The 86,514-nt window shown below is 63.9% G+C and carries 84 protein-coding genes, 1 tRNA gene and 1 riboswitch (1 of these 86 only partly in view); of the genes, 56 read left to right on the plus strand and 29 right to left on the minus strand.

Annotation, left to right across the window (positions count from 1 at the left end):
* From EOA13_RS13285 to EOA13_RS13310, 6 genes are all read left to right on the plus strand, one after another.
* On the plus strand, positions 1-34 hold the final stretch of the coding sequence (locus EOA13_RS13285; protein ID WP_127293110.1) for a DUF4424 domain-containing protein. It extends 968 nt beyond the left edge of the window; the window shows 34 of its 1,002 coding nt (coding positions 969-1,002); the start codon falls outside the window, past its left edge; the stop codon is at positions 32-34.
* Positions 34-552, plus strand: coding sequence for a dihydrofolate reductase (locus tag EOA13_RS13290; RefSeq protein WP_023813075.1), 519 nt, complete (start codon positions 34-36; stop codon positions 550-552). Before EOA13_RS13285 ends, EOA13_RS13290 begins: the two co-directional genes overlap by 1 nt.
* 168 nt (positions 553-720) lie before the next feature.
* Positions 721-1,845, plus strand: coding sequence for an FtsH protease activity modulator HflK (hflK, locus tag EOA13_RS13295; protein ID WP_023813074.1), 1,125 nt, complete (start codon positions 721-723; stop codon positions 1,843-1,845).
* A complete protein-coding gene (locus EOA13_RS13300) occupies positions 1,845-2,810 on the plus strand; it encodes a protease modulator HflC (protein ID WP_127293112.1) in 966 nt (321 codons plus the stop codon). Before hflK ends, EOA13_RS13300 begins: the two co-directional genes overlap by 1 nt.
* Before the next feature lie 6 nt (positions 2,811-2,816).
* Positions 2,817-3,005, plus strand: coding sequence for a DUF2065 domain-containing protein (locus EOA13_RS13305; protein ID WP_023813072.1), 189 nt, complete (start codon positions 2,817-2,819; stop codon positions 3,003-3,005).
* A gap of 127 nt (positions 3,006-3,132) precedes the next feature.
* Positions 3,133-4,650 carry a DegQ family serine endoprotease gene (locus EOA13_RS13310; RefSeq protein ID WP_127293114.1) on the plus strand — a complete coding sequence of 506 codons (1,518 nt, stop codon included), beginning with the start codon at positions 3,133-3,135 and terminating at the stop codon, positions 4,648-4,650.
* 46 nt (positions 4,651-4,696) lie between these two features.
* Here the strand turns inward: EOA13_RS13310 and EOA13_RS13315 are convergent, their stop codons facing one another.
* Together EOA13_RS13315 and serB are read right to left on the minus strand one after the other, a co-directional pair.
* Positions 4,697-5,269, minus strand: a complete 573-nt coding sequence (locus EOA13_RS13315; RefSeq protein WP_127293116.1) for a GNAT family N-acetyltransferase — start codon at positions 5,267-5,269, stop codon at positions 4,697-4,699.
* Positions 5,266-6,153: a phosphoserine phosphatase SerB gene (serB, locus tag EOA13_RS13320; protein ID WP_127293118.1), complete on the minus strand. Its 888-nt coding sequence runs from the start codon at positions 6,151-6,153 to the stop codon at positions 5,266-5,268. The genes EOA13_RS13315 and serB overlap by 4 nt, the downstream gene beginning before the upstream one ends.
* Between serB and miaA the strand changes: the two genes are divergently transcribed.
* The gene (miaA, locus tag EOA13_RS13325) at positions 6,143-7,111 is read left to right on the plus strand and encodes a tRNA (adenosine(37)-N6)-dimethylallyltransferase MiaA (RefSeq protein WP_127293120.1); all 969 of its coding nucleotides are present in this window, start codon (positions 6,143-6,145) and stop codon (positions 7,109-7,111) included. The genes serB and miaA overlap by 11 nt on opposite strands.
* 105 nt (positions 7,112-7,216) lie before the next feature.
* Positions 7,217-8,008, plus strand: a complete 792-nt coding sequence (locus tag EOA13_RS13330; RefSeq protein ID WP_127293122.1) for a GGDEF domain-containing protein — start codon at positions 7,217-7,219, stop codon at positions 8,006-8,008.
* Positions 8,009-8,230: 222 nt separating this feature from the next.
* On the opposite strand, the gene EOA13_RS13340 is transcribed toward EOA13_RS13330, so the two are convergent.
* The gene (locus EOA13_RS13340) at positions 8,231-10,063 is read right to left on the minus strand and encodes an ATP-binding protein (protein WP_127293126.1); all 1,833 of its coding nucleotides are present in this window, start codon (positions 10,061-10,063) and stop codon (positions 8,231-8,233) included.
* A gap of 154 nt (positions 10,064-10,217) precedes the next feature.
* Between EOA13_RS13340 and EOA13_RS13345 the strand changes: the two genes are divergently transcribed.
* The 3 genes from EOA13_RS13345 to EOA13_RS13355 are packed head-to-tail and all read left to right on the plus strand — an operon-like array spanning position 10,218 to position 11,666.
* On the plus strand, positions 10,218-10,781 hold the full coding sequence (locus tag EOA13_RS13345; RefSeq protein WP_127293128.1) for an XRE family transcriptional regulator: 564 nt from the start codon (positions 10,218-10,220) through the stop codon (positions 10,779-10,781).
* 4 nt (positions 10,782-10,785) lie between these two features.
* Complete coding sequence (locus EOA13_RS13350) at positions 10,786-11,094, plus strand: hypothetical protein (protein WP_127293130.1); 309 nt, start codon at positions 10,786-10,788, stop codon at positions 11,092-11,094.
* Between the two features lie 44 nt (positions 11,095-11,138).
* Entirely contained in the window at positions 11,139-11,666 is a 528-nt protein-coding gene (locus tag EOA13_RS13355; protein WP_127293132.1) for an N-acetyltransferase, read from the plus strand.
* Between the two features lie 4 nt (positions 11,667-11,670).
* Here EOA13_RS13355 and EOA13_RS13360 read toward each other — a convergent pair whose 3' ends face one another.
* The gene (locus EOA13_RS13360) at positions 11,671-12,549 is read right to left on the minus strand and encodes a LysR family transcriptional regulator (protein WP_127293134.1); all 879 of its coding nucleotides are present in this window, start codon (positions 12,547-12,549) and stop codon (positions 11,671-11,673) included.
* 122 nt (positions 12,550-12,671) lie between these two features.
* Between EOA13_RS13360 and EOA13_RS13365 the strand changes: the two genes are divergently transcribed.
* Both EOA13_RS13365 and EOA13_RS13370 read left to right on the plus strand, forming a co-directional pair.
* Positions 12,672-13,823, plus strand: a complete 1,152-nt coding sequence (locus EOA13_RS13365) for a gamma-butyrobetaine dioxygenase (RefSeq protein WP_127293136.1) — start codon at positions 12,672-12,674, stop codon at positions 13,821-13,823.
* On the plus strand, positions 13,820-14,410 hold the full coding sequence (locus EOA13_RS13370; RefSeq protein WP_127293138.1) for an HD domain-containing protein: 591 nt from the start codon (positions 13,820-13,822) through the stop codon (positions 14,408-14,410). Before EOA13_RS13365 ends, EOA13_RS13370 begins: the two co-directional genes overlap by 4 nt.
* A 73-nt stretch (positions 14,411-14,483) precedes the next feature.
* Here the strand turns inward: EOA13_RS13370 and EOA13_RS13375 are convergent, their stop codons facing one another.
* Positions 14,484-16,286, minus strand: coding sequence for an NAD(P)/FAD-dependent oxidoreductase (locus EOA13_RS13375; RefSeq protein ID WP_127293140.1), 1,803 nt, complete (start codon positions 16,284-16,286; stop codon positions 14,484-14,486).
* Positions 16,287-16,720: 434 nt separating this feature from the next.
* Between EOA13_RS13375 and EOA13_RS13380 the strand changes: the two genes are divergently transcribed.
* The 9 genes from EOA13_RS13380 to EOA13_RS13420 all read left to right on the plus strand — a co-directional run bounded on the left by EOA13_RS13380 (position 16,721) and on the right by EOA13_RS13420 (position 27,531).
* Positions 16,721-18,502, plus strand: coding sequence for an acetolactate synthase 3 large subunit (locus tag EOA13_RS13380; RefSeq protein ID WP_127293142.1), 1,782 nt, complete (start codon positions 16,721-16,723; stop codon positions 18,500-18,502).
* Positions 18,503-18,587: 85 nt separating this feature from the next.
* On the plus strand, positions 18,588-19,160 hold the full coding sequence (gene ilvN, locus EOA13_RS13385) for an acetolactate synthase small subunit (RefSeq protein ID WP_023757090.1): 573 nt from the start codon (positions 18,588-18,590) through the stop codon (positions 19,158-19,160).
* A gap of 114 nt (positions 19,161-19,274) precedes the next feature.
* Positions 19,275-19,871: a LysE family translocator gene (locus EOA13_RS13390; RefSeq protein ID WP_127293144.1), complete on the plus strand. Its 597-nt coding sequence runs from the start codon at positions 19,275-19,277 to the stop codon at positions 19,869-19,871.
* A 252-nt stretch (positions 19,872-20,123) separates the two neighbouring features.
* Positions 20,124-21,395 (plus strand): efflux RND transporter periplasmic adaptor subunit, encoded by a 1,272-nt coding sequence (locus EOA13_RS13395; RefSeq protein ID WP_127293146.1) that lies wholly within the window; start codon positions 20,124-20,126, stop codon positions 21,393-21,395.
* Positions 21,392-24,553: an efflux RND transporter permease subunit gene (locus EOA13_RS13400; RefSeq protein WP_127293148.1), complete on the plus strand. Its 3,162-nt coding sequence runs from the start codon at positions 21,392-21,394 to the stop codon at positions 24,551-24,553. Before EOA13_RS13395 ends, EOA13_RS13400 begins: the two co-directional genes overlap by 4 nt.
* 80 nt (positions 24,554-24,633) lie before the next feature.
* Positions 24,634-25,257: a nitrile hydratase subunit alpha gene (gene nthA, locus EOA13_RS13405; protein WP_127293150.1), complete on the plus strand. Its 624-nt coding sequence runs from the start codon at positions 24,634-24,636 to the stop codon at positions 25,255-25,257.
* The gene (gene nthB / locus EOA13_RS13410) at positions 25,254-25,913 is read left to right on the plus strand and encodes a nitrile hydratase subunit beta (protein ID WP_127293152.1); all 660 of its coding nucleotides are present in this window, start codon (positions 25,254-25,256) and stop codon (positions 25,911-25,913) included. The genes nthA and nthB overlap by 4 nt, the downstream gene beginning before the upstream one ends.
* Positions 25,900-26,259 carry a nitrile hydratase accessory protein gene (locus EOA13_RS13415; protein WP_127293154.1) on the plus strand — a complete coding sequence of 120 codons (360 nt, stop codon included), beginning with the start codon at positions 25,900-25,902 and terminating at the stop codon, positions 26,257-26,259. Before nthB ends, EOA13_RS13415 begins: the two co-directional genes overlap by 14 nt.
* A 144-nt stretch (positions 26,260-26,403) precedes the next feature.
* On the plus strand, positions 26,404-27,531 hold the full coding sequence (locus EOA13_RS13420) for an ATP-dependent RecD-like DNA helicase (RefSeq protein WP_027034850.1): 1,128 nt from the start codon (positions 26,404-26,406) through the stop codon (positions 27,529-27,531).
* On the opposite strand, the gene EOA13_RS13425 is transcribed toward EOA13_RS13420, so the two are convergent.
* Entirely contained in the window at positions 27,524-27,946 is a 423-nt protein-coding gene (locus tag EOA13_RS13425; RefSeq protein ID WP_127293156.1) for an STAS/SEC14 domain-containing protein, read from the minus strand. The two genes, EOA13_RS13420 and EOA13_RS13425, sit on opposite strands and share 8 nt — an antisense overlap.
* A gap of 135 nt (positions 27,947-28,081) precedes the next feature.
* Here EOA13_RS13425 and EOA13_RS13430 point away from each other — a divergent pair, with 135 nt between their 5' ends.
* Positions 28,082-28,822 (plus strand): pyridoxine 5'-phosphate synthase, encoded by a 741-nt coding sequence (locus tag EOA13_RS13430; RefSeq protein WP_127293260.1) that lies wholly within the window; start codon positions 28,082-28,084, stop codon positions 28,820-28,822.
* Positions 28,823-28,925: 103 nt separating this feature from the next.
* Complete coding sequence (locus EOA13_RS13435; RefSeq protein WP_127293158.1) at positions 28,926-30,845, plus strand: potassium transporter Kup; 1,920 nt, start codon at positions 28,926-28,928, stop codon at positions 30,843-30,845.
* A gap of 158 nt (positions 30,846-31,003) precedes the next feature.
* Here EOA13_RS13435 and EOA13_RS13440 read toward each other — a convergent pair whose 3' ends face one another.
* Positions 31,004-31,897 (minus strand): SDR family oxidoreductase, encoded by an 894-nt coding sequence (locus tag EOA13_RS13440; protein WP_127293160.1) that lies wholly within the window; start codon positions 31,895-31,897, stop codon positions 31,004-31,006.
* Positions 31,898-32,032: 135 nt separating this feature from the next.
* Between EOA13_RS13440 and EOA13_RS13445 the strand changes: the two genes are divergently transcribed.
* Together EOA13_RS13445 and EOA13_RS13450 are read left to right on the plus strand one after the other, a co-directional pair.
* On the plus strand, positions 32,033-32,443 hold the full coding sequence (locus EOA13_RS13445; protein ID WP_127293162.1) for a helix-turn-helix domain-containing protein: 411 nt from the start codon (positions 32,033-32,035) through the stop codon (positions 32,441-32,443).
* Positions 32,444-32,489: 46 nt separating this feature from the next.
* Positions 32,490-33,752 (plus strand): NAD(P)/FAD-dependent oxidoreductase, encoded by a 1,263-nt coding sequence (locus EOA13_RS13450; RefSeq protein ID WP_127293164.1) that lies wholly within the window; start codon positions 32,490-32,492, stop codon positions 33,750-33,752.
* Here EOA13_RS13450 and EOA13_RS13455 read toward each other — a convergent pair.
* On the minus strand, positions 33,700-34,446 hold the full coding sequence (locus EOA13_RS13455) for a glutathione S-transferase family protein (protein ID WP_127293166.1): 747 nt from the start codon (positions 34,444-34,446) through the stop codon (positions 33,700-33,702). The genes EOA13_RS13450 and EOA13_RS13455 overlap by 53 nt on opposite strands.
* A 100-nt stretch (positions 34,447-34,546) precedes the next feature.
* Between EOA13_RS13455 and EOA13_RS13460 the strand changes: the two genes are divergently transcribed.
* The 3 genes from EOA13_RS13460 (at position 34,547) to ilvC (ending at position 36,856) form a co-directional block, all read left to right on the plus strand.
* Positions 34,547-35,005 carry a MarR family winged helix-turn-helix transcriptional regulator gene (locus EOA13_RS13460; RefSeq protein ID WP_127293167.1) on the plus strand — a complete coding sequence of 153 codons (459 nt, stop codon included), beginning with the start codon at positions 34,547-34,549 and terminating at the stop codon, positions 35,003-35,005.
* A gap of 151 nt (positions 35,006-35,156) precedes the next feature.
* On the plus strand, positions 35,157-35,810 hold the full coding sequence (locus tag EOA13_RS13465; RefSeq protein WP_164780063.1) for a TetR/AcrR family transcriptional regulator: 654 nt from the start codon (positions 35,157-35,159) through the stop codon (positions 35,808-35,810).
* 26 nt (positions 35,811-35,836) lie between these two features.
* A complete protein-coding gene (gene ilvC, locus EOA13_RS13470) occupies positions 35,837-36,856 on the plus strand; it encodes a ketol-acid reductoisomerase (RefSeq protein ID WP_013531065.1) in 1,020 nt (339 codons plus the stop codon).
* Between the two features lie 103 nt (positions 36,857-36,959).
* Here the strand turns inward: ilvC and EOA13_RS13475 are convergent, their stop codons facing one another.
* Positions 36,960-37,523, minus strand: a complete 564-nt coding sequence (locus EOA13_RS13475) for a BA14K family protein (protein WP_127293171.1) — start codon at positions 37,521-37,523, stop codon at positions 36,960-36,962.
* A gap of 189 nt (positions 37,524-37,712) precedes the next feature.
* Here EOA13_RS13475 and EOA13_RS13480 point away from each other — a divergent pair, with 189 nt between their 5' ends.
* Together EOA13_RS13480 and EOA13_RS13485 are read left to right on the plus strand one after the other, a co-directional pair.
* A complete protein-coding gene (locus tag EOA13_RS13480; RefSeq protein ID WP_127293173.1) occupies positions 37,713-38,840 on the plus strand; it encodes an endonuclease/exonuclease/phosphatase family protein in 1,128 nt (375 codons plus the stop codon).
* 16 nt (positions 38,841-38,856) lie between these two features.
* Positions 38,857-39,573, plus strand: a complete 717-nt coding sequence (locus tag EOA13_RS13485; RefSeq protein ID WP_127293175.1) for a hypothetical protein — start codon at positions 38,857-38,859, stop codon at positions 39,571-39,573.
* Here EOA13_RS13485 and EOA13_RS13490 read toward each other — a convergent pair.
* The 4 genes from EOA13_RS13490 to EOA13_RS13505 form a co-directional block, all read right to left on the minus strand.
* On the minus strand, positions 39,570-39,812 hold the full coding sequence (locus tag EOA13_RS13490; RefSeq protein ID WP_127293177.1) for a hypothetical protein: 243 nt from the start codon (positions 39,810-39,812) through the stop codon (positions 39,570-39,572). The two genes, EOA13_RS13485 and EOA13_RS13490, sit on opposite strands and share 4 nt — an antisense overlap.
* Positions 39,813-39,943: 131 nt before the next feature.
* Positions 39,944-41,161 carry an ABC transporter permease gene (locus EOA13_RS13495; protein ID WP_127293179.1) on the minus strand — a complete coding sequence of 406 codons (1,218 nt, stop codon included), beginning with the start codon at positions 41,159-41,161 and terminating at the stop codon, positions 39,944-39,946.
* Entirely contained in the window at positions 41,158-41,871 is a 714-nt protein-coding gene (locus EOA13_RS13500; protein WP_127293181.1) for an ABC transporter ATP-binding protein, read from the minus strand. The genes EOA13_RS13495 and EOA13_RS13500 overlap by 4 nt, the downstream gene beginning before the upstream one ends.
* Positions 41,872-41,875: 4 nt before the next feature.
* Entirely contained in the window at positions 41,876-43,168 is a 1,293-nt protein-coding gene (locus EOA13_RS13505; protein WP_127293183.1) for an efflux RND transporter periplasmic adaptor subunit, read from the minus strand.
* A 101-nt stretch (positions 43,169-43,269) separates the two neighbouring features.
* On the opposite strand from EOA13_RS13505, the gene EOA13_RS13510 reads away from it, so the two are divergent.
* Together EOA13_RS13510 and EOA13_RS13520 are read left to right on the plus strand one after the other, a co-directional pair.
* A complete protein-coding gene (locus EOA13_RS13510) occupies positions 43,270-44,178 on the plus strand; it encodes a PhzF family phenazine biosynthesis protein (protein WP_127293185.1) in 909 nt (302 codons plus the stop codon).
* A gap of 355 nt (positions 44,179-44,533) precedes the next feature.
* Positions 44,534-44,609: transfer RNA gene (locus EOA13_RS13520), tRNA-Lys, on the plus strand.
* A gap of 89 nt (positions 44,610-44,698) precedes the next feature.
* Here EOA13_RS13520 and EOA13_RS13525 read toward each other — a convergent pair.
* The 8 genes from EOA13_RS13525 to cbiE all read right to left on the minus strand — a co-directional run bounded on the left by EOA13_RS13525 (position 44,699) and on the right by cbiE (position 51,668).
* Entirely contained in the window at positions 44,699-45,208 is a 510-nt protein-coding gene (locus EOA13_RS13525; protein ID WP_127293187.1) for a GIY-YIG nuclease family protein, read from the minus strand.
* Positions 45,209-45,327: 119 nt separating this feature from the next.
* The gene (cobT, locus tag EOA13_RS13530; protein WP_127293189.1) at positions 45,328-46,338 is read right to left on the minus strand and encodes a nicotinate-nucleotide--dimethylbenzimidazole phosphoribosyltransferase; all 1,011 of its coding nucleotides are present in this window, start codon (positions 46,336-46,338) and stop codon (positions 45,328-45,330) included.
* Positions 46,339-46,389: 51 nt separating this feature from the next.
* Entirely contained in the window at positions 46,390-47,166 is a 777-nt protein-coding gene (gene cobS, locus EOA13_RS13535) for an adenosylcobinamide-GDP ribazoletransferase (protein WP_127293191.1), read from the minus strand.
* 3 nt (positions 47,167-47,169) lie between these two features.
* Positions 47,170-48,483 (minus strand): cobyrinate a,c-diamide synthase, encoded by a 1,314-nt coding sequence (locus EOA13_RS13540; RefSeq protein ID WP_127293193.1) that lies wholly within the window; start codon positions 48,481-48,483, stop codon positions 47,170-47,172.
* Positions 48,480-49,298, minus strand: a complete 819-nt coding sequence (gene cobA / locus EOA13_RS13545; protein ID WP_127293195.1) for a uroporphyrinogen-III C-methyltransferase — start codon at positions 49,296-49,298, stop codon at positions 48,480-48,482. The genes EOA13_RS13540 and cobA overlap by 4 nt, the downstream gene beginning before the upstream one ends.
* Positions 49,295-50,059, minus strand: coding sequence for a precorrin-4 C(11)-methyltransferase (gene cobM, locus EOA13_RS13550; RefSeq protein ID WP_127293197.1), 765 nt, complete (start codon positions 50,057-50,059; stop codon positions 49,295-49,297). The genes cobA and cobM overlap by 4 nt, the downstream gene beginning before the upstream one ends.
* On the minus strand, positions 50,056-50,442 hold the full coding sequence (locus EOA13_RS13555) for a cobalamin biosynthesis protein (protein WP_127293199.1): 387 nt from the start codon (positions 50,440-50,442) through the stop codon (positions 50,056-50,058). The genes cobM and EOA13_RS13555 overlap by 4 nt, the downstream gene beginning before the upstream one ends.
* Complete coding sequence (gene cbiE / locus EOA13_RS13560) at positions 50,439-51,668, minus strand: precorrin-6y C5,15-methyltransferase (decarboxylating) subunit CbiE (protein ID WP_127293201.1); 1,230 nt, start codon at positions 51,666-51,668, stop codon at positions 50,439-50,441. Before cbiE ends, EOA13_RS13555 begins: the two co-directional genes overlap by 4 nt.
* A 1-nt stretch (position 51,669) precedes the next feature.
* Here cbiE and EOA13_RS13565 point away from each other — a divergent pair, with 1 nt between their 5' ends.
* A complete protein-coding gene (locus EOA13_RS13565) occupies positions 51,670-52,431 on the plus strand; it encodes a cobalt-precorrin-6A reductase (protein ID WP_127293203.1) in 762 nt (253 codons plus the stop codon).
* Here EOA13_RS13565 and EOA13_RS13570 read toward each other — a convergent pair.
* From EOA13_RS13570 to EOA13_RS13605, 8 genes are all read right to left on the minus strand, one after another.
* Positions 52,395-53,159, minus strand: a complete 765-nt coding sequence (locus EOA13_RS13570) for a precorrin-3B C(17)-methyltransferase (protein WP_127293205.1) — start codon at positions 53,157-53,159, stop codon at positions 52,395-52,397. The two genes, EOA13_RS13565 and EOA13_RS13570, sit on opposite strands and share 37 nt — an antisense overlap.
* A complete protein-coding gene (locus EOA13_RS13575) occupies positions 53,156-53,914 on the minus strand; it encodes a precorrin-2 C(20)-methyltransferase (RefSeq protein WP_127293207.1) in 759 nt (252 codons plus the stop codon). The genes EOA13_RS13570 and EOA13_RS13575 overlap by 4 nt, the downstream gene beginning before the upstream one ends.
* Positions 53,911-54,543, minus strand: a complete 633-nt coding sequence (locus tag EOA13_RS13580) for a precorrin-8X methylmutase (protein WP_127293209.1) — start codon at positions 54,541-54,543, stop codon at positions 53,911-53,913. Before EOA13_RS13580 ends, EOA13_RS13575 begins: the two co-directional genes overlap by 4 nt.
* A gap of 2 nt (positions 54,544-54,545) precedes the next feature.
* Positions 54,546-56,057 (minus strand): precorrin-3B synthase, encoded by a 1,512-nt coding sequence (gene cobG / locus EOA13_RS13585; protein ID WP_127293211.1) that lies wholly within the window; start codon positions 56,055-56,057, stop codon positions 54,546-54,548.
* Positions 56,054-59,791, minus strand: a complete 3,738-nt coding sequence (locus tag EOA13_RS13590) for a cobaltochelatase subunit CobN (protein WP_127293213.1) — start codon at positions 59,789-59,791, stop codon at positions 56,054-56,056. Before EOA13_RS13590 ends, cobG begins: the two co-directional genes overlap by 4 nt.
* A gap of 18 nt (positions 59,792-59,809) precedes the next feature.
* Complete coding sequence (cobW, locus tag EOA13_RS13595) at positions 59,810-60,847, minus strand: cobalamin biosynthesis protein CobW (protein WP_127293215.1); 1,038 nt, start codon at positions 60,845-60,847, stop codon at positions 59,810-59,812.
* A 2-nt stretch (positions 60,848-60,849) separates the two neighbouring features.
* Entirely contained in the window at positions 60,850-61,278 is a 429-nt protein-coding gene (locus tag EOA13_RS13600) for a DUF1636 family protein (RefSeq protein ID WP_127293217.1), read from the minus strand.
* Positions 61,279-61,316: 38 nt separating this feature from the next.
* Positions 61,317-61,521, minus strand: a riboswitch (cobalamin riboswitch).
* 29 nt (positions 61,522-61,550) lie between these two features.
* Positions 61,551-62,750: a winged helix-turn-helix domain-containing protein gene (locus tag EOA13_RS13605; protein WP_127293219.1), complete on the minus strand. Its 1,200-nt coding sequence runs from the start codon at positions 62,748-62,750 to the stop codon at positions 61,551-61,553.
* A 331-nt stretch (positions 62,751-63,081) separates the two neighbouring features.
* Here EOA13_RS13605 and EOA13_RS13610 point away from each other — a divergent pair, with 331 nt between their 5' ends.
* The 22 genes from EOA13_RS13610 to EOA13_RS13715 all read left to right on the plus strand — a co-directional run bounded on the left by EOA13_RS13610 (position 63,082) and on the right by EOA13_RS13715 (position 86,333).
* Positions 63,082-63,447, plus strand: a complete 366-nt coding sequence (locus EOA13_RS13610; protein WP_010910112.1) for an NADH-quinone oxidoreductase subunit A — start codon at positions 63,082-63,084, stop codon at positions 63,445-63,447.
* Positions 63,438-64,019 carry an NADH-quinone oxidoreductase subunit B gene (locus tag EOA13_RS13615; protein WP_013531090.1) on the plus strand — a complete coding sequence of 194 codons (582 nt, stop codon included), beginning with the start codon at positions 63,438-63,440 and terminating at the stop codon, positions 64,017-64,019. Before EOA13_RS13610 ends, EOA13_RS13615 begins: the two co-directional genes overlap by 10 nt.
* 4 nt (positions 64,020-64,023) lie before the next feature.
* Complete coding sequence (locus EOA13_RS13620; protein WP_127293230.1) at positions 64,024-64,626, plus strand: NADH-quinone oxidoreductase subunit C; 603 nt, start codon at positions 64,024-64,026, stop codon at positions 64,624-64,626.
* A complete protein-coding gene (locus EOA13_RS13625; protein ID WP_127293232.1) occupies positions 64,627-65,817 on the plus strand; it encodes an NADH-quinone oxidoreductase subunit D in 1,191 nt (396 codons plus the stop codon).
* Positions 65,818-67,098, plus strand: a complete 1,281-nt coding sequence (locus tag EOA13_RS13630; protein WP_127293234.1) for an NADH-quinone oxidoreductase subunit E — start codon at positions 65,818-65,820, stop codon at positions 67,096-67,098.
* 10 nt (positions 67,099-67,108) lie between these two features.
* Positions 67,109-68,413: an NADH-quinone oxidoreductase subunit NuoF gene (gene nuoF / locus EOA13_RS13635; protein ID WP_127293236.1), complete on the plus strand. Its 1,305-nt coding sequence runs from the start codon at positions 67,109-67,111 to the stop codon at positions 68,411-68,413.
* A gap of 71 nt (positions 68,414-68,484) precedes the next feature.
* Positions 68,485-69,174 (plus strand): NADH-ubiquinone dehydrogenase, encoded by a 690-nt coding sequence (locus tag EOA13_RS13640; protein ID WP_127293238.1) that lies wholly within the window; start codon positions 68,485-68,487, stop codon positions 69,172-69,174.
* 73 nt (positions 69,175-69,247) lie between these two features.
* The gene (nuoG, locus tag EOA13_RS13645; RefSeq protein WP_127293240.1) at positions 69,248-71,329 is read left to right on the plus strand and encodes an NADH-quinone oxidoreductase subunit NuoG; all 2,082 of its coding nucleotides are present in this window, start codon (positions 69,248-69,250) and stop codon (positions 71,327-71,329) included.
* 2 nt (positions 71,330-71,331) lie between these two features.
* Positions 71,332-72,375: an NADH-quinone oxidoreductase subunit NuoH gene (nuoH, locus tag EOA13_RS13650; protein ID WP_127293242.1), complete on the plus strand. Its 1,044-nt coding sequence runs from the start codon at positions 71,332-71,334 to the stop codon at positions 72,373-72,375.
* A complete protein-coding gene (gene nuoI, locus EOA13_RS13655) occupies positions 72,375-72,866 on the plus strand; it encodes an NADH-quinone oxidoreductase subunit NuoI (protein ID WP_023812382.1) in 492 nt (163 codons plus the stop codon). The genes nuoH and nuoI overlap by 1 nt, the downstream gene beginning before the upstream one ends.
* A 240-nt stretch (positions 72,867-73,106) precedes the next feature.
* The gene (locus tag EOA13_RS13660) at positions 73,107-73,727 is read left to right on the plus strand and encodes an NADH-quinone oxidoreductase subunit J (RefSeq protein WP_127267204.1); all 621 of its coding nucleotides are present in this window, start codon (positions 73,107-73,109) and stop codon (positions 73,725-73,727) included.
* Between the two features lies 1 nt (position 73,728).
* Positions 73,729-74,037: an NADH-quinone oxidoreductase subunit NuoK gene (nuoK, locus tag EOA13_RS13665; RefSeq protein ID WP_019858930.1), complete on the plus strand. Its 309-nt coding sequence runs from the start codon at positions 73,729-73,731 to the stop codon at positions 74,035-74,037.
* A 10-nt stretch (positions 74,038-74,047) separates the two neighbouring features.
* Complete coding sequence (nuoL, locus tag EOA13_RS13670; protein WP_127293244.1) at positions 74,048-76,021, plus strand: NADH-quinone oxidoreductase subunit L; 1,974 nt, start codon at positions 74,048-74,050, stop codon at positions 76,019-76,021.
* Entirely contained in the window at positions 76,021-77,526 is a 1,506-nt protein-coding gene (locus tag EOA13_RS13675) for an NADH-quinone oxidoreductase subunit M (protein WP_027034803.1), read from the plus strand. The genes nuoL and EOA13_RS13675 overlap by 1 nt, the downstream gene beginning before the upstream one ends.
* Positions 77,527-77,544: 18 nt before the next feature.
* Positions 77,545-78,981, plus strand: coding sequence for an NADH-quinone oxidoreductase subunit NuoN (nuoN, locus tag EOA13_RS13680; protein ID WP_127293246.1), 1,437 nt, complete (start codon positions 77,545-77,547; stop codon positions 78,979-78,981).
* Positions 78,982-78,986: 5 nt separating this feature from the next.
* Positions 78,987-79,808 (plus strand): biotin--[acetyl-CoA-carboxylase] ligase, encoded by an 822-nt coding sequence (locus tag EOA13_RS13685; RefSeq protein ID WP_023812378.1) that lies wholly within the window; start codon positions 78,987-78,989, stop codon positions 79,806-79,808.
* A 118-nt stretch (positions 79,809-79,926) separates the two neighbouring features.
* Entirely contained in the window at positions 79,927-81,597 is a 1,671-nt protein-coding gene (locus tag EOA13_RS13690; RefSeq protein WP_127293248.1) for a ribonuclease J, read from the plus strand.
* A gap of 104 nt (positions 81,598-81,701) precedes the next feature.
* Positions 81,702-82,106, plus strand: a complete 405-nt coding sequence (mce, locus tag EOA13_RS13695; RefSeq protein WP_127293250.1) for a methylmalonyl-CoA epimerase — start codon at positions 81,702-81,704, stop codon at positions 82,104-82,106.
* Positions 82,103-82,387, plus strand: a complete 285-nt coding sequence (locus EOA13_RS13700) for a DUF1467 family protein (protein ID WP_023812375.1) — start codon at positions 82,103-82,105, stop codon at positions 82,385-82,387. Before mce ends, EOA13_RS13700 begins: the two co-directional genes overlap by 4 nt.
* A gap of 654 nt (positions 82,388-83,041) precedes the next feature.
* Positions 83,042-84,370, plus strand: coding sequence for a proline--tRNA ligase (gene proS, locus EOA13_RS13705; RefSeq protein ID WP_127293252.1), 1,329 nt, complete (start codon positions 83,042-83,044; stop codon positions 84,368-84,370).
* A complete protein-coding gene (locus EOA13_RS13710; protein ID WP_127293254.1) occupies positions 84,367-85,653 on the plus strand; it encodes a lipoprotein-releasing ABC transporter permease subunit in 1,287 nt (428 codons plus the stop codon). The genes proS and EOA13_RS13710 overlap by 4 nt, the downstream gene beginning before the upstream one ends.
* Positions 85,605-86,333 carry an ABC transporter ATP-binding protein gene (locus tag EOA13_RS13715; RefSeq protein ID WP_206535279.1) on the plus strand — a complete coding sequence of 243 codons (729 nt, stop codon included), beginning with the start codon at positions 85,605-85,607 and terminating at the stop codon, positions 86,331-86,333. The genes EOA13_RS13710 and EOA13_RS13715 overlap by 49 nt, the downstream gene beginning before the upstream one ends.
* Positions 86,334-86,514 lie beyond the last annotated feature (181 nt).

Consider the following 86,514-nt stretch of genomic DNA (forward strand, 5'->3'; position numbering starts at 1 on the left):
CATCCTGATCCTCGAGTCAACGGACGACAATTGATGCATGTCGCAATCTACGTTGCCATCGCCGAGAACGGCGTGATCGGGCGGGACGGCGGGCTCCCGTGGCGGCTCTCCACCGATCTCAAGCGCTTCAAGGCCGATACGATGGGCAAGCCCATCATCATGGGCCGCAAGACCTATGAGGGCATCGGCCGGCCGCTGCCGGGCAGGTTGAACATCATCGTCACCCGCGACAAGACCTGGCGCGCCGAGGGCGTAGAGGTGGCACATTCGCTCGAAGCCGCGATCCAACTGGCGACGGAGCGCGGGCGCCGCATGGTCGGTGTGGACGAGGTGTGCGTCATCGGTGGCGGCGAAATCTATGCCCAGGCCATGCTTCTGGCCGATCGGCTGCATGTCACCCATGTGCTGGCAGCGGTCGACGGCGACGCGCATTTCCCGCCGATCGATCCTGATTCCTGGCGTATTGTCAGCTCGCACGACGTCCCGGCCGGGGAAAAGGACAGCCACCCGACGCGCTATTCGGTTTACGAGCGGCGTCGAGAGAGACATTGACTGAAAAAAGGGGCATTGAAGGAAGACAAAGGGTCGCGACCGGACAAATCGGACGAAGTCGGCAGCGCATCGCGTTGAAAGCGCCTCGTGGCGTCCCTATAGAAGAACAATACTGGATTTTGCGCCGTAATACCGGCGCTTGAGGGAATTCCAAGCGAAAGGACATTCATGCCCTGGAACGACAAAAGCGGCGGTGGCGGCGGCCCATGGGGTGGCGGCGGCAACAATCAGGGACCCTGGGGGCAGGGTCCAAAGGGACCCAGCGGCCCACAGGGCTCGCCTCCCGATCTCGAAGACATCATCCGCCGCGGCCAGGACCGGCTGCGGCGCGCTCTGCCGGGTGGCGGCGGCGCAAGCCCGGCTATCTTCGCCCTGATCGCGGCTGCACTTGTGGTGCTGTGGGCGTTCAAGGCGGTTTATACCGTGCAGCCCGACGAGGTCGCGGTCGAATTGCGCTTCGGCAAGCCGAAGACCGAACTGTCGCAGCCTGGCCTGCATTTCCATTGGTGGCCGCTCGAAACCGTCGAGACGGCCAAGATTTCCGAGCAGCTCGTCGATATCGGCGGCGGCGGCGCGACAAGTGGCAACACGTCCGGGCTGATGCTTACCGGCGACCAGAACATCGTCAACGTCCAGTTCTCGGTGGCCTATCAGGTCTCCGACCCGAGCGCGTATCTCTTCGATGTGTCCGATCCCGACGGCATGCTGCGGCAGGTTGCCGAAAGCGCCATGCGTGAAGCCGTCGGCCGCCGGCCGGCGCAGGACATCTTCCGCGACGACCGCCAGGGCATTGCCGCCTCGGTGCGTGAAATCATCCAGACGACGCTGGACGGCTACAAGGCCGGTCTCAACGTCAACGCCGTCTCGATCGAGGATGCGGCACCGCCACGTGAAGTGGCCGATGCGTTCGACGAGGTGCAGCGCGCCGAGCAGGACGAGGACAAGTTCGTCGAGCAGGCCAACCAGTACTCCAACCAGAAGCTCGGGCAGGCGCGCGGCGAGGCCGCACAGATCCGCGAAGACGCGGCCGCCTACAAGAACCGGGTCGTGCAGGAAGCCGAGGGTGAGGCGCAGCGCTTCATCTCGGTCTATGACGAATATGCCAAGGCGCCCGATGTAACGCGCAAGCGCCTCTACCTGGAAACCATGGAGAAGGTTCTGAAGGATTCGAGCAAGGTCATCGTCGAGCAGGGCAACGGGCAAGGGGTCGTTCCCTATCTGCCGCTGCCGGCATTGCAGCCGAAAGCGCCGGCACCCGCTGCGCCCAGTGGCGTTACGGGAGGTAACCAGTGATGGCCAACCGTCTTCCCATCATCGTCGTCGCAGCAGCGGTTATCCTGTTCCTGCTCTATTCGTCGGTCTTCGTGGTCAATGCGCGTCAGCAGGCGCTGGTGCTCAGGTTCGGCGAGATCGTCGACGTCAAGAGCGAACCCGGCATCTACTTCAAGGCGCCGTTCTCGTTCTTCGACGCCGATACGGTGCAACTGATCGAGAACCGGGTGCTGCGCTTCGACCTCGACAACATTCGCGTCCAGGTCTCGGGCGGCAAGTTCTATGAGGTCGATGCCTTCATCGCCTATCGCATCTCGGATCCGCGGGTCTTCCGCGCCGCGGTGTCCGGTCAGATCGAATTGGCCGAGGCCCGGCTCAGGACGCGTCTCGACGCTGCCTTGCGCCGTGTCTATGGTCTGCGTGATTTCGAGGCAGCACTCTCCGAAGAGCGCGGCGTGATGATGCGCGAAGTCCGCGACCAGCTCAGGCCCGATGCCACATCGCTCGGCCTGCAGATCGAGGATGTCCGCATTCGCCGCACCGATCTCACGGCCGAAGTCTCGCAGCAGACCTTCGACCGCATGAAGGCGGAACGCCTGGCGGAAGCTGCCCGGCTGAGGGCACGCGGCAACGAAGCGGCGCAGCGCATCACGGCCCGCGCCGATCGCGAAGTGGTCGAGATTGTCGCCGAAGCGCAAAAAGAGTCGGAAATCCTGCGCGGCGAGGGCGAAGCCCAGCGCAGCGCCACCTTCGCGGGAGCCTATCAGCGCGATCCGGCCTTCTTCGACTTCTACCGGTCGATGAACGCCTATGGCACGGCGCTGGACAACACCGGAACGACGATGGTGCTTTCGCCGAACTCGGAGTTCTTCCGTTTCTTCCGCAATCCCGACGGCGGCGAGGGGCCGGCAAAGCCGGCTTCGCCTGCGCCAAACGCTCCGGCGACGGCACCCGCCGCGCCGGCACAGCCCAGCACCGGCCAGTAGCGGCCGGTGCAGGATTTTCTTGCCGCCATGGGCCTGGTCCTTGTCATAGAGGGTCTGGTCTATGGCGGTTTTCCCGGCCTGGCCAGGAAACTTGCCACCGAAGTGCTGTCGCTGCCCGAGAACGCGCTGCGGATCGCCGGGCTGGCGGCGATCGTGATCGGCGTCGGCATCGTCTGGCTGGTACGAGGCGCATGACGGCTGCGATGATTTATCCTCTGCCGATAGTCATAGCCGCAAACGTGCCGTATTTTTTGCCAACATGGCGTGACGCGGCGTTTTCGTCGAAGCGCTTTTCTTTTCAAGGATACCGGGAGGCTTCTCGATGACATCCAATACAATTCTGTGCGCGGCTCGGCGGACATTTATCGCCAGCGCGGCGGCACTTCTTGTCAGCGCCGTCGCTGTCCCGTCCTTCGTGACGCCGACATTTGCCGCCGATGGACCCGCTTCGGTCGCCGATCTGGCGCAAGGCCTGCTCGGCGCGGTGGTCAACATATCGACCTCGCAGACGGTCAAGGGCACCGAAGGCCCGGGCGCCGTGCCGATGCCGCAATTGCCCGAGGGGTCGCCCTTCCAGGACTTCTTCGACGATTTCTTCAAGAACCGCGGCGGTGACAAGGACAACGGCTCGCAGAAGGTGCAGTCGCTGGGCTCCGGCTTCGTCATCGATGCCGAGCAAGGCATCGTCGTCACCAACAACCATGTCATTGCCGATGCCGACGACATCGAGGTCAATTTCTCCGATGGTGTCACCTTGAAGGCGACGCTGGTCGGCACCGACACCAAGACCGATGTCGCCGTGCTCAAGGTCGATCCGAAAGGCCACAAGCTGACGGCGGTGAAGTTCGGCGATTCCACCAAGATGCGCGTCGGCGACTGGGTGATGGCGATCGGCAATCCGTTCGGCCTCGGCGGCACGGTGACGGTCGGCATCGTCTCGGCTCGCAACCGCGACATCAATTCCGGCCCCTATGACGATTTCATCCAGACCGATGCCGCGATCAACCGTGGCAATTCCGGCGGACCGCTGTTCAACAGCGCCGGCGAAGTCATCGGCATCAACACGGCCATCATTTCGCCGTCCGGCGGTTCGATCGGCATCGGCTTCTCCATCCCCTCGCAGCTCGCGTCCGGCGTCGTCGACCAGTTGCGCCAGTTCGGCGAGACGCGGCGCGGCTGGCTGGGCGTGCGCATCCAGCCGGTGACCGACGACATCGCCGAAAGCCTCGGCATGGCGACCGCCAAGGGCGCGCTGGTCGCCGGCGTGATCAAGGGTGGCCCGGTCGACAATGGCACCATCCAGGCGGGCGATGTCGTCATCAAGTTCGACGGCAAGGACATCCATGAGATGCGCGATCTGCCGCGCGTCGTCGCCGAAAGCCCGGTTGGCAAGGCGGTCGATGTGCTCATCGTGCGCAAGGGTGTCGAGCAGACCGTGAAAGTGACGCTCGGCCGGCTCGAGGATGGCGAAAAACTCGCCAGCGGCGAGGAGGGCAGCAATACCGACCAGGACAAGGGTGACAAGGCTCCAGCCGTTTCCACTGCTTCGGTGCTCGGCATGACGGTCGGCGAACTGAACGACGAGACACGCAAGAAGTTCAGCATCGCGGCCGATGTTTCGGGCGTCGTCATCACCGACGTCACCAAGGACTCGGCAGCCGCCGAACGCGGCATCCAGCCAGGCGAGGTGATCACCGAGATCGCACAGGAATCGGTTGCCACCCCCAAGGATGTCATGGACCGCATCGGCGCCTTGAAGGAACAGGGGCGCAAGAATGCACTCTTGATGCTGGCCTCGAAGACCGGCGAGCTCAGGTTCGTGACGATCCGAATGGACTGAGATCCGGAAGATCCGGCGAAATCCTCATCTTGAATAAAAAGGGCGGCTAGCAAGCCGCCCTTTCTCCTTGTTCCCAATCGGCGCGGGAGAGCCGGTAGAACACATGGCGCTTGAGCGCGGGGTGGCTGTCGGGAATGCCGGGATGATCGAAGTCGGCCGATGGATCGGCTCTCATGCCGAGGCGCTCCATGACGGCGGTGGAGCGGCGGTTGTCCGCGACGGCGAAGGAGACGATTTCGTCAAGGCCGATTGTTTCGAAGCCGTAGGCAAGCCATGCCTGAGCCGCCTCGGTGACGTAACCTCTGCCCCAGAATTCAGGCGCCAATCGCCAGCCGATCTCGATCATGCTGGCTGGCAGGAAGTCCATGTGATCGGTTCCGGTTACACCGACAAAACCGATACATTCGCCCGATGCGGCGATTTCTGCGGCCGCAAAGCCAATGCCATCGCGGTCGATGGCGGCGCGGAACTGATCCATCTTGGCATCCGCCTCGGCGCGGCCACGGCGGAACGGAAAGAACTCCATCACCCGGTCGTCGGAGTTTATGCGGTGGAACAGGTCGCGGTCGCGATCCTCCCAGTTGCGCAGGATCAGGCGCTCGGTACGCATTGGTTTCATTGCACAAACTCCTCCTGCCTGTAGCCTTGCACATAAAGCAGCGCGGTCAGGTCGCCATGATCGATGCGGACCTTGGCCTGTGCCGCCACCGTCGGCTTGGCGTGAAGCGCGACACCGGTACCGGCCAGGCGGATCATGTCGAGGTCATTGGCGCCGTCACCAACGGCGATGGCGTCGACGGGCGTCAGACCGAGGCGCGCTGAAATTTCGATCAGCGCGTCCGCCTTGGCGGCGCGGCCGAGGATCGGCTCGCCGACAAGGCCGGTGAAGCGGCCATCCTGTTCGAGCAGGCGATTGGCACGGTTCTCCTGGAAGCCGAGCATGGCGGCGATGCGCGTCGTGAACACCTCGAACCCGCCAGATACGAGTGCCGTCCAGCCGCCGTTGGCGCGCATGGTCCGGACCAGAACACGGCCGCCCGCGGCCAGCGTCAGGCGATTGGCGACGATGCGATCGACCACGGCGGCGTCGAGGCCCTTGAGCAACGCCACCCGTTCACGCAAAGCCGGTTCGAAGGCGATCTCACCATTCATGGATCGCGCGGTGATGGCCGCAACATGATTCTTGAAGCCGATCTCGTCGGCCAGCTCGTCGATGCATTCCTGGTCGATCATGGTCGAATCCATGTCGGCGATCAGGATTTTCTTGCGGCGGGTTTCTGCCTCTTGGACGATCACGTCGACCGCCTCGCCGGCGAGTGCCGTGCGCAAGACGGCACTCGTGACGGCGGCGTCGGCTGCCTCAGGCAGGACGAGATCGCAGGCAATAGCTTCAGCCAGCCAGACAACAGCGCTTGCGTGGACCGACCGTGAGGCCATATTCGCAAGCGACAGCGACAAAGCGCGCTCAGTGGGACGGGAAACAAGCGTGGCGATGAGCGGCATGAAACATTCCGGCGGGCAGGCGGGCGAGGGCCGCGTGAAGAACGCGATCCTGATAGCCGGGCCGACCGCCAGCGGCAAGTCGGCGCTTGCGCTCGATCTGGCCGAGCGCAGGGGTGGCGTGATCGTCAACACCGATTCCATGCAGGGCTATTCGGTGCTCGACGTGCTGACCGCCCGGCCGGAGGCGGCCGACCTCGCCCGCGCACCGCATTATCTTTATGGCCATGTCCAACCGGCCACCGCCTATTCCACCGGCGCCTGGCTGCGCGACGTGATGAAGCTGATCGAGGACGGCACATTCTCCGAACGGCCAGTGATTTTTGTCGGCGGCACCGGGCTCTACTTTCGCGCGCTGGCCGAGGGCATTTCGGAAATGCCCGACATTCCGCAGCGGGTCCGCGACCGCTGGCGCTATGAGTTGAAGGAGCAGGGCGCCGTCAAGCTGCACAGCCTGCTGCTGCGCGAGGATTCGGCGGCCGCCATGATGCTCAAGCCAACCGACAGCCAGCGTATCGTGCGCGCATTGGAGGTTCTCGATGCGTCTGGCCGCTCCATCCTGGAATGGCAGGCAGAGCGCGGCCAGCCGCTCATCGACAGGGAAAGCGCGCGTTTCCTGGTGATCGAGCCGGATCGGCCGGCGTTGGTCGGACGCATCGACAAACGCTTCGACCAGATGCTGGACAAGGGCGCGCTGGATGAGGTCAAGCGGCTTGCGGCACTTGGCCTCGATCCCGAATTGCCGGCGATGAAAGCGATCGGCGTTCGCGAACTGCAGGCAGCGATGGCCGGAGAGATTGGCTTTCCCGAGGCAATCGAACGCGCCAAGATCGCGACCAGGCAATATTCCAAGCGGCAAACCACCTGGTTCAGGCATCAATTGGGGCCGGAATGGCTGAGGTTGCGCCCCGGTGATGATCTGGAAACCACGATCTCAGCGCTTGCTTCCGATGCAACCTGAAAAGTTTACCTGCAAGGAAAGGTTCCCGTTGTGGTTGTCCAAATTAACCCTCCGTAAGCCCGCCCATGCCATAAGGTCGGTGGGCACTTTTCCAACGGGGAGCAGATGCGTTTCCACAAGGCGGAATCAGCATTTTTCGTCTTTATATTCGTGATCCTGGCCGCCGGCCTGGTGACGCTGCATGCTTACGGACTTCTGCAATCCTTCGCCGACGAGTTGCATACGGCTTCGGGTCTGGACAAGGTCATCTATCTCAACAAGCTCTTGTTCGCGACCGGCGTGCTCCTGGCCACCGCGCTGTTCTTCGGCATTTTCTTCATCTATCCGCTGATCCGCAAACAGGCGACGGAGGAAGGCAAGCTGCGCGCCATGACGGTCTCGCTCAGCGCGCGCTCGGAAACACTCGAGCATGCGGCGCTGACCGACGGCCTGACCGGCATGCAGAACCGGCGCTATTTCGATGATGCGCTGAAGGAGTATCTCGAGGAGTTCCGGCGCATCGAAAAGCCCGTCGGGCTGATGATCCTCGATCTCGACCATTTCAAGCAAGTCAACGACACCCACGGCCATGACGTCGGCGACGAAGTGCTCAAGGCCGTCGCGAACTGTCTCAAGGATATGACGGGCTACCACGATGTGGTGGCGCGATTGGGCGGCGAGGAGTTCGCCGTGGTCACGCCCAATATGGACGCCGAGCTTCTGGGCAAGTTTGCCGAGCGCATCCGCAAGGCGATCGCCAACATGTCGGTGCTGTCAGGCAATGTCCGCCTCAAGATCACCACCAGCGTCGGGCTTGCCGTCTGGGACCGCAAGGAAACAGCTGAAGAGTTCTATCGCCGCGCCGACCGCCAGCTTTACGAGGCGAAGAGGCAAGGCCGCAACCGCGTCTGCGCCTGAAATCCCATCACTGAATTCGTGAGGCTGACCGTCTGGCGCCGTTTTCTGCGCTTCCGATGCTCACGGACTCAAATGTCCGCTCCGCTTCGGTTCTCGAAAACAGCACCACCCGACTCAGCCTGACGAATTCCCTGACGGGATTTACCCAGGCTTTTCCAATGGATCTCGGAAGCCCTGACTTGGGTGCTCAGACCCACCCGCCGATGTGTGTGACGCCCAAACTCAATCGTTTTGCGGGCGCAGGCCGAAGGTTGCGGGCTTGAGGCCGTAGCGCATGTCGAAATCATCGTCCGATGGCGCGCGCGCGGCGGGTGGCTTGCGGTAGTCGGGATCGCCGGCCTGGCGGCCTGAATCGACGACCTCGGCGAAGGCCATCGCCTGCTGCGTTGATTTAGGCACGTTGCGCAGTCGTTCCACGATCGCCACCAGATCGACATCGTCGCCCGGCTTCGACGAGGCGGCCTCTTCGCGCTTGGCGGTGCCAGGAAGCAGGTGGCTCGGCAGTTTTTCGAACTTCAGCCGCATGGTCGTCGCTACGCCTTCGCCAAAGGCGATGGCTTCGCGCTGGCCCATGGAGGACAGGAAGGCAAGCGTCGAGGCGGAAGAATCGGCAATCGCCGAGCGGATGATCGCCTGGTCCTGCTCATTGGCAAGCCGCATGGCGAAGAAGGTCGAGCATTGCGACAGGATGGTCGGGTCGAGCTCGCCCGGGCGCTGGGTGACGACGCCGAGATAGCAGCCATATTTGCGGCCTTCCTTGGCAATGCGCGACAGCGCGTGCCTTGTCGGCGCGAAGCCGAGGCGCGGGTCGGCCGGCATATAGCGGTGCGCTTCTTCGCACAAAAACAGAAGCTGCAGCTTGCCCTCGCTCCACAGAGCGAGGTCGAAGGCCAGGCGCGCCAGCACCGAGCAGACCGAATTGACCACTTCCGACGGCATGCCGGCCATTTCGAAGCAGGTTACCGGGCGGCCATGATGCGGCACGCGGAAGATGTTGCCGATCGTCTCGTGGATGGTGTCCTCGATCAGGCGCGAGTTGAACATGAAGCGATAACGTGGATCGGCCGCCGCCGATTCGATGCGCGTCTTCAGCGATTTGAGCGTCGGGCGATCGGTCTTGCTTTCGAGCATGCCCATGCGCTCATCGATCTGCTTGAGCAGGTCGGCGATGCGGTAAGGCACCGGCGTATCGGCGGTCAGCGCATCGCTGCCGCGCCTGATATAGGAGCCCGAATTCGGGTTGCGGTAGAGATTCTTGGCGGCCGGAATGAGGTCGCGCAAGGCGTCGATTTCTTCCGGCTCGGTCTCGCGGCCCCGGAACAGCACCTCGGCGAATTCCTCCAGCGTGAACATCCAGAACGGAAGATCCAGGGTTTTGGAATCGACCCTGACGCAGTATTCGGGCAGCGATGCAGCGAACTCGTTGTGCGGGTCGAGGATCAGGATGCGCAGATCCGGCCGTGCCGCGATCGACTTGCGCAGCAGCAGCGAGACGGCGGTGGATTTGCCGACGCCGGTGGTGCCGACAATGGCGAAGTGACGCGCCAGCGTATCGTCGATGGCGATGTTGGCGGCGATCGTCTCGTCCTGCGCGAGCGTGCCGATCGTGATCGAATGACGCCCGGCGAGGTCATAGACCGCCTGCAGGTCGCGGGTGCGGATGCGATGCGCAACGGCGCCGATATGCGGATAGGTGGTGATGCCGCGATCGAAGACCGGTTTGGCGCCGGGCTCTGCTCCGTCACGCACTTCGCCGATCAATTCGATGCTGACCTCGATGGCGTTCTGGCCCTCATTGCTCCAGGCGCGGTCCGACTTGCCGATTGCGTAGACAAGGCCGACGGTTCGCGTCGATCCAAGATTGATGGAGATCATCTTGCCGACCGTCCACAGACCGGTCACCGCGCCGTCGACATCGTCCGCATAGGCGCTGATGGTGGCGCGCGCGCCGTCGCATTGCACGACATTGCCCAGAATGCGTCTGTCGCTCTGCTCGGCGTCGCGGCGCTCCTGCGATGTCGGTTCTCCAACGGAGGCTTCGCGTTCGACATACATGGACAGGCCAATCCCCATTTCCCTGGAACATCGATCCTACCCGAATGGGGTTAAGGCCCGATGAGGTCGGATGGTGTAGAGAGCATTAAGGGGCCCGTGAAAATTGTCGCAAGGCGGCTCTTCTCCGGCGTCTATTTTTCGCTATAATAGACATATGGATGATATAGCGAACGACATTTCCTCGACGATCGGCCGCAGGATACACGCCGAAAGGATCGTGCGCGACTGGTCCCTGGCCGAACTCGCGGAGCGTTCCGGCGTCTCGAAGGCGATGCTCAGCACGATCGAGCGGGGCAAGACCAGCCCGACGGCGGCGCTTCTGGTGCGCATCGCGTCGGCCTTCGGCATGACGCTGTCGACCTTGATCGCACGCGCGGAATTGCAGGGCGGCGGGATATTGCGCGAGGCCGACCAGCCGGTGTGGCGCGATCCCGACACCGGCTATGTCAGGCGGCATCTTTCGCCGGCTGGCGATATGCCGCTGGAACTGATCAAGGTGCATCTGCCGGCGGGCGCCAAGGTCAGTTTTCCGGCCGCTTCATACGCCTTCATCAAGCAGCAGATATGGCTGATTTCCGGGCGGCTCGAATTCATCGAAGGTGAGGCGGTGCACAAGCTTGTATCAGGCGACTGCCTGGCGCTTGGGGCGCCGTCGGACTGCACCTTCCATGCCCTGGAACCAGGCGCCGACTACCTGGTCGCGCTGGTCAGGGGCTGACACAATGGCAAGAAGACCAAAGCGCTCCCATAATGGGGGGCCGCCTCTCGATGAGTACAAGGGCCCGCCATGGGGCAAGGGCGATCCCTACATCTTTCTTGCCTGGCAGGCCGCCCATGCCAGGGCGTGGAAGGCGCCGAGCCACGAGGTCATGCTGCTGCGCATGGACAGAGCCGAGCGGCTTGGCCTGACCTATGAGGAGTACACGCTCGAGATCCTCGAGCGCGGGCGGCATCTCGGGCACGAAGACGCCGACCGCATCAGCGCCATCAAGGCGGCGCGAAAGCGACGCCGCGCGCGCCATCTGGACTGACAGCAATGCGCCCGCTTCTATCTCAATCACAGGATATCCTGCACATGAACTCGATCGAGATCGCAACCCTGAACCCGGCTGCCGAGACGCAGGACATGCTGGCCGAATTGCTGGTCGCAACGGTGGCGGCCGGCGGTTCGGTCAGCTTCATGCATCCGTTGGCGCCGCAGGCGGCAAGGACGTTCTGGGAAAAATCGCTGGCCGCGGCGGCAAGGGGCGAAAGATCGGTGCTTGGCGCCTGGGACGGCAAAAACCTGGTCGGCACCGTGACCTTGCTGCTCGATTGTCCGCCCAACCAGCCGCACCGGGCCGAGATCGCCAAGCTGATGACATCAGTCGATTACCGGGGCAGGGGTGTGGGAACGCGCCTGATGCGGGCCGCCGAGAGCCTTGCCATCGAGAGGGGCCGCACGCTGCTGGTTCTGGACACGGCGACCGAGGAGGGCGCCTCAGGCCTCTATGAGCGGCTGGGCTTCACGCTGGCCGGTGAGATACCGAACTATGCCCTGAAGCCGCATGGCGGGCTGACCGGCACGTTGATCTACTGGAAGCGGATCGGGCCAATCTCATAACCAGTCATGCCGGCGCGGAGAGGCGCAGGAGCAGCCACTGGCGGAAATCCTGTTCGGCGCCGGTCAGCCGGGCTGTCGACGCCTTGGTCAGGAAATGCCCCCATATGCTGGAGAGTTCGTAGTCGGAAAGGCTGACCAGCGTCTTGCTGTCGAGCGCCGCATCGACCAGCGGCCGCGAGCCAAGCAGCACACCGGCGCCGGCCTTGGCCGCTTCCATGGCGGCAACGAAGCTATCGAAACGGTGCGATCGTCTGGGGTGGCCGGCCAACCCGGCGGCGGCGAACCATTCCGCCCACATCTCGCGTGCGCCGGCAACGAGAAGCAGCGGCGGGGAGGTCCAGTCGTCGTCGCCGGTGAGCGCAGGTGCGGCCACCGGCACGAGCCGCTCGGCGGTCAGCCTGTCGGCTTCGCGGCCGGGGAAGGATCCGTTGCCGAAGCGGATGTCGAGCACCGAGCCCGGCAGATCGTAGTCAGCAGGGCGATGGATCGTCACCAGATCGAGCTGGATGCGCGGCAGTGCCTTCGCGAGATCGGGCAGCGCCGGAACCAGCATGAGCAAGGCAAAGGAGATCGGGGCCCGGATGGTCACGGTCTGGACGGCACGCGGCTCGAACAGTTCCGCGGTGCTGTTGCCGATGGTGGCGAAGGCCGACTGGATGTGAGGCAGGTAGGCTGCTCCCTCCGGCGACAGTGCGACGCCCCGCGCCAGCCGCGAAAACAAACGTGTCTTGAGCCGCTCCTCGAGAAACCGGATGTGCTGGCTGACGGCTGCCTGGGTGAGACCGAGCTCGGCTGCCGCCGCGGTGAAATTCGACAGCCGCGCCGCCGCCTCGAAACTGCGCAGCCAGTCCAGAGGCGGCACCGGTGTATTTGTACGAGCCATTAGTATTCTGCAGTCATTGGCTAAAAAATGATAATTTGAGTTATGCCTGTCGCGCGATCAACATGCAATCGAAACCCTGCGGATCAGGCTGCGGGGGACGCAATGGACAGGAACGGATCTCCATGCTCACCCACGCGCTGATCGGCGACGAAGGCAGAACAATCGACCTTGGCTGGCAGGACGGGTCGCGCAGCCGTTTTCACGCCATGTGGCTGCGCGACAATGCGCTGGACGACAAGACGCGCAGCGCCGGCAATGGTCAACGGCTCATCACCATTCTCGACATTCCCGCCGACACCAGGATCGGCGCCGCGTCGATCAAAGGCGGCGCCCTGGAAGTCAGCTTCGTGCCCGAGCAGAAGACGGTCAGCTTTCCCGCGGCATGGCTGAGCGCCAATGCCTATGATCGTGACGCAGGCCGCCAGCCCGGCTGGACAGGCGAGGCCACCGTGCGATGGACCAAGGCCTCGATGCAGAATTCGGTGCCGCGCGCCGGCTATGTTGCGGCCAACCGCGATCGCGCTGTGCTGGGGCAATGGCTGTCGGCGGTGAAAACCTATGGCTTCGCGGTGATGGATGATCTGCCGACCGAATCCGGGGCACTGTGCAAAGTGTCCGATCTTTTCGGCTACATCAGGGAAACCAATTACGGGCGCTGGTTCGAAGTGCGCGCCGAGGTCAATCCGAACAATCTCGCCTACACGAATCTCGGCCTCCAGGCGCACACCGACAATCCCTATCGCGACCCTGTTCCGACGCTGCAGATCCTGTCCTGCATCGAGAATACGGTTGAGGGCGGCGAGTCCAGTGTCGTCGACGGGTTTGCAGTCGCGGCTGCGCTGCAGGCTGAGAACCCGGAAGGCTTCCGGCTGCTGAGCTCATGCCCGGCGCGCTTCGAGTATGCCGGCTCTTCCGGCGTGCGGCTGCAGGCGAAGCGGCCGATGATCGAGCTCGGGCCCGATGGCGAGCTGATTTGCATCCGCTTCAACAACCGCTCGCTGGCGCCGACGGTCGACGTGCCGTTCAGCGATATGGAAGCGTACTACGCCGCCTATCGCCGGTTTGCGGAACTGATCGAGGATCCATCCTTCGAGGTGACGTTCAAGCTCGAAGCGGGGCAAGCGTTCATCGTCGACAACACCCGCGTCATGCATGCCCGCAAGGCGTTTTCCGGTACCGGTAAGCGCTGGCTGCAGGGTTGCTACGCGGACAAGGACGGTCTGCTGTCGACGCTCGCGGCAATCGAGCACGGGTTCAAGGAGGCCGCGGAATGAGCGGCCAGGATTTGAACGCGGACACCATCGTCGAGTTCATCGCCGACATCTTCGAGCGCCGGGGCGCCGAATCCTATCTCGGCGAACCCGTCACCATGTCGGAGCACATGCTGCAGGGCGCCTGGTTCGCTGAAAAGGACGGCGCGCCGGACGAACTGGTGGCGGCGGCGCTGCTGCACGACATCGGCCATTACACCAGCGAGTTCGGCACCTATTCGCCCGAGGATGTCGAGGACAAGCATCATGACGAGGCCGGCGGCGAGGTGCTGGCGCCGTTCTTTCCACCTGTCATCGTCGAATGCGTCAGGCTGCATGTCGCCGCCAAGCGCTATCTCTGCGCCACCGACCCGACCTATTTCGGCAGGCTTTCGCAGGCCTCGGTGCACACGCTGTCGCTGCAGGGCGGGCCGATGAATGCCGAGGAGGTCGCCGAGTTCCGCAAGAACCCTTTCCATGAGGAAGCGGTCCGGGTCCGCATCTGGGACGAGAGCGGCAAGATCGCCAACATGAAGACACGGACATTTCGCGATTACGTGCCGCTGCTGCAGCGGGTGGTGATGCAGTTCGCCGCGGGCAAGCCGGCGTAAATTCCCTAGGGAAGGAGGCAGGGTGCAAGCCGTGCCTCCTTCTTTCTTCCGGCTTCGCCGGAATGGCGCTCGCCTACCCCTTGTGGTGCACCTGCTGCAGCCCGTAGACCGGCGTCGCGATGCCTTCATGCCGCGCCTTCAATTGCAGCGACAGAAATTGCGAATAGTGACGTGACTGGTGCAGATTGCCGCCGTGGAACCACAGCGCCTCCTGTTGCGTCGGCTTCCACATGTTGCGCAGCTCACCTTCCCAGGGGCCGGGATCCTTGGTGGTGTTCGAGCCGAGGCCCCAGCATTTGCCGACCTTGTCGGCGGTTTCGCGGGATATCAGATCGGCGGCCCAACCGTTCATCGAGCCGTACCCGGTGGCGTAGACGATGAGCTCCGCAGGCAGTTCCGACCCGTCGCTGAGCAGAACAGAGTGCTGCTTGATTTCCTCGACGTCGACGCCGCTCTTCAGCTTGATCGAACCATCGATGACCAGCTGCGAGGCGCCAACATCGATATAATAGCCAGAGCCGCGCCGGAGATACTTCATGAACAGGCCGGATTCGTCGTCGCCCCAGTCGAGCATGAAGCCAGCCTTTTCCAGACCCTTGTAGAATGCCGCGTCGCGCTTCTTCATCTCGGCATAGGCCGGGATCTGGAACTCGTGCAGGATCTTGTAGGGCAGCGAAGCGAAGATGAGATCAGCCTTGGCGGTGGTGATGCCATTCTGCAGCGCCTGCTCCGAATAGAGCGAACCCAGTCCGATTTCCATCAACGTGTCGGACCTGGAGATATGGGTGCTCGATCGCTGCACCATGGTCACGTCGGCGCCGGCTTCCCAAAGGGCCGCGGCAATGTCGTGGGCGGAATTGTTGGAGCCTATGACGACGGCCTTTTTGCCGGCATAGGCGTCGGGACCCGGGTGCTTCGAGGAGTGGTGTTGGTCTCCCTTGAAGGTCTCCATGCCCTTGAATTTTGGCAGATTGGCCTTGCCGGACTGTCCGGTGGCCAGCACCAGTTGCTTCGGCTTCAGCGTGATGTCCTTGCCGTCGCGGTGGACGACGACGGTCCATTCCTTCGTCTTGTCGTCATAGGACGCGCTTTTGGCCTCGGTCGAGGACCAGTAATTCAGCTCCATCACCTTGGTGTACATTTCCAGCCAGTCGCCGATCTTGTCCTTGGGCGAGAAGACCGGCCAGTTCTTGGGGAAGTCGATATAGGGCAGATGGTCGTACCAGACCGGGTCATGCAGGCAGAGCGACTTGTAGCGCTTGCGCCAGCTGTCGCCGGCCCGCTCGTTCTTCTCGATGATGATGGTGGGAACGCCAAGCTGCCGTAGCCGCGCGCCGAGCGCGATACCGCCCTGGCCGCCACCGATGATCACCGTATAGGGCTGCGTCTTGAAGCCGAGCTCGGCGGCTTCCCTCTCGCGTTCTTCTTTCCATGTCGGACGGTTCTTGCCCGAGCCGTGCCTGGCGCCCATCGGCCGCGCGAAGCCTGCCGGCTCCTCGTGGCCTTTCAGTTCGGCCATGGTGGTCAGCAGCGTCCAGATCTTGCCGTTCTTCAGCCTGATATGGCCGAAGCCGCGTGCCACTTCCGTCTCGAAGCTGATCCAGCCCTCGATCAGCCCGCCGGTCTCGGTCGCGTCCTCGCCCTTGGCGATGGCGAAATGCGATGGCCTGGTGTTCGACAACTGGCTTTTCAGCATGTCGCGGACCCGGTCGCGGCCTTCCATGGTCTTGATGTTCCAGGTGAAGGTAACGAGGTCGCGCCAGTAGCAATCCTCTTGAAAGCAATCGACCGCTTTCTCGATGTCATTGGCGGCAAGCGCGGCGCCGAATTGATCGAGCAGGTCGGACAGTTTCTTGTTTGGGGCCTTGTCGAGCATCAGCTTTCCTCCCGTGAAATCCAGATCTCGGCCGGACGTGCCAGCCGAACGATGAAGTATCGGCAAAGATGGCGGCCTTCGTCACGCCCCACCATAGTTTCCTGTGGTTTCAATGGCTTGTCTAAAGAGCAGGATTCAGGCTTCGGCTCAGGGACACCGTTGCGCATTCGTGATGATCATTTGCCGGCTCTGGGACACCTTGATTGCCGGCGCGATTTTTCCCGTTGACAGGCTGCCTTGCCCGCCCTTAGTGTCCGCCACCATGAAAACGGCACTCATTCTCGTAGGAAAGCGCGTGGGCAAGGCGGTGTAACCGCCGGGCGAAAACCCCCCCATGCGCAAGACACAGGCTCCCTCGGGGGCCTTTTTTATTGCCTGAAACACGACTAAACGACCAGCAATCGCCAGACGGCGGACAGTACGGGACCAGACCGATGAGCAACGGACAGAACGAACGGCGCGAAATGACAGGCGCCGAAATGGTGGTGCAGGCGCTGAAGGACAATGGCGTCAAGCATGTCTTCGGCTATCCGGGCGGCGCCGTCCTTCCGATCTACGACGAGATCTTTCAGCAGGATGAGGTCGAGCACATCTTGGTGCGCCATGAGCAGGGCGCCGGCCATGCGGCGGAAGGCTATGCGCGCTCGACCGGCAAGGCCGGCGTCATGCTGGTGACCTCCGGACCCGGCGCCACCAATGCGGTGACGCCGCTGCAGGACGCGTTGATGGATTCGATCCCGCTGGTCTGCCTGACCGGGCAGGTGCCGACCTCGCTGATTGGCTCCGACGCTTTTCAGGAATGCGATACGGTCGGCATCACGCGTCCCTGCACCAAGCACAACTGGCTGGTGAAGGACGTCAACGAGCTCGCCGCGACCATCCACGAGGCTTTCCATGTCGCGACCACCGGCCGTCCCGGTCCGGTCGTTGTCGACATCCCAAAAGACGTGCAGTTCGCCAAGGGATTCTACGTCCCGCCGCAGATCGCGCCGCGCACCAGCTACCAGCCCAAGGTCCAAGGCGATTTGGAAAAGATCAAGGCGGCGGTCGAACTGATGGCCGGCGCCAAGAAGCCGATCATCTACAGCGGCGGCGGCGTCATCAATTCCGGCCCGGAAGCAAGCCATCTGCTGCGCGAACTGGTCGATCTCACCGGTTTCCCGATCACCTCGACGCTGATGGGCCTCGGTGCCTATCCGGCATCGGGCAAGAACTGGATGGGCATGCTGGGCATGCACGGCACCTATGAAGCCAACATGGCCATGCATGATTGCGACGTGATGATCTGCATCGGCGCGCGGTTCGACGATCGCATCACCGGCAGGCTGACAGCCTTCTCGCCGAACTCGAAGAAGATCCACATCGACATCGATCCGTCGTCGATCAACAAGAACGTCCACACCGAAGTGCCGATCATCGGCGATGTCGGCCGGGTGCTGGAGGATATGGTGCGGCTGTGGCGGGCGAGCGCCAAGGCCGACAAGAAGGCGCTCTATCCCTGGTGGGAGCAGATCGCCAAGTGGCGCGCGCGCGACTCGCTCGCCTACAAGATGAACAACGACGTGATCATGCCGCAATACGCCATCGAGCGGCTCTACGAACTGACCAAGGGCATGGACACCTACATCACCACCGAGGTCGGCCAGCACCAGATGTGGGCGGCGCAGCACTATCATTTCGAGAAGCCGAACCGCTGGATGACGTCAGGCGGGCTGGGCACGATGGGTTACGGCCTGCCGGCGGCACTGGGCGTGCAGATCGCGCATCCCGATGCGCTGGTCATCGACATCGCCGGCGATGCCTCGGTGCAGATGACGATGCAGGAGATGAGCGCTGCGGTGCAGCACAACGCGCCGATCAAGATCTTCATCTTGAACAACCAGTATATGGGCATGGTGCGGCAGTGGCAGCAGCTGCTGCACGGCAACCGGCTGTCGCATTCCTACACCGAGGCGATGCCGGACTTCGTCAAGTTGGCCGAGGCCTATGGCGGCCACGGCATTCGCTGCGAGAAGCCGGACGAACTGGACGACGCGATCAAGGAGATGATTGCGGTGAAGAAGCCGGTGCTGTTCGATTGCCGCGTGGCGACGCTTGCCAACTGCTTCCCGATGATCCCGTCGGGCAAGGCGCACAACGAGATGTTGCTGCCCGACGAAGCGACCGACGAGGCCGTGGCCAACGCCATCGACGCCAAGGGCAGGGAATTGGTGTAGCCAGCAGAGCCGAGGCAGGGCTGTCGCGAGAAGCCGTGCGCAAACAGAGAATTAGCTCAAGAGCTTGAAAAACGAGATTCATGTCATGAACGCACAGCTACAGCCGACCGGCTCCGCCTATTTCATCGCCAAGGAAACGGAAAAGCCGGAAAACCACACGCTTTCCGTGCTGGTCGACAACGAGCCGGGCGTGCTTGCCCGGGTCATCGGCCTGTTTTCCGGGCGCGGCTACAACATCGAAAGCCTGACCGTTTCCGAGACCGAGCATGAGAAGCACCTGTCGCGCATCACCATCGTGACGCGCGGCACGCCACATGTGCTGGAGCAGATCAAGCATCAGCTCGAGCGCATCGTGCCGGTGCACCGCGTCGTCGACCTGACCGTGCGTTCGCATGAATCCGGCCAGGAGCGGCCGCTGGAGCGCGAACTGGCGCTGGTCAAAGTCGCGGGGACCGGCGAGGCCCGCGTCGAGGCGTTGCGGCTGGCCGATGCGTTCCGCGCCAGCGTCATCGACGCCAACACCGAGCATTTCATCTTCGAGATCACCGGCAAAGGCTCCAAGATCGACCAGTTCATCGCCATCATGAAACCGCTCGGCCTGGTCGAAATCTGCCGCACCGGCGTGGCAGCGTTGAACCGCGGCCCGCAGGCGATGTAGGACTTCGGCGGGGCTGGCGTCGAACGCGTCAGCCAGTTTCCATGTGAGGCCGTCCGTAGCCTTTGCGGGGTCGCCGAGAAGAGACAAGATGCTGACTTGTCAGGGAAGATATCCATGTCGCTCGACGCATTCCTTGCCCTGCTTGTCTACGCCTTCGTGACGTCGATCACGCCGGGGCCAAACAATCTCATGCTTCTGGCATCGGGCGTGAATTTCGGCCTCGTGAGAACCGTTCCGCACATGCTGGGCATCAGCATGGGTTTCCTCGTGCTGCTGCTTGCCGTCGGTCTTGGCCTCGGCGCTGTGTTGACGGCGTTTCCGGCGCTGCATACGGCGCTCAAGATCGCCGGCGGCGCCTATCTTTTGTACCTCGCCTGGAAGATCGCCATGTCGCGCACGCTGACCGGCAAGGGCGAGACGAAAGCGCGGCCCATGCGCTTCATCGAGGCAGCCGCATTCCAGTGGGTCAATCCCAAGGCGTGGGTGATGGCGATCACCGCCATGGCCGTCTATGCCAATGCCGAGCACCCGTTCCTGTCGGTGGTGTTGATCGCCGTGGCTTTCACCATCGTCAATTTGCCGAGCGTCTCGGTGTGGGCTGGGTTCGGCACCGCACTGCGCGGTTTCCTGTCGGACCCGGTGCGGCTGAAATGGTTCAACATCGCCATGGGCGTGCTGCTGGCGGCGACGCTTTGGCCGATGCTCAGGTAGGCCGTGGGGCGCACCATCTGATCGTAGGGGACGGGATCCGGACTCTCGGCGGACCGCCCCCCGGATCGGGAGCCGCCCCGTGTTGCACATCCATTGTGCAGTGCACATTAAATCTTCGTAATGCCGCCTTTTGGCCCTTTTCCGACAAAGGGGTGTCCTATCTATTCGGCGAAATCGCGGCAGTGAGCCGTGAGTTGCGCTAGAATACGACCACCTGGTTATGGCGTGTCGGACAGAGAGGGCCTTTTGTCGATGCGTGGAAAAGTCATTCTTTCATTGCTTGCGGTCGCCTGTGTCGGCGCGGCCTGGCTCTATCTGTCTCCGGACACGCTGAGCAGAGTTCAGCAGCTTATCGGCGCAAAGCAGGTCGCGGCCGCGGACAAACCGACCACCGACAAGCCGGCAACGGGGGGCAAGTCGGCAGGTGGCGGCAGCGGCGCCCGTTCGGCCTCCATCCTCTCGGCCGTCGCTTCGACAGCCGATTTCCCGATCCGGCGCTACGCCATCGGCTTCGTCTCCTCTCCAGCCGTCGTCAACATCAACGCGCGGGTGTCCAGCCAGATCGTCTCCATCGATGTCAAGGACGGGCAGATGGTCAGGGTCGGCGACGTTCTGTTTTCGCTCGATGACCGGGCGCTGAAGGCGCAGCTTGCCAAGGACGAGGCGGCGTTGGCCAAGGATCAGGCGATGCTCGCCAGCTCGCAGTCGGATCTCCAGCGCGCCAAGGATCTGGTCGCCAAGCAGGCCGGCACGCAGCAGACCTACGACCAGGCCGTCGCCGCGCAGAAGGCTGCCGCAGCGACTGTCGATGCCGACAAGGCGACAATCGACGCCGACAATGTCCAGCTTGGCTTCGCCACGATCACGGCGCCGATTTCCGGCAGGCTGGGCGCTGTCAGCGTCGCTGTCGGCGATCTCGTCACCGTCAGCAATGGCAACAGCAGCACGGCCACTCCGCTGGTGACCATCACCCAGATGGACCCGCTGCAGGTCAACTTCAATCTTCCCGAGAGCAATCTGGCCCTGCTGCACAAGGCGCTCGCCAACCCGCAGCAGGACGCGGTGACGCTGACCAAGGATGGCGACCCGACGCCGATCGGCAAGGGTACGCTCGATTTCGTCGACTCCAGCGTCGACACCGCGTCGGGCACGATTGCCACGCGGGCAAGCATTCCCAATGCCGATCTTTCGCTATGGCCCGGCCAGTATGTGAATGTCGTGCTCGACGCCGGCATCATGCCGCAGATGACGTCGGTTCCCACGGTCGCGGTGCAGCCAAGCCAGAAGGGGCCGTTCGTCTATGTCGTCAAGCCGGACAACACCGTCGAGATGCGGCCGGTGCAGGTGGCGCTGACCGAAGGCGACAACAGCGCCATCAGCCAGGGGCTGAAAAGCGGCGAGAAAGTTGTCACTGAGGGCCAGACGAGGCTGAAGGACGGCGCCGCGGTGCATGAGGGCAAGGCCACGGCCGATGCCGCGCCGAAGGTGGCCGAGGCGAGCAAAGCCGGCGAGGCAGCCCAATGATCTCCGAATTCTGCATACGCAGGCCTGTCGCCACCCTTCTGATGTCGTTCGCCCTCGTGCTGGGCGGATTGTTCGCCTACAAGTTCCTGCCGGTGGCGGCACTGCCCAGCGCCGAATTCCCGGTGGTCAATGTCTCGGCCTCGCTGCCGGGCGCCTCGCCGGAAACCATGGCGACATCGGTGGCGACGCCGCTGATCAAGCAGTTCGCCACCATCGCCGGCATCGATTCGATCTCGACCACGAACTCGCTTGGCCAGACCTCGATCGCCATCCAGTTCGTGCTCAACCGCGACATCGACGCGGCAGCAGCCGACGTGCAGGCGGCGATCGCGCGCACGCAGAAATCATTGCCGCCGCAGATGACGGCGCCGCCGAGCTATCGCAAGGTCAATCCGGCCGACGCGCCGATCCTTTTGATGTCGCTGGTCAGCGACACGGTTCCGCTGACCGATCTCGATGCTTTCGCGGAAAATGTCATCTCGCCGTCGCTGTCGACCATCGACGGCGTGGCGCAGGTCTCGATCTTCGGCCAACAGAAATACGCGGTGCGCATCCAGATCGACCCGACCGCGCTTGCCGCGCGCGGCATCTCGATCGATCAGCTGCAGGCGGCGGTCGCCTCGGCCAACAGCAACACGCCGCTGGGCGTGCTGCAGAACGACAAGCAGCAGCTCACCATCACCGCCAACACGCAGCTGACCGACGCCGCCGGCTTCTCCAACATCATCATCGCCACCAAAAACGGTCATCCCGTGCGGCTGGGCGAGGTGACCCGCGTGGTCGATTCGGTGCAGACCACCACCACCGCAAGTTGGTACGATGGCACCCGCGCGATCATCATGGCGGTGCAACGCCAGCCCGACGCCAACACTGTCGACGTCGTCGACAAGGTCAAGGCGATGCTGCCGTCCTTCAAGGACCAGATGCCGGCCGCCGCCGACATCAAGCTGCTTAACGACCGCTCCAGTTCGATCCGGCAGGCGGTCAGCGACGTGCAGTTCACGCTGTTGCTCACCATTGCCCTGGTGATCATGGTGATCTTCGTGTTCCTACGCCGGGTGACGGCGACGATCATTCCGGCCGTGGCTGTGCCGATCTCGCTGATTGCCACGCTCGGCGCGATGTTCCTGTTCGGCTTTTCCATCGACAACATCTCGCTGATGGGCCTGACGCTCGCCGTCGGCCTCGTCGTCGACGACGCCATCGTGATGCTTGAAAACATCTTCCGCCATATGGAGGAGGAGGGGTTGTCGGCTTTCGATGCGTCGCTGAAGGGCGCGCGCGAAATCGGCTTCACCATCATCTCGATCTCGATTTCGCTGGTGGCGGTGTTCATCCCCGTGCTGCTGATGGGTGGCGTCATCGGGCGCATCTTCAACGAGTTCGCCGTCGTGGTGACGGTCGCCATCCTGGCGTCGATGTTCGTGTCGCTGACGCTGACGCCGATGCTGTGCTCGCGGCTGCTGTCGGTGACCAAAGCCGACCGTGACAAGCATGGCCCCGGCCATAAGCAGGACCTCATCACCCGCGGCTACGACAGGGTCTTGAGCTTCTGCCTGCGCCACACCTTCCTGGTGTTCCTCGTCTTCGTCGGCACCGCGGCAGCGTCGGTGTGGCTGATCCAGACTTCCCCGAAGGGTTTCTTCCCGCAGGAGGACATCGGCCAGATATCGGTGACCACCATCGCACGTCAGGACATCTCTTTCGACGCCATGTCCAGGCTGCAAGGACAGGTCGCCAGTGTCTTCTCGCATTCGCCCTATGTCGACCATGTGGCGTGGTCGGCGGGCAGCGGCAACAATGCGCTCAACCAGGGGCAGCTTTTCGTCCAGCTCAAGGGCAAGGACCAGCGCCCCGATATCGAGAAGGTGCTTTCGGATCTGCGCAAGCAACTGGCCGGCGTGGCGGGCATCGAGACCTACATGCAGCCGGTGCAGAATTTGAGGCTGGGCTCGCGGTCGTCGGCAAGCGCCTACCAGCTCGTGGTTCAGGGCCTTGATACCGGCCTGACCGATATTTGGGCGCAGAAACTGAACGACGCGATGGCTGCCGACCATGCGAACTTCACCGACGTCACCAGCGACCTGCAGAACAATGCGCTGCAGGCGACGCTGGTGGTGGATCGCGACAAGGCCGCCCAGCTCGGTATCGACACCGACACGTTGCGCTCCGCCCTCTATGGCGGGTTCGGCACCGACCAGGTTTCGACAATCTTCGGTTCGGCCGACAGCTACGAAGTCATCACCGAGCTCGATCCCAAGATCGAGTGGTCGCCCGAGCGGATGCTGGCCATCCAGATGAGGACGGCGAGCGGCAGTCTTGTTCCGCTCGGCGCCTTCGCCCGGGTCGATCGCACGGCCGGCGCCCTGACGGTCAACCAGCTCGGCCAGCTTCCGGCCGTGACCATCTCCTACAATCTGCCGCAGGGCGTGGCGCTGGGCGACAGCGTGACCCGCATCAATGCGCTCAAGGAGCAGATCGGCATGCCGACGGTGATCTCGACCACCTTCGCCGGGACGGCCAAGACCTTCCAGGATTCTCTTGCCAACCAGGGTTTTCTGGTCGGCGGCGCAATCCTGACCATCTACATCGTGCTCGGCATCCTCTACGAGAGCTTCATCCACCCGCTGACGATCCTCACCGGCCTGCCGTCGGCCGTGCTAGGAGCGGTTGTTGCGCTGCGCTTCGCCGGCATGGATCTGTCTGTCATCGCGGTGATCGGCATCCTGATGCTGATCGGCATCGTCAAGAAGAACGGCATCATGATGGTCGACGTCGCGCTCGAACTGCGACGAGAAGGCATGTCGGCGACCGAGTCGATCCACAAGGCGTGCCTGATGCGGTTCAGGCCGATCATGATGACGACGCTGGCGGCACTGATGGGCACCATCCCGATCGCGCTCGGCACCGGCGCCAGCGCCGAGCTGCGCCAGCCGCTGGGCGTTGCCGTTGTCGGCGGCCTGCTTGCCTCGCAGGCGCTGACGCTGTTCGTGACGCCGGTGATCTATGTCTACATGGAGAATTTCTCGGGCTGGCTGGTCGGGCTTTGGTCAAGTCGCAAGGGCGAGCCGAGCCCGGTCGAAGATGTCGACCAGCTCTCGCTGTTCAAACCAAGGGAAGACATGCTGGCCGAACCGCAGCGGGCGGCCGCCGAATGATGTGACAGGGCCGACGCCATATGCCGTTGGCCCAAGCCGTCGCGCTTGCGGCGGCATCATTGCAAACGTAGTTTGTAGCCATGTCACACGATCATGGCCACGACAACGAACTCGATCCGTTTGCCGCCCGCGTCCGCGCGCTGGAAACCATCCTCACCCAAAAGGGGCTGATCGATCCGGCGGCGATCGACGTCATCGTCGATACCTACGAGACGAAAATCGGCCCGCGCAACGGCGCCAGGGTGGTGGCGAAGGCCTGGAGCGATCCCGCCTATGCCGAATGGCTGAAACGCGATGCGACGGCGGCGATCGAATCGCTGAGCTATACCGGCCGTCAGGGCGAGCACATGCAGGCGGTGTTCAACACCGAGGAGACGCACAATCTCGTCGTCTGCACGCTGTGCTCCTGCTATCCGTGGTCGGTGCTCGGCCTGCCGCCGGTCTGGTACAAGGCGCCGCCCTATCGTTCGCGTGCCGTCATCGATCCGCGCGGCGTGCTGGAGGAGTTCGGGCTGACGCTGCCGGCGGACAAGAAAATCCGCGTCTGGGATTCGACCGCGGAGCTGCGCTATCTCGTCGTGCCGATGCGGCCCGAGGGCACCGAGGGCTGGAGCGAGGAGCGGCTGGCGGAACTGGTCAGCCGTGATGCGATGATCGGGACAGGCTTGGCCCAAAGACCTGAAATAGAGGGGCAGCCGGCATGAACGGGCCGCAGGATCTCGGCGGGCAGATGGGGTTCGGTCCCGTCGCGCCCGAACAGGACGAGCCTTACTTCCATACCGCCTGGGAAAGGCGGGCGCTCGGCGTGACGCTGACTGCCGGCGCCATGGGAGCCTGGAACATCGACGAGAGCCGGCATGCGCGGGAATCACTGCATCCGGCCGACTATTATGCCTCCAGCTACTACGAGATCTGGATCAAGGCGCTGGAGGTGCTGCTCAAGCGCCATGGGTTTGTCAGCGAGCGCGACTTGGCTGAGGGCCGAGCGGTTGATCCGGCTGCGACACCGAAAAGGGTGCTGAAGGCGGAAAACGTGCCTGCCGTGCTGGCCAAGGGCGGGCCTTGCGACCGGCCGGTGGCACAGCCAGCGCGGTTCAAGGCCGGCGATCCTATACGGACCAAGAATTTCAACCCGACCGGCCACACGCGGCTGCCGCGCTACGCGCGCGGCAAGCAGGGTAGAATCGAGGCCGTGCGCGATGGCTTCGTGTTCCCCGACAGCAACGCGCATGGCCACGGCGAAAACCCGCAATGGGTCTACACCGTGGTTTTCGAAGGATCGGAAATCTGGGGCGAGGGCGCCGACCCGATGCTTGTTGTGTCGATCGATGCCTGGGAGAGCTATCTTGAGCCGGCGTGACTCGGACATGGCCGATTTGCCGCCGAGCGTCGATGCGCCGGTGTTTGCCGAGCCATGGCAGGCCGAGGCGTTCGCCATGACGGTGGCGTTGCACGACAAGGGCCTGTTTTCGTGGAGCGAGTGGGCGCAGGCGCTGTCGGAAGAAGTGAAGAGACCGGGCGCTGCTGCCGACGGCCACGATTATTACGAACATTGGCTGGCGGCGCTGGAAAGCCTGCTTGCCACCAAAGGGCTGGCCGCGAAGTCGGATGTCGACGCTATGGCTGAGGCTTGGGAGCGCGCCGCGCATGCCACGCCGCACGGCAAGCCGATCCTGCTGGAGAACGATCCCCAGCCGATTCGATAAGGTGTGGGGCGAGCTTGTATGTTCCCTTTACGTTCTTGTTTGCGCCTGATAGCCTGACCTGTCGGCGGCATTGAAGCGTCCCGGCGCATCGATGATGGTGGCGGTTGTCTTGTCTTTCCCTTGCGAATCCGGTCTCTCGCGCTGATGGAATTCTCTCCCCAACAGGACGACGCGCTGAAGGCGGTCGCCCAATGGCTGAAGACCGGCCAGCCGCAGCTGTTCCGGCTGTTCGGCTATGCCGGCACCGGCAAGACGACCTTGGCGCGGTATTTCGCCGAACATGTCGACGGCCAGGTGCAGTTCGCCGCCTTTACCGGCAAGGCGGCGCAGGTGCTGCGCTCCAAGGGCGCGGTCAATGCGCGCACCATCCATTCGCTGATCTATCGGCCGAAGGGCGAGGAATCGGTATCGGACGAGGTCACCGGCAAGACGTCGATGTCGCCGACCTTCTCGCTCAACCGCCAGAGCCCGATTACGCGGGCGAAACTGGTCGTCATCGACGAATGCTCGATGGTCGACGAGCAGCTCGGCCGCGACCTGATGAGTTTCGGCACGCCGATCCTGGTGCTGGGCGACCCCGGCCAGCTGCCGCCGATCTCGGGCGGCGGCTTCTTCACCGACCACGAGCCAGATTTTCTGCTGACCGAAATCCACCGGCAGGCGCGCGACAACCCGATCCTGCGGCTGGCGCTCGATGTGCGCGAGGGCCGTGAATTCATGCGTGGCGACTATGGCACGGCGCAGGTGATCGGCAAGGAAGACGTCACCCAGGAGCTGGTGCTGAAGGCGGACCAGGTGCTGGTCGGCACCAACCGCACGCGTCGCCGCTACAATCAGCGGCTGCGCGAGCTCAAGGGCTTCAACGCCGATTATCCGCAGGCCGGCGACAAGCTCGTCTGCCTGCGCAACGATCCGGCCAAGGGCCTGCTCAACGGCTCGCTGTGGAAGGTGATGACCTCGTCGCGCGAGACGGTGAAGCCCGGCATCAATCTTCTGGTGTCGCCGGAAGAGGACGATCCGGATCGTGGCGTCGCCAAGATCAAGCTGCTCAAGGCGGCGTTCGAGGATCCCGATGCCGATATCCCCTGGCAGCAGAAGAAGCGCTTCGACGATTTCGACTATGGTTACGCGCTGACCGTGCACAAGGCGCAGGGCTCGCAGTGGAACGAGATTGTGCTGTTCGATGAAAGCTGGGCCTTCAAGGAAACCCGCCAGCGCTGGCTCTACACCGCCATCACGCGGGCGGCCGAGCGGCTGACGATCGTCAGGTAGGGGCGCCGGATGCTGTTGCCCCGATAGGCTGTGCGGCAAGCCATTGCCAGGCGGCAGCCTCGTCCTCCGCCCTGAAATGCCTCATTTCGATGGGCGGTGAGGACGGCAGAAAGCGTTGTGCGTCCGCTATCCAGTCCGGTTCGCCGATGGTTGCGCAACGGCCGACATGTTCCAATGCATGAATGGCGCCCTGCTTCAGGGTCTCGTCCGCGATGTCGGCCCAGTCGACGCCATCGTGGTCGACGAGGCGCACCAGCACATCGATGCGCGGATGCAGGGCATAGGCTGCCTCCAGCAGCCCGAAAAGATTTTCACCGTCGGCCGCGGAAACGTGCCCGACGACATCGATGGCGAAAAGGTCGTCGCGGCTGGTGTCGATACGGCGGACTGCCGGAACCTCATCGAGAAAATTCATCGGTGCGTCCTTTCCCGGGTTCGCTCATCAGGCTTGGAACACGCGAAACCCCCAGTCTGTTCCCACCAAAGGCATTACTGTTCCCGTCAAAGGCATTATAGGTGGGCGCGTTGAATGATTTCCGAGGCCACCCGCATGCCTGCAAAGCTCTCCGTCAACCTCAATGCCATCGCCATGCTGCGCAACCGGCGCGACCTGCCGTGGCCAAGCGTGACCGGCCTCGGCCGCATTGCGCTGGCGGCGGGAGCGCATGGGCTGACGGTGCATCCACGCCCCGACGAGCGGCACACAAGACACTCCGATCTGCCAGAAATCCGGTCGCTGATCGACGACGAGTTTCCGCGCGCGGAATTCAACATCGAGGGCTATCCGACCGAGGATTTCCTGGTGCTTGTGGAAAAGCACCAGCCCGAACAGGTAACTTTGGTGCCGGACGATCCGACCCAGGCGACATCGGACCATGGCTGGAACTTCGCGACCCAGACCGCGTTCCTCACACCGATCGTCAAGCGTCTGAAAAAGGGGGGCTTTCGCGTGTCGCTGTTTTCCGATCCGGACCCCGATTGGGTGGCGGCCGCCCGCGATGTCGGCGCCGACCGTATCGAACTCTATACGGGTCCATATGGCAGCTATCACACAGATTCCGCCAAAGCGGCCAAGGAGCTGGAAAGACTGGGAAAAACCGCCGACGCCGCGCTCGACGCCGGGCTGCAGGTCAATGCCGGGCACGATCTCGTGGTCGGCAATCTGCCGGCGCTGGTCAAGCGCATTCCGGCATTGGCCGAAGTGTCGATCGGACATGGGTTGACAGCCGACGCGTTGGAGTATGGCATGGCCGGCACGGTGGGTCGGTTCCTCAAGGCCTGCGGATGGTAGCAATGGCAGCCTCGCGTGGCAGGCATGGCAGCCATTACGCGACGGCACTTGATATTGCATTGCAGCAAGCGTAGAGCACCGCGCGCTTATCGGAGTGTCGTCCATGGCCCTTACCAATACTGGTAGTGAGGCAGAACCCGTCGAACAATCGAGCCATTCGGAAGTCGAGCAGCACAGCACCAAGGTTCTGATGCTGGGCGCGCTCGGTGTCGTCTATGGGGATATCGGCACCAGCCCGATCTACGCCTTTCGCGAGGCGCTGGTGGCGTCGTCGGGCGGACAAGTCGCCCAGCGCGGCGATATTCTGGGCGTTTTGTCATTGATCATCTGGTCGCTGACGATCATCGTCACCATCAAATACATCATGTTCGTGCTGCGGGCGAACAACCGCGGCGAGGGCGGCGTGCTGTCGCTGATGGCGCTGGCGCGCGGCAGTTTCCCCAAGCGCTCGGCGCTGATGCTCGGCATCGGCATTGTCGGGGCATCGCTTTTCTTCGGTGATGCCGTCATCACGCCGGCGATATCGGTGCTGTCGGCGGTTGAGGGCATGAATGTCGTCACGCCGACTTTTCAGCCCTATGTCGTGCCGCTGACATTGGTCATCCTTGCCATGGTGTTTGCGGTGCAGCGTTTTGGCACGGGCGGGGTAGGATTGGTGTTCGGCCCGGTGACGGCGGTGTGGTTCCTGGCCATTGGCCTTTCCGGCCTCAACCACATCATCGCCGATCCGGAAATCCTGTGGGCGATCAGCCCGCACTACATCGTCGCGTTCCTGATCAATTCGCCCGACGTCGCTTTCGTGACCATCGGCGCCATCTTCCTCGCCGTCACCGGCGCGGAAGCACTCTATGCCGATCTCGGCCATTTCGGCCGCAAGCCGATCGTGCTCGCCTGGCTGTGGGTCGTGTTCCCGTGCCTGCTGCTGAACTATGCCGGGCAGGGTGCCTTCGTGCTGGCCAAGAACGGCGTCGTCGGCCATCCGTTCTTCGAAATGAATGAAGGCTGGACGCTGATCCCAATGGTCGTGCTGGCGACCGCCGCGACGGTCATCGCCAGCCAGGCGGTGATCTCGGGCGCCTTCTCGCTGACGAGGCAGGCGGTGCAGCTCAACATGCTGCCGCGCCTTGAAATCCTGCACACCTCGGAGAAACAGTCCGGCCAGATCTACATGCCGCGCGTCAACCTGCTGTTGGCGCTGGTGGTGATGATGCTGGTCGTCGGCTTCGGTGAATCCAGCAGGCTGGCGTCGGCATACGGCATCTCGGTGACCGGCAACATGCTGGTGACCACAGTGCTCTTGTTTGTGGTCATGACGCGGATTTGGAAATGGCGGCTGTGGGTGGCGGTCGCCATGACGGCGCTGTTCGGCTTCATCGACGTCGGCTTTTTTGCCTCCAACATCGTCAAAGTGTTCGAGGGCGGCTGGGCATCGCTGGCCGTGGCCTTCACCATTGTGCTGGCCATGTGGACCTGGGTGCGCGGCAGCCGCTATCTGTTCGACAAGACCCGCCGCAACGAGATCCCGCTCGACTTCCTCGCCGGCAATTTGTTGAAGAAAAAGCCGCAGCTGGTGTCCGGCACCGCGGTGTTCCTGACGAGCGATCCACTCAGCGCGCCAACCGCGCTGATGCACAGCCTGAAGCACTACAAGGTGCTGCATGAGCAGAACGTCATCCTTTCGGTGGTGACCGCGCCGCAACCGGTGGTGCCCGACAGCGACCGGGTCAAGATGGAGACGGTCAACGAGTTGTTCATGCGAGTGACGCTGACCTTCGGCTACATGGAGCAGCCGAACATCCCGCGCGCGCTGGCGATCTGCCGCAAGCAGGGCTGGAAGTTCGACATCATGACGACCTCGTTCTTCCTGTCACGGCGTTCGCTCAAGGCCTCGCCCAATTCCGGCATGCCGGTGTGGCAGGACCGGCTGTTCATCGGCTTGGCGCGCACCGCGGCCGACGCGACGGAGTACTTTCAGATCCCGACCGGGCGCGTGGTCGAGATCGGCACGCAGGTGGCGATCTAGGACATGCCGATATTCAGGTGAGTCCGGCCGGCGAACAGCAGGTCCTGCGCTTCCGGTACTTACGGAACCTAAATGTCCGCTCCGTACCGGTTCTCGGAACCCGCCATTCTCGGCTCGGCCTGACCTGAATCTCGACACGCCCAACGAAGACGCCGATCTTAGCCGGCCAGCGCGGCCTTGTTTGCCTCGAGGAACTGCTTCAGCGTCTTCGACTTCCGGCCGGAAAGCGTCTCGACCGCGTCCGTCACCATGGCGATGCGGCCGGAACGCGTGTTGGCGTCGAACGACACGATGATGCGGGCAAAGTCCTCGGGAACGCCAGCCGCCTTCACGCCTTCGGTCAAGGCTTCATCCGAAACCGGCACGACATCGAGCGGCTTGCCGGTGACCTCGCTTACCAGGGCGGCGATCTCGGCCGTCGTGTAGGCCTGCGGGCCAGTCAAGGTGTAGGTCTCGCTTTCGCTTGATGCGGCAGCGAGGCCGGCGGCGATCGCTGCCGCCATGTCGTCGCGCGCACCGTGCGCCATGCGGCCGTCGCCGGCGGACGTGTACCATTTTCCCGAAGCGATCGCGTGCGGCAGGGCCATGAACAGGTTCTCCTGGTACCAGCCGTTGCGGAAGATCGTGTAGGGGATGCCGCTCGCCTTGATCGCCTGCTCGGTGCCGTAGTGATCATTGGCAAACAGCACCGGCGAAACCGGTTCTGGATTCGGCATCGAGGTGTAGAGAAGGTGGGAAACGCCGGCCTTCTTCCCGGCGGCAACCGCGTTCTCGTGCTGCCTCAGGCGCTTGCCGTGAAGCAGGTCGATCTCGCCGGTCGAGATGATCAGCACCCTGTCGGCTCCCTTGAACGCAGCCTCCAACGATAGTGTGTCGTCGAAGTCAGCCGCCCTTGTGATGACACCTCGCGCCGCCAACTCGGCAAGGTTTTCCGGATTGCGGGTGGCGGCGATGATCCGGCCCGCTGGAACCTTGAACGTGTCCAGCAGATGGTTGATGACGCCGCGGCCGAGCTGGCCGGAAGCGCCGGTGACGAGAAGGGTTTCGGTCATGGAAGATCCTGACATTGCGCCGCTAAGGCGGTTCGAGTGGAAGTCTCAAAAAGAGACCAGCACTAAAATAGGAATTGACCCGTGGCCGTAAAGAAGGCAGTTTTTCGGGAGGTAGGCAGGCGCAGGGAACCAGCGGTGGACAGCAAGATCGTCAATCTGAGATCGAAGATGGAGGTCTACAAGGCGATCTCCGGCGGCGGCAATTTTGCAAATTGTCCAGTCCGCGATGTCATCCAGGGGGTGAGCGGCAAATGGAGCTCGCTGCTGATGATGGCGCTGGCCGAAAAGCCCTATCGGTTTGGCGAATTGCGGCGGCTGGTGCCCGATATCTCACAGCGCATGCTGACGCAGACGCTCCATGATTTGCAGCGTGACGGCTATGTGCATCGCGAAGTATTCCCGACCAAGCCGCCGAGCGTCGAATACAGCCTGACCGATCTCGGACACTCGATGTTCGGCGCCTTGCATCAGCTGATCCTATGGGCCGAACTCAATCACGACGCGGTGCGCGACGCGCGTTCCGGCTTTGATGCCATGCAGGCTTGAACGGCAGTTAAAACCCGCGGCTTGATTTCGTCGGGCGGCTGAAGGATTGTCCCGGCCAGTTCGGCTTGGGGGCATTGGCATTTCCTACGACATAGCAATTGCCGGCGCCGGGCCGGCGGGATTGGCCATGGCGCTCTATCTCAAGCGTGCCGGGCATCGGGTCACGGTCTTCGAGCGCTTCGATGAGCCGAAGCCGGTCGGCTCCGGGCTGATTCTGCAGCCGACAGGGCTGACTGTGCTGGCGGATCTCGGCCTGCTCCAAGACATACTGGCGCTGGGCAGCCGCATCGACCGCCTGCATGGCGCCGATGCCAGCACCGGCCGCACCGTGCTCGATGTCCGCTATGATGCGCAACGCGGCGGCCGCTTTGGGCTGGCGGTGCACCGGGCGGCCTTGTTCGGCGTGCTTTTCCGCGCCGCGCAGCGCGAGGCGATCGCCATCGAGACCGGCGTCGAGATCGAGGCTCTGGAGACCGGCGAACGGGCGACGCTGATATGCGGCAACGGACGAGGGGCAGGGCCGTTCGACCTCGTCGTCGACGCCAGCGGTTCGCGCTCGAAACTGCGCCGCGCGAGCGCTCCAGGCGAGCCAAGAGCACTCACCTATGGCGCGTTCTGGGCCTCGCTTGGTTGGCGCGACGACGGTTTCGATGAGCATGCGCTGCTGCAACGCTACGACAAAGCGAGCGTGATGATCGGCGTGCTGCCGATCGGCCGGCCGCAGCCGGGTGCTGAAAAGATGGCGGCATTTTTCTGGAGCCTCAAGCCGGCGGATTTCGAGCAAGTGCGGGCAGTGGGTCTGGACGCCTGGAAGGAAAGGGTGGTCCGGCTGTGGCCACAGAGCGAGGCGTTCACCAGTCAGATCGACAGTTTCGACCAGCTCTCGCTGGCCCGCTACGGCCACCACACGATGAAGCTCCCGGCCGGTAGGCGATTGGCCGTCATCGGCGACGCGGCGCATTCCACCAGTCCGCAACTCGGGCAAGGGGCGAACATGGCGCTGCTCGACGCGGCGGCGCTCAGCCATGCGCTGGTGCGGACAACGAGTGTCGAGGCAGCACTGGAGGCCTATGCGAAGGCGCGGCGCTGGCATGTCCGCATCTTCCAGGCGCTGTCGCTGGCATTCACGCCGTTCTACCAGTCGGATTCGGCGGCGCTGCCCTTCATCCGCGACCGGTTGGTGGCGACGGTGGCAAAAATCCCGCCGGCGCCGCAGTTTCTCGCCTCGATGGTGGCCGGTACGGTGATCGATCCGTTCAAGCGGATTGGGCTGACCGAGGCGCGGTGGCTGGATCGTTTTGCCGGATGAGGCCTGAAAGGTGCGATCCCTTCGCTTGCAGGAAAGCATGCAGGCGCTGCGGGTACTCCGGCGCCACGGCTTGCCTGATCGACGGGCGTTCACTCAACGCCTTGCGCCAGGCTCGGACGAGCGGTTTGCCGTCCAGAATGCCGAAATCACCGATGCGGTCGAAGACATCGAGATAGCGGAAGACCGGACCGTAAACGGCGTCGACCAGCGAAAAGTGCTTGCTGGCGAACCAGGGTCCGCCGGGCTCGTCCGCCAGCTCGGCTTCGAGGCGATCGAACATGGCGGACAACGCGCTGGATTCGGCAAGGAAGCCAGCCTCGGTCGAGGCTGAATAGAACCGGCCGATGGCGTTGAGGGTCGCCGAACCGAACTCGATCCAGGCGCGATGACGGGCGCGGGCATAGGGATCGACAAGGTGGAGGGGATTGGCCTGCGTCTCTTCGAGGAATTCCAGGATGACCGCTGACTCGAAGACCACCGTTTCCTCGCCATTTCGCTGCACGCGCAGCAGCGGCACCTTGCCGAGCGGCGAGATCGCCTTGAACCAGTCCGGCTTGTTGGCGAGGTCGATATCGATGCGCTCGAACGGCACGCCCTTTTCGACCAGCGAAATCGCGGCGCGCTGCACATAGGGGCAGAGGTGATGGCTGACGAGAATGAGCTTGTCGGCGCGTGTGCAGGTTTCGTGTTTCATCGGATCGGCTTTCCAGGGTTAATGCAATTGCATCTATGTAGATGCACATGCATCGACCGTCAAGCTTGATGCAATTGCATCTATCGTCTAGGGATGCACCATGACTGAGAAAGCCATGCCTTCGCCCGAAGCCATCAAGGCCTGGGCTCGCCTGATGCGCGTTTCGCGCCAGCTGATGGAAAGCGCCGAGGAGGCGTTGAAGGCCGCCGGCCTGCCGCCGCTTGCCTGGTACGACGTGCTGCATGAGCTCGCCGAGGCGGGTGAGGGCGGGCTGCGGCCGTTCCAGCTCATCGAGCGCACGCTGTTCGCGCAATACAACATCTCTCGGCTTCTGGCCCGCCTAGAGGCCGACGGACTGGTGGAGAAACTGCCGGTGGCCGATGACGGCCGTGGCCAGACCATCCGCATCACCGCCAGCGGGCGAGAGACACGCCGCCAGATGTGGGCTGTCTACGGACGCTCGATTGCGGAACTGGTAGGCGCCAAATTGTCGGCGGATGAGCTGACCATGGTCTCGGCATTGCTTGGACGGCTGCGTCAACCGCCAGCCGGCGACTAGGCGAGGCTTGTCGCGCGCGGCAACGCTCATCCACTTGCAGATATTTTGCTCTCGTCCTCTTGCGTGCGGCCTTGGAATGCGCAATATGCCGAACCGTAACGTACGGTACGGATTGCCGAGTGATCGGTGGCCTGCCTTTCGAGAGAAGAGCGTGTTGCACATCTTGCCCGATATGGACACCAGCGAAGCGCTGACAGAACGGCAGAAGGCCGTCCTCGACGCGGCGTTGCGGCTGCTGGTCGAGGAGGGCGATCATCTGACCATGACCGCCGTGGCGCGCCGCGCCAGCTGCTCCAAGGAAACGCTCTACAAATGGTTCGGCGACCGTGACGGGCTGCTGACGGCGACGGTGCAGTGGCAGGCCTCGAAAGTGCGGGTGGCGCCGGTTGACGGCAAGGGGCTCGATCTTGCCTCGCTGACCGCAAGCCTCGAACGCTTTGCCTCGGACTGGCTTAAGGTGATCTCCAGCGACACGTCGATCGCCCTCAACCGGGTGGCGGTCAGCCATGCCGGTTCCGGCAAGGACAATCTCGGCGCCGTGGTGCTGGAGAACGGCCGCTTCGCATTGGCCAAACGGCTGAAGCCGGTGCTTGAGGCCGGCCGACGGACCGGGCTTTTGGATTTCGCGGATGCCGAAACGGCCTTCCGCACCTTTTTCGGGCTGGTCGCCCGCGACGTGCAGATCCGTCTGCTGCTCGGCGACCGGCTGGAATTGACTGAGGCGGCGATCGGCGGCGATGCCGCGCGGGCGACGCAGCAGTTTCTCGCTCTTCATGGAGCAAAAACCGGGCCGCAAGGCCTCTGATTTGTAAAAACGGGAAGGAAGACAAAATGCGCGTCTATTACGATCGTGATGCCGATCTCAATCTGATCAAGGGCAAGAAGGTCGCCATCATCGGCTATGGCAGCCAAGGCAGGGCGCATGCGCTCAATCTCAAGGATTCCGGCGCCAAGGAGATCGCCATCGGCCTCAAGGCCGGCTCGGCGACCGCCAAGAAGGTCGAGGCCGACGGGCTCAAGGTGATGAGCGTGGCGGACGCCGCCAAATGGGCCGACCTGATGATGATGGCAACGCCGGACGAACTGCAGGCCGACATCTACAAAAACGAGATCGCGCCGAACATCCGCGACGGTGCCGCAATCGCCTTCGCACACGGCCTCAACGTGCATTTCGGCCTGATCGAGCCGAAGTCGACGGTCGACGTCGTCATGATCGCGCCGAAGGGTCCCGGCCACACGGTGCGCGGCGAATACCAGAAGGGCGGCGGCGTGCCGTGCCTGGTCGCCGTCAACCAGGACGCTTCGGGCAATGCGCTCGACCTGGCGCTGTCCTACGCCTGCGGCGTCGGCGGCGGCCGTTCGGGCATCATCGAGACCAATTTCCGCGAGGAATGCGAGACCGACCTGTTCGGCGAGCAGGTCGTGCTGTGCGGCGGTCTGGTCGAGCTGATCCGGGCCGGTTTCGAGACGCTGGTGGAAGCCGGCTACGCGCCTGAGATGGCCTATTTCGAGTGCCTGCACGAGGTCAAGCTGATCGTCGACCTGATCTATGAAGGCGGCATCGCCAACATGAACTACTCGATCTCGAACACCGCCGAATGGGGCGAATATGTCTCAGGCCCGCGCATCATCACCGCTGAGACCAAGGCCGAGATGAAGCGCGTGCTGAAGGACATCCAAACCGGCAAGTTCACCTCGGAGTGGATGCAGGAATACCGCGCCGGCATGTCCCGCTTCAAGGGCATCCGCCGCAACAATGACAGCCACCAGATCGAGGAAGTCGGCGCCAAGCTGCGCGCGATGATGCCGTGGATTTCCAAGAACAAGCTGGTCGACAAGGCGAAGAACTGAGCGAAATCCACAAGCGCTCGAAAACAGCGGCTTCCATGAACAAAAAACGGCGCCTAGTGGCGCCGTTTTTTCATTCTGTCGGTCAGCTCAGCTACAGGCCAGCTCAATAGGGTGAGTAGCACTGCTGCCGCGGGCCGTTATAGGGCTGGAACGTGTTGTCGTAGGCCCGGTACGACCGGTAGCGGTTGTAGCACCATTGGACATGGGCGCTCGAAAGCCGTCCCGCGCGGTAGTAGCGGCGCGGCGCCGGCCGGTCATAGTAGTCGTAGTTGTTGTACATGCTGCCGAGGCCAAGCCCCAGCCCAAGGCCCAGAATCGCTGCACTCGCGCCATCATCATAGTAACGGCCGCCGCGATAGTGATGGCGACCATGGCGCCAACGCCAGTTGTCTCCGCCATTCCAGTTACCGCCGCCGCCGTGCCAGTGTCGACGGCCGCCGTTCCAATTGCCCGACCGGCGCCATCTCCAATTGTCGTTGTTGAACTGACGGTTGTTGCCGCCCGCCCAGCTGTCGCGGACCGGCGTGACATTCGGCGCCGCCGTGCTGGTGGGAATCGACAGGTCCGGCTGCATGATCGGTCCGGCGGCGGATGGTGCCGTGATGCCGGAGAGGATACCGAGGGCTATCAGCCCCGATTTGACCGTGGAAGAAAAGAGCGAATTCATTGCACTCTCCAAGAGCTACAGGCCCCACGCCCACCCGAGGAATGGGGCAACAATGGATGTTTGCATCTGAACGGCGGATGAACGGAAAGGTTCCGTCAACCATGACGCGAACGCACCCAGGACCAATCGATCTCAGCTGGTGATCCTGCGAGCTTGTTTTCCGAAGCACTTGCGGGCAAAGGTCATGGCATGTCGCTGCGCCTTGCCACCTTCAATGTCGAGAACCTGATGAACAGGTTCGATTATTCCGGCTATCGCAACCAGCTCAACGAGGATCGCACGCTGGCGCTGTTCGATATCCAGAGCGAGGCCGAATACAGGATGCTGGAGCAGGCCCGCGCCATCGCACAGTCCGACGACACGCGCCAACTGACGGCGCTGGCAATCGCTGCCACCCGGGCCGACATCATCTGCATGCAGGAGGTCGACAACATCGAGGCGCTGAAGGCCTTCGAATACGGCTATCTGTTCAAGATGGTGGGGCAGGGCTACCGGCAGAAATACACCACAGCGGGCAATGATTCGCGCGGCATCGACGTGGCCGTGATGATGCGCAACGAGACCGCGCAGGGGCAGCCGATCGAATTCGTGCGCATGACCAGCCATGCCTATGTCACCTACGAGCAGTTCGGGCTGCACACGCCGGAACTCGAGGCACTGGGCAATCAGTCCAATGAGCGCATTTTCCGGCGCGACTGCCTGGAGATCGACGTCACCGTGGGCGGCGTGCCGCTGACGCTCTATCTCGTGCATTTCAAGTCGATGGGCTCGCCGCGCAACGGGCTCGACGGGCGCGAGGCGACGATGCCGGTGCGCATCGCGGAGGCGCAAGCCGTGCGGCGGATCATCGAGGAGCGCTTCGGTGGGGACACCGCTGACAAAAGTGGGGCCGCCGACAAACGCTGGGCGATCTGCGGCGACATGAATGACTATCGCCAGCGCGTGAAGGTAGCCGGCGATGCGATCGACGGTTATCGCTTCGAGGTGGTCGACGAAGCCCTGTCCTGCATCAACGTGCTGACGGCAGGCGGCTTCTGCGAGAACGTCGTCGAGCGGCGGCCGGAGATGAACCGCTGGAGTTTCTACCACACGCGCGGACCCGAAGAGCGGCATCTGTGCCAACTCGACTACATCCTGCTGTCGAAGGGGCTCGCCGCCAGCAACGCAACGGCCGTTCCCGACATCATCCGCAACGGCCAGCCCTGGCGCACCATTTTTCCGCCCGGCCAGGAGGTCGAGCGGTTTCCGCGCGCCGGCTGGGACCGGCCGAAGGCATCGGACCATTGCCCGGTGGCGATCACGCTGGACATGACCTGAGCTGCGTTAGAGCAAGATGAGCTTCGACCTGCCCCGCAATGTCATCCTGCCGGTCGATGCCGTCGATGTCAGGCTCGATCCTGGCCCGCATCCCTTCGCCCGGGATAATGCAGAGGCGATCGCCGAGAACTGGCAGCGCGAGATATCAGCCAATCCGGCGCTGTTCGACGGCACCGTGGTGCTGCTGTCGCAACTCGCTTACCGCGATAACCGTCTCGTCGGCCGCTGCCATGCGGTCAACTACTCGACGTTCATGCTGTGGCGGAAGCGGCGCGAGAATTCGGGCGCCGAGCATGCCTATGCCCATGCCATGCTGGTGGCCGGCGACAATGCGCTGGTGGCGATCCGCATGGGTCCTCACACAGTCAACGCCGGCCGCGTCTATTTCGCTGCCGGCTCGTTCGAGCCGATCGATTTTCGCGATGGGCTGGTCGATGTCGATTTCAACATGATCCGCGAGGTGCGCGAGGAAACCGGTCTCGACCTGTCAGGTGCTGAACGCGGCAAGCGCTACCACGCCATGTCGACCAGCAGCGGCACGGTGATCTTCCGCCGCTATCACGAGACGGCGCCCCCAGACGAGATCGCCAGGCGCATCTCAGCCTTCGTCGCCACCGAGACCGAGCCGGAGATCCAGGGGCCGGTGATCATCCGCCATGCGGCCGACCTGCCGGACGGGCTCTCGCCGCACATGAAGCCGCTGATCGAGTGGCATTTCGCAAACGGGAATTAAGGGCGCGTCTTGTTCTGCGCCGCGTTGCGATCGTTGCGGGCGGCGACGAGGAACAGGATGAAGCCGATGCCGAGCAGGCCACCCATTGCCATTCCCATGGTTTGGCCGACGACCGCCTGGAAGTCAGCGGTGACGCGGTCGGGATTGGCCATGCCGTAGCGGGCGAGATACCACCAGATGCCTGCAAGGCCTGCCTCGATGAGCACCATCGCCAGGACCAGTCGCGCCTTCTTGCTCATCCGCCATTCCTCCGCCCAAGGTGAATTGCCCTACCATCGCGAACGGAGCGGCGACAGTGGCGGGGCAGGCTGGAAACGCCGAAGACTGTGCAAAACCAGTCGGAGCGCTGGCGCGCTTCCGACCGGGTTGCCTACTCGTGCCTTAGCGCGTCGATCGGATCGAGCCTGGCGCCGCGCAATGCTGGGAAGAAGCCGAACACCATGCCGATCAGCGCGGAAAAGCCGACGGCGAGCAGGATCACCGCCGGGCTCGGCGCGAACGGGATGATCAGCGTCACCGCGGCGAGACCGGCCAGCGCCAGGCCGATCAGGATGCCGATGATGCCGCCGAGCAGCGACAGCACCGTCGCCTCGACCAGGAACTGGATCAGTATGTGCTTCTCATGCGCGCCGATGGCGAGCCTGATGCCGATCTCGCGTGTGCGTTCGGTGACCGACACCAGCATGATGTTCATGATGCCGATGCCGCCGACCAGCAGGCTGACGCCGGCGACGGCGCCCAGCATGCCGGTCATGGTGGTTGTGGCGCTGGCCATGGCGTCGGCGATCTGGGTCATGTCGCGGATGGCGAAATCGCTCTCGCGGTCGGGCGTGATGCGGCGCGCGTCTCGCAAAATGTCCTCGACGCGGGGCTGCAACTCGCTGGTCGGCGTACGGTCGTCGGCGGCGATGTAGATGTTGTCGATGTCGCGGTTGCCGGCGATGCGGCGCTGGTAGGCATGCAGCGGCATCAGCACGACATTGTCCTGGTCCTGGCCGAAGCCGGTATAGCCCTTGGGCTCGAGCAGGCCGATGATCTTGCAGGAGGTGCGGTTGACGCGGATGATCTCGCCCTCCGGATCGCCGGCGCCGAAGAACTGCTGGCGCACCGTCTCGCCGATCAGGCACACGCCGGTGCCCGAGCGGGTTTCGGAATCGCTGAACGGGCGGCCCGACACCAGCTTCCAGTCGCGCGCATCGAGATAGGCGCTGTCGGTGCCAGTGACGCCCGAGGTCAGGCTCTCGGTGCCGAAGATGACCCGGACCTGCTTTTGCGAGGCCGGCGAAATCGCGCGCGCGCCGCTGAGATGCGCCACAAGTGCTGCAAGGTCCTTTTCCGCGAGCGGACGCACCACCTGGTCGAGCCCGCCCGGTCCGCCGGGGCCGGCCGGACGGCCGGAGCGGACCACCAGCAGATTGCTGCCGAGCTTGGAGATGTCGGCCTTGACCTTTGCTGTGGTACCCGAGCCGATGGTAAGCATGGCAATGACGGCGGCAACACCGATGACGATGCCGAGCAAGGTCAGGAACGAGCGCAGCACGTTGCGGCGGATCGAACGCAGCGAGAGACGGACGGTTTCCCAGATCATGGCTGTGCGATCTCCAGCTTCCTGGAATCCGAAGCGACATGGCCGTCGAGGAAGCGGATGGTGCGCTCGGCATAGTCGGCGACGTCGGCCTCATGCGTGACCATGGCGATGGTCAGGCCAAGCCCGGTGTTGAGCCGGGTGAGCAGCTCCATGATCTCGTGCGTGCGGGCGGTGTCGAGATTGCCGGTCGGCTCGTCGGCGACGAGCAGTGTCGGGCGCGTGACGATGGCGCGCGCGATCGCCACGCGCTGCTGCTGGCCGCCGGACAGTTCGGCCGGCGTGTGGTGCTCGCGTCCGACAAGGCCGACCTCTGCCAAGGCCTGCATGGCCAGGTCGCGGCGCTCGCGGGCGGCGACGCCGCGATAGATCAGCGGCAGTTCGACATTTTCGGCCGCCGTGGTGCGGGCCAGCAGGTTGTAGCCCTGGAAGACGAAGCCGACATAGAGGTTGCGCAGCATGGCGCGGCGGTTACGGTCGAGGCGGCCGGCATCGATGCCCATGAAGGAATAGGTTCCGGCCGTCGGCGTGTCGAGGCAGCCGATGATGTTCATCGCCGTCGACTTGCCGGAGCCGGACGGACCCATGATGGCGACGAATTCGCCACGCCGGATGGCAAGATCGACGCCGGCCAGCGCGTGCACTTTGGCCTCGCCCTGGCCATAGCTCTTCCAGACCTTGTCGAAGGTGATGAGGGTCGCGCCCGCAGCCACGGCATCAGCTCCGCTGCTGCGACGCGGTGATGATTTGAGCGCCTTCATCCAGGCCCGAAATGATCTCGGTCAGTTCGCCGTCGGTGGAGCCGATCTTGACGTTGACCGGACGCGGACGGCCGTTCTCCAGCACGTACAGCGTGCGAGAGCCGTCTGTGGGCACTGTGGCGGCCTGGCGCTGGCGGTTGCCGCCGGGGCGGCCCATGCGGCCGGTGAACAGGTCGCTCAGGCTCCAGCCGCGGGCGGCCTGCTGCGCCGGACGATAGCGGAAGGCGGTGGCCGGCACGGTGAGCACGCCCTTGGCCTGTTTGGTGACGACCGAAACGGTGGCGGTCATGCCGGGCCGCAGCAACAGCTCGTTGTTGTCGACCTCGAGCCGCGCATTGTAGGTGACGACGCCGTCGGTGGTGACAGAGGCATAGGAGATATCGCGGATCTCGGCATCGAACGGCCGCTCGGGGAAGGCATCGACGGTGAAGCGGGCGTGCTGGCCTGACTTGACCGCGCCGATGTCGGCCTCGTCGACCGCCGCCACCAGTTCCATGTTCCTGAGATCGGCGGCGATGATGAACAGCACAGGCGCCTGCAGGGAGGAGGCGACCGTCTGGCCGGGATCGACCGAGCGCGTCAGCACGATGCCGTCGATCGGCGCATAGATGGTGCTCTTGGCAAGGTCGGTCTGCTGCGCCTTGAGGTCGGCCTGGGCGATGGCGAGGTTGGCCTGCGCACTGTCGAGCGCTGCCTTGGAACGGTCGCGCGTGGCGGTTGCTGCTTCAAGCGACTGGTCGGTCGCCATGCCGCGCTTGGTCAGTGCTGCTGCGCGCACCAGCGCCTTCTCGTTTTCGGTCAGCGTAACCGTGGCGTCCTCGACATTGGCGGCGGCGGCCTTGGCCGAAGCTTCGGCGCGCTCGATCTGGACTTCGAGTTTCACCGTGTCGAGTGTCGCCAGCACGTCACCCTTCTTGACCTGCTGGTTCTCCTCGGCCGAGACCGAGCGGATGATGCCGGACAGTTCGCTTGAAATGTCGACCTGGGTCAGGGGCTGCAGCGTGCCGGTTGCCGATACCGCGACGGTGAGGTCGGCCTTGGCGGCAGGCACGGTGGTGTAATCGATCCTGGCCGGCGAGCCGGCATACCACTGATAGACGCCGAGCGCGGCGACGAGCACGATCAGCGCCAGCAGCGCATAGAGCCAGCCGCGCCGGCGCGACTTGCGCCGCCCCGTCTGGTCGAGTCCAAGCGCCGTCTCGATGGCGGAATCCGATTCCGTCTTTGGCAGATTGACAATCTGGTCCACGCTGGACCCCTATAATGCGCAATGTCCCTATCTGTGCACAGATCAGGCTTACTGGTTCAAATATCAAATTAAATTTCGCCCATGTTGGGATTGAGGCAGGAATGAAAACTCGGAATTACTTGCTTTACGATGTGTTTACGACCGAGCGACTGGCCGGCAATCCTTTGGCCGTCGTGCTGGACAGCAAGGGATTGGACACGGCCGCGATGCAGGCCATCGCACGTGAGTTCAACCTGTCGGAATCGGTTTTCGTGCTGCCGCCGGACAATCCCAAGCACAAAAACCGCATTCGAATCTTCACCCCCGACTATGAAATGCCGTTCGCTGGCCATCCGACGGTCGGCGCCGCGATCGCGCTGGCCGAACTGGCGCAAGAGGGCGGCGCCGGCATCTTCGTGCTGGAGGAAAACATCGGCCCGGTGCGGTGCGCCGTCAGCAAGCATGACGGCAACACTTTTGCCGAGTTCGACCTGGCGAAGCTGCCGGAGCCGCTGAAGCTCGATGCCGATCCGGAGGCGATCGGCGCCGCCCTTGGGTTGACGCCGCATGAAATCGGCTTCGAGAATCACCGCGTCGCGTTCTGGTCGGCCGGCGTGCCCTACGTCACCATTCCGGTTGCCAATCTCGAGGCGGCGGGCCGAATCCGGCTGGACAACCAGGCTTGGTCGGAACTGGCGCCGCGCAAGAGCGAATGGGCCTTTGCCAGCCCCTATGTCTATTGCCGCGAAACGGTGAACCACGAAAGCGCCTTCCATGTGCGCATGATCGTGCCTGGCACGCCTTCCTACGAGGATCCGGCGACCGGCTCGGCGGCTGCCGCCTTTGCCGGTGCCATCATGCATTTCGACGCGCCGACCGACGGCATTTCGCAGCTGTGGATCGAGCAGGGGCTGGAGATGGGCCGGCCATCGCGCATCCGCCTCGAACTGACCATACAAGGCGGAAAACTGGCCTCGGCGCGCATTGGCGGCAACGCGATCAAGGTGGCGGAGGGCAAGCTGTTCGTCTGACAGCGCCTTAATGGGTCGAGGAAGGCCGTCGCTGTTAGCGATCCTCACCGCCCCCCTCTGTCCTGCCGGACATCTCCCCCTCAAGTGGGGAGATTGCCGTAACTTCTGATTTCGCCAACCTCGGATGCAAAAAGAGAGGCGGGACGACGAATCTTCCGATCTCTCCCCTTGAGGGGGAGATGCCCGGCAGGGCAGAGGGGGGCGCCGTCCCGCCAAGAGAACGTAAGGTTTCGCCCGGCACCAACACCTAAAAGCGAGGCTCCAGGCGATTTGTCGGGAAATGATTCCGGCAGGGCTGGACAGGACCGATGGTGGCGGCTATATGCCCGCCAACGCCGGTTTTTGCCGGCCGAGTGGGTGCGTAGCTCAGTTGGTAGAGCAGCTGACTCTTAATCAGCGGGTCCACAGTTCAATCCTGTGCGCACCCACCAAATTCTTCAAAGACTTGGTGGAAAGACCCTGGAACACAGGGAGAACGTGAGACGGTTTTTTCCCCGGCTCACGGCTCGTGTGAGATCGTTCATATCCGAAGAACCGTTTTCGCGTGCACGATCCGCCGCTCCTTCACGCAACTCATTAGAAACTTCAATATGTGCTGGCTCGCATCGAACCATTCGCCGCTGACGTGATGACTGGCAAAGGTTCGGTGGATCGCCACCTCGTCGGATCGAGATCCCCGAAAGAAAGCGAACATGTCGACCGGGTCAGCCAGCCCGGTCGCTAATTGCTTCAAGCGCTGCGCCGGCTGGAGCGAAAAGCCTATCTTGATCCGGTCGCGAACGAGCAGGAAATAGACAAAGCCCGGCGCTGTCGGGTCGCCACGCGGCACAATAATATTAGGCAGCGTTTCCTTCACGCCGGCGGACAGGTTCAAATCGTGTGCTGCGGCTAGCGCTGCTGCCATGGAAAGCCATTCACAGCGCCCATCCTTGAGGTCGCGACCATGCAAGCCACGCTCCCGCATAATCTTGCTCGGCTGCCAGCGCGGCCGACCGTCTCGCCACATGAAGTATTTGACGCCGTGGCTCAATGTGACCTCTTGCTTTCAGTGAAGGGCTCGGTGTGCAGAGCGTTGACGGCGTGATTGGCGCCGTCAAGTTCTTTTCGCTCGATTTTCAGGCGGTCGGCTGATGGGGCGAAGTCCAGCGACTACTTCTCCGAAACGCCAGCCTCGGCAAAACTCGCCATGCGGGCATGGCACTCCAGCGCCGCGCGGACGATGTTGACGGCGAGGCAGGCGCCGGAGCCTTCGCCGAGCCGCATGCCGAGATCGAGCAGAGGCGGCAGGCCGAGGGCTTCGAGCAGGCCACGGTGGCCTGACTCGGCCGAGACATGGGCTGCGATTGTGTGGGCGAGGCCGGCCGGGTGCAGCTTCGCTAATGGTGCGGCGGCGGCGGTGCAGACGAAGCCGTCGAGCAGCACGGGTATGCCCAGATGGCGGGCGGCCAGCGTGGCGCCGAAGATGGCGGCCAGTTCGCGGCCACCGAGCGCGGCAGCGACACCAAGCGGGTCAGCAAGGGCGGCGGCGTGGCGCTTCAGGCCGGCTTCGATGGCGACCACCTTGCGCTTCAGCCCGGCGTCGTCGACGCCGGTGCCGCGCCCGGTCCATTTTTCCGCACCACCGCCGAACAGGGCGGCTGAAATGGCGGCCGCCGGCGTCGTGTTGCCGATGCCCATCTCGCCGAAGCAGATAAGGTCGAGGTCTTTCGTCACCGCGTCGTAGCCGGCCGAAACTGCCGTCAGAAAGGCCTTCTCATCCATTGCTGGCCCTTGCGTGAAGTCGCCGGTCGGATGGTCGAGATCGAGCGGGATGACGTCGAGTTCGGCGCCGGCCATGCGGGCAAGCTGGTTGATGGCGGCACCGCCGCCGGCGAAGTTCGCCACCATCTGCACGGTGACTTCCGAGGGATAGGCCGACACGCCTTGCGCGGTGACGCCGTGGTTGCCGGCGAAGACGAAGACTTTTACGCGGTCGAGTTTCGGCATGTCGCGGCCCTGCCAGCGCGCCAGCCAGGCGGCGATCGTCTCCAGCCGGCCAAGGCTACCTTGCGGCTTGGTGAGCGTGTCCTGGCGGCGCACAACCGCATTGGCGGCAGTGTCGCTGCCGGCCGGCAGATCGAGGCAGGCGGCGCGCAGTTCACTAAGCGATTTGAAGGGCATGGGGGCAAAGTCTCCGAAAGGGAATCAGGCCAAGAGAATCAGGCCAAGGGATCAGGAAAGCGCTACGGAAGCGACGAGCAGCACCGCGATCTCGCTTGCCTGCTGCAAGGCTCCGATCGTGTCGCCGGTCTGGCCATCGATCTGGTTGAAGCAAAGGGCGCGGAAAGCGGCAAACAGCAGGCCAAGCAGGATCAGCGCGAAGACGGCGCCGCCCAATCCGAGCAGGAGCAGCGGGATCGCGCCGAGCACGGCGCCGGCCATGGCGGTTTCCTGCGAAACCGTGCCTGCGTCGGCCGAGAGCCCGTCGATCCGCGCCGGGGGCAAGAGATGCATGAAGGCGCCAAGCAGGCCGCGCGAGGCCGCGTGCGCGGCCAGGAGGGCGAACAGGGCCTGTGTAGGGTCGACGAGTTCCGACAGCGCGCTCCAGCGGATCAGCAGCGACAGAGCCAGTGCCGCCGCGCCATAGGCGCCGATGCGGCTGTCGCGCATGATTTCCAGTTTGCGGCCGCGCGACTTGCCGCCGCCAAAACCGTCGGCGACGTCGGACAGCCCGTCCTCATGCAGGCAGCCGGTGGTGAGCAGGGTGGCCACGAGCGCAAGGGCGGCAGCCGGACCCATGGCAAGGCCAAACCGTTCGGCCGTGGCGAAGACGATGGCGCCGATCAGGCCGACGACGAGGCCGGCAATGGGGGCTGCCCAGATCGCGGCGGCAAGGCTGCGGCCTCGGAAATCGAAGACCGGCAGCGGCAGGCGGGTGAAGAAAACCAGGCAAAGCGCGGTGTCGTCGAGGACTTGCCGCGGTGAAAGAGCCAAGTTCTTGAGCTTCATGCGCTAGCCCCTCGCGATGGCGTGGAAGAAAGTGCCGCTGACATGGCCGCGCCGATAGCCCGAGGCGCCGATCGGATTGCCCTGGCCGTCGGCAAGGTCGGCCAACGGCTCGTCATTGCCTGTCGCCGTCATCTGCGCATAGTGGAATTCGTGGCCGCGGATCAGCGCGCCCTGTGAGCCCAGCGGGCAATCGGCGCGCAACCGCGCCTCGCGATAGCCGAGGTTCATCTTGCGCTTGGCGAAGCTGGTGGAATGGCCGAGCAGGCCGAGCATCGGATGCGTTTCGCCTGAAGCGTCCTCCAGCGCCTCGCCCAGCACCATGAAGCCTCCGCACTCGCCATGGATGGGTTTTGTGGCCGCAAAACGCTCCATCCCGGCACGGAAAGTCGCGGCGGCGGCGAGCCGGCCAGCGTGAAGCTCGGGGTAGCCGCCGGGCAGCCAGCAGACGTCGCAATCCTCGTCGGGTGCCTCGTCGGCGAGCGGCGAGAACGGGACGATTTCGGCACCCGCCTTGCGCCAATAGGCGGCGACATGCGGATAGAGGAAGGTGAAGGCGGCATCCTCGGCCAGCGCGACCCGTTGGCCGGGCGGCGCCAGTGCGTCGGCGAAGCCGCCGGGCGCCGGGGTGAGGGGTGTCGCCAGGGCCATGATCGCATCGAGGTCGAGCGACTTTTCCGCCATGTCGGCCAGCCGGTCGAGATGCGCCATCAGATCATCATATTCTCTAGCCTGGACGAGGCCGAGATGGCGCTCGGGCAGGTTCAGAGTGGGATCGCGCAGGATGGCGCCGACGACCGGCAGGCCGATCGCCTCGATGGCCTCGCTGCACAGCTTGCGATGGCGCTCGCTGCCCAGCCGGTTGAGCACTACACCGGCCATGCGTACATCCGGATCGTAGGTGGCAAAGCCCTTGGCGACGGCGGCCGCGGTGGTCGACTGGCCGGAAACGTCGAGCACCAGCAGCACCGGCAGGCCATAGAGCCGCGCCAGGTCGGCCGCCGACCCAGTGCGCCCCGGCGAGGCCGGAATACCGTCGAAGAGGCCCATGGCGCTTTCGAGGATGACGAAATCGGTGCCGTCGGCGGCTTGCGCTGCGAGTGCGTTGAGCAGCGATGGCGGCATCGCCCAGCTGTCCAGATTGACGCCCGACAGTCCCGTGGCGGCGGTGTGGAAGCCGGGGTCGATATAGTCGGGGCCGGATTTGGCGCCTCGCACCTTCAGCCCACGCCGGGTGAGCGCGCGTAAAATGCCGATGGTGACGCTGGTCTTGCCGGAGCCGGAGCGCGGCGCGCCGATGATGATGGCGCGGGCGGTCATGCTTGTCCCGCCAGTGCCGCGCGCATGGCAACGATGCCGCCAACGACGATCAGCGCCGGCGAGGCGAGACCGGCGGCGGCCGCTTCCTCGGCAATGGTGGCGAGCGTTGCGACGACGGTTCGTTCCTGCGGCGTCGTCGCGGCGACGATCACTGCCGCCGGTGTTGACGGCGCCAGCCCGCCGTCGAGCAGTGCCGCCGCGATCAAAGGCAGGTTGGCCATGCCCATATAGACGACGACAGGCTGGCCGGTGCGGGCGATCGCCGCCCAATCGAGATCGTCATCGGTGCCAGCGGCGTGGCCGGTCGCCAGGATCAGCGCCTTGTTGATGCCGCGCATGGTGGCCGGAATGCCGGTCGCGGCCAGAGCGCTGAGGCCCGAGGTCAGGCCTGGCAGCACGCGGAACGGGATGTTTTCACGCGCCAGCGCCAGAGCTTCTTCGCCGCCACGGCCGAAAATATAGGGATCGCCGCCCTTCAGCCTGACGACGCGGCGGCCGTCGCGCGCCAGTCGCACCAAAAGCGCGGTGATGTCGTCCTGTTTCATCGACGGTTTGCCGCCGCGCTTGCCGGCAAAGAAGAGCTCGGCATTTTCGGCGACGGCGACGACATCTGGGGAGACCAGCGCGTCATAGACGACCGCATCCGCCTCGGCCAAGGCCGCCAGCACTTCGAGCGTCAGGCAGCCGGGGTCGCCGGGGCCGGCGCCGGCCAGCCAGACGTGACCCGGTTCCAGTTGGCGCGGCTTGAAGTTCAGCCGCGCAAAAGCCTGTTCGAGCCTGGCGTTTTCGCCCTTGTTTTTGGTGCTGCCGCTCACAATCCGTCCCGTCCGCGAAAACGCCGCTGGTAGTGGGCGTCGTATAATGAACTCTCGCCAAAACCTTCCGCCGCCAGCGAGCGGCCGACAAAGATGATCGCCGTGCGCTCCATCGGATCGGCGGCGAGCAGCGCCTCGATGGTTGCCAGCGTCCCGGCCAGCACGCGCTCGTCCGGCCAGGAAGCGCGGAAGACGACCGCCACCGGGCAATCGCCGCCATAGTGCGGCGTGAGCTCGGCGACGATGCGGTCGATGGCGTGGATGGCAAGATGAATAGCCAGCGTGGCGCCGGTGCGGCCGAAGCCGGCCAGCGTTTCGCCGGGCGGCATTTTCGATGCGCGCCCGGAAATGCGGGTCAGCACCAGGCTTTGCGCGATCTCGGGAATGGTCAGTTCGCGGCGCAATGCGGCGGCAGCAGCGGCGAAGGAGGGGACGCCGGGCGTCAGCGTGTAGGGAATGCCATGCTTTTCCAACCGGCGGATCTGCTCGGCCACGGCGCTCCATACAGACAGGTCGCCAGAATGCAGGCGGGCGACATCGTGGCCAACCTTGTGCGCCGCGACATACTCGGCCTCGATCTCGTCGAGCGACATAGGTGCGGTGTCGATCAGTTTTGTCCCCGGCGCGCAGTGCTGCAGCAATTCGGGCGCGACGATCGAGCCGGCATGAAGGCAGACCGGGCAGCTTGCCAGCAGCCTCGCACCGCGCAGCGTGATGAGGTCGGCGGCACCCGGACCGGCGCCGATGAAATGGACGGTCATGGCGCATCTCCGCTGATGGCGATGGCGCAGGTGACCGGGCCGAGCACCGTGCGGGGCCCGAGCAGTCTGGCGCCTTTGCCGGCGACGGCAAGGGCGGATGCCTCGGAAACCGATGGGGTGCCGGCGAGTTCTTGCGAGAGCTCGGAATGGCTGAGCGTGTCCGACGAGACGGCCTGAAGTGCTGCATCATCGACGACGATGACCGGAAGGTTCAGCACGCGGCCAGCGGTGGCGATCGCTTCTTCATCCTTCTTGAACTCGGCAGTTGCCAGCGCCGAAAGCGCCGTCATCGCCAGCCCGTAGGCTTCGAGGGCGGTTTCGATCGCGGCAAGCACGTCTTCGACGCTCACGCCCTTTCGGCAGCCGATGCCCGCGACCATCATGGCTTCACCCAGCTCCATTGGGTGACCGGCATGGCTGGCCGCCAGGCCTGCATCGCGCCGACCGGCGAGGCGCGAGAGATGGCGATGCGGGTGAGATCGCCGCCAAGCGAGACATGGCGGGCGAGAAGCAAGGCTTCCATCTCCAGCGTCACCGCATTGGCGACAAGACGGCCTCCGGGGGGTAGGGCCTTGATCGCGGCGTTCAAGACGCCGGTGTCGCTGCCGCCACCACCGATGAAGATCGCGTCCGGCGTGTCCAGCCTGGCAAGCGCCTTGGGTGCGGCGCCTTCCACCACGACAAGGCCGGGAACGCCGCAGGCGGCCGCGTTGCGGCCAATGCGGGCGGCGCGGATCGGATCGGCCTCGATGGCGATGGCGCGCATCGAGGGGTGGGCCAGCATCCATTCGATGCCGATGGACCCGGAGCCGGCGCCGATGTCCCACAGCAACTCGCCGCGCTTGGGCGCCAGCGCCGACAGGGTGATGGCGCGGATTTCGCGCTTGGTGATCTGGCCGTCATGGTCGAACAGATGATCGGCAAGGCCTGATGTGAGCGGCAGGACGCGCGCATCCGGACCGGATTCAACTTCGATCGCCAGCACGTTGAGCGGATTGATGTTTTCGAGATCGAAGGCATCGGCGCGGGCGGTGCGCCGGTTTTCGCTTGGCCCGCCTAGTGCCTCCAGGATTGTCATCCGCGAGGCGCCGAAGTCGAGTTCGGTGAGCAGGCGCGCTATTGCCGCCGGCGCATCGCTATCCGACGTCAGTGCCAAAATGCGCGCGCCTGGCTGCAGCAGCGGCCGGATCAAGTCGAGCGGCCAGCCGTGCAGCGAGACGGTCTCGATGTCCTGCAGCGCCCAACCAAGGCGGGCGGCCGCAAGCGAAACGGCTGACGGGGCGGGGATGACGTGCATCTCCTGTGCCTTGATCTTGCGGGCGAGGGTGGCGCCGACGCCATGGAAGAACGGATCGCCGGAGGCGAGCACGCAGACGCGCCTGCCAGCCAGCGTCAGCACATCAGTCATCTCGGCATCGAAAGGAACCGGCCAGGGGCGGGCCTCACCCTCGGCGAAGGACGCGACCAGCGCCAGGTGCCGCTTGCCGCCGAAGATGATCTCAGCCTGGGCAATCCGCTGCTTGGCCTCGTCGCCGAGACCCGCTAAACCGTCCTCGCCGATGCCGACGATTGTGAGCCAGGCGGCGCTCGATTGACCCCTAGCAGGCATGATGACCCACCGCATTCTGATCCTCGGCGGCACCACCGAAGCCCGGCAACTGGCCGGAAAACTGGCGGCGCGCGCCTCGGTCACGCTGTCGCTGGCTGGCCGCACTGAAAGCCCGGTCGCGCAAGGTGTCCCGGTGCGAAGCGGAGGCTTTGGCGGTGCCGATGGGCTGGCCGACTATCTGCGGAAAGAGCCTATCGACCTCCTGATCGACGCGACGCACCCCTATGCGGCGCAGATCTCCGCCAATGCGGCGCAAGCCGCCCGCGTGGCCGGTGTGCCGATCCTTGCGCTGCGACGCCCCGGCTGGGAGCATGTCGAAGGCGACCGCTGGACCGAGGTCAATACATCCGGCGATGCCGCGCGAGCGCTTGGACTGGCGCCGCGCCGTGTTTTCCTGGCGCTGGGCCGGCAAGAGGTCGCCGCTTTCGAAGCTGCGCCCCAGCATCATTATCTCGTCCGCAGCGTCGACGCGATCGAGCCCAAGCTTGCCGTGCCGGATGCGAGCTATCTTCTGGCCCGTGGCCCGTTTCGTGAGGCGGAGGAACGCGCGCTGCTCGAAAAGCAACGCATCGATGTCATCGTGTCCAAGAACAGCGGCGGCGAAGCGACTTATGGCAAGATCGCCGCGGCGCGGGCGCTTGGCCTCGAGGTGGTCATGATCCAACGGCCAACCTTGCCGGATGTTCCCGCGGCTGAAAGCGTTGAAGCGCTGACCGTGATGGTCGATCATTTTGTCCGCCCCGTGGACGAGCGCGGCGTGTAAACCAGCGCCGGCTTCTCAGCGCGCTTGATGATGCGGGTTTCCGGCGAGCCGATGATGATGCAGGTCGCCATATCGGCTTTTTCAGCCTCGACATCGGCCAGCAGGTAGACCTCGATGCGCTCGTCGGGACGGCCTGCGGCGCGGCCGAAAATCACCGGCGTGGTGCCAGGCAGGATCGCGGTCAGGCATTCGAAGGCGCGGCCGAGCTGCCAGGGCCGCGCCTTGCTGATCGGGTTGTAGAGCGCGATGACGAAGCCGGCGCCGGCTGCCGCCAGCAGGCGCAGTTCGATCAGCTCCCATGGCTTCAGATTGTCGGACAGCGAGATGGCGCAGAAATCATGGCCGAGGGGTGCGCCGATGCGGGCGGCAACCGCCAGCATGGCGGTGATGCCGGGCACGACGGCGATATCGACCGTGCGCCATTCGGCCGGGCCGGCCTCGATCGCCTCGCAGACGGCCGCCGCCATGGCGAACACGCCGGGATCGCCACCGGAAACCACCGCGACGTCGTGGCCCTCGGCGGCTTTGACCAGTGCGTCCTTGGAGCGGGCGAGTTCCTCGCGGTTGTCGGAAGCGACGCGGGTCTGATCCGGGCGCAATTCCAGCCGGTCGAGATACGGTTTGTAGCCGTAAAAGAATTTCGCCTCGGCGACGGCGCGGCTGGCTTCCGGAGTGACTTGATCGGCATTGCCGGGGCCAAGGCCGATTACGGTGAGACGGCCGCTCATGCTTGCACTCCCAAAGCGCCGGGGCGGCCGGACCAGCCGGCGACCAGCACGATGGCGAAATAGGGCGCCTTGTCGTCCGGCTTGTCGGCCAGCTTCATCGACACGCTGCCGGCCATGGTGCCGTGCTCGACATAGACGGCGCGCGACAGCTTGGCCGTAGCCTCCAGCGCCCGCCTGATCTTGGGCAGGTTACGGCCGACCTTCATGATGACGGCGGCATCGGTGTCAGCCAGCCGGCGCGTCAGCTCGAACTCGCTCATCGTGCCGGGCAGCACCGTCAGCACATCGTCGCCCTGGACGATCGGAACACCAGTCTGCGACCAGCAGCCGGACATGGCGGTGACGCCGGGAATGACTTCGGTCGGGAAGCGATGGGCGAGGCGCACATGCAGATGCATGTAGGAGCCGTAGAAAAGCGGGTCGCCCTCAGACAGCACGGCAACCATCCTGCCGGCTTCGAGGTGCTCGGCGACCCTCTCGGCCGACTCCTCATAGAAAGCCGTGATCTGCGAGCGGTAGTCGTCGTGGTCCTTATCGATTTCGGTGGTGACGGGATAGAGCAGCGGCAATTCCGTCATTTCGGGCCGGAACTGCGCTTCGACGATGGCGCGCGCGTTGCTGTTGTTGCCGCGCTTGGCGAAATAGGCCACGACATCGGCTTCCGCCAAGGCGCGCGCGGCTTTTAGCGTCAGCAGTTCGGGGTCGCCGGGACCGGTGCCGACGCCGACGAGACGGCCTTTGAGAAGGGCGTTCACAGGCCGGGCCTCGCCAGTGAATTGAGCGCTGCGGCGGTCATGGCGCTGCCGCCGAGCCGTCCGCGCACGATGGCGTAGGGAACGCCATAGGAATTCTCGGCCAGCGCGTCCTTCGATTCGGCAGCGCCGACGAAGCCGACCGGCATGCCGATGATGGCCGCCGGTTTCGGCGCGCCGTCGCGCAACTTCTCCAAGAGATAGAAGAGCGCGGTCGGCGCATTGCCGATGGCGACCACCGAACCGGCCATGCGGTCGCCCCACAGGTCGATCGCGGCGGCGGAGCGGGTGTTGCCGATCACCCTGGCAATGTCGTGCGTGCGCGGATCGCGCAAGGTGCAGATCACCTCGTTGCCCGCCGGCAGCCTGGCGCGGGTGACGCCATGCGAGACCATTTCCGCGTCGCAGAAGATCGGCGCGCCCGCCGCCAAAGCGGTGCGGGCAGCGGCAACGAAATCGGTTGAGAACACGAAATGCCCGGCGGCTTCGACCTGACCGCAGGCATGGATCATGCGGATGGCGACATCGGCCTCGGCTTCTGAGAAGCGCGAAAGATCAGCCTCGGCGCGGATGATGGCGAAGGAGCGCTCATAGATCGCCGTGCCGTCATGGATATAGTCGTAGGCGGCCATGCTCATTTCCGTTTTTCAGTTTGGGCCTGTCGGTAAGCCTCGGCGATTGCCACCGGCCCGAGCCTTGTCAGGCAAGCGGCGGCGGTTTCGCCTTGGTATCGTGTGCCGCGGATCATTGCCGCAACGCGGCCGATGCCGCGCGCGGCGTCATAGCCCGGCCTGTAGCCCGCAGGAAGGGCCCTTGCCGTCGCGTTCACGACAAGTCCGGCTCCGTTTTCGCCGCCGACGATCGTCAGCGTCGCCGGGCCGGGGTGGGCGCAGCCCTTGGCACAGCCGGAAATGTGCAGGGTGAAGTCCGGGATGTCGGCGTTTTCAGCCGCGATCGTCTCGGCAATGTCGCGCGTGGCGATGCGGCCGGAGGCGCAGGCGGGCGTGCCGGGGCAGGCGGCGATGCGCGTGCGCGGGTCGGTGGGGGAGGTGACGAAGCCGAGGGTGGCGGCGGTGTGCTGAAGGGGGTGGTTGGCGGTTGGTTGACCGAGGAAAAGCAAGGCGCGGCCGGGGGCGAGGCGGATTTCGGTTGTGCCGAGGGTGAGGGCGCTTTGTGTGAGGGCGATGATTTTGTCCGCTGGCATGCTGCCGTAGGGCAGGCCGATGCCGAGGGCGGTGGCATTGCCGCCCAAAGGGAAAAGACCGATGGGTCGGTGATCCTGCACACCCCCCTCTGTCCTGCCGGACATCTCCCCCGCAAGGGGGGAGATCGGCAGTTCCGGCGCCGGCTCTCGTCCTGCCACCTCGGCGGTGGGCGTGACGTCGGCAATTGGCGAAAGCGCCGATGACGGCTCAATCTCCCCCCTTGCGGGGGAGATGTCCGGCAGGACAGAGGGGGGTGTGACGGAGTGCCAACCTGCGAGAGAGACCAATTGGCGCTCCGTCAAATCCCTCGCATGGGCCCCCCGACCCTTCTCGGCAATCATCCTGAGCACCGCAACGGCAATATCGCGCGCTACATCGTCATCGACCGTCGCAAGCGGCCTCGCGCTTTGACCATCACCGGCAACAGACACAGCCCACGGCACGCCAGCGCTGGCCCGCACCGCCTTCAGCCTCACATCGGCCGTGACCGCATCCAACCCAAGCTGCCCGCCACCATCGACAATCACCGAAACCTTCGGCCCCAGCCGTTGCGTCAGCCCAGCCTCTTCAATTGCCGCCCTGATCCGCTCGGCCAGCGGCCGGGGATCGGCAATGTCTTGCGGATCGATGCCGGCCAGCGGCCCGGTCTCGACCGGCACGCCGGTGCGCACCGCGATATCAAGCGCATCGACCTCCGCCGCCAGCAACGCCGCGCTGTCCGCCGTCAGCCCGCGTATCTGCAGGCTGCCGCGCGCGGTCACTTCCGTGATGCCGTTGCCATGCCGCAAAGCCGATTCGGCTATCGCAATCAAGAGTTTCGGCGACAATCCTCCAGAAGATGGGCCTCCCGCGACCGGATTGAGCCGCACCAGCAGGCCATCGCCAGTCTGCATCGGCGCCGACAGGGCCGGACAAGCGCCACGACGTGAGAAGGCGTTCATGCCGCCACCCCAAGCGCTTCCGCCTCGGCAATCAGGGCCGTGAGATCGTCGTCTATGGAATTGCGCAAGGGATGCCAGAGGCCGCGCCGGCGCGCCGACAGGAAGCGCTCGGCGATGACTTTTGCGGCGGCGGGGTTCTCGCGCAGGATGAAGGCGCGGACAGCCGGATCGCTGAGATAGGCGTCATGCACCGCCTCGATCAGCGCGCCCGATATCGCATGCGTGGTTTCGGCGAAGCCCACCAGCCGGTCGACGGTTTCGGCAAATTCGGAGGCGCCGCGCGGGCCGTGGCGCATCTGGCCTGATATGAAGCGTGGATTGACGGCGCGGGCACGCACAACGCGCGATACGGCCTCGCCGACCGAGCGCGGTTTCGGCCTTTGAGGATCCGTAGTGTCGAGCACGATGACGTCGGCATTCCTGCCCAGGGTTGCCAAAGCGGCCGAAAAGCCGCCGATGAACGCGACGTCGGCGGAGCCCTCGAGGATGTCGCGGCCGGGGTCGTCGCCGGTGTGGACGAGAAGATCTGCTTCGGCGATGCGCCCCTCGAAGGCGCCGGGCGCGGAGACGCCTTCGCCCTCCGCACCGCCATAGGCGTGCGATGTGGCGTCGAGATAGGCGCGGCCGATTTCTTCGCGGGCCGCCCAGTCGCCGGAGGACAAAAGATCCTCGACGCCGGCGCCATAGGTGCCGGGCGAGGTGCCGAAGATGCGTGGGCTGATCTTGCCATCGGCGCGGGTCCTCGCCGCGAGCGGGTTTTCCGAATCCTCCTCGTCTCGCGCGGCAACGGCGTTGGCAGCGGCATCGATCAGCGCGATCTGGGTCGGGAACATGTCGCGGAACAGGCCCGAAATGCGCCAGGTGACGTCGACGCGTGGCCGGCCAAGCGGGGCCGGGGGCAGCACTTCGATGCCGGTGATGCGGCCGGTCGCAGCATCCCATTGCGGCCGGCAGCCCATCAGCGCCAGGCCTTGCGCAATCTCCTCGCCGCCGGTGCGCAGCGACGCCGAGCCCCAGAGGTCGATGACCAGCGAGCGCGGCCAGTCGCCATGCGATTGCATGTAGCCGCGCACGACTTCTTCGGCCGCCACCCTGCCGAGGTCATAGGCGGTCGGCGTCGGCATGCTGCGCGGGTCCGACGTGAAGAGGTTGCGGCCGGTGGGCAGGACGTCGGAACGGCCGCGCGCGGGCGCACCGGCCGGGCCGGCCTTGACGTGGCGACCATCGAGCGCCGCAAGTAGCGCCGTCTTCTCGCCTTCGGCGCTTTGGTGGCGCATGGCGTCGGGCTCGTTCTCGGGGGCGCGGCCATAGATATGCAGCCCGTCCTTGATGGCGAAATCCTTGAGGTCGCACAGCCAGGCGTCGATGCGGCGCAGCGCTTCGTCCGGTGCGTCGGTCGTGGCGACGCCGGCTTCGGAGGCAAGACCGGTCTTTTGCGCCGTCTCGACGATCAGCTTGGCAAGGCGGTCGCGGCGGCGACGGTCGAGCCCGTCGGCCTGGGCATATTCGTCGACCAGCCGCTCGAGCTTGTGCTGGTCCTCATAGAGCCCGGCACCGGTTAGGGGCGGCGGCAGATGGCCAAGGGTGACGGCGGCAATGCGCCGCTTGGCCTGTGCCGCTTCGCCGGGGTTGGAGACAATGAACGGATAGATGACGGGCAGGGGACCGGTGACGATCTCGGGAAAGCAGTTTTCCGAAAGCGCAACCGTCTTGCCCGGCAGCCATTCCAGCGTGCCATGCGCGCCGACATGGACCAGCGCATGAACGCCGAGCGATTTGCGCAGCCACAGGCCGAAGGCGATCAGCGCATGGCGCGGCGGCAGTGTCGGGTCGTGGTAATCGGCGCGGCGGTCGGCGGAGCGGCCGCGGTCGGGGGCGAGGGCGACCGTGATGTTGCCGAAGGTGGCGGCACGGAAGGGGAAGTGTTTCTTGCTTGATAGCGAAGGTTTGCGCGAGGCGCCCCCCTCTGTCCTGCCGGACATCTCCCCCTCAAGGGGGGAGATCGGCAGTTTCAACGCTCCGCCCCCTCCCGCAACATTGGAGATTGGCGAACCCGGCAATGGCAGCGCAATCTCCCCCCTTGAGGGGGAGATGTCCGGCAGGACAGAGGGGGGCGCCTCGCACAAACCTGTCTCGCCTTCTGCCTTCCCCCAAGCCGCCTCCATGGCAGCGACAGCCGCAGCCGGCAGGCTCTTGGAGAAGTCCAGATAATCCTCCAACCCCAGCCCATCCTTGCTGCCTTCAAGAAGCCCTAGCAACCCACGCGGTGTCTCCGGAATCCCCTCAACCCCATAGCCCTGTTCTTTGAGGTCCTGCAGCATGGCCAGCACGCTGGACGGCACATCCAAACCCACGGCATAGCCGGTGCGGCCGGGCGCGCTCGGATAGTCCGGGATCAGGACGGCCAGCTTGCGCTCGGCGCGGGACGTCTCCTGCAGGCGGATGAAGGCCGCGACGCGGTCAGCCACTTGCGCCACACGATCCGGTTCCGGCCGGTTGGCAAAGGCGCGGTGGCCAAGTGCTGGATCGATCTCGCTCTCACCCTTGAAGGAAATGGCGCCGGCCAGGATGCGGCCGTCGAGTTCGGGCAGCACGACATGCATGGCGAGGTCGGCGGGCGCCAGGCCGTGCTGGTTGGTCTCCCAGACGTCGCGGCGGGTGGTGGCGACAATGACCTGGAAGACAGGCACGCCGGCGCGGTCGAACAGGGTTTCGACGCCGGGCTCGGCGCCGGACGCGAAAGCGGTCGCGGTGATGATGGCGGCGGGTTTGAGCGTGGCGAGTGCTGTTTCCACGAATGCCAGGGATGATGGGTCCTTGAGGCTGGAGACGAAGATCGGGACCGGGGCGATGCCGCGCTGGCCGAGCGCTTCAAAAAGTGCGTCGATCGGCGCGACATCGGCGGCCAGCAGCATCGAGCGGTAGAACAGGATGGGGATGATAGGAGCGTTGACGTTGTCAGCGTCGAGTTCCTTCACACCCCCCTCTGTCCTGCCGGACATCTCCCCCGCAAGGGGGAAGATTGCGCTGTCATTGGAGATTTCGCCAATTGTCGAGGTTGCGGACGCGTCAGCTTCTAATGAAACGGGAAAAGAGCCGGCTTTGATGAAGTCCGATCTCCCCCCTTGCGGGGGAGATGTCCGGCAGGACAGAGGGGGGCGTGAAGGATCACCAACGACCCCGAGTCCTGGCTCATAAAACCCGGCTTTCGGCACTGGAACCGGCTCTGCTACGTCCGCATCCGATCCAGCCAGCCCCGCCAATCTCCGCACCAGCGCACTCATATTCGCCGGGCCGCCCTCGCGGAAATAGTCGAGCAGGCCGTCGAGCTCCTCGCGCGGCAGCGTCGAGGCTTCGATCAGGCGCAGATCCTCGTCGCGGCATTCGCCGGGCAGCAGCGCCAGCTTTATGCCGTGTGCGCGGGCGGTCGAGGCAAGCTGGTCGCAGCCGTAGCGCCACCAGTCGTAGCCGCCGAGGATGCGCACGAGGATGACCTTGGCGTGGCGGGCGACGCTGTCGACCCAGAGGTCGACGGACATGGGATGGCGCAGGTCACGCAGGGCAGCCAGCCGCATCGAGGGCAGGCGGCCGGCATCGGCCTTCCAGGCTGCCGCCAGTCCGGCGAGGTCGCTGTCGGTGAAGGACAGGGCCACGATATCCGCCGGCGTCTGCCGCAGATCGACCGGCTCGGCGAGGTCGTCGAGCGAGGCGGATGTCGTGGTGAGGATGTGCATCGCAACCCGTGTCCGAGATCAGCCGGCGAGTATACGCTCGATCGCCGGGCGGTTCAGCCCCTTCAGGCCGATGACGACGAGACGCGAGCGGCGGTCGTCCTGCGCCGTCCAGGCGCGGTCATAGTAATGATTGACGCGCGGCCCGACAGCCTGCAGCAAGAGCCGCATCGGCTTGCCACCGACCTCGACGAAGCCTTTTACACGCAGCACGTTCTCTTCTTCGGCGACGGTGGCGACGCGCTTTGCCAACTCGTCCGGATTGGCGATCGAGGCAATGTCGACGATGAAGGTGTCGAAGTCGTCATGCTCATGGTCGAATGCGCCGTCATGGTGGGACTTGCGGTTTTCGATGTCGTCCTCGACGGCGAGACCGAGCCCGAGCAGCACCGAGGGATCGACCTTGCCATGCGACGTCGGCACGATCTTCACCGCGCGGGCGGAATGTTCGTTGATGATGGCGTTGGCGCGGGCGGTGCCGGCGGCGTCCATCAGGTCGCTCTTCGACAGGATGATCAGGTCGGCGCAGGCGATCTGATCCTCGAACACTTCTTCCACCGGATCGTCATGGTCGAGCGTCTCGTCCCCGGCGCGCTGCGCCTGCAAGGCGTCCATGTCGTTGGCGACGCGGCCTTCGGCCAGCGCCGGGCCGTCGATCACGGCGATGACGCCATCGACTGTGGCGCGGCTCTTCACGCTCGGCCACTGGAAGGCCTGGACCAGCGGCTTGGGCAGCGCCAGGCCCGAGGTTTCGATCAGGATATGGTCGACCCTCGGCGTCAGCGCGAGGATCTTGTCAAGCGCCGGCACGAAATCGTCGGCGACGGTGCAGCAGATGCAGCCATTGGCCAGTTCGACGATGTTTTCCTCCGGGCAGGTGTCGATGCCGCAGCCCTTCAAAATCTCGCCATCGATGCCGATGTCGCCAAACTCGTTGACTATGATGGCAATGCGGTTGCCGCCGGCATTTTCCAGGAGATGGCGGACCAGCGTCGTCTTGCCGGCGCCGAGGAAGCCGGTGACGACGGTGCAGGGAACGCGGGAGACGGATGCAGTCATGGTCAGTCCTTCAGCAGGTCGAGGGGAGGGATGCGGGCAACAAGGCCGCGCTTCAGGCTATCGGGACGGCCGCGCCATGGAATCAGGCCGTCCTTCGAGGTGGCGAAGAGCCTGGCGCCGGTGACGAGATCGGCGCCGCTGGTCGCGGTCAGGTCGCCGAAGACATAACTCCAGCAACCGTCGCGCAGGATGGCGGCGCTCAGGCGGCGCTTGCAATTGCCGAGGCATTCGAGGCTGCGGATGCGGATGTCATCGCCAGATGCGGCGCGGCGCGTGTCGTCGGCCAGCAATTCGCCGGCGCGGGGATGAGCGTCGGCGCCGGTCTCATCGCGGCAGGAGGCGCAGACGATGATGGTGACGCCGGCCAAGGCATCATCATGGCCGGACGAAATATCCGCTGTACCAGCCGAAAAACTGCTGTCGTGGTCCAAAGATCGGGCTCCTTGCCCGGAAACCCGCCGGGCGATCGGATTCTAAAGTCGCAGACGGCAGGTCTCCTGGCTCGCGGGTCATCGCCTTGGTAGCCGCCTTCCCGGGAACTCCCCAGTGGCTTTCGGCCTTGGCTCTTCGCTTACAGTTGCGGGGACAGCCGCGGATTTGGGATTTTGCCCCGCACCGCATTCCCTCTTAGCCCTTGCCGTTGCGGGCAAGGGACCATCTGAACCGGATTTAGGCTTTTGCGGGCGGCGGTGTCAACGCGAGCTTACGACATGGCGATGTCGGCCAGCGCCGGCCCCAAATCCCCGGCAGGTGTCACTTCGATGCGTTCGAGCCCGAGCCAACCTTGCATCTGCTTCAATTCCTCGAACAGCTCTGCAGCGGTTTCAGGCGGCGCACCCGGCTCGGCATAGGCCGCATGGACCCGCAGTATGCTGGCCGGACGGTCGGCCTTGAGGTCGACGCGTGCCACGATCCTGTCGCCGAGCAGGAACGGCAGGACATAATAGCCGTATTGCCGCTTGTCGGCCGGCGTGTAGATCTCGATGCGGTAGTGGAAGTCGAACAGCCGCTCGGTGCGCGAACGCTCGAAGACGACCGGATCGAAGGGTGCCAGCAGGGTGCGGGCCTCGACTTTGCGCGGCAGGCGGGCGTCTGTGTGAAGATAGGCGGGCTTGTCCCAGCCTTCGACTCGCACCGGCAGCAACTCGCCCGTTTCAATCAGTTCCTCCAACCGGCCTTTCATGTCGGCCGGCGACAGCCGGAAATAATCGCGCAAATCGCCTGAAGTCGCCACGCCGTGGGCGCGGGCGGAAATGCGCAGCAATTCGCGGTGCGCGTCCTCAGGCGTCGGCACTGGAAGGTCGAGGACCGCCTGCGGCAGTACGCGCTCGGGCAGATCATAGAAACGCTCGAACCCGCGACGGTGCGCCGTGGTGATGCGGCCGGCCCAGAACAGCCATTCGAAGGCGTGCTTGGCATGGCTCCAGCCCCACCAGCCGCCCGAGCCTTTCTGGCCCTCCAGCGCGGAAGCGGCGATCGGGCCGCGCTCGGCGACCTGGCGGTAGATCTCTTCGATGTAGCCGGCGTGCTCGCGGCCCCATTTGGCGAGCCCCAGATACATTTCCTCGCCGCGCTCGGCGCGCTGCATGCGCCAGCGCATCAGCGGGTATGTCTCGACCGGCAGGAAGGAGGCCTCGTGCGCCCAGTATTCGAAAACAGTGCGCTTGCGCGTCACGGCCGCGTTGTCGAGCAGCGAGAACGGGTAGGGGCCAAGGCGCGAATAGAGCGGCATATAATGAGCGCGCACCACCGCGCTGACGGAATCGATCTGCAGCAGGCCGGTGCGGGAGAGGGTGCGGGCAAAATGCCGGCGGTCGGGCGTACCGGTCGGGCGGGGATCGAGGAACCCCTGGGCGGCAAGCGCGATGCGACGGGCCGTGGGGAGCGAGATCTTTTCCTTCATGCAGGCATCACTTTGAAGTGTTTTGACCGAGGGTCGAAAGGCTGATTCCAACCCATGCTAGCAGGGTTTTGGCGGCATCCATGTCAGGAGAGAAAAGTGGAGTAAAAGGCGAAGGAAATCAAACAGGAGCGGATCGGACCAGTTTGCCGCGATATGCCGTTCAGGTCGGTGTTTTGAACAAGGTTTGACTTGCTTCGCTGGAAGTGCTGCGCTAACCCTCGCCGCGTTGCAGCATAGGCCCTTAAAACGGTTCAGCGGTTAAACTGTCACGCTTCCGCATTAGGGTCCGGTGCTGTAATCAAAGTGGATTGGCGCCAACGGAAAACCGAGCATGAACGCACTCTTGAGCTCATACCTGCCCATCGTCCTGTTCATAGGCGTGGCGCTGGTTGTCGGCCTGGCGCTGCTGGCCGCGCCCTTTCTGGTGGCCTATCGCAATCCCGATCCCGAAAAGCTTTCCGCCTATGAGTGCGGTTTCAACTCGTTCGACGACGCGCGCATGAAGTTCGACATCCGTTTCTACCTGGTGTCGATCCTGTTCATCATCTTCGACCTGGAAGTGGCCTTCCTGTTTCCGTGGGCGGTGTCGTTTTCGAAGATCGGCATGCTCGGTTTCTGGTCGATGATGGTGTTTTTGGCGGTGCTGACCATCGGCTTTGCCTATGAATGGAAAAAAGGAGCGCTGGAATGGGATTGAACGACAGTTCAGGCACCCTCGTCGCGCCGAAGCCCAAGGGTATTATCGACCCCAACACCGGCAGGCCGGTGGGGGAGGACGATCCCTTCTTCCTCGAGATCAACAATGAGTTGGCCGACAAGGGCTTTTTGGTCACTTCGACCGAGGCGCTCATCACCTGGGCGCGCAGCGGGTCGCTGATGTTCATGACGTTCGGCCTCGCTTGCTGCGCGGTCGAGATGATCCACACCTCGATGCCGCGCTATGATTCGGAGCGGTTCGGCGTCGCGCCGCGCGCGTCCCCGCGCCAGTCCGACATCATGATCGTCGCCGGCACGCTGACCAACAAGATGGCGCCGGCGCTGCGCAAGGTCTACGACCAGATGCCGGAACCGCGCTACGTCATCTCGATGGGCTCCTGCGCCAATGGCGGCGGCTACTACCATTATTCCTATTCGGTGGTGCGCGGCTGCGACCGCATCGTGCCGGTCGACATCTATGTGCCCGGCTGTCCGCCGAGCGCCGAAGCGTTGCTGTACGGCATTCTTCTGCTGCAGAAGAAAATCCGCCGCACCGGCACGATCGAACGGTAAATCCATGACCGCATCCCTGAGCGAACTGTCGACCTATCTCGGCGAGAAGCTGCCTGGCCGCTTCAGTGACGGGGTGCTTGCCTATGGCGAGCTTACCGTTCACGTCGAGCCGCGCGATCTGGTCGAGGTGATGACCTTCCTGCGCGACGATGCGCGCTGCCAGTTCATCTCGATCATCGACGTCTGCGGCGCCGACTATCCGTCGCGGGCCAAGCGCTTCGACGTCGTCTATCATCTGTTGTCGCCGAAGCAGAATGTGCGCATCCGCGTCAAGGTGCAGGCCGACGAGGAAACCATGGTGCCGTCGATCACCGGCGTGTTCCCCGGCGCCGACTGGTTCGAGCGCGAGACCTACGATCTCTACGGCGTGCTGTTTTCGGGCCATCCCGATCTGCGTCGCCTGCTGACCGACTACGGTTTCGAAGGCCATCCGCTGCGCAAGGATTTCCCGCTGACCGGATTCGTCGAGGTGCGTTACGACGACGAGGCCAAGCGCGTCATCTACGAGCCGGTCGAGCTCAAGCAGGAATTCCGCAATTTCGATTTTTTGTCCCCTTGGGAAGGCACCGATTACGTGCTGCCGGGTGACGAGAAGGCAAAGCAGTAAATGGCTGAAACCTCGGTCCGCAACTTCAACATCAATTTCGGCCCGCAACACCCTGCGGCGCACGGCGTTTTGCGCCTTGTGCTGGAACTGGACGGCGAAGTCGTCGATCGCGTCGATCCGCATATCGGGCTCTTGCATCGCGGTACCGAAAAGCTGATCGAAGCCAAAACCTATTTGCAGGCGATCCCTTATCTCGACCGGCTCGACTATTGCGCGCCGATGAACCAGGAGCACGCCTTCGCATTGGCCGCCGAGCGCCTGCTCGGCATCGAAGTGCCGAAGCGCGGGCAGCTGATCCGCGTGCTCTATTGCGAAATCGGCCGCATCATGTCGCACATCCTCAATGTGACGACGCAGGCGATGGACGTCGGCGCGCTGACGCCGCCGCTGTGGGGCTTCGTCGAGCGCGAAAAGCTGATGGTGTTCTATGAGCGCGCCTCCGGTTCGCGCATGCATGCCGCCTATTTCCGTCCCGGTGGCGTCCATCAGGACCTGCCGCAGAAGCTGGTCGAGGACATCGGCAAGTGGATCGACCCGTTCCTGAAGTCGATCGACGACCTCGATCAGCTGCTGACCGGCAACCGCATCTTCAAGCAGCGCAATGTCGATATCGGCATCGTCTCGCTGGAGGATGCCTGGGCCTGGGGTTTTTCGGGCGTGATGGTGCGCGGTTCGGGCGCTGCCTGGGACCTGCGCAAGTCGCAGCCCTATGAATGCTATTCGGAAATGGATTTCGACATTCCGATCGGCAAGAACGGCGACTGCTTCGACCGCTACCTCGTACGCATGGAAGAAATGCGCCAGTCGGCGAAGATCATGCGCCAGTGCGTCGATCTCCTGCTCGGCAAGGAAAGCGCCGGCCCGGTGTCGAACCTCGACGGCAAGGTGGTGCCGCCCAAGCGCCAGGCGATGAAGCGCTCGATGGAAGCGCTGATCCATCACTTCAAGCTCTACACCGAGGGTTATCGCGTGCCAGCCGGCGAGGTTTACGCTGCGGTCGAGGCGCCGAAGGGCGAATTCGGCGTCTATCTGGTTTCCGACGGCTCCAACAAGCCCTACCGCTGCAAGCTGCGCGCGCCGGGTTTCGCGCATCTGCAGGCGATGGATTTCCTCTGCCGCGGCCACATGCTGGCCGACGTCACCGCCGTTCTCGGTTCCCTCGACATCGTGTTTGGTGAGGTCGATCGCTAAATGTCAGTCCGCCGTCTCGCAGAAGCCAGCGTCCAGCCAGCCTCCTTTGCCTTCAACCGGGCGAATGCGGCCGCGGCGAAGCAATGGATCAAGAAATATCCGAAGGGCCGTGAGCAGTCGGCCATCATCCCGCTGCTGATGATCGCACAGGAGCAGGAAGGCTGGGTGACGAAGGCGGCGATCGAGACGATCTCCGACATGCTCGGCATGCCGCGCATCCGCGGGCTCGAGGTCGCGACCTTCTACACGCAGTACCAATTGAATCCGGTTGGCACGCGTGCGCACATCCAGGTCTGCGGCACCACGCCCTGCATGCTGCGCGGTTCGGAAGCGCTGATGGATGTGTGCCGCTCCAAAATCCATCACGACCAGTTCCATACCAACGACAAGGGTACATTGTCGTGGGAAGAGGTCGAATGCCTTGGCGCCTGCGTCAACGCGCCGATGGTGATGGTCTTCAAGGACACGTTCGAGGATCTAACGCCGGAACGCCTGGCTGAAATCATCGATCTCTATGACGCCGGCAAGGGTGCTTCGGTGGAACCGGGGCCGCAGAACGGCCGTACCGGCTCGGAGCCGGCCTCCGGCCTCACCACGCTGAAGAGCGAAAAGGCGATCCTCAAGTCGACCCGCGAAAGGGAAGCCAGGGAGGCAGCCAAGGCCGCCAGGGCGGCGCCCGACGCGATCATCGCAGCGCCCGTGCCGGCACCGGCCGCGGCCCCTGTCGCACCATCCAACACCAGCAAGCCGAAGACCGACGCCCCTGAAACCAGCCCGGCATTGAAGACGCCTTCGAAAACCAAGGTCGCGCCGGCGGTCGAAAAGGCGGCGAGCGTTGCCGCCCCACTGCATTCGGCCGCCAATGCCAACAAGGCAGACTCCAAAGTCGAGCAGGTTTCCAAGCAGCGCAACGGTCCAATAACCAAGGCCGAGCCGGCATCCGCCTTCAAGGCGCCGGAGGTCAAGGTACCGGCAGCCAAGCCGGCCAAACCGTCGCTCGAGGACAAGAACCGTCCGGCCGGCATCGATAAACCGGCACAGGTCGATGACCTGAAGCTGATCTCCGGCGTCGGCCCCAAGATCGAGGGCATCCTGCATACGCTGGGCATTTTTACCTTCGCGCAGGTCGCGTCGTGGAAGAAGGCCGAACGCGAGTGGGTGGATGGCTATCTCTCTTTCCAGGGTCGCATCGATCGCGACGACTGGGTCAAGCAGGCCAAGGCGCTCGCCAAGGGTGGCGTGGCCGAATACATCCGCGTCTTCGGCAAGAAGCCGGTCTGAGGGACGAAAAATGCTTCAGGACAAAGACCGCATCTTCACCAATATCTACGGCCTGTTCGACAAGTCCTTGGCCGGCGCGATGGCGCGCGGCGCCTGGGACAACACGCCCGGCATCGTTGCCAAGGGGCGCGAGTGGATCGTCAACGAGATGAAGGCGTCGGGCCTGCGCGGCCGCGGCGGCGCAGGCTTCCCGACCGGGCTCAAATGGTCGTTCATGCCCAAGCAGAGCGACGGCCGGCCGAGCTATCTCGTCATCAACGCCGACGAATCCGAGCCCGGCACTTGCAAGGACCGCGACATCCTGCGCAACGACCCGCACACGCTGGTCGAGGGCGCGCTGCTTGCCGGTTTCGCCATGGGCGCTATTGCCGCCTACATCTATGTGCGCGGCGAGTTCATCCGCGAGCGCGAGGCGCTGCAGCGCGCGATCGAGGAGGCCTACGAGGCCAAGCTGATCGGCAAGAACAACACGTCCGGCTACGATTTCGACATCTACATGCACCACGGCGCCGGCGCCTATATCTGCGGCGAGGAGACAGCGCTCCTCGAAAGCCTCGAAGGCAAGAAGGGCCAGCCCCGGCTGAAGCCGCCATTCCCGGCCAATGTCGGTCTCTATGGCTGCCCGACCACGGTCAACAATGTCGAATCGATCGCGGTTGCGCCGACCATCCTGCGCCGCGGTGCGGCCTGGTTCTCGTCCTTCGGCCGGCCCAACAATGTCGGCACCAAGCTGTTTTGCATCTCCGGCCACGTCAACAATCCGTGCACGGTCGAGGAGGCGATGTCGATCCCGTTCCGCGAGCTCATCGAGACGCATTGCGGCGGCATTCGCGGCGGCTGGGACAATCTTTTGGCGGTCATACCGGGCGGCGCCTCGGTGCCGCTGGTGCCGGCCGAGCAGATCATCGACGCGCCGATGGATTTCGACGCCTTGCGCGACCTCAAATCCGGCCTTGGAACCGCGGCTGTCATCGTCATGGACAAGTCGACCGATGTCGTGAAGGCGATTGCGCGGCTTTCCTACTTCTACAAGCACGAGAGCTGCGGCCAGTGCACGCCATGCCGCGAAGGCACCGGCTGGATGTGGCGGGTGATGGAACGGCTGGTGCGCGGCGAGGCGCAGAAGCGCGAGATCGATATGCTGCTCGACGTCACCAAGCAGATCGAAGGCCATACGATCTGCGCGCTGGGTGACGCGGCGGCATGGCCGATCCAGGGCCTGATGCGGCATTTCCGCGGCGAAGTGGAGCGGCGCATCGACGAGTTTTCGCGCAATGCGCACCGGGCGGAGCCTGTGATGGTGGCGGCGGAATAGAAGAACGTTTTACGCGGACGAAAGTCCGCAGCGAAGGGCGGGGCGAACGAAGAAACGACCAGGAGAACTCTATGGCGCCGTATTCGAACCCGCTGATGCCCAATTTGGACCAGATCGAGAAGATGAACCAGGACTTGACCAGGATGATGCCGAAGGAGATGGCCAGCGCCGTCAACCTTTTCGTGCATCCCGTGGCGGGTGCGGCGGCGATGTCGGCGCTTGGCCTCGGGCTCGCCAACCATGCTTTCGGCGTCTGGCTGGGCGCGCTTTCAGGTGCGGCAGAAGCCTCGCAGCGGCTGCTGCAGCCGATCGTCGATGATTTCGAGGCGCGCGTCGCGCAGTTCGAAGATCCAAGTCCTTCCTCCACCAAGGCACGGGCGACGGCGAAAAGCATGATTGCCGAGGCGCAGTCCTTCGCCAGGGAGGTCACCGATATTGCCGCCAAGGAAGCCGCCACTGCCGTGCCGGCCGCGAATGCGGCTCCGGCTACGGGCGGCGCCGGCGATGCGCTGATGCCCGAGGATTTCAGGCAGCCCAACGCCATGGAGAAGCCGGCCAAACCGGCGGATCTCAAGGCCATCTCGGGCATCGGGCCGAAGCTGGAAAAGGTTCTCAACGGCCTCGGCATCTGGACATATGCCCAGATCGCGGCATGGACGCCGCAAGAGGTTGCCTGGGTCGAGGACTATCTGTCGCTCAGCGGCCGCATCGGCCGCGACGATTGGACAGCCCAAGCGGCGGCGCTCGCCGTCAAGAAGTGAATGAAGTGCTCGACGCGGTCTCGACCGCGTCCGGAAAAAGAGATTGCGGGAACTCCGCAGGGGTTTGAGGCGAATGGCAAAGCTCAAGGTCGACGGGAAAGAGATCACTGTACCCGACCACTACACGCTGCTGCAGGCGGCGGAAGACGCTGGCGCGGAAGTGCCGCGCTTCTGCTTCCATGAGCGGCTGTCGATCGCCGGCAATTGCCGCATGTGCCTGATCGAGGTGAAGGGCGGGCCGCCCAAGCCGCAGGCCTCCTGCGCCATGAACGTGCGCGACCTGCGTCCCGGCCCGAATGGCGAGGCGCCGGAAATCTTCACCAACACGCCAATGGTCAAGAAGGCCAGGGAAGGCGTGATGGAGTTCCTGCTGATCAACCATCCGCTGGATTGCCCGATCTGCGACCAGGGCGGCGAATGCGACTTGCAGGACCAGGCGATGGCCTTCGGCGTCGATTCCTCGCGCTATCACGAGAACAAGCGCGCGGTCGAAGACAAATACATCGGGCCGCTGGTCAAGACGGTGATGAATCGCTGCATCCACTGCACGCGCTGCGTCCGCTTCACCACCGAAGTCGCCGGCATTTCCGAACTGGGTCTGATCGGCCGTGGCGAGGATGCAGAGATCACCACTTATCTCGAACAGGCGATGACCTCGGAACTGCAGGGCAATGTCATCGACCTTTGCCCGGTCGGCGCGCTGACCTCGAAACCATTCGCCTTCCAGGCGCGGCCGTGGGAGCTGACCAAGACCGAATCCATCGACGTGATGGATGCGGTCGGCTCGGCGATCCGCGTCGATAGCCGGGGCCGCGAAGTGATGCGCATCCTGCCGCGCGTCAACGAGGCGGTGAACGAGGAGTGGATCTCCGACAAGACCCGCTTCATTTGGGACGGCCTGCGCACGCAGCGTCTCGACCGCCCCTATGTGCGCAAGGACGGCAGACTGGTTGCCGCCAGCTGGGCCGAGGCCTTCGCCGCGATCAAGGACGCGGTGTCGAAGACGGCGCCCGAAAAGATCGGCGCTATCGCGGGCGATCTCGCCGCCGTCGAGGAAACCTATGCGCTCAAGCTGCTGATGGCTTCGCTCGGCTCGAAGAACACCGATTGCCGCCAGGACGGCGCCGCACTCGACCCGGCGCTCGGTCGTGCGAGCTACATCTTCAACCCGACCATCGAAGGCATCGAGCAGGCCGACGCGGTGCTGATCATCGGCGCCAATCCGCGCTATGAAGCCTCGGTGCTCAACGCCCGTATCCGCAAGCGCTGGCGGATCGGCAATCTGCCGGTCGGCGTCATCGGCGATGTCGGCGATACCCGCTACGACTATGAACAGCTGGGCGCCGGACCGGATTCGCTGAAGGATTTGGCCGACGGCAACGGCAAGTTCTTCCAGACGCTGAAGAAGGCGACACACCCTCTGATCATCGTCGGCCAGGGCGCGCTGGCGCGTGCCGATGGCGCGGCCGTGCTCGGCCAGGCGGCCAAGCTCGCCGCCGCCGTCAACGCTGCTCGCGCCGACTGGAACGGCTTTGCCGTGCTGCACAATGCGGCCGGCCGCGTCGGCGGTCTCGATCTCGGCTTCGTGCCGGGCGAGGGCGGCAGAAACGTTGCCGGCATGCTGGGCGAAATGGAGCTCCTGTTCCTGCTCAGCGCCGACGAGATCGACATGGCCAAGACCGGCGGCGCCTTCGTCGTCTATATCGGCACGCATGGCGACCAGGGCGCGCACCGCGCCAATGTCATCCTGCCGGCGGCCGCCTACACGGAAAAGTCGGCCACCTATGTTAACACCGAAGGCCGCGTGCAGCAGACCAACCGCGCCGGCTTTGCGCCGGGCGAGGCGCGCGAGGACTGGGCGATCCTGCGGGCGCTGTCGGATGTGCTGGGCAAGAAACTGCCGTTCGATTCGCTGCCGCAGCTGCGCGCCAAGCTCTATGGCGAATACCCGCATCTGGCCCGTATCGATCAGGTCGCGGCCGGCAATGCCGAGGATATCGCCGAGGTGGCGAAGCTCGGCGGGCGGCTGAACAAGGGCACCTTCACCTCGCCGGTGACGGATTTCTACCTGACCAACCCGATCGCGCGGGCATCGGCCGTGATGGCGGAATGCTCGGCACTGGCCAAGAGCGGCTTCAAGCAGGCGGCGGAATAAGCATGGACACTTTCTTCTCCTTCTACGTGCTGCCGGCGTTGCTGATCCTGTTGAAGTCGGTCGTGCTGATCGTCGTGCTTTTGATCTTCGTCGCCTATATCCTCTACGCCGACCGCAAGATCTGGGCGGCGGTGCAGCTGCGCCGTGGCCCGAACGTCGTCGGCCCCTGGGGCACGCTGCAGGCCTTCGCCGATCTGCTGAAATTCGTCTTCAAGGAACCGGTCATCCCGTCCGGCGCCAACAAGGGCGTCTTCCTGCTGGCGCCGCTGGTCTCGGCCGTGCTGGCGATCTCGGCCTGGGCGGTCATCCCGGTCAGCCAGGGCTGGGCGATCGCCAACGTCAATGTGGGTATCCTTTATGTCTTCGCCATCTCCTCGCTCGAGGTCTATGGCGTGATCATGGGCGGCTGGGCCTCCAACTCGAAATATCCGTTCCTCGGCGCGCTGCGTTCGGCCGCTCAGATGGTGTCCTACGAAGTCTCGATCGGCTTCGTCATCGTCACTGTTCTGCTCACCGCCGGCTCGCTCAACCTCACCGATATCGTGCTGTCGCAGCATGATGGAATTGGTACGCGGCTTGGCCTGCCCAATACGTTACTCGACTGGAACTGGCTGGCGCTGTTCCCGATGTTCATCGTCTTCTTCATCTCGGCGCTGGCCGAGACGAACCGCCCGCCCTTCGATCTGGTGGAAGCCGAATCGGAACTGGTCGCCGGCCACATGGTCGAATATTCGTCGACGCCGTTCCTGCTGTTCTTCCTCGGCGAGTATGTCGCCATCGTGCTGATGTGCGCGCTGGCCACCATCCTGTTCCTCGGCGGCTGGCTGCCTCCGTTCGACTTCGCGCCGTTCACCTGGGTGCCCGGCGTCATCTGGTTCGTGCTGAAAGTCTGCTTCGTGTTCTTCGGCATCTCCATGGTGAAGGCCTTCGTGCCGCGCTACCGCTACGACCAATTGATGCGGCTTGGCTGGAAAGTGTTCCTGCCGATCTCGCTGTTCATGGTGGTCGCCACCGCGGCCTTCCTCAAGATCACGGGGTTTGCGTGATGTCCGCTCTTTCCCAAGCCGCAAAATCACTGCTGCTGCAGGATTTCGTCAGCGCCTTCTTCCTGTCGATGCGCCAGTTCTTCGCGCCCAAGGAGACGATCAACTATCCGCACGAGAAGGGGCCGACCAGCCCGCGCTTCCGTGGCGAGCATGCGCTGCGCCGCTATCCCAATGGCGAGGAACGCTGCATCGCCTGCAAATTGTGTGAGGCGATCTGCCCGGCGCAAGCCATCACCATCGAGGCCGGCCCGCGCCGCAATGACGGCACGCGCCGCACGGTTCGCTACGACATCGACATGGTGAAGTGCATTTATTGCGGCTTCTGCCAGGAAGCCTGCCCGGTCGACGCCATCGTCGAGGGGCCGAATTTCGAGTTCGCGACCGAGACGCGCGAGGAACTCTACTACGACAAGGACAAGCTGTTGGCGAATGGCGACCGGTGGGAGCGCGAACTGGCGCGCAACATCTCGCTGGACTCGCCCTACCGCTGATATTTGACGCATGGACGGGGCGAGGGGCCTCGTCCAGAGGATGATCCCGAAAAGTTGCGGACTTTTCGGACCAGATCATGCTCCGGAATACAGAGTGGCCCATGTTTCTTTCGATCGGGCCTTTCAACCCGATCGGAACATGGGCTAGGACAACGCGGCTTTGGAACCGGAGGCGGAACCAGGCCAGAGACAACAAACAGGACGAGCGTCCTGTTTGTACAGGAACCCGGGGGATCCCCAATGTTGAGTGGACTAGAGGCGGCCTTTTTCTACCTCTTCGCCTTTGTCGCGGTGGCGTCGGCGTTCATGGTCATTTCGTCGCGCAACCCCGTGCATTCGGTGCTGTTCCTGATCCTGACCTTTTTCAACGCCGCCGGCCTGTTCATGCTGACCGGGGCCGAGTTCCTGGCGATGATCCTGCTCGTCGTCTATGTCGGCGCGGTGATGGTGCTGTTCCTGTTTGTCGTCATGATGCTCGACGTCGATTTCGCCGAGATGAAGGAAGGCGCCCTGCAATATGCGCCGATCGGCGCGCTGGTCGGGCTGATCCTGGCGGCGGAGCTGATCGTCGTCCTCGGCGGCTACACTTTCGCGCCGCAGCTCGCTTCGACGGTCTCCAAGCCCATTCCGGATCTCGCCACGCGGACCAACACCGCCGCGCTCGGCGACATCCTCTATACCGACTACCTCTACTACTTCCAGATTTCGGGCCTCGTGCTGCTGGTCGCCATGATTGGCGCCATCGTGCTGACGCTGCGCCATAAGCCAGGCGTCAAGCGGCAGTCGATCGCGGCCCAGGTCGGCCGCACGCCGGCGACCGGCATGGAAATCCGCAAGGTCAAGACAGGCGAGGGACTCTGAGATGGTTGTCGGCATCGCGCATTATTTGACCGTATCGGCGATCCTGTTCACGCTCGGCGTGTTCGGCATCTTCCTGAACCGCAAGAACGTCATCGTCATCCTGATGTCGGTCGAGTTGATCCTGCTTGCGGTCAACATCAATTTCGTCGCTTTTTCGGCGGCACTCGGCGATCTGGTCGGCCAGGTGTTCGCGCTGTTCGTGCTGACGGTAGCTGCGGCCGAGGCCGCCATCGGACTTGCCATTCTCGTCGTCTTCTTCCGCAACCGCGGCTCGATCGCGGTCGAAGACGTGAACATGATGAAGGGTTGACGGAACCACCATGTATCAGGCCATCGTCTTCCTTCCCCTGCTCGGCTTCCTGATCGTCGGCCTGTTCGGCACGTCGCTCGGCGCCAAGGCGTCCGAATACATCACCTCGGGTTTCCTGGTGATCGCGGCCGTGCTGTCGTGGGTCGCTTTCTTCACCATTGGTTTCGGCCATGGCGAGGTGTTCACCGTGCCGGTGCTGCGCTGGATACAGTCGGGTGGGCTGGAAGCGTCCTGGGCGCTCCGGATCGACACGCTGACGGTGGTCATGCTGGTGGTGGTCAACACCGTCTCGGCGCTGGTCCACATCTATTCGATCGGCTACATGCACCACGATCCGAACCGGCCGCGCTTCTTCGCCTATCTGTCGCTGTTCACCTTCGCCATGCTGATGCTGGTGACGGCGGACAACCTCGTGCAGATGTTCTTTGGCTGGGAAGGCGTGGGGCTGGCGTCCTACCTGCTGATCGGCTTCTGGTACAAGAAGCCGTCGGCCAATGCCGCGGCAATCAAGGCCTTTGTCGTCAACCGCGTCGGCGATTTCGGCTTCGCACTCGGCATCTTCGGCGTGTTCGTGCTGTTCGGCTCGGTCAATCTGGGCACCATCTTCGCCAATGCGGCAACGTTCATTCCGGCCGAAGGCGCCCCGCACGGCGCCGCGGTGCTGACCTTCCTCGGCTATGCGCTGGACAAGCAGGCGGCCATGACGATCGTCTGCCTGCTGCTGTTCATGGGCGCCATGGGCAAGTCGGCGCAAGTGCCGCTGCACACTTGGCTGCCGGATGCCATGGAAGGCCCGACACCGGTTTCGGCGCTGATCCATGCCGCCACCATGGTGACGGCCGGCGTGTTCATGCTGGCACGGCTGTCTCCGCTGTTCGAACTCTCGCATTCGGCGCTGACTGTCGTAACCTTCATCGGTGCCTTCACGGCCTTCTTCGCGGCCACCGTCGGTCTCGTCCAGAACGACATCAAGCGCGTCATCGCCTACTCGACCTGCTCGCAGCTCGGCTACATGTTCGTCGCACTCGGCGTCGGCGCCTATGGCGCGGCGATCTTCCATCTGTTCACGCATGCCTTCTTCAAGGCGCTGCTGTTCCTCGGCTCGGGCTCGGTCATCCATGCCGTGTCCGACGAGCAGGACATGCGCAAGATGGGCGGCCTCAGGAAACTGATTCCGACCACCTACTGGATGATGGTGATCGGCACGCTGGCGCTGACCGGCGTCGGCATTCCGGTGACGGTCATCGGCACCGCCGGCTTCTTCTCCAAGGACGCGATCATCGAGAGCGCCTTTGCCGGCCACAATTCGGTTGCCGGCATGGCCTTCGTGGCTCTGGTCGTCGCCGCCTGCTTCACCTCCTTCTACTCCTGGCGGCTGATCTTCATGACCTTCCACGGCAAGCCGCGGGCGAGCCATGAAGTGATGCACCACGTCCATGAATCGCCGCCTGTGATGCTGGTGCCGCTCTTCATCCTGGCCGCTGGCGCACTGTTTGCCGGCATCATCTTCCACGGCGCCTTCATCGGCGAGGGCTATGCCGAGTTCTGGAAGGCATCGCTGTTCACACTGCCTGACAATCACATCCTGCACGACATCCACGAATTGCCGCTGTGGGTCGAACTGTCGCCCTTCATAGCCATGCTGATCGGCTTCGCGCTGGCCTGGAAATTCTACATCCGCTCGCCGGAAATGCCGGTCAACCTCGCCGCGCAGCATCGCGGGCTGTACGCCTTCCTGCTCAACAAGTGGTATTTCGACGAGCTCTACGACTTCCTGTTCGTGCGGCCCGCCAAGCGCCTCGGCCATTTCCTGTGGAAGACCGGCGACGGCACCATCATCGACGGCCTCGGCCCGGATGGCATTTCGGCGCGCGTCGTCGATGTCACCGACCGCGTCGTCAAGCTGCAGACCGGCTATCTCTACCACTACGCCTTCGCCATGCTGATCGGCGTTGCCGCACTCGTCACCTGGATGATGCTCTGATGACCGCCTGGCCAATCCTCTCGCTGGTCACCTTCCTGCCGCTGGTTGGTGTGCTGCTTATCCTGTTCATCAATGACGACAGCGAAAATGCACGCCGCAACATCCGCGCCATCGCGCTGTTGACGACGACTTTCACGTTCATCATCTCGCTGTTCATCTGGACCGGATTCGACAATTCGCAGTCCGGCTTCCAGTTCGTCGAGAAGGTCGCCTGGCTCGACTCCGGCATTTCCTACCATATGGGCGTCGACGGCATCTCGATGCTGTTCGTCATCCTGACGACGTTCCTGATGCCGCTCTGCATCCTGGCGTCGTGGGAATCGATCGAGAAGCGCGTGAAGGCCTACATGATTGCCTTCCTGCTGCTCGAAACGCTGATGATCGGCGTGTTCTGCGCGCTGGACATCGTGCTGTTCTACGTCTTCTTCGAAGCCGGCCTGATCCCGATGTTCATCATCATCGGCGTCTGGGGTGGCAAGCGGCGCGTCTACGCCTCGTTCAAGTTCTTCCTCTACACGCTCGCCGGCTCGGTGCTGATGCTGCTCGCCATCATGGCGATGTTCTTCCAGTCCGGCACAACCGACATCCCGACGCTGCTGACCCACAACTTCCCGGCCAACATGCAGACCTGGCTATGGCTTGCCTTCTTCGCCTCCTTCGCGGTGAAGATGCCAATGTGGCCGGTGCACACCTGGCTGCCCGACGCGCACGTCGAGGCGCCGACGGCGGGCTCCGTCATCCTGGCCGGCATCCTGTTGAAGATGGGCGGGTATGGCTTCCTGCGCTTCTCCTTGCCGATGTTCCCGCTGGCGTCGGAAATGTTCGCGCCGCTGGTCTTCGCGCTGTCCGTCGTCGCCATCATCTACACCTCGCTGGTGGCGCTGATGCAGGAAGACATGAAGAAGCTGATCGCCTATTCGTCGGTTGCTCATATGGGCTTCGTCACCATGGGCATCTTCGCCATGAACCAGGAAGGCGTGCAGGGCGCGATCTTCCAGATGCTCAGCCACGGCCTCGTCTCCGGCGCGCTGTTCCTGTGCGTCGGCGTCATCTACGACCGCATGCACACACGTGAGATCGCCGCCTATGGCGGCCTGGTCAACAACATGCCGAAATACGCCACGGTGTTCCTGATCTTCACCATGGCCAATGTCGGCCTGCCCGGTACCAGCGGCTTCGTTGGCGAGTTCCTGACCATGCTGGGCGTGTTCCGGGTCAACACCTGGGTGGCGTTCTTCGCCGCCACCGGCGTCATCCTGTCGGCCGCCTACGCGCTCTGGCTCTACCGCCGGGTGATCTTCGGCGCACTGACCAAGGAGAGCCTGAAGGGCCTGCTCGATCTGTCGCCGCGCGAGAAGGTGATCATCTACCCGCTGGTCGTGCTGGTCATCTTCTTCGGCGTCTATCCCGCCCCGGTCTTCGACGCGACGGCCGAATCGGTCAAGTCGCTAGTCACCAATGTCACTGCATCCATCGGCGCCGCGCAGACCGCGGCGGCGAACTGACCAGAGGTTTTGCGAACCATGACGCCGGACCTTCTCTCCAGCCTGTCGCTCTCGACGCCAGAGCTGATCCTTGCCGTCGGCGCGCTGGCGCTGCTGATGGTCGGAGCCTACTCGCGCGCCAACACGGCCAACACGGTAACCGGCCTTGCGGTTGCCGTGCTGGCGATCGCGGGCGCCTGGCTGATCTTCCGAACCGGGCAGGGCAGCGCTTACGGCAATGCCTTCATCCAGGATTCCTTCGCCCGCTTCATGAAGGTGCTGGCGCTGGTCGGCTCGGCGGTGACGCTGGTGATGTCAATGCGCTTTGCCAAGGCTGAACGCTTCGACAAGTTCGAATATCCGGTGCTGATCCTGCTCTGCACGCTCGGCATGATGCTGATGATCTCCGCCAATGGCATGATCGGCCTCTATCTCGGCCTCGAGCTGCAGTCGCTGGCGATCTACGTGCTGTGCGCGATCAACCGCGACAATCTGCGTTCGACTGAGGCTGGCCTCAAATATTTCGTCCTCGGCGCGCTGTCGTCGGGCATGCTGCTCTATGGCATCAGCCTTGTTTACGGCTACACCGGCAACACCGGCTTCCAGGAGATCGCTTCTGCGCTCGGCAGCGGCGAGCGCCAGCTCGGTCTCGTTTTCGGTCTCGTCTTCGTGCTGGCCGGCCTTGCCTTCAAGATCTCGGCGGTGCCGTTCCACATGTGGACGCCAGATGTCTATGAGGGCGCGCCGACACCGGTGACGGCCTTTCTGGCGGCAGCACCGAAGATGGCGGCGATGGCGCTGATGGTGCGCGTCACCATGGGTGCGTTCAAGCCGATCGCCTCCGACTGGCAGCAGATCGTCGTCTTCATCTCGATCGCCTCAATGGCGCTTGGTGCTTTCGCCGCCATCGGCCAGACCAACATCAAACGGCTGATGGCCTATTCCTCGATCGGCCATATGGGCTATGCGCTGGTCGGCCTTGCCGCCAACAGCCAGGCCGGCGTGCGCGGCGTTGCCATCTACATGCTGATCTATCTGGTGATGACGCTCGGCACCTTCGCCTTCATCCTCGCCATGCGGCGCAAGGAAGGCAATGTCGAGCAGATCAGCGATCTGGCCGGCCTGTCGTCGACCAATCCGATCATGGCGACCATCCTGACCATCCTGATGTTCTCGCTGGCCGGCATCCCGCCGCTCGCCGGCTTCTGGGGGAAGTGGTACGTCTTCCTCGCCGCCATCAACGCCAACCTCTACGCGCTGGCGATCATCGGCGTGCTGGCCTCGGTGGTGGGCGCCTATTACTATTTGCGCATCATCAAGATCATGTGGTTCGACGAACCGGTCGGCGGCTTTGTGCCGATGGCGAGCGAATTGCGTGTCGTGCTCGGCGTCTCCGGCGCTTTCGTGCTGTTCTATGTGCTGATCGGCGGACCGATCGGCACCTATGCCGAAGCCGCCGCCAAGACGTTTTTCTAGTCGGCATGGCATTTCGGCTGGCTCCAACCTCGGCGTCGGATGGGTTCCGGCTCGAGGCGCATGAGAGCGTTGGCTCCACCAATGCGCTGGCACTGGACCACGCAAGGGCAGGCGACCCCGGCAAATTGTGGGTCGTTTCCAAGAAACAGGAAAGCGGGCGTGGCCGGCGCGGCCGCGTCTGGGCAACCCCCGAAGGCAACCTCGCGGCGACGCTGCTCGTCATCACCAAGGCAGAGCTTCGCCTTGCCGCGACGCTGGGCTTCGTCGCCGGGTTGGCGCTGGCCGATGCGCTCGACGCCGTGGTGCCGAAAGGCCGGATCGCCATCGGCCTCGACGGTGGCAGCGAAGGAAAGAACCGTTTCGAACTGAAATGGCCGAACGACGTGCTTGCCTCCGGCGCCAAGCTGGCCGGCATCCTGCTGGAATCGGCAATTCTGGAAGGCGGCCGTTTCGCGGTGGCGGTCGGAATCGGCGTCAATGTGGTGGCATACCCCGAGGATTTGCCCTATCCCGCAACATCACTCAGCGCGCTGGGCGCGGCATGCGATGCGGAAACACTGTTCCTGGCGCTGTCGGATGCCTGGAGCGAGAATGCCCGGTTGTGGGACGAGGGGCGCGGACTTGCCGCCGTCAGGCGTCGGTGGCTTGATCGTGCTGCGGGGCTCGGCGGCGAGGTTGCTGTCAGAATTGACGGTAATGTGGTGCGTGGGGTGTTCGAGACCATTGACGAGGACTGCCGTTTCGTGATCCGCGACGATGAAGGTTCGGTTCGGACGATCGCCGCCGGCGATGTGCATTTCGGCGCGGTCGCTTCGGCCAGGGCATAGGGCCGTTCATGAACGGTTCTAACTGTTTGTTTTTGCGCAACTCCGGTGGGAAAACCGTTACACACTTTTCCCGGAATTGCTTTTTGGGCTTGGCCTGAGGGTCAGGAAGGGAAAAATCATGGCGAAAGCGGAAACCGCCGAACTCGTCTTCGTGCCGCTCGGCGGCGTCGGCGAGATCGGCATGAACTTCGCTCTTTACGGCTACGGGTCGCCCAATGCGCGCGAATGGATCGTCATCGATGTCGGAGTGACCTTCCCCGATGCCAGCCTGCCGGGCGTCGACCTGGTGCTGCCCGACACGCGCTTCATCGAGGAGAACCTCGCCAATCTGCGCGGCATCATCATCACGCATGCGCATGAAGACCATTACGGCGCTCTGCTCGACACATGGCCGAAGCTGAAGGCGCCGGTCTGGATGACGCCGTTCAGCGCCGGCCTGCTGGAAGCCAAGCGGCAAGGCGAGCAGGGCGCGCCGAAAATACCGGTCACGATCTATCGGGCGGGCGAGAAATTCACCGTCGGCCCGTTCGAGATCGAAGCCATTCCGGTCGCGCACTCGATTCCCGAGCCGATGTCGCTGGCGATTACCTCGCCGGCCGGCACCGTCATCCATACCGGTGACTGGAAGATCGATCCGGAGCCGACGATCGGGCCGAAGACCGACGAGGCGCGTTTCCGGGCCTATGGCGACAAGGGCGTTCTGGCGCTGATCTGCGATTCGACCAATGCGCTGCGCGAAGGTGAGTCGCCTTCGGAAGTGGCTGTGGGCGAGGGCCTCAAGGGCGTCATCCAGGCTGCCAAGGGCCGTGTCGCCGTCACCACATTCTCCTCCAATGTCGGACGCATCGTCTCGATTGCCAAAGCGGCGCGCGATGCCGGACGCCAGTGCCTGGTGCTTGGCCGTTCGCTGAAGCGGGTCATCGATGTGGCCGGCGAACTCGGCTACATGGACGGTCTGCCGGAGTTCATCGCCGAGGAGGATTTTGGTTTCATCCCGCGCGAAAACCTGGTCATCATCTGCACCGGCAGCCAGGGCGAGCCGTTGGCCGCACTGGCCAAGCTGTCGCGCGAAGAGATGAAGTCGGTGTCACTGACGGCCGGCGACACGGTGGTGTTTTCCTCGCGTACCATTCCCGGCAACGAGAAGGCGATCCTCGAGATCAAGAACCGTCTCATCGACCTCGGCGTCAAGATCATAGAGGACGGCGATGCACTGGTGCATGTCTCCGGCCATCCGCGGCGCAGCGAATTGCGCAAGATGTATGAATGGGTACGCCCGCAGATCGGCGTTCCCGTGCATGGCGAGGCGGCACATCTGGTGGCGCAGGGCTCGCTGATGTCGACATCGGGCATCGGCCAGGTGGCGCAGGTGCGCGACGGCGACATGCTCAGGCTTGCTCCCGGCCCAGCCACCATCATGGATCAGGTGCCGTTCGGCCGTATCTACAAGGATGGCAGACTGATCGGTACCGATCAGGCGATGGGCATCCGCGACCGGCGCAAGCTGTCCTTTGCCGGCCACGTGGCGGTCAATGTCGTGTTGGACGACAAATATGAGTTGGCCGGCGACCCCGACCTGGTCGCCATCGGCGTCGCCGAGGCCGATGGCCGTGGCGAGTCGCTGGAAGATCTGATGATCGATGCGGCAATCGGCGCGGTGGACTCGATCCCCCGTCAGCGCCGAAAAGACCTCGACCTGGTGCAGGAAGCAGTGCGGCGCGCCGTGCGCGGCGCCGCCAACGAAGCCTGGGGCAAGAAGCCGCTGGTGACTGTATTCGTCACAAGGTGACGAAAGGGAGTAGGGGAATAGGGGAGTAGGAAGAGCAAGCAGCTGACATATCTGTCTTTTCCCCTACTCCCTTATTCCCTTCCTCCCTTAGCTTGGGAGTGCCAATGCTCGGACGTCTCAACCATGTCGCGCTTGCCGTGCCGGATCTGGCGGCCGCCGTCGCCGCTTATCGCAACACGCTGGGTGCCGAAGTGACCGCGCCGCAGGCGCTGCCGGAGCATGGGGTGACGGTGGTGTTCGTCAATGTCGGCAACACCAAGATCGAACTTCTGGAGCCTTTGGGCGAGGGGTCGCCGATCGCCGCCTTCCTGGAGAAGAACCCCTCCGGCGGCATGCATCACCTTTGCTATGAGGTCGACGACATCCTGGCCGCGCGCGATCAGCTCAAGGCCGCCGGCGCCCGCGTGCTGGGCGACGGCAATTCGAAGGTCGGCGCGCACGGCAAGCCAGTGCTGTTCCTGCATCCGAAGGATTTCTTCGGAACGCTGATCGAACTGGAGCAATCATGAGCTGGGTTTCGTTCACCGCCCTGTTTTTCGCGACCTGGTGGGTGGTGCTGTTCGCCGTGCTGCCGTTCAGCGTGAGGACGCAGGACGACGATCGTGACGTGACGCTCGGCACGGTTCCGAGCGCGCCGCGCGGACCTCACATGCTGCGCGCCGTGATCCGCACCACCATCGCCACCGCGATCCTGATGGGCATTTTCTATGGCCTGACGCATGGGCTGGGATACAGCCTCAACGACATCCCGCACATCGTGCCGGAATTCAGCCAAACCCCAGCCAAATAGCCGGTCCCGGCCCAAGAAGATTTGTTCGGCAAAGACGTTTTCATCCGTCGGAACAGCTTGGTTCCAGACAGGAATGCCGTGCCGTTTTGCGGCCGGACGAGCGCTGACGCTAGGTAAGGTGGTTTGGCAACGCGTTGCGCTAAGCAGATGATTGCACAAAAAAAATGCAAGGCACGAGGCCTTGCAATTTAAACGCGTCCGATCTGTTTCCGGTTTCCGGCGGCAGCGAGTAACCGCGCCTAGATCGCATCCTCCCAAGACTTTGACCGCGTAGGAGAGCAGATTTTTTTCTACCCTCTCGGTTATCGAGGTACATTAGCCTAAGGCGAATGACAATGTCACGAAGAATTTTGCCTTGAAACGGGCATTCTCGTGCTGCACTGCACAATAGTGTGGCAGGCGTTGCTTGGCGAACGATCATCAAGACGCGCGCGGTGACCGGGAGGCCTTGCGGCGCCGTGGGTCTTCTGGGCGGGCGAAGGACGGTGCGACGCTTCTGATCCCGGCTATCCCGTGCTTTTTGAAAATCGATTGCCGCTTTTCGGGCCGAAGCGTCCGGGTTCCCATTCCGCCTTGAAATGGCTATGAAGCCGGGTCAAGCAAGCCAAAGTCGCGCCGATTCTGACGCGGCCCTCCTCACTCACGGACCAGTCCATGCGTTTGTCGCGCTATTTCCTGCCTATCCTCAAAGAAAATCCGCGCGAGGCCGAGATCGTCTCGCACCGGCTGATGCTGCGCGCCGGCATGATCCGCCAGCAGGGGCAGGGCAGTTTCTCGTGGCTGCCACTCGGCAAGCGAGTGCTGGACAAGGTCTGCCGCATCATCCGCGAGGAGCAGAATCGCGCCGGTGCGCTGGAAATCCTGATGCCGACCATCCAGTCGGCCGATCTGTGGCGCGAAAGTGGCCGCTATGACGACTACGGCAAGGAGATGCTGCGTATCAAGGACCGGCAGGACCGCGACATGCTCTACGGCCCGACCAATGAGGAAGTGGTCACCGAGATCGTCCGCGCCTATGTGAAGTCCTACAAGGACCTGCCGCTCAATCTCTACCACATCCAGTGGAAGTTCCGCGATGAAGTGCGGCCGCGCTTCGGCGTCATGCGTTCGCGCGAGTTCCTGATGAAGGACGCCTATTCCTTCGACCTCGACTTCGAGGGCGCCAGGGCGGCCTACAACAGGATGTTCGTGTCCTATCTCCGGACTTTTACGCGCATGGGGCTGCAGGCCATACCGATGCGGGCCGATACCGGGCCGATCGGCGGCGATCTCAGCCATGAATTCATCATCCTGGCCGACACCGGCGAAAGCCAGGTCTACTGCCACCGCGACTATCTTTCGCTCGATGTGCCCGGCGCCAACACCGATTTTGCCAACGACGCCGAGATCGCCGACATCGTCAAGACATGGACGACTCCCTACGCCGCCACCGACGAGATGCATGACGAGGCGGCGTGGGAGAAGATCGGCGAGAGCGACAAGGTCTCGGCGCGCGGCATCGAGGTCGGCCACATCTTCCATTTCGGCGATAAATATTCGAAGCCCATGGGCGCCAAGGTGACCGGGCCCGACGGCAAGGATCATTTCGTCTCCGGAGGCTCCTACGGCATCGGTCCGTCGCGGCTGGTCGCTGCGATCATCGAAGCCAGCCATGACGACAACGGCATCATCTGGCCGGAGGCGGTGGCGCCGTTCGACATCGGACTGATCAACATGAAGGCGGGCGACGCCGAGTGCGACCGCGTCTGCGACGAACTGCATGCCGCTTTCGTCGCCGGCGGCAAGGACGTGCTCTATGACGACACCGACCAGAGGCCCGGCGGCAAGTTCGCCACCGCCGACCTGATCGGCCTGCCCTGGCAAGTGATCGTCGGCCCGCGCGGTGTCGCCGCCGGCGAGATCGAGATCAAGAATCGCAAGACCGGCGAGCGCGAGACGCTGCCGATCGCAGACGTGAAAAAGCGCTTCGGTGTCGCCGCATGAGCGAGGCGGTGGCGGCAAGACCGGTCGGCGCCGGACCCTTTTCCATCTTCGAGCGCATGGTTGCCTGGCGCTATCTGCGTTCGCGGCGCAAGGAGACGGTGATCTCGGTGATCGCCTCGATCTCCTTCCTCGGCATCATGCTGGGCGTCGCCACGCTGATCGTGGTCATGGCGGTGATGAACGGTTTCAGGGCGGAGCTTTTGACGCGCATCCTCGGCGTCAACGGCCACCTGATCGTGCAGCCGCTCGATTCGCCGCTGGAGGACTATGCGCAGGTCGCCAGCCGCATCAACGGTGTAGCAGGCGTCAAATACGCCATCCCGCTGATCGATGGCCAGGTGCTTGCGCAAGGCAATGTCGGCGGCGGAACCGGAGCGCTGGTGCGCGGCATACGCGGCGAGGATCTGAGCAAGATCGCCATCGTTGCCAGCAACATCAAGCAGGGTTCGATCGCCGATTTCGACTCCGGCGAGGGCGTTGCCATCGGCAAGCGCATGGCCGAGAATCTCGGCCTGACGCTTGGCGATACCATCACCTTGATTTCGCCCGACGGCGACGTGACGCCGATCGGCACCACGCCGCGCATGAAGGGCTACAAGATCGCGGCGATCTTCGAAGTCGGCATGTCCGAATATGACACCTCCATCGTCTACATGCCGTTTTCCGAAGCGCAGCTCTATTTCAACATGGATGGGCGGGCGCAGACGATCGAGATCTATGTCGACAATCCAGACGATGTCGATGCGCTGAAACCGAAGGTGGAGGCGGCGGCGCAGCGGCCGATCGACATGGTCGACTGGCGCCAGCGCAACGAGACCTTCTTCTCCGCGCTGCAGGTCGAGCGCAACGTCATGTTTATGATCCTGACGCTGATCGTGCTGGTGGCGGCGCTGAACATCATCTCCGGCCTGATCATGCTGGTGAAGGACAAGGGCCACGACATCGCCATCCTGCGCACCATGGGGGCGTCGCGCGGCGCCATCCTGCGTATCTTCCTGATGACGGGCGCGGCGATCGGCGTGACCGGCACGCTTGCCGGTGTGCTGCTCGGCGTGCTGATCTGCACCAACATCGAATCCATCCGCCAGTTCTTCTCATGGATGACCGGCAAGGTGCTGTTCAATCCGGAGCTCTATTTCCTCAGCCAGTTGCCGGCGAAGATGGATCCGCGCGAGACCACCTATGTCGTCTTGATGGCGCTCGGTCTGTCCTTCCTGGCAACGGTGTTCCCGGCATGGCGCGCCGCGCGTCTCGATCCGGTCGAAGCCTTGAGGTACGAGTAGTGGCCGAGGTCATTATCGAGCTGAAGAGCGTCGAGCGGCACTATGTCCAGGGGCCGCGCAAGCTCACCATCCTGAACGGCGCCGATTTCTCGCTGAAGCGCGGCGAGATGGTGGCGCTGGTGGCGCCGTCGGGCACCGGCAAGTCGACCCTGCTGCACACTGCCGGCCTGTTGGAGCGTCCCGACGCCGGCGACGTCATCCTGGCCGGCCGTGCCTGCGGGCGGCTCTCCGACGACGAGCGCACGGCGATCCGCCGCAACGATGTCGGCTTCGTCTACCAGTTCCATCATCTGCTGCCGGAATTCTCGGCGCTGGAAAACATCATGATGCCGCAGCTCATCAAGGGGCTCAGCCGCAAGGACGCGGCCGAGCGCGCGGCGCAGCTGCTCGATTACATGCAGATCGGCAAACGCGCGTCGCATCGGCCGTCCGAACTCTCCGGCGGTGAGCAGCAGCGTGTCGCCATCGCACGCGCCGTGGCCAATGCGCCGCTGGTGCTGCTGGCCGACGAGCCGACCGGCAATCTCGACCCGGTCACCGCGTCTTATGTGTTCGAGGCGCTGGCGGCACTGGTCAAGCAATCGGGCCTCGCAGCGCTGATCGCCACCCACAATCACGAACTGGCATCGCGCATGGACCGGCGCGTCACCCTGGCCGACGGCAAAGTGGTGCCGCTTTAGTCTCCGATGTCGTCATCCTAGGGCGGAGCTCCGCAGAGCGGAGCGTAGACCCTAGGATCCTGTGTGTTGTTCCCATGCTATGTCTGAAGTGGGAAGGAGACCGAGGGGATCCTGGTCGTCCTTTCGAGGACAGGCCGTGGCATGGCTCGGTCCCTTCCCACCGGTGAACCATCAACCTGAA

The sequence above is a fragment of the Mesorhizobium sp. M7A.F.Ca.US.011.01.1.1 genome (assembly GCF_003998295.1).
In the GTDB taxonomy this organism is placed as follows: domain Bacteria; phylum Pseudomonadota; class Alphaproteobacteria; order Rhizobiales; family Rhizobiaceae; genus Mesorhizobium.

Bases quoted from the DNA above. Each gene is read 5' to 3' on its own strand.
- EOA13_RS13290 (WP_023813075.1), top strand. From the start codon at position 34: ATGCATGTCGCAATCTACGTTGCCATCGCCGAGAACGGCGTGATCGGG.
- hflK (WP_023813074.1), top strand. From the start codon at position 721: ATGCCCTGGAACGACAAAAGCGGCGGTGGCGGCGGCCCATGGGGTGGC.
- EOA13_RS13300 (WP_127293112.1), top strand. From the start codon at position 1,845: ATGGCCAACCGTCTTCCCATCATCGTCGTCGCAGCAGCGGTTATCCTG.
- EOA13_RS13310 (WP_127293114.1), top strand. From the start codon at position 3,133: ATGACATCCAATACAATTCTGTGCGCGGCTCGGCGGACATTTATCGCC.
- EOA13_RS13315 (WP_127293116.1), bottom strand. From the start codon at position 5,269: ATGAAACCAATGCGTACCGAGCGCCTGATCCTGCGCAACTGGGAGGAT.
- miaA (WP_127293120.1), top strand. From the start codon at position 6,143: ATGAGCGGCATGAAACATTCCGGCGGGCAGGCGGGCGAGGGCCGCGTG.
- serB (WP_127293118.1), bottom strand. From the start codon at position 6,153: ATGCCGCTCATCGCCACGCTTGTTTCCCGTCCCACTGAGCGCGCTTTG.
- EOA13_RS13330 (WP_127293122.1), top strand. From the start codon at position 7,217: ATGCGTTTCCACAAGGCGGAATCAGCATTTTTCGTCTTTATATTCGTG.
- EOA13_RS13340 (WP_127293126.1), bottom strand. From the start codon at position 10,063: ATGTATGTCGAACGCGAAGCCTCCGTTGGAGAACCGACATCGCAGGAG.
- EOA13_RS13345 (WP_127293128.1), top strand. From the start codon at position 10,218: ATGGATGATATAGCGAACGACATTTCCTCGACGATCGGCCGCAGGATA.
- EOA13_RS13350 (WP_127293130.1), top strand. From the start codon at position 10,786: ATGGCAAGAAGACCAAAGCGCTCCCATAATGGGGGGCCGCCTCTCGAT.
- EOA13_RS13355 (WP_127293132.1), top strand. From the start codon at position 11,139: ATGAACTCGATCGAGATCGCAACCCTGAACCCGGCTGCCGAGACGCAG.
- EOA13_RS13360 (WP_127293134.1), bottom strand. From the start codon at position 12,549: ATGGCTCGTACAAATACACCGGTGCCGCCTCTGGACTGGCTGCGCAGT.
- EOA13_RS13365 (WP_127293136.1), top strand. From the start codon at position 12,672: ATGCTCACCCACGCGCTGATCGGCGACGAAGGCAGAACAATCGACCTT.
- EOA13_RS13370 (WP_127293138.1), top strand. From the start codon at position 13,820: ATGAGCGGCCAGGATTTGAACGCGGACACCATCGTCGAGTTCATCGCC.
- EOA13_RS13375 (WP_127293140.1), bottom strand. From the start codon at position 16,286: ATGCTCGACAAGGCCCCAAACAAGAAACTGTCCGACCTGCTCGATCAA.
- EOA13_RS13380 (WP_127293142.1), top strand. From the start codon at position 16,721: ATGAGCAACGGACAGAACGAACGGCGCGAAATGACAGGCGCCGAAATG.
- ilvN (WP_023757090.1), top strand. From the start codon at position 18,588: ATGAACGCACAGCTACAGCCGACCGGCTCCGCCTATTTCATCGCCAAG.
- EOA13_RS13390 (WP_127293144.1), top strand. From the start codon at position 19,275: ATGTCGCTCGACGCATTCCTTGCCCTGCTTGTCTACGCCTTCGTGACG.
- EOA13_RS13395 (WP_127293146.1), top strand. From the start codon at position 20,124: ATGCGTGGAAAAGTCATTCTTTCATTGCTTGCGGTCGCCTGTGTCGGC.
- EOA13_RS13400 (WP_127293148.1), top strand. From the start codon at position 21,392: ATGATCTCCGAATTCTGCATACGCAGGCCTGTCGCCACCCTTCTGATG.
- nthA (WP_127293150.1), top strand. From the start codon at position 24,634: ATGTCACACGATCATGGCCACGACAACGAACTCGATCCGTTTGCCGCC.
- nthB (WP_127293152.1), top strand. From the start codon at position 25,254: ATGAACGGGCCGCAGGATCTCGGCGGGCAGATGGGGTTCGGTCCCGTC.
- EOA13_RS13420 (WP_027034850.1), top strand. From the start codon at position 26,404: ATGGAATTCTCTCCCCAACAGGACGACGCGCTGAAGGCGGTCGCCCAA.
- EOA13_RS13425 (WP_127293156.1), bottom strand. From the start codon at position 27,946: ATGAATTTTCTCGATGAGGTTCCGGCAGTCCGCCGTATCGACACCAGC.
- EOA13_RS13430 (WP_127293260.1), top strand. From the start codon at position 28,082: ATGCCTGCAAAGCTCTCCGTCAACCTCAATGCCATCGCCATGCTGCGC.
- EOA13_RS13435 (WP_127293158.1), top strand. From the start codon at position 28,926: ATGGCCCTTACCAATACTGGTAGTGAGGCAGAACCCGTCGAACAATCG.
- EOA13_RS13440 (WP_127293160.1), bottom strand. From the start codon at position 31,897: ATGACCGAAACCCTTCTCGTCACCGGCGCTTCCGGCCAGCTCGGCCGC.
- EOA13_RS13455 (WP_127293166.1), bottom strand. From the start codon at position 34,446: ATGAAACACGAAACCTGCACACGCGCCGACAAGCTCATTCTCGTCAGC.
- EOA13_RS13460 (WP_127293167.1), top strand. From the start codon at position 34,547: ATGACTGAGAAAGCCATGCCTTCGCCCGAAGCCATCAAGGCCTGGGCT.
- ilvC (WP_013531065.1), top strand. From the start codon at position 35,837: ATGCGCGTCTATTACGATCGTGATGCCGATCTCAATCTGATCAAGGGC.
- EOA13_RS13475 (WP_127293171.1), bottom strand. From the start codon at position 37,523: ATGAATTCGCTCTTTTCTTCCACGGTCAAATCGGGGCTGATAGCCCTC.
- EOA13_RS13480 (WP_127293173.1), top strand. From the start codon at position 37,713: ATGTCGCTGCGCCTTGCCACCTTCAATGTCGAGAACCTGATGAACAGG.
- EOA13_RS13485 (WP_127293175.1), top strand. From the start codon at position 38,857: ATGAGCTTCGACCTGCCCCGCAATGTCATCCTGCCGGTCGATGCCGTC.
- EOA13_RS13490 (WP_127293177.1), bottom strand. From the start codon at position 39,812: ATGAGCAAGAAGGCGCGACTGGTCCTGGCGATGGTGCTCATCGAGGCA.
- EOA13_RS13495 (WP_127293179.1), bottom strand. From the start codon at position 41,161: ATGATCTGGGAAACCGTCCGTCTCTCGCTGCGTTCGATCCGCCGCAAC.
- EOA13_RS13510 (WP_127293185.1), top strand. From the start codon at position 43,270: ATGAAAACTCGGAATTACTTGCTTTACGATGTGTTTACGACCGAGCGA.
- cobT (WP_127293189.1), bottom strand. From the start codon at position 46,338: ATGCCCTTCAAATCGCTTAGTGAACTGCGCGCCGCCTGCCTCGATCTG.
- cobS (WP_127293191.1), bottom strand. From the start codon at position 47,166: ATGAAGCTCAAGAACTTGGCTCTTTCACCGCGGCAAGTCCTCGACGAC.
- EOA13_RS13540 (WP_127293193.1), bottom strand. From the start codon at position 48,483: ATGACCGCCCGCGCCATCATCATCGGCGCGCCGCGCTCCGGCTCCGGC.
- cobM (WP_127293197.1), bottom strand. From the start codon at position 50,059: ATGACCGTCCATTTCATCGGCGCCGGTCCGGGTGCCGCCGACCTCATC.
- EOA13_RS13555 (WP_127293199.1), bottom strand. From the start codon at position 50,442: ATGATGGTCGCGGGCATCGGCTGCCGAAAGGGCGTGAGCGTCGAAGAC.
- cbiE (WP_127293201.1), bottom strand. From the start codon at position 51,668: ATGCCTGCTAGGGGTCAATCGAGCGCCGCCTGGCTCACAATCGTCGGC.
- EOA13_RS13565 (WP_127293203.1), top strand. From the start codon at position 51,670: ATGACCCACCGCATTCTGATCCTCGGCGGCACCACCGAAGCCCGGCAA.
- EOA13_RS13570 (WP_127293205.1), bottom strand. From the start codon at position 53,159: ATGAGCGGCCGTCTCACCGTAATCGGCCTTGGCCCCGGCAATGCCGAT.
- EOA13_RS13580 (WP_127293209.1), bottom strand. From the start codon at position 54,543: ATGGCCGCCTACGACTATATCCATGACGGCACGGCGATCTATGAGCGC.
- cobG (WP_127293211.1), bottom strand. From the start codon at position 56,057: ATGAACGCCTTCTCACGTCGTGGCGCTTGTCCGGCCCTGTCGGCGCCG.
- EOA13_RS13590 (WP_127293213.1), bottom strand. From the start codon at position 59,791: ATGCACATCCTCACCACGACATCCGCCTCGCTCGACGACCTCGCCGAG.
- cobW (WP_127293215.1), bottom strand. From the start codon at position 60,847: ATGACTGCATCCGTCTCCCGCGTTCCCTGCACCGTCGTCACCGGCTTC.
- EOA13_RS13605 (WP_127293219.1), bottom strand. From the start codon at position 62,750: ATGAAGGAAAAGATCTCGCTCCCCACGGCCCGTCGCATCGCGCTTGCC.
- EOA13_RS13610 (WP_010910112.1), top strand. From the start codon at position 63,082: ATGAACGCACTCTTGAGCTCATACCTGCCCATCGTCCTGTTCATAGGC.
- EOA13_RS13615 (WP_013531090.1), top strand. From the start codon at position 63,438: ATGGGATTGAACGACAGTTCAGGCACCCTCGTCGCGCCGAAGCCCAAG.
- EOA13_RS13620 (WP_127293230.1), top strand. From the start codon at position 64,024: ATGACCGCATCCCTGAGCGAACTGTCGACCTATCTCGGCGAGAAGCTG.
- EOA13_RS13625 (WP_127293232.1), top strand. From the start codon at position 64,627: ATGGCTGAAACCTCGGTCCGCAACTTCAACATCAATTTCGGCCCGCAA.
- EOA13_RS13630 (WP_127293234.1), top strand. From the start codon at position 65,818: ATGTCAGTCCGCCGTCTCGCAGAAGCCAGCGTCCAGCCAGCCTCCTTT.
- nuoF (WP_127293236.1), top strand. From the start codon at position 67,109: ATGCTTCAGGACAAAGACCGCATCTTCACCAATATCTACGGCCTGTTC.
- EOA13_RS13640 (WP_127293238.1), top strand. From the start codon at position 68,485: ATGGCGCCGTATTCGAACCCGCTGATGCCCAATTTGGACCAGATCGAG.
- nuoG (WP_127293240.1), top strand. From the start codon at position 69,248: ATGGCAAAGCTCAAGGTCGACGGGAAAGAGATCACTGTACCCGACCAC.
- nuoH (WP_127293242.1), top strand. From the start codon at position 71,332: ATGGACACTTTCTTCTCCTTCTACGTGCTGCCGGCGTTGCTGATCCTG.
- nuoI (WP_023812382.1), top strand. From the start codon at position 72,375: ATGTCCGCTCTTTCCCAAGCCGCAAAATCACTGCTGCTGCAGGATTTC.
- EOA13_RS13660 (WP_127267204.1), top strand. From the start codon at position 73,107: ATGTTGAGTGGACTAGAGGCGGCCTTTTTCTACCTCTTCGCCTTTGTC.
- nuoK (WP_019858930.1), top strand. From the start codon at position 73,729: ATGGTTGTCGGCATCGCGCATTATTTGACCGTATCGGCGATCCTGTTC.
- nuoL (WP_127293244.1), top strand. From the start codon at position 74,048: ATGTATCAGGCCATCGTCTTCCTTCCCCTGCTCGGCTTCCTGATCGTC.
- EOA13_RS13675 (WP_027034803.1), top strand. From the start codon at position 76,021: ATGACCGCCTGGCCAATCCTCTCGCTGGTCACCTTCCTGCCGCTGGTT.
- nuoN (WP_127293246.1), top strand. From the start codon at position 77,545: ATGACGCCGGACCTTCTCTCCAGCCTGTCGCTCTCGACGCCAGAGCTG.
- EOA13_RS13685 (WP_023812378.1), top strand. From the start codon at position 78,987: ATGGCATTTCGGCTGGCTCCAACCTCGGCGTCGGATGGGTTCCGGCTC.
- EOA13_RS13690 (WP_127293248.1), top strand. From the start codon at position 79,927: ATGGCGAAAGCGGAAACCGCCGAACTCGTCTTCGTGCCGCTCGGCGGC.
- mce (WP_127293250.1), top strand. From the start codon at position 81,702: ATGCTCGGACGTCTCAACCATGTCGCGCTTGCCGTGCCGGATCTGGCG.
- EOA13_RS13700 (WP_023812375.1), top strand. From the start codon at position 82,103: ATGAGCTGGGTTTCGTTCACCGCCCTGTTTTTCGCGACCTGGTGGGTG.
- proS (WP_127293252.1), top strand. From the start codon at position 83,042: ATGCGTTTGTCGCGCTATTTCCTGCCTATCCTCAAAGAAAATCCGCGC.
- EOA13_RS13710 (WP_127293254.1), top strand. From the start codon at position 84,367: ATGAGCGAGGCGGTGGCGGCAAGACCGGTCGGCGCCGGACCCTTTTCC.
- EOA13_RS13715 (WP_206535279.1), top strand. From the start codon at position 85,605: ATGGCGCGCCGCGCGTCTCGATCCGGTCGAAGCCTTGAGGTACGAGTA.